This window comes from Candidatus Zixiibacteriota bacterium, assembly GCA_035574315.1.
In the GTDB taxonomy this organism is placed as follows: domain Bacteria; phylum Desulfobacterota; class Binatia; order UBA9968; family UBA9968; genus DATLYW01.
Genome location: DATLYW010000031.1, coordinates 1 through 112,935 on the forward strand (window position 1 = coordinate 1; position 112,935 = coordinate 112,935).

The 112,935-nt window shown below is 64.5% G+C and carries 111 protein-coding genes and 1 pseudogene (1 of these 112 only partly in view); 27 read left to right on the forward strand and 85 right to left on the reverse strand.

What is annotated here, in order from left to right; genetic code table 11:
- A pseudogene (locus VNN77_10210) lies at nt 1-340 on the forward strand (integrase core domain-containing protein).
- 421 nt (nt 341-761) lie between these two features.
- On the opposite strand, the gene VNN77_10215 reads toward VNN77_10210, so the two are convergent.
- From VNN77_10215 to VNN77_10230, 4 genes are all read right to left on the reverse strand, one after another.
- Nucleotides 762-1,640 carry a GIY-YIG nuclease family protein gene (locus tag VNN77_10215; protein ID HXG51766.1) on the reverse strand — a complete coding sequence of 293 codons (879 nt, stop codon included), beginning with the start codon at nt 1,638-1,640 and terminating at the stop codon, nt 762-764.
- A gap of 109 nt (nt 1,641-1,749) precedes the next feature.
- Nucleotides 1,750-2,508 carry a hypothetical protein gene (locus VNN77_10220; protein ID HXG51767.1) on the reverse strand — a complete coding sequence of 253 codons (759 nt, stop codon included), beginning with the start codon at nt 2,506-2,508 and terminating at the stop codon, nt 1,750-1,752.
- Between the two features lie 178 nt (nt 2,509-2,686).
- Nucleotides 2,687-3,388 (reverse strand): hypothetical protein, encoded by a 702-nt coding sequence (locus VNN77_10225; GenBank protein HXG51768.1) that lies wholly within the window; start codon nt 3,386-3,388, stop codon nt 2,687-2,689.
- 127 nt (nt 3,389-3,515) lie between these two features.
- Nucleotides 3,516-4,073, reverse strand: a complete 558-nt coding sequence (locus tag VNN77_10230) for a hypothetical protein (GenBank protein HXG51769.1) — start codon at nt 4,071-4,073, stop codon at nt 3,516-3,518.
- 272 nt (nt 4,074-4,345) lie between these two features.
- Here VNN77_10230 and VNN77_10235 point away from each other — a divergent pair, with 272 nt between their 5' ends.
- On the forward strand, nt 4,346-4,918 hold the full coding sequence (locus VNN77_10235; GenBank protein ID HXG51770.1) for a hypothetical protein: 573 nt from the start codon (nt 4,346-4,348) through the stop codon (nt 4,916-4,918).
- A 216-nt stretch (nt 4,919-5,134) separates the two neighbouring features.
- On the opposite strand, the gene VNN77_10240 is transcribed toward VNN77_10235, so the two are convergent.
- Nucleotides 5,135-6,046, reverse strand: a complete 912-nt coding sequence (locus VNN77_10240; GenBank protein HXG51771.1) for a LysR family transcriptional regulator — start codon at nt 6,044-6,046, stop codon at nt 5,135-5,137.
- A 464-nt stretch (nt 6,047-6,510) separates the two neighbouring features.
- Here VNN77_10240 and VNN77_10245 point away from each other — a divergent pair, with 464 nt between their 5' ends.
- Both VNN77_10245 and VNN77_10250 read left to right on the forward strand, forming a co-directional pair.
- Nucleotides 6,511-7,131 carry a hypothetical protein gene (locus VNN77_10245; protein HXG51772.1) on the forward strand — a complete coding sequence of 207 codons (621 nt, stop codon included), beginning with the start codon at nt 6,511-6,513 and terminating at the stop codon, nt 7,129-7,131.
- Between the two features lie 202 nt (nt 7,132-7,333).
- Entirely contained in the window at nt 7,334-8,287 is a 954-nt protein-coding gene (locus VNN77_10250) for a right-handed parallel beta-helix repeat-containing protein (GenBank protein ID HXG51773.1), read from the forward strand.
- A 1,182-nt stretch (nt 8,288-9,469) separates the two neighbouring features.
- Here VNN77_10250 and VNN77_10255 read toward each other — a convergent pair.
- The 4 genes from VNN77_10255 to VNN77_10270 form a co-directional block, all read right to left on the reverse strand.
- Complete coding sequence (locus VNN77_10255) at nt 9,470-9,646, reverse strand: hypothetical protein (GenBank protein HXG51774.1); 177 nt, start codon at nt 9,644-9,646, stop codon at nt 9,470-9,472.
- Nucleotides 9,647-10,095: 449 nt separating this feature from the next.
- Complete coding sequence (locus VNN77_10260) at nt 10,096-11,334, reverse strand: sulfite oxidase (GenBank protein ID HXG51775.1); 1,239 nt, start codon at nt 11,332-11,334, stop codon at nt 10,096-10,098.
- A gap of 1,453 nt (nt 11,335-12,787) precedes the next feature.
- A complete protein-coding gene (locus tag VNN77_10265; GenBank protein HXG51776.1) occupies nt 12,788-13,021 on the reverse strand; it encodes a hypothetical protein in 234 nt (77 codons plus the stop codon).
- Nucleotides 13,000-13,377: a hypothetical protein gene (locus VNN77_10270; GenBank protein ID HXG51777.1), complete on the reverse strand. Its 378-nt coding sequence runs from the start codon at nt 13,375-13,377 to the stop codon at nt 13,000-13,002. Before VNN77_10270 ends, VNN77_10265 begins: the two co-directional genes overlap by 22 nt.
- Nucleotides 13,378-13,888: 511 nt before the next feature.
- On the opposite strand from VNN77_10270, the gene VNN77_10275 reads away from it, so the two are divergent.
- Both VNN77_10275 and VNN77_10280 read left to right on the forward strand, forming a co-directional pair.
- A complete protein-coding gene (locus VNN77_10275; protein ID HXG51778.1) occupies nt 13,889-14,695 on the forward strand; it encodes a thermonuclease family protein in 807 nt (268 codons plus the stop codon).
- A 250-nt stretch (nt 14,696-14,945) separates the two neighbouring features.
- Nucleotides 14,946-15,728, forward strand: a complete 783-nt coding sequence (locus VNN77_10280; protein ID HXG51779.1) for a hypothetical protein — start codon at nt 14,946-14,948, stop codon at nt 15,726-15,728.
- A gap of 5 nt (nt 15,729-15,733) precedes the next feature.
- On the opposite strand, the gene VNN77_10285 is transcribed toward VNN77_10280, so the two are convergent.
- The 4 genes from VNN77_10285 to VNN77_10300 all read right to left on the reverse strand — a co-directional run bounded on the left by VNN77_10285 (nt 15,734) and on the right by VNN77_10300 (nt 19,130).
- A complete protein-coding gene (locus tag VNN77_10285) occupies nt 15,734-17,863 on the reverse strand; it encodes a GAF domain-containing protein (GenBank protein HXG51780.1) in 2,130 nt (709 codons plus the stop codon).
- Between the two features lie 126 nt (nt 17,864-17,989).
- Nucleotides 17,990-18,370 (reverse strand): response regulator, encoded by a 381-nt coding sequence (locus VNN77_10290; GenBank protein HXG51781.1) that lies wholly within the window; start codon nt 18,368-18,370, stop codon nt 17,990-17,992.
- 36 nt (nt 18,371-18,406) lie between these two features.
- Nucleotides 18,407-18,739, reverse strand: coding sequence for a DUF3870 domain-containing protein (locus tag VNN77_10295; protein ID HXG51782.1), 333 nt, complete (start codon nt 18,737-18,739; stop codon nt 18,407-18,409).
- 184 nt (nt 18,740-18,923) lie between these two features.
- The gene (locus VNN77_10300; protein HXG51783.1) at nt 18,924-19,130 is read right to left on the reverse strand and encodes a helix-turn-helix domain-containing protein; all 207 of its coding nucleotides are present in this window, start codon (nt 19,128-19,130) and stop codon (nt 18,924-18,926) included.
- Nucleotides 19,131-19,452: 322 nt separating this feature from the next.
- Here VNN77_10300 and VNN77_10305 point away from each other — a divergent pair, with 322 nt between their 5' ends.
- Together VNN77_10305 and VNN77_10310 are read left to right on the forward strand one after the other, a co-directional pair.
- On the forward strand, nt 19,453-19,698 hold the full coding sequence (locus VNN77_10305) for a hypothetical protein (GenBank protein HXG51784.1): 246 nt from the start codon (nt 19,453-19,455) through the stop codon (nt 19,696-19,698).
- 33 nt (nt 19,699-19,731) lie between these two features.
- Complete coding sequence (locus VNN77_10310) at nt 19,732-20,436, forward strand: methyltransferase domain-containing protein (GenBank protein ID HXG51785.1); 705 nt, start codon at nt 19,732-19,734, stop codon at nt 20,434-20,436.
- 24 nt (nt 20,437-20,460) lie between these two features.
- Here the strand turns inward: VNN77_10310 and VNN77_10315 are convergent, their stop codons facing one another.
- The 41 genes from VNN77_10315 to VNN77_10515 form a co-directional block, all read right to left on the reverse strand.
- Nucleotides 20,461-20,994 (reverse strand): hypothetical protein, encoded by a 534-nt coding sequence (locus tag VNN77_10315; GenBank protein HXG51786.1) that lies wholly within the window; start codon nt 20,992-20,994, stop codon nt 20,461-20,463.
- Nucleotides 20,995-21,192: 198 nt separating this feature from the next.
- Entirely contained in the window at nt 21,193-21,795 is a 603-nt protein-coding gene (locus VNN77_10320; GenBank protein HXG51787.1) for an OmpA family protein, read from the reverse strand.
- A gap of 107 nt (nt 21,796-21,902) precedes the next feature.
- On the reverse strand, nt 21,903-22,691 hold the full coding sequence (locus VNN77_10325) for a MotA/TolQ/ExbB proton channel family protein (protein ID HXG51788.1): 789 nt from the start codon (nt 22,689-22,691) through the stop codon (nt 21,903-21,905).
- A 238-nt stretch (nt 22,692-22,929) separates the two neighbouring features.
- The gene (locus VNN77_10330; GenBank protein HXG51789.1) at nt 22,930-23,262 is read right to left on the reverse strand and encodes a hypothetical protein; all 333 of its coding nucleotides are present in this window, start codon (nt 23,260-23,262) and stop codon (nt 22,930-22,932) included.
- Complete coding sequence (gene fliS, locus VNN77_10335) at nt 23,255-23,671, reverse strand: flagellar export chaperone FliS (protein HXG51790.1); 417 nt, start codon at nt 23,669-23,671, stop codon at nt 23,255-23,257. Before fliS ends, VNN77_10330 begins: the two co-directional genes overlap by 8 nt.
- 4 nt (nt 23,672-23,675) lie before the next feature.
- Entirely contained in the window at nt 23,676-25,037 is a 1,362-nt protein-coding gene (gene fliD, locus VNN77_10340) for a flagellar filament capping protein FliD (protein ID HXG51791.1), read from the reverse strand.
- Between the two features lie 4 nt (nt 25,038-25,041).
- Nucleotides 25,042-25,389 carry a flagellar protein FlaG gene (locus tag VNN77_10345; GenBank protein HXG51792.1) on the reverse strand — a complete coding sequence of 116 codons (348 nt, stop codon included), beginning with the start codon at nt 25,387-25,389 and terminating at the stop codon, nt 25,042-25,044.
- A gap of 75 nt (nt 25,390-25,464) precedes the next feature.
- A complete protein-coding gene (locus VNN77_10350) occupies nt 25,465-26,319 on the reverse strand; it encodes a flagellin (GenBank protein ID HXG51793.1) in 855 nt (284 codons plus the stop codon).
- A gap of 197 nt (nt 26,320-26,516) precedes the next feature.
- Nucleotides 26,517-28,577: a UDP-N-acetylglucosamine 2-epimerase gene (locus VNN77_10355; GenBank protein HXG51794.1), complete on the reverse strand. Its 2,061-nt coding sequence runs from the start codon at nt 28,575-28,577 to the stop codon at nt 26,517-26,519.
- Nucleotides 28,567-29,793 (reverse strand): hypothetical protein, encoded by a 1,227-nt coding sequence (locus VNN77_10360; protein HXG51795.1) that lies wholly within the window; start codon nt 29,791-29,793, stop codon nt 28,567-28,569. The genes VNN77_10355 and VNN77_10360 overlap by 11 nt, the downstream gene beginning before the upstream one ends.
- A 17-nt stretch (nt 29,794-29,810) precedes the next feature.
- Nucleotides 29,811-31,868 carry an aminotransferase class III-fold pyridoxal phosphate-dependent enzyme gene (locus VNN77_10365; protein ID HXG51796.1) on the reverse strand — a complete coding sequence of 686 codons (2,058 nt, stop codon included), beginning with the start codon at nt 31,866-31,868 and terminating at the stop codon, nt 29,811-29,813.
- Entirely contained in the window at nt 31,847-32,887 is a 1,041-nt protein-coding gene (locus VNN77_10370) for a Gfo/Idh/MocA family oxidoreductase (protein HXG51797.1), read from the reverse strand. Before VNN77_10370 ends, VNN77_10365 begins: the two co-directional genes overlap by 22 nt.
- Complete coding sequence (locus VNN77_10375; GenBank protein HXG51798.1) at nt 32,871-33,563, reverse strand: class I SAM-dependent methyltransferase; 693 nt, start codon at nt 33,561-33,563, stop codon at nt 32,871-32,873. Before VNN77_10375 ends, VNN77_10370 begins: the two co-directional genes overlap by 17 nt.
- Entirely contained in the window at nt 33,550-34,653 is a 1,104-nt protein-coding gene (gene pseI / locus VNN77_10380; GenBank protein ID HXG51799.1) for a pseudaminic acid synthase, read from the reverse strand. The genes VNN77_10375 and pseI overlap by 14 nt, the downstream gene beginning before the upstream one ends.
- Nucleotides 34,637-36,211, reverse strand: a complete 1,575-nt coding sequence (gene pseG / locus VNN77_10385; protein ID HXG51800.1) for a UDP-2,4-diacetamido-2,4,6-trideoxy-beta-L-altropyranose hydrolase — start codon at nt 36,209-36,211, stop codon at nt 34,637-34,639. Before pseG ends, pseI begins: the two co-directional genes overlap by 17 nt.
- Complete coding sequence (gene pseC, locus VNN77_10390; protein HXG51801.1) at nt 36,165-37,394, reverse strand: UDP-4-amino-4,6-dideoxy-N-acetyl-beta-L-altrosamine transaminase; 1,230 nt, start codon at nt 37,392-37,394, stop codon at nt 36,165-36,167. The genes pseG and pseC overlap by 47 nt, the downstream gene beginning before the upstream one ends.
- Nucleotides 37,384-38,382, reverse strand: a complete 999-nt coding sequence (gene pseB, locus VNN77_10395; GenBank protein HXG51802.1) for a UDP-N-acetylglucosamine 4,6-dehydratase (inverting) — start codon at nt 38,380-38,382, stop codon at nt 37,384-37,386. Before pseB ends, pseC begins: the two co-directional genes overlap by 11 nt.
- Before the next feature lie 266 nt (nt 38,383-38,648).
- The gene (locus tag VNN77_10400) at nt 38,649-39,137 is read right to left on the reverse strand and encodes a flagellar assembly protein FliW (protein HXG51803.1); all 489 of its coding nucleotides are present in this window, start codon (nt 39,135-39,137) and stop codon (nt 38,649-38,651) included.
- The gene (gene csrA / locus VNN77_10405) at nt 39,091-39,345 is read right to left on the reverse strand and encodes a carbon storage regulator CsrA (protein HXG51804.1); all 255 of its coding nucleotides are present in this window, start codon (nt 39,343-39,345) and stop codon (nt 39,091-39,093) included. Before csrA ends, VNN77_10400 begins: the two co-directional genes overlap by 47 nt.
- A 9-nt stretch (nt 39,346-39,354) precedes the next feature.
- Nucleotides 39,355-40,263 (reverse strand): flagellar hook-associated protein FlgL, encoded by a 909-nt coding sequence (flgL, locus tag VNN77_10410; GenBank protein HXG51805.1) that lies wholly within the window; start codon nt 40,261-40,263, stop codon nt 39,355-39,357.
- 7 nt (nt 40,264-40,270) lie between these two features.
- On the reverse strand, nt 40,271-41,662 hold the full coding sequence (flgK, locus tag VNN77_10415; protein HXG51806.1) for a flagellar hook-associated protein FlgK: 1,392 nt from the start codon (nt 41,660-41,662) through the stop codon (nt 40,271-40,273).
- A 6-nt stretch (nt 41,663-41,668) separates the two neighbouring features.
- Nucleotides 41,669-42,154: a flagellar export chaperone FlgN gene (gene flgN / locus VNN77_10420; protein ID HXG51807.1), complete on the reverse strand. Its 486-nt coding sequence runs from the start codon at nt 42,152-42,154 to the stop codon at nt 41,669-41,671.
- Nucleotides 42,154-42,477 carry a flagellar biosynthesis anti-sigma factor FlgM gene (gene flgM, locus VNN77_10425; protein ID HXG51808.1) on the reverse strand — a complete coding sequence of 108 codons (324 nt, stop codon included), beginning with the start codon at nt 42,475-42,477 and terminating at the stop codon, nt 42,154-42,156. The genes flgN and flgM overlap by 1 nt, the downstream gene beginning before the upstream one ends.
- Before the next feature lie 98 nt (nt 42,478-42,575).
- Nucleotides 42,576-43,310 (reverse strand): peptidoglycan DD-metalloendopeptidase family protein, encoded by a 735-nt coding sequence (locus VNN77_10430; GenBank protein ID HXG51809.1) that lies wholly within the window; start codon nt 43,308-43,310, stop codon nt 42,576-42,578.
- Between the two features lie 8 nt (nt 43,311-43,318).
- Nucleotides 43,319-44,485 (reverse strand): flagellar basal body P-ring protein FlgI, encoded by a 1,167-nt coding sequence (locus tag VNN77_10435; protein HXG51810.1) that lies wholly within the window; start codon nt 44,483-44,485, stop codon nt 43,319-43,321.
- A 40-nt stretch (nt 44,486-44,525) separates the two neighbouring features.
- Nucleotides 44,526-45,236 carry a flagellar basal body L-ring protein FlgH gene (locus tag VNN77_10440; GenBank protein HXG51811.1) on the reverse strand — a complete coding sequence of 237 codons (711 nt, stop codon included), beginning with the start codon at nt 45,234-45,236 and terminating at the stop codon, nt 44,526-44,528.
- Nucleotides 45,236-45,943: a flagellar basal body P-ring formation chaperone FlgA gene (flgA, locus tag VNN77_10445; GenBank protein HXG51812.1), complete on the reverse strand. Its 708-nt coding sequence runs from the start codon at nt 45,941-45,943 to the stop codon at nt 45,236-45,238. The genes VNN77_10440 and flgA overlap by 1 nt, the downstream gene beginning before the upstream one ends.
- A 3-nt stretch (nt 45,944-45,946) precedes the next feature.
- Nucleotides 45,947-46,735 carry a flagellar basal-body rod protein FlgG gene (gene flgG / locus VNN77_10450; GenBank protein HXG51813.1) on the reverse strand — a complete coding sequence of 263 codons (789 nt, stop codon included), beginning with the start codon at nt 46,733-46,735 and terminating at the stop codon, nt 45,947-45,949.
- Between the two features lie 14 nt (nt 46,736-46,749).
- Nucleotides 46,750-47,463: a flagellar basal-body rod protein FlgF gene (gene flgF / locus VNN77_10455; GenBank protein ID HXG51814.1), complete on the reverse strand. Its 714-nt coding sequence runs from the start codon at nt 47,461-47,463 to the stop codon at nt 46,750-46,752.
- A gap of 62 nt (nt 47,464-47,525) precedes the next feature.
- Complete coding sequence (locus VNN77_10460) at nt 47,526-48,119, reverse strand: hypothetical protein (protein HXG51815.1); 594 nt, start codon at nt 48,117-48,119, stop codon at nt 47,526-47,528.
- Nucleotides 48,120-48,193: 74 nt separating this feature from the next.
- On the reverse strand, nt 48,194-48,727 hold the full coding sequence (locus tag VNN77_10465) for a hypothetical protein (protein ID HXG51816.1): 534 nt from the start codon (nt 48,725-48,727) through the stop codon (nt 48,194-48,196).
- Nucleotides 48,728-48,984: 257 nt separating this feature from the next.
- Entirely contained in the window at nt 48,985-49,878 is an 894-nt protein-coding gene (locus tag VNN77_10470) for a FliA/WhiG family RNA polymerase sigma factor (protein ID HXG51817.1), read from the reverse strand.
- Nucleotides 49,875-50,792, reverse strand: a complete 918-nt coding sequence (locus VNN77_10475) for a MinD/ParA family protein (GenBank protein HXG51818.1) — start codon at nt 50,790-50,792, stop codon at nt 49,875-49,877. Before VNN77_10475 ends, VNN77_10470 begins: the two co-directional genes overlap by 4 nt.
- Nucleotides 50,779-51,807, reverse strand: a complete 1,029-nt coding sequence (locus tag VNN77_10480) for a hypothetical protein (protein ID HXG51819.1) — start codon at nt 51,805-51,807, stop codon at nt 50,779-50,781. The genes VNN77_10475 and VNN77_10480 overlap by 14 nt, the downstream gene beginning before the upstream one ends.
- Complete coding sequence (gene flhA, locus VNN77_10485; GenBank protein ID HXG51820.1) at nt 51,797-53,857, reverse strand: flagellar biosynthesis protein FlhA; 2,061 nt, start codon at nt 53,855-53,857, stop codon at nt 51,797-51,799. The genes VNN77_10480 and flhA overlap by 11 nt, the downstream gene beginning before the upstream one ends.
- Before the next feature lie 9 nt (nt 53,858-53,866).
- Entirely contained in the window at nt 53,867-54,982 is a 1,116-nt protein-coding gene (locus VNN77_10490) for an EscU/YscU/HrcU family type III secretion system export apparatus switch protein (GenBank protein ID HXG51821.1), read from the reverse strand.
- Nucleotides 54,983-55,001: 19 nt separating this feature from the next.
- On the reverse strand, nt 55,002-55,781 hold the full coding sequence (fliR, locus tag VNN77_10495) for a flagellar biosynthetic protein FliR (protein HXG51822.1): 780 nt from the start codon (nt 55,779-55,781) through the stop codon (nt 55,002-55,004).
- A gap of 25 nt (nt 55,782-55,806) precedes the next feature.
- Nucleotides 55,807-56,076, reverse strand: coding sequence for a flagellar biosynthesis protein FliQ (fliQ, locus tag VNN77_10500; GenBank protein ID HXG51823.1), 270 nt, complete (start codon nt 56,074-56,076; stop codon nt 55,807-55,809).
- Entirely contained in the window at nt 56,073-56,744 is a 672-nt protein-coding gene (gene fliP, locus VNN77_10505; GenBank protein HXG51824.1) for a flagellar type III secretion system pore protein FliP, read from the reverse strand. The genes fliQ and fliP overlap by 4 nt, the downstream gene beginning before the upstream one ends.
- Nucleotides 56,741-57,064 (reverse strand): flagellar biosynthetic protein FliO, encoded by a 324-nt coding sequence (locus tag VNN77_10510; GenBank protein ID HXG51825.1) that lies wholly within the window; start codon nt 57,062-57,064, stop codon nt 56,741-56,743. The genes fliP and VNN77_10510 overlap by 4 nt, the downstream gene beginning before the upstream one ends.
- On the reverse strand, nt 57,033-57,485 hold the full coding sequence (locus VNN77_10515; protein HXG51826.1) for a flagellar basal body-associated FliL family protein: 453 nt from the start codon (nt 57,483-57,485) through the stop codon (nt 57,033-57,035). The genes VNN77_10510 and VNN77_10515 overlap by 32 nt, the downstream gene beginning before the upstream one ends.
- A gap of 268 nt (nt 57,486-57,753) precedes the next feature.
- On the opposite strand from VNN77_10515, the gene VNN77_10520 reads away from it, so the two are divergent.
- Nucleotides 57,754-58,062, forward strand: coding sequence for a hypothetical protein (locus VNN77_10520; protein ID HXG51827.1), 309 nt, complete (start codon nt 57,754-57,756; stop codon nt 58,060-58,062).
- Nucleotides 58,063-58,151: 89 nt separating this feature from the next.
- Here VNN77_10520 and VNN77_10525 read toward each other — a convergent pair whose 3' ends face one another.
- Nucleotides 58,152-59,567 (reverse strand): HDOD domain-containing protein, encoded by a 1,416-nt coding sequence (locus tag VNN77_10525; protein HXG51828.1) that lies wholly within the window; start codon nt 59,565-59,567, stop codon nt 58,152-58,154.
- A 136-nt stretch (nt 59,568-59,703) separates the two neighbouring features.
- Here VNN77_10525 and motA point away from each other — a divergent pair, with 136 nt between their 5' ends.
- Nucleotides 59,704-60,561 carry a flagellar motor stator protein MotA gene (motA, locus tag VNN77_10530; protein HXG51829.1) on the forward strand — a complete coding sequence of 286 codons (858 nt, stop codon included), beginning with the start codon at nt 59,704-59,706 and terminating at the stop codon, nt 60,559-60,561.
- 2 nt (nt 60,562-60,563) lie between these two features.
- The gene (locus tag VNN77_10535; protein ID HXG51830.1) at nt 60,564-61,349 is read left to right on the forward strand and encodes a flagellar motor protein MotB; all 786 of its coding nucleotides are present in this window, start codon (nt 60,564-60,566) and stop codon (nt 61,347-61,349) included.
- A gap of 236 nt (nt 61,350-61,585) precedes the next feature.
- Here VNN77_10535 and fliN read toward each other — a convergent pair whose 3' ends face one another.
- From fliN to VNN77_10630, 19 genes are all read right to left on the reverse strand, one after another.
- Nucleotides 61,586-61,894: a flagellar motor switch protein FliN gene (gene fliN, locus VNN77_10540; GenBank protein HXG51831.1), complete on the reverse strand. Its 309-nt coding sequence runs from the start codon at nt 61,892-61,894 to the stop codon at nt 61,586-61,588.
- Between the two features lie 13 nt (nt 61,895-61,907).
- Complete coding sequence (gene fliM, locus VNN77_10545; GenBank protein ID HXG51832.1) at nt 61,908-62,930, reverse strand: flagellar motor switch protein FliM; 1,023 nt, start codon at nt 62,928-62,930, stop codon at nt 61,908-61,910.
- Nucleotides 62,931-63,110: 180 nt separating this feature from the next.
- Complete coding sequence (locus VNN77_10550; protein ID HXG51833.1) at nt 63,111-63,581, reverse strand: CBS domain-containing protein; 471 nt, start codon at nt 63,579-63,581, stop codon at nt 63,111-63,113.
- A gap of 404 nt (nt 63,582-63,985) precedes the next feature.
- Entirely contained in the window at nt 63,986-65,281 is a 1,296-nt protein-coding gene (locus VNN77_10555; GenBank protein ID HXG51834.1) for a flagellar hook protein FlgE, read from the reverse strand.
- A 42-nt stretch (nt 65,282-65,323) separates the two neighbouring features.
- Complete coding sequence (locus VNN77_10560) at nt 65,324-66,580, reverse strand: flagellar hook protein FlgE (protein HXG51835.1); 1,257 nt, start codon at nt 66,578-66,580, stop codon at nt 65,324-65,326.
- On the reverse strand, nt 66,577-67,278 hold the full coding sequence (locus tag VNN77_10565; GenBank protein HXG51836.1) for a flagellar hook capping FlgD N-terminal domain-containing protein: 702 nt from the start codon (nt 67,276-67,278) through the stop codon (nt 66,577-66,579). The genes VNN77_10560 and VNN77_10565 overlap by 4 nt, the downstream gene beginning before the upstream one ends.
- Before the next feature lie 60 nt (nt 67,279-67,338).
- Nucleotides 67,339-68,367: a flagellar hook-length control protein FliK gene (locus VNN77_10570; protein HXG51837.1), complete on the reverse strand. Its 1,029-nt coding sequence runs from the start codon at nt 68,365-68,367 to the stop codon at nt 67,339-67,341.
- 632 nt (nt 68,368-68,999) lie between these two features.
- A complete protein-coding gene (fliJ, locus tag VNN77_10575; GenBank protein ID HXG51838.1) occupies nt 69,000-69,455 on the reverse strand; it encodes a flagellar export protein FliJ in 456 nt (151 codons plus the stop codon).
- 7 nt (nt 69,456-69,462) lie between these two features.
- Nucleotides 69,463-70,809 carry a FliI/YscN family ATPase gene (locus VNN77_10580; protein HXG51839.1) on the reverse strand — a complete coding sequence of 449 codons (1,347 nt, stop codon included), beginning with the start codon at nt 70,807-70,809 and terminating at the stop codon, nt 69,463-69,465.
- Nucleotides 70,806-71,558, reverse strand: coding sequence for a FliH/SctL family protein (locus tag VNN77_10585; GenBank protein HXG51840.1), 753 nt, complete (start codon nt 71,556-71,558; stop codon nt 70,806-70,808). Before VNN77_10585 ends, VNN77_10580 begins: the two co-directional genes overlap by 4 nt.
- The gene (fliG, locus tag VNN77_10590; GenBank protein HXG51841.1) at nt 71,551-72,582 is read right to left on the reverse strand and encodes a flagellar motor switch protein FliG; all 1,032 of its coding nucleotides are present in this window, start codon (nt 72,580-72,582) and stop codon (nt 71,551-71,553) included. Before fliG ends, VNN77_10585 begins: the two co-directional genes overlap by 8 nt.
- Nucleotides 72,579-74,201: a flagellar basal-body MS-ring/collar protein FliF gene (gene fliF / locus VNN77_10595; GenBank protein ID HXG51842.1), complete on the reverse strand. Its 1,623-nt coding sequence runs from the start codon at nt 74,199-74,201 to the stop codon at nt 72,579-72,581. Before fliF ends, fliG begins: the two co-directional genes overlap by 4 nt.
- 40 nt (nt 74,202-74,241) lie before the next feature.
- Nucleotides 74,242-74,541: a flagellar hook-basal body complex protein FliE gene (gene fliE / locus VNN77_10600; protein HXG51843.1), complete on the reverse strand. Its 300-nt coding sequence runs from the start codon at nt 74,539-74,541 to the stop codon at nt 74,242-74,244.
- A 27-nt stretch (nt 74,542-74,568) separates the two neighbouring features.
- Nucleotides 74,569-75,021, reverse strand: coding sequence for a flagellar basal body rod protein FlgC (gene flgC, locus VNN77_10605; GenBank protein ID HXG51844.1), 453 nt, complete (start codon nt 75,019-75,021; stop codon nt 74,569-74,571).
- A gap of 5 nt (nt 75,022-75,026) precedes the next feature.
- Nucleotides 75,027-75,455 carry a flagellar basal body rod protein FlgB gene (flgB, locus tag VNN77_10610; protein HXG51845.1) on the reverse strand — a complete coding sequence of 143 codons (429 nt, stop codon included), beginning with the start codon at nt 75,453-75,455 and terminating at the stop codon, nt 75,027-75,029.
- Nucleotides 75,443-76,831 carry a sigma-54 dependent transcriptional regulator gene (locus VNN77_10615; protein ID HXG51846.1) on the reverse strand — a complete coding sequence of 463 codons (1,389 nt, stop codon included), beginning with the start codon at nt 76,829-76,831 and terminating at the stop codon, nt 75,443-75,445. Before VNN77_10615 ends, flgB begins: the two co-directional genes overlap by 13 nt.
- Nucleotides 76,806-78,065, reverse strand: a complete 1,260-nt coding sequence (locus tag VNN77_10620; protein ID HXG51847.1) for an ATP-binding protein — start codon at nt 78,063-78,065, stop codon at nt 76,806-76,808. Before VNN77_10620 ends, VNN77_10615 begins: the two co-directional genes overlap by 26 nt.
- Before the next feature lie 97 nt (nt 78,066-78,162).
- Nucleotides 78,163-79,278 (reverse strand): sigma 54-interacting transcriptional regulator, encoded by a 1,116-nt coding sequence (locus tag VNN77_10625; GenBank protein HXG51848.1) that lies wholly within the window; start codon nt 79,276-79,278, stop codon nt 78,163-78,165.
- A gap of 323 nt (nt 79,279-79,601) precedes the next feature.
- Entirely contained in the window at nt 79,602-80,309 is a 708-nt protein-coding gene (locus VNN77_10630) for a Crp/Fnr family transcriptional regulator (protein HXG51849.1), read from the reverse strand.
- A gap of 219 nt (nt 80,310-80,528) precedes the next feature.
- Between VNN77_10630 and VNN77_10635 the strand changes: the two genes are divergently transcribed.
- The 3 genes from VNN77_10635 (at nt 80,529) to VNN77_10645 (ending at nt 82,441) form a co-directional block, all read left to right on the forward strand.
- Complete coding sequence (locus tag VNN77_10635) at nt 80,529-81,533, forward strand: sigma 54-interacting transcriptional regulator (protein ID HXG51850.1); 1,005 nt, start codon at nt 80,529-80,531, stop codon at nt 81,531-81,533.
- Between the two features lie 25 nt (nt 81,534-81,558).
- Complete coding sequence (locus tag VNN77_10640; protein HXG51851.1) at nt 81,559-81,972, forward strand: response regulator; 414 nt, start codon at nt 81,559-81,561, stop codon at nt 81,970-81,972.
- A 265-nt stretch (nt 81,973-82,237) separates the two neighbouring features.
- The gene (locus tag VNN77_10645) at nt 82,238-82,441 is read left to right on the forward strand and encodes a hypothetical protein (GenBank protein HXG51852.1); all 204 of its coding nucleotides are present in this window, start codon (nt 82,238-82,240) and stop codon (nt 82,439-82,441) included.
- A gap of 92 nt (nt 82,442-82,533) precedes the next feature.
- Here VNN77_10645 and VNN77_10650 read toward each other — a convergent pair whose 3' ends face one another.
- A complete protein-coding gene (locus tag VNN77_10650) occupies nt 82,534-83,058 on the reverse strand; it encodes a hypothetical protein (protein ID HXG51853.1) in 525 nt (174 codons plus the stop codon).
- Nucleotides 83,059-83,254: 196 nt separating this feature from the next.
- On the opposite strand from VNN77_10650, the gene VNN77_10655 reads away from it, so the two are divergent.
- From VNN77_10655 to VNN77_10665, 3 genes are all read left to right on the forward strand, one after another.
- A complete protein-coding gene (locus tag VNN77_10655; GenBank protein ID HXG51854.1) occupies nt 83,255-83,977 on the forward strand; it encodes a sterol desaturase family protein in 723 nt (240 codons plus the stop codon).
- Between the two features lie 108 nt (nt 83,978-84,085).
- Entirely contained in the window at nt 84,086-85,048 is a 963-nt protein-coding gene (locus tag VNN77_10660) for a dihydrodipicolinate synthase family protein (protein ID HXG51855.1), read from the forward strand.
- Nucleotides 85,049-85,252: 204 nt separating this feature from the next.
- Nucleotides 85,253-85,645: a HEPN domain-containing protein gene (locus tag VNN77_10665; GenBank protein HXG51856.1), complete on the forward strand. Its 393-nt coding sequence runs from the start codon at nt 85,253-85,255 to the stop codon at nt 85,643-85,645.
- 175 nt (nt 85,646-85,820) lie between these two features.
- On the opposite strand, the gene VNN77_10670 is transcribed toward VNN77_10665, so the two are convergent.
- From VNN77_10670 to VNN77_10685, 4 genes are all read right to left on the reverse strand, one after another.
- Nucleotides 85,821-86,684: a GGDEF domain-containing protein gene (locus VNN77_10670; protein HXG51857.1), complete on the reverse strand. Its 864-nt coding sequence runs from the start codon at nt 86,682-86,684 to the stop codon at nt 85,821-85,823.
- 512 nt (nt 86,685-87,196) lie between these two features.
- Nucleotides 87,197-87,457 (reverse strand): hypothetical protein, encoded by a 261-nt coding sequence (locus VNN77_10675; GenBank protein HXG51858.1) that lies wholly within the window; start codon nt 87,455-87,457, stop codon nt 87,197-87,199.
- A gap of 288 nt (nt 87,458-87,745) precedes the next feature.
- Nucleotides 87,746-89,488 (reverse strand): hypothetical protein, encoded by a 1,743-nt coding sequence (locus VNN77_10680; protein ID HXG51859.1) that lies wholly within the window; start codon nt 89,486-89,488, stop codon nt 87,746-87,748.
- Nucleotides 89,489-89,603: 115 nt separating this feature from the next.
- Complete coding sequence (locus VNN77_10685) at nt 89,604-91,211, reverse strand: YfhO family protein (protein ID HXG51860.1); 1,608 nt, start codon at nt 91,209-91,211, stop codon at nt 89,604-89,606.
- Between the two features lie 66 nt (nt 91,212-91,277).
- Between VNN77_10685 and VNN77_10690 the strand changes: the two genes are divergently transcribed.
- Entirely contained in the window at nt 91,278-91,823 is a 546-nt protein-coding gene (locus VNN77_10690) for a hypothetical protein (GenBank protein HXG51861.1), read from the forward strand.
- Between the two features lie 274 nt (nt 91,824-92,097).
- Here VNN77_10690 and VNN77_10695 read toward each other — a convergent pair whose 3' ends face one another.
- From VNN77_10695 to recO, 6 genes are all read right to left on the reverse strand, one after another.
- Nucleotides 92,098-92,481, reverse strand: a complete 384-nt coding sequence (locus tag VNN77_10695; protein HXG51862.1) for a prepilin-type N-terminal cleavage/methylation domain-containing protein — start codon at nt 92,479-92,481, stop codon at nt 92,098-92,100.
- A 363-nt stretch (nt 92,482-92,844) separates the two neighbouring features.
- Complete coding sequence (locus tag VNN77_10700; GenBank protein HXG51863.1) at nt 92,845-94,872, reverse strand: sigma 54-interacting transcriptional regulator; 2,028 nt, start codon at nt 94,870-94,872, stop codon at nt 92,845-92,847.
- 52 nt (nt 94,873-94,924) lie between these two features.
- Entirely contained in the window at nt 94,925-96,142 is a 1,218-nt protein-coding gene (locus VNN77_10705) for a type II secretion system F family protein (GenBank protein HXG51864.1), read from the reverse strand.
- Between the two features lie 72 nt (nt 96,143-96,214).
- Nucleotides 96,215-97,942, reverse strand: a complete 1,728-nt coding sequence (gene pilB, locus VNN77_10710; GenBank protein ID HXG51865.1) for a type IV-A pilus assembly ATPase PilB — start codon at nt 97,940-97,942, stop codon at nt 96,215-96,217.
- Nucleotides 97,943-98,340: 398 nt separating this feature from the next.
- On the reverse strand, nt 98,341-101,061 hold the full coding sequence (gene ppdK, locus VNN77_10715; GenBank protein HXG51866.1) for a pyruvate, phosphate dikinase: 2,721 nt from the start codon (nt 101,059-101,061) through the stop codon (nt 98,341-98,343).
- Nucleotides 101,062-101,113: 52 nt separating this feature from the next.
- Complete coding sequence (gene recO, locus VNN77_10720; protein ID HXG51867.1) at nt 101,114-101,878, reverse strand: DNA repair protein RecO; 765 nt, start codon at nt 101,876-101,878, stop codon at nt 101,114-101,116.
- Nucleotides 101,879-102,026: 148 nt separating this feature from the next.
- On the opposite strand from recO, the gene grpE reads away from it, so the two are divergent.
- The 9 genes from grpE to VNN77_10765 all read left to right on the forward strand — a co-directional run.
- Entirely contained in the window at nt 102,027-102,668 is a 642-nt protein-coding gene (grpE, locus tag VNN77_10725; GenBank protein ID HXG51868.1) for a nucleotide exchange factor GrpE, read from the forward strand.
- A 45-nt stretch (nt 102,669-102,713) separates the two neighbouring features.
- Nucleotides 102,714-104,636, forward strand: coding sequence for a molecular chaperone DnaK (gene dnaK, locus VNN77_10730; protein HXG51869.1), 1,923 nt, complete (start codon nt 102,714-102,716; stop codon nt 104,634-104,636).
- Nucleotides 104,637-104,756: 120 nt separating this feature from the next.
- Nucleotides 104,757-105,869 (forward strand): molecular chaperone DnaJ, encoded by a 1,113-nt coding sequence (dnaJ, locus tag VNN77_10735; protein HXG51870.1) that lies wholly within the window; start codon nt 104,757-104,759, stop codon nt 105,867-105,869.
- A 127-nt stretch (nt 105,870-105,996) separates the two neighbouring features.
- Nucleotides 105,997-108,489 carry an endopeptidase La gene (lon, locus tag VNN77_10740; GenBank protein HXG51871.1) on the forward strand — a complete coding sequence of 831 codons (2,493 nt, stop codon included), beginning with the start codon at nt 105,997-105,999 and terminating at the stop codon, nt 108,487-108,489.
- A gap of 72 nt (nt 108,490-108,561) precedes the next feature.
- The gene (gene thiL, locus VNN77_10745) at nt 108,562-109,554 is read left to right on the forward strand and encodes a thiamine-phosphate kinase (protein ID HXG51872.1); all 993 of its coding nucleotides are present in this window, start codon (nt 108,562-108,564) and stop codon (nt 109,552-109,554) included.
- A gap of 63 nt (nt 109,555-109,617) precedes the next feature.
- The gene (gene larB, locus VNN77_10750) at nt 109,618-110,367 is read left to right on the forward strand and encodes a nickel pincer cofactor biosynthesis protein LarB (GenBank protein ID HXG51873.1); all 750 of its coding nucleotides are present in this window, start codon (nt 109,618-109,620) and stop codon (nt 110,365-110,367) included.
- 122 nt (nt 110,368-110,489) lie between these two features.
- Entirely contained in the window at nt 110,490-110,915 is a 426-nt protein-coding gene (locus VNN77_10755) for an archease (protein HXG51874.1), read from the forward strand.
- A gap of 6 nt (nt 110,916-110,921) precedes the next feature.
- Nucleotides 110,922-112,325, forward strand: coding sequence for an HD domain-containing protein (locus VNN77_10760; GenBank protein ID HXG51875.1), 1,404 nt, complete (start codon nt 110,922-110,924; stop codon nt 112,323-112,325).
- On the forward strand, nt 112,318-112,935 hold the 5' portion of the coding sequence (locus VNN77_10765; GenBank protein HXG51876.1) for a DegT/DnrJ/EryC1/StrS family aminotransferase. 576 nt of this gene lie beyond the right edge of the window; only the first 618 of its 1,194 coding nucleotides appear in the window; its start codon is at nt 112,318-112,320; its stop codon lies beyond the right edge, outside the window. The genes VNN77_10760 and VNN77_10765 overlap by 8 nt, the downstream gene beginning before the upstream one ends.

Sequence of the window (112,935 nt, forward strand, 5' to 3'; positions counted from 1 at the left end):
TGGGGTGGTGCTGCAGAGAGTATTGACCGACCGAGGGACGGAGTACTGCGGGAATCCAGAGCGGCATGAATATGAGCTCTACCTGGCGCTGGAGGATATCGATCATACGCGCACCAAGGCCCAGAGCCCGCAGACCAACGGCATCTGCGAGCGGTTCCACAAGACCGTGCTCAACGAGTTCTACCGAATCGCGTTTCGCAAAAAGATTTACCGCGGTTTGGAAGAACTCCAGGCGGACCTCGACCAGTGGGTTCGCCATTACAACGAGGAGCGCACGCATCAAGGTCGATGGTGCTACGGCAAGACCCCAATGCAAACCCGATCTGACAGTCGTCGGTTAAGTCCTCGTCGTCAGCCATTGTTTACTCCTACCACTCACGCCGCCAACATTTTTTCTTTCGCCAACGGGACACTATCGAGGAACGTGTTGACTTTTACACATATATCCTTCTCCGGTAAGTCAAAGCCCCGAGCCCCCAAACGGACGGCGTCAGTAGCGCTCGGTTACAAGCGTCCACTAGTTCAAAACCCAGAAACCTAGAAAACCTAGGGTGACACCTTTTGTTGACAGCTTCGTCGAATGACGTCCACCCTTTGCCGAAACTTCGCATCGGATTTGACCCCATAATCACAACGCCGCGTCAACCGTCCACAAAAAGATTGGACCCCTTACGCTTCTAGGTTTGGCATTATTGCCCCATAAGTTTTCGACCGCGAAAAGCGTCCTCGTGGCGTCGGCTGAAAACGATTGTTAGCCCCGCCTAGTTATCGTTGAGGCCGTACTCGCGTGTATGCAGCCGTCGCTTCCAGGAACTTTCGAGTTCGATCATCTCGGGGGTCTTCATATCCGGCGAAACTCGCTGTAGGATGGTAAACCGAAATTTCCGGGGGTTACGTTCCCGAAGTAGGCGATTGTCTCCGTGCCCATGGGCGGCGTAGGTTAACCATCTGCCGAGAAGGTTACTTTCGCCGTAAGCAGAGCCGACGTAGCCTTTCCCGTCCGAAGTGTCGAAGATATAGTAAACGCCCCGCCATTCAGAGAGCCTGGACTTCCACCGCGCAGGGAGTACGCGAAGTTGATCCCATGTGAGGTCTATTGCATCCCATTCCGGCATTGCCGCGTCGAGCACACTCTCCTCAAGGATGGCATGGACTGGCATTTCGTTTTTGGGTCTATGTGCCCAACGGTGCCAGTTTTTGTCAAGTGGGGGCCAGCAAATGATTAGCTTGCCTTTCCAGTGATCGTAGAAGTCGGTGGGTGCGAGATCAAACCAGAGGATCGAGGAACGGGATGATTTCTTCGTGAATCCCTTGTGTCCAAACGACTTCAACTCAACGTTGGCCGGAATCTGCCAGTATTCTTTGGGCGTAATTGGCTTCCATCCCTTGACTGAATACAAACCGACGAACAGAGCTTTGCCGGGCTCGTGTCCGATGAATGCGGCAACATATGCAGCGCGTTTCATTTCCTGCTCAACCTGCTTGGTTTGGGTCTGTTGGTAAGCGTTGAACACGTCCGGTCTTTCGGCAGCCAGCCACGGGAGCACTTTGTTGAGTTCAGCTTCAAGAGGTCGATGCCGGAGCACAAGAACGTGCTGTGGGTCGATGTTTTTATCCAGTAATAGGCCCTTCAAATTCATTTCCAACCTCCCATCGGGATCTGCTCTCTAGCGAGGCGACCGCTCACGTTGACCGGCAGCGGCGAGCGAATGCGAGCCAGCGGTCCGGTCGAACGTGCTGTTGGGCAGCTCATACACGATTTCTGGCAAGGAAGGAACGCACCGTTTCTGCCGTCTCATAGTAGCGGACGAAAACCTGCAGGTTTCCGAGGACATCGTCTCGGGTCAGCGATGGGGGGCTCTCGCGAGGATGTCCAAGTTCGTTCCGTTGCTGGCGGATGAGATCGTACATCGCACCGACCATGATGCCCGCGTTCTCGGGGAATCCGGCGGTCCGGGCAGCCTGGAGCGCTTCGATTTTCGCGCGAACCCAGTCCAGCTTCGGCTTCATGGGGAAGCGTTTCAGGAGGGCGCCGAAGTCCTTCTTTTCCTTCGCGCTGCTCAAGGCGGCGTGAAGAGAGTCACCGAGGAGGAGGAAAACGCGCTCGGCCGCGATCCCGAGCATGACCGCGCTTGCGACGAGGGTGCCTCGGCGCAGGCTATGTAGGCTCTCTGCTAGGTATGCGAGCACGGTGGCATCTGCGCCGGCCACTCGGCCACGAACAAAGTCCAGGTAACCCTCTGGGTCGAAGGCGTTCGGACCGGTGGAGTCGAGCACGGCACGTCCGAACTCGGTAACGTGGAAGAACGGCAGCTTCAGATTCGCGCTATCGGAACCTGGGGCGAGGACGCCCTCTGTCAGGAGCTGCCAGAGCACTTCGTGAAGGTGGAACACGAGAACGTGTTTCCGCTCAGGATTCAAGTGTTCTACGTACTGATCGAATTCCGCGCCACTTGTCGGCAGCTGGTGCCAGGTTGGCTCTCGGCGGAGGCGCTCGAACACCGCCAACCGTAAGAGCCTCATATCCGGCCGCTCAGAGTCGTAAGGGACCTTGCTCATCTACCAACTCGCCGCAGGACTGCCCAACGTTTTGGGTGAGCCGCCCTGGCGGCCTCAACCCAAGGGTTAGGCAATTGTTTCGTCAATTGGACTCATCTCCTTACTTTCAGCGCTCCGACATTCGTGCTTACGGCATCGGACGGGTAGCGGTGAACAATGGGCTTCTCAGAAATGGCTCGATTTCGACATCGACGGGCACGGGTTCTTCACCCTTTAGATGTACTTGGGTATAAGCGGCGTCGATCATGTATTGAGGCCAGTGCGGATGCAAGCAGAACCAGCCCCGCGTGGCCAGAATGAATATCGACTCCTGAAACCGCCCCCAGCCGCTTAGTTCTGTGACGCGCCGGTAGCGGGCGCATGTAGCTCCAAAAGAATCGTCCAGCGTGGCATCATGCTCAATCAAGCGCTGCCGACCGGTCACCATTCTTCCGATGCCTTTTTCCGCTCCTTTTTTCAACCAATCCACGAAAGCAGTCGCGTTCTCGAACGCAGCCGGCGCTTCTGTCCTAGGGTCGCGCAGGTCATAGACGGTAACTCTGGCGGAAACCAAACGGGCATCGACTGCCTGCGTGGGTGGTTTTTCACTAAGCCTCTTTACGAAGCCCACGAGGGGAACCGCGGGATTATCGGACTTCGGCGGCAGGGGAGCAATAAACCAGTTTTCTCCCTTAGGCGGTAGGACGGACAGACCCGGCAAATCCAAGCGCTGCGTCGGATCGCGAATAGGTTTCAGGGTGGGGGCTGTGGCCGCACTTGCTGCGGCAACCAGGCCTAGCCCAAAAAGGAGCGCCGAGATCTGCAGTGCCGCGCTGCGAAGTTTCCCCATGTGCGCCAACCTCTGCCTCTTCATTGATTGGTGATGCCTAACGCCCGCGCTAACCGGCGCCGAGTGAGCGAAGCGAACGAGGGAACCCCAGCCCGCAGGGCGAGGGGCGTACGAGTGCAGCGGGTTGTTAGTTGCCATGTCTGATTTCGACTACCGAGCAACGTAGTCCACCACGCACTTCCTTCCACACAATATTGTGGTGTCCTTTGATTGTCACCTCTTCGTTCTTGGCGCCTGTGGGCTTGGTGATTCGGCCGTGTAGCGGCGTGCCGCCGCGGAAGAATCTGTAGATGCCCTCCTTCGGACCCTCATAGAACAAGCGATCTTCCGAAAAAACGACAAAGCCCGCCAGCGGGAACCCTGCCTCCACCAATTCCTCGGCAAATGCGATGTCCTTGCAGAAGCTAAACATTTGCTCCGGATACTGACCGTTGCGCGGGTACTTCAGCTCCACGGCGAAGCTGAGGCGTCGCCCTGGGTCTGAGAACGCCGAGATGTCGATTTCACGCTTCGTGAACGAAGTGGACCCCGGAAAGAAGTACCCCACGTTCCGTTCAAATTGGATCTTCAGATCAGGAAGCGCTCTTCGTAGAAATATGCCGAGCTCGTGCTGAAGGCTGAACTCGTTGTAGATCTCAACTGAGCCGTCAGCTACCATCGACACAAACGGAACGATGAGGTCCAAAAGTGATTTCATGGCAGCTAACTAATTGTGTACGCTGGTCACCTATGAAAAAGGATGGGGGGCAAACCTAGGGGGTCACTTATTTGTTCTCTTTTATTCTCTTACACCGGGAAAAATCAATAGTTAAAACTCTATGACATTTGATCCGAAAAAAGTACTGGACGCTGCCTCTCCGGTATGCCTTATACTCGCAGCCAGCTTGGTGCCCGAGCTAACAGCCAAGGGAACGGTCTACAGGGCAGTAGTGTCCAGTCGCTAATGGAGGACCGAACATGAAAAGAATCACATTGGTAGCGATCGCGTGGATCGTAGTAATGGTATTTGGGCCTGTACAGGTGCATGCCGACGATCTCACTGTGGCCCCGTTCACGTTCTCGGCCGTTGGCTTGGGCTCCTTCACTCCCGGTGGCGGTCCGGCAGCCCGGGCGCGCTGGGAAAAGGTAGGTGGCGACTGGCAGCTCCACCTCGAGAAGAACGTCCCGACGACCGAATTCGCAGCGGCAGGTGCCCAGCTCAGCCCGGTTATAGGGCTCTCGACCACCGGGTTGACACTGGGTTTCACTGTCGAAAGCGGTTGGTGCGGTGCTGGCGCGCCGCGCTTCAACGTGCGGTTGACCAACGGCGACCTGATTTTTCTCGGCTGCTTTTACGGCAACGATGGCAGCGGGAATGTGAGCTTCACAGGTGGCGGTAACTACGGTGGCCAAGTCCTACCCCTAGGCGAGATTGTCGAAAGTATCTCTATCATCTTTGACGAGGGGAATGATGTGGGACCGGGCTTCGTATACCTGGATGATATTTTCGTGAGCACGGAGACGGCCGGGGCCCCCGGACGTCAGCCATGAACCGAGGCTTCCCTGGGGGATTGGAGCTGGGAACGAAGCTGGGTGAGGCCCGGTAGCGCAAAAGCTCCCGCACGTGACAGGCGGACCCTGTTTACGTCGTCGTTGACAAGGGGGGCAGGTCAGGATCAACCATGGCCGACAACCAAGACTGATCACGACTGTCAGATCAGGTCATGACTTATACACTTTAAAAAAGGGTGATTTTTCCGCAGCCTGCTAATGCACCGGCTGCTTGCTGGCTCGTTGACGCAGGAAATCGAGAAAGGCCTGCGCATCGGGAGATAACGGTCTATCTTTCCGATAGACGATGTAGCTTTTGATCAGTCCTTCCAACTCTCGAACTTTGATGACCTTGAGTTCTCCCCGCTTGATTTCTGGCCTCACCATATCTCGGTGTACGATGCCCAGGCCTGCCCCATTTTTGACAGCCCCTTTAACAGCCTCTGATGTGTCGCAATACATCGCAATGTTTACCTTGATCCCTCTCTTTTCAATATCTCTCAAAAGCTCTTCGGTTCTAGTCATCCTGCCTTTTATTCGCCTCCTGATGACAAAAGCTGCCCGGTTAAGGTCCGCGAGTGTGAACCTTCCCTTCTTCGCAACCGGGTGTCCAGCAGACGCAACGATCACATACTCCTCTCGCCGAAAAGGCATGTAGACGAGGGAGTCAACCCCAGATGGGGCTGTGATAAGTGCGATATCGAGATCTGAGTTTAAAACCATTTTCTCTATTTCATGACTGACATCAGTTCGAAGCGTGGGCAGAACAGTTGGGTGCTTCCTTCGGAACGCAGCCAGGATCGAGGGCAGACACCAGATAGACGGACCATGACTGCCGCCAACCTTCAGCGGTCGCAAGTCACTCTCGATCGACTTACTATGAAAGCTTCTCCTCAGCTCTGAGACTTGTCGGACGACCGATTCCGCAGCGCTCAGGCAGCGTTGCCCCTCTTCTGTGAGTTCAATCCCTCGACCGGCCTTCACATAAAGCTTCGCTTTCAGGTCTTCCTCCAAAAGCTTGAGCTGTTGAGAAACTGAAGGCTCGCTGATGTGTAGCTCTTCTGACGCCTTGCGGAGGTTTAGATGCCTGGCCACCGCAACGAAAATCTCGAGCTGATGCAGGGTCATGTTAATTGTCTAACGAAACCCACTTACACCGGGGAAAATCAATAGTTAAAACCCTATCGCGTTTGATTCGAAAAAAGTACTGGACACTGCCCCGGCACGTATGCCTTACACTCGGCGCCGGACAGGTGTCCCAGGGCTGCAGACGTGTTGACTGGCCGTAGTTGCATTCCTTGGGGAGAGAGGAATACAAGGCCGTACTCTCAGACGCTGGCTCTACGTTACTTGCGAGCACGACGTTAAAGGTGAGAGCCATTACTGCGACGCGTGCCTTTCACGGTATCAGCATCAGCCGCAGCCCAGCAAGCCGACGACACTGACAGCCGCCTGCCGGGCCCGCAGCTTATCGGCCAGCCGTTGGGTGACATTTGGCTTGATGGCTGCAAAGGAGGTGGTGTTCATTGCTTGTATCGAGATATTTCGAATCTGCACCGCAAGCCTATCACCGAAATGAAAGGAAATATGCCATGAAAAAACCGGCAGTTGTGGCGATGACGGCGGCCTTTCTGGGCCTTCTGGTCCTGGGCGGACAGGTGATGGCAGCGCCCAGCATCCATTTGAGCTGGGGAAGCCAAGTCAACCCGGGGCAATGTGACGGGGCTTCGGGGAAGCTAGTCATTAACGTTACCCATCAGGTTACCGGGGACATAGATTCTGGGGTTGGCGGCAACTACTGGGCGTACGACGACTACAATAAGCATATTCAGGTATGGCAGACGGATACGAACACGTTCTGCGCTGACGTCCGGTATCTGGGCTCCTTCGTCACTGTCGCCGGCCGAAGCCCTCAGAACACAGACACCATCGCCGCCGGAATCGAGGGTACCTTCGAAGGAGGATACAGAGCTATCATCATCGGGACCCTCGATCCCGACCCCTTATATCGCACTAGGGGAAGCATCGGCAAATTTGACTACGGCTGCGATGCTGTCACGGGCAACTGCGTGAATCTCTTCAGCTGGCCGGACACATACTTCGCCTCTTATAGCAGTTTCAACCTGGACTGGTGGGGGTGGGTCTACCAGGGTGGCAGCAATGGCACATGGGTCAACTCAATCGACGGCAACCAAGGCGATATCACTGACTGAGGGTGCGGCCAGCCAACTTCCCGACAGCAAGCGTGAGTCGAAGGTATGCAAGCGATAGATAGATTAGGCTTGTGCTGCAACGCTAGACGCGATCCGGACGATTCCAAAGTGGCTGGCACGGCGATTCAGTCAAAACGTTAGCCGAAACGTTTAAGTGTCAAAACCGGTAGCAAGCCGGGTTCAACAGAAAAAGGACGGTCGAATGGAACACTTCAAGATGCGATGGCAAACGTGGCTGGTTGGAGCGGTGGTGGGAGTCTTAGCCCTGACGGCTAGGCCGGCGATAGCAGCAACCCTGGTAGTGGATGACGATGGATTCGCAACGGCCACCGACTGCGATGCGGCGATCGGGACATACAGCACCATCGGGGCGGCAGTGACGGCAGCTGCTGTGGGAGACACGATTCTCGTCTGCCCCGGGACGTATACCGAGCAGGTGACCGTGACCAAAAACAACTTGACCCTGCAGTCCGTGACGCCGCTGGCGGCGATCATCCAGGCACCGGCATCTATGGCGGACCCAAAGGCCATCGTCCGGGTGAACGGAGCCACGGGCATCTCGATCCTGGACTTTACGATCTCCGGCCCTGGCGGTGGCGGGTGCGATAGCATCCGGTACGGGGTTCGAATCGATGGCGGCGGATCGGCTACGCTCGACGGGAACAGGATCAAGGACATCCGGGATAATCCCCTTAGCGGGTGTCAGAACGGGATCGGCATCCTGATAGGCCGCGCTTTCGAGAGCACGACCGGAAGCGCAACCGTCACGGATAACGAGATCGTCGGGTACCAGAAGGGCGGGAGCGTCGTGGACAATGCGGGTTCTAACGCAGTGATCTCCTGGAACCAAGTGGTCGGCGCTGGTCCGACAGAGATCATCGGGCAGAACGGGATTCAATTGAGCCGGGGGGCGACAGCCACGATTGCCGATAACGAAGTCAGGAACAACTTTTACCTGAACAGCCGCGCCGCTGACCCAGGGTGCCCCTTTGCGACACCCGTCGACCCGCCTCCGTCGCCGTTTCCCGTAGGAAGCTGCCTTGTCACTGCCACGGGAATCCTGTTCTTCCAGTCGGGCAGTCCCGGCGATCAGGGGCAACTGAATTCAGAGAACACCCTACGCCGGAACCAGGTCAACGCGCTCGTGATCCCGTAGCTGTCCGGGCAGCAAGATTAGAGCGGTTAGACGTGGCCATGAACCCGACGGCGGGCGGCGAGCGTTTCGCAGGCCCGGGTTTGCCCGCCGCGGGTTATGGCCAGCGTTCGCCTGACAGAGCTTCGCAGCCGTTTCGGCGCTTGCGCGCCGCACATCCGGCGATTTTTCCGCCGCTCCACCGTGGCCGTCGCGGACAGGGCGACGGCCCGGCTGGCAGCTTCCCTGAGCCAGGAAAGTACTCAGGATGCGTCCGAATGATAATCACTCATGCCGGCGGTTCAGCCGGTTCGGTCGGCGAAACCCGAGGTTCGGTTCGGCGAAGCCCGTGGTTCAGTGTGGGCAGGTTGTGGGCAGGTGAACGGTAAAAAGCGCCCCAACGGGGGCCAAACGGCCCATTGTTTTTCTTGGATTTTTTCGGCTGATGATGGATGAATTCTCGTTGCCCGAAAATTCGTAATCAGTAGGTCGCCGGTTCGAGTCCGGCGGGTGGCTCCAGATTTTTCCGCAAGGGTCGGCAGCTGCTTACGCCGAAACCGTTTTGCAAACAGCTCGCAAGGGCTGTGCACGACCCACAACCCTACCCAACCCGACTCGGTCCGCCGAAAAGCGCCGGACCGGTACATTATAATTATAAAGGTAGTAGCCAAACAGGACATTGGAGGTGGTTCCCAGGAAATTAAGAAAGCTTCTGGCGATCGACGACGCTCGAACGCAAAGGAACGCCCTTGATCGCCTGAAATTTCCGCAACGCCTTCTTTTCAAGGAACCGCCGGCCGGCTGCCCGAGGTCGTTTGCGCGCACTTGTAAGCAGTCTTCCGGGCTCATCGCTACGGCTCATTGCCCGACGAAAACCGATGAGTCCGCCCGCGCGACGCTTCCACGTTTCGAGAATTCTCGAAACGTGGACACGAATGGAAAACCGTTATTTCGGTACGGGAAGGGGAGCCGACGCCGTTATTTCTGGACTGACAGTCGCACCAGGAGAGATGCCGTATCGGATGAAAAACCCCCTGGCTGAATCGGAACAACAAGCCTTGGCCTCGTTCGGATAAGCTCTTCAGTCCTTCCTGGGCGGGAACCGGTTATCGTTACGTCTTTTCCGCAAACATTCGGCCATCATCTCCCGCTGTAATCGGCGTTTCGTTACGACGGGCAACGTAGGAAAGCAAACAGCCGTCTTTCTCAATGCTGCTCTTCGAGCTTCTTTCTGGCCTCTTCGATTCTTCGGCGACGTTCGATCTCGGCCTGGATCATCTCTTCGCCCGAGGCGATGCTGTTGAACTCGGTGCACCCGCAGAGCCCTCGCAGACCGGACAGCCCCGGCCATAAGTGCGGGTCTTGGTTTCCGTCGTCGACCATCCTTCCAGGCCCCGCGCTCAATGCGGCATGCCAGAGTCGAGCCAGCATTGCGTCGACATGCAAACGCCGCGAATCGGCTCGTGGCGACCCGTCACCGCGGTTGCCAAGGTCCCGAATTTCGGACAGCGCTAACGAGAAGGACGATCATGCCTTGACCCCCGCACTGCCTCCCATCCTTCCAAGGACAGGAAGCGAGATGAGAGACGGCTGCTGCCGTAGAGGTACAGCGATTAGCCACCCTGTCAGCCGGATATCCAAGTTGACCCCACACTACAGCCGATCAGCTTGTCGGAGACAGCCCAACTCCAGGACAATTCGGCCGAGCACGGGTTGGTCTAGTTGACGCAATGTCGCGCGGCGCTGTTCAGGCGGCGGACAGGAGACGTGCTGTCGCTGTCGGTAGGGTCGTCTCACGGTCCAATGCTCGGCACGGATCTCTCGGTGCCTCACTATTTCACGGTTATCGGGTGATCCACCACCGCGTTGTAGAGGTAGCCCTGTTGATTAAACGGAACTCCGTCGGGCTGTGTGTTTGCCTTTTCGTCCGTGGCGCGGATGCGGATGGTATACTTCCCGGGCTTGGGCTCCCAGTCAAAATCCCAGCGCACCCAGGCAGCAGCGATGTTCGGCTCCCTCAACCTCGCTGTTTGCCAGCTCTTACCCTGGTCCAGGGTGTACTCGACCTTTGCGATTTTTCCAAAAGGAGACCAGCTCCGGCCTCGAACCAGGCGTCGCATCGACGTGATTTCTCCGCCCCAGGGAAGCTCCAGCGCGCTTTTCAGGTTCTGGTTAGAAAGGACGGGACCTTTGGAAGGAGGCTCGGGCTTGTAGTCGGGCCCGATGAGCACATAGGTGTCAGTGTTCCACGAAGAAAAAAGCGGTTTCTCCGAGACTTCGATTCGTCCCACCCACTTGATATTGGCGACGCCGATCCACCCCGGAACGAGCGCCCGGACAGGGAAACCGTGATCCGGCGGCAGCGGCTGCCCGTTCATCGCATAGACAAGCAATGTATCTCCCTCCAGGGCCTTGGCGACTGACATCGGGCGCCGAACCTTGAGATCGTCTAACCCTTCCGGCATCACGTCTCTTGCGCTGTTCTTAAGTCCCGCGCGATTCAGAACCTCGGCCAGAGGCACACCGGTCCATTCCGCCACACCAACGGCTCCGAGCTTCCACTGGGTTCCATCCGCTTTCTTGCCATGAGTCGCTTCAAAAAAACTGCGCCCGTTCCCGGCGCATTCGACATAGCGGATCACCGATACCGAGGGCAGGGAAATGAGCTCATCGTATGTCAGCTCTATGGGCTTCTGAATCCCCGAGCCTTCAACCCGCAACCGCCATTTTTTAGGGTCCACCAGCGGCGTTCTCGTGTGATTGCGCACGAAGAACAGCTCATTGGGAACCACATAACCGCGCTCGTACATCCTCTCCCAACGCATCTCCTTGTTGCTGCCAAAATCATTAAACAGATCTTTAGGCGTAGGCTTGATTACAGGGGTCGGAGCTACTTGAGCCCAAGCCTTGGAGCTGAACCGGCCGCCTAAACTCGCCGCCGCACCCCCCGCCACCAGGATCTGAAAAAATCGGCGCCGCGACACGCCAAGCTCCTTGGAGCGCCGCCAAACGTACTCGTCAGCACGAGACTGTAAATAGTCTTCTTCTCGGGTCAGCTTTTCGTATTCCATGAACCAGCCCTCCTTAGCCGGTATTTCCGAGCCTATCTCTTACACAAACTCCGTATGAATTTGACAAGCTCTCGGATCTGCGGATCGCTCAGAGAATCCCCCCACGCCGGCATCACGGTCGAGCGTCCGGCGCTCTGGCCTCCTCCCTTGATAATCTTAAAAAGGATATCGTCGGAATCCTTAGCCATAGCCTGGCAGTTAGTGAAATCAGCCGGCTTGGGCTCAAGTCCCTGCGCGCTTGGACCATCCCCCTTTCCGCTCACACCATGGCACACCGAGCACAGTTCCTGAAAAAGGACAGCGGCTTTCTCTGCAGCCCAAAGCAATTGGGGAATGAGCCCATTCAGGCAAAAGAGGACAAGAAAAACGCCGGCGATAGCCTGACTCCTAGCCATCTTCCTCTCCAAGCCGCTTCGTGTCGTTTCGCCACACCCGTTTGTCAGTGCAACCCTCTGCAATCGTTTCATTTCGCGCAAGAGCGATTTTCTTCGTGCACTCTGACCCGGGCTCCCGTGGCCGCGCCGCCAGCGAATGCAGGCGATCAGATCCATCATCTCGTTGCCTTCAAAATTTGGCCGCCCACGCCAAAGTCGCGCATCTTTTCCTCCATTTTCAGCGGGGCTCCACATCAGTTCAAACCACAGATACGGGCGATCGTACTGCCTCCCCTGCCGCCAATGCCGTGACACGTCGCGCGGCCGAACAGCCTCTCACCACGTCTAGCATCACCGGGCGGGTCGAGCAACGAAATCCCCTTCTGCTTTCCATCTTCCTCATCCCCGAGCGCGCACGGGGTTATGCGACGAGGGGGCGGCGGCGCTGGAACTGGAGTATCCACATGGGGGTGGAATCCGGCAGGCCGAGATCGGACGGCTACCCGAACCATGACGGCACCCAATTTTTTCTCGGCGACGCCTTTACCCTGCACGTCAAGGACTGAAACTGCTGCGAGAATTGAGCCGTCTAACATGGCCCTATCTTAGCCTACCAATGCGTTCCTTTTTCTCCTTCGTACTGCCTGCGACGCACTTGTGAAAGACAGTCCTTGAAGGTTCCTCATCGTTCTTATCGGGAGGCTGTACGTTTACGAGCCTGCCACATCCGTGGCTGTTTGATTGCTCTTGCTCATCCGGGCCTCCGACCTCGTTCCGGCCTGTTCGTTGACCCGTCTTTGCGGCAGGTAATGGAACCGAGCGTATTTCCGCTGAGGGGGTAAACCGCTTCGGTGGCTTGTAGCGAGTGACTGCCGATTGAAAGCCAAGGATGATGGCCGGTATGAGAGCCGTGACTTTGCCAATGTCGGGCCACGTGAACACCTTTGAATCTCCGTGACGCGGCTCCGGGGACAAATCTCCTTTTTTCGGAGCCGGTTCCACGGATTCGACTTTGTAGTCCACTATAACGATCAGTTCGCGTGATTTGTCGGTCATAACTCTAAGAACCATTCATCCGCTCAAATATCGATCGGCGAGCGGGACGGCGCCGGCACGAGCATCCTCCGGCACACGGCGCATTTCGCGCCGTGCGGCCAGGCGTCCCGAACCGAGTAGACCGGGATATCGAACGCCTCGTGATGGTCGCGGCAGAGCGGCGCCCCCTCGGTCTCCCGCTTGCAGGCCAGCGGGGTTCGCACCGCCTTCAAATCGTGCCCGTTGACCTTCTGCTCTATCGGTTGTCCGCCGAGCATGTGCCGTCCCCCCTGGATGTGACCGGCGCCAGGCCCTTCGGTCGCCAGCGGGGCATGAATTCCTGCGGGATTCCGATGAAGGCGCTGTTCCAGCGGCATCCCAGGAACTTGCGACTGACCCCCCGGACCGAGACCCAGGCCGTCACGGGAATGCCCCACATCTCCACCGCGATCCGGTCGGAAGCCTGCTTTCCGACGCCCGCGTCGAGCATCGCCTGAAGCGCGCGCCGGCATGCTTCGCGGTCTGCGGTTCGGCCGCTGCCGTAGGGACGCACGGTCGCAGCCGCCGCCCACAGCGCGGCGCGCGCTTCCATCACCTTGTCCAGATCGAAAGATCGTCGTCTTTTCCTGCGCATCCTCGCCTCCAGTGTCGGTCGGCCGGGCACCCGCCAAGCCCTAAGTATCCCTCCGGCAGCAGGATCGCGGTGGCGCTCCTGTCCGCCTCGGTTCGTCTCCTTCACCGCCCCCAAATCTGCTCGTGCAGAACCATCGCTCTTCCCAAAACGAAAAAACCGCCTCGACGCATCTGGCATCGGGCGGTCCCTTGTTTCGGCGCTTGCGCGCCGCACATCCGGCGATTTTTCTGCCGCTCCACCGTGGCCGTCGCGGACAGGGCGACGGCTCGGTTGGCAACTTCCCTGAGCCAGGGAAGTACTCTCGATGCGTTCGAGGCTAATCATAATCGGCCCACCGGCGGTGTCGAACGGAACCGCGGCGGCAGAGCCTGGCGGGGTTAAATCATCGGCTTATGTCACGGATGTCGATGGATGGCACCGGTCATCGGCACTTTTAGGAGCGCTTCGGAAACCTGCGGTAGTTCTTCGTAGCTGGCATCGCCGTTGCTGCCGACTCACGGGCGAAGGAATTATGCTCGTGAAAAAAACTTGCTCCGGCACGTCTACGCTTGCCTGCCTTCTACTGCTTTGCGCTGCCTTCTTGCAGCTTAGCTCCGCGCCAGTCCTTGGCCAGGGATCCAGGGCTCAGCTCAGAAGGGTCAGCCATGTCGTCGACGGCGACACGATCGTTCTGGAGAACGGAGAGAAGGTACGGTTGATTGGCGTCGATACGCCGGAGACGCGTCATCCGCAACGGCCCGTGGAGCGCTTCGGGAAAGAGGCGAGCGCCTTTACTAAGAGTCTCCTGGAAGGCCAGAGGGTTCTGATAGAAACCGATCCCGCAAATTCGCACCTCGGTCACAAGGACAAATACGGCCGAACCTTGGCATACGTATGGACGGAGCAGGGAAAGCTCGTCAACGCCGAAATCATCCGACAAGGCTACGGTCACGCTTTGACGCGATATCCGTTCAAATATCTTCCTGAGTTCAGAGATTTGGAAAGGCATGCGCGGGAACAGGGGAATGGATTATGGTCGGTCTACGCCGAGAACTTGCCCGGTCCCCGCGATGCTGGATCAGGAGCAGTCCGGCGTTCTGTTAACCGAACTCGAGCCGCTCATTCACCGCAGCCTCAACCGGCTCCAAACAGGACTCCGGAAAGCGCAACGTCGGACGTAGAAGCTCGGGAAAACCGCTCTCCAGACGGGAGCCAGTACGATGCGCCGGTCATCGACCGCACTCCCGCCGGCCAACCGATCTACCAAGGACCGTGCGGCGGGCGGTATCACATAACGTCCGGCGGCCGCAAAAGCTACCATCCGAGACCGGGGAGCTGATCTTCATCCGGCAGCGGTCGCGGTCCCTAGCCGTTCGGGCAGTCACGTTTTCCCGGCGGTTGCGGGCGACCGCTCGTGTCCGATCAATACTCGAGCGCCTTGCGGCGCGACACTCACCCCGGTCCTGCAAAGTCGCGCTGCCGGATAAAAACTTCCATTCCGCCGCGCGATCGTTAGAATAGATCTGGTTGGATGGTTCTTCAGGCCGCGAACGCGGCTGGAAGGGCGCCTAAACGAAACCCGAAGGCGGATGTTTCGACGTATCGGCGTGTTGATCTTCGCGGCCGCGATGCTGTGGCCGGGCGGCAAAATGGGCCTTGCCGCCGAGATCGAGCACCGGTTCGGGACCGCCATCCTGTCCGTCGTCGTCCCGGACGAGCAGATCGCCGTTGCGGCCGACAGCAAGGCGATCGGGATCACGGCCGCGGGCGAGCAGAAAATCCTTTCCGAGTGCAAGGTACGCCGCATCGGCGAGAACGTCTTTTTCTCCGCGACCGGCCTCTGGAGCTCGCAAAACAGCAGCCTCACCACCATCATCGGGGGGAGCTTCCAGGAGGCGCGCAAAGCCCGAGAAGCGATCCTGCTGATAGAAAAGCGAGTTCAAAGCTATCTGGCGCAGGCGCTCGCCAACGTGCGGGCCCGGTCTCCGGAGAGCTTCAGGAAGTGGTTCGACTACCTGCGGCGCTCGTCGATCATCCTCTTCGGCCTGCAGAACGGATCGCTCTTTCTCTATACCAGCGAATTCGCGTTGACCGACGGCCCCGAGCGGATCCACGTCGAGGTGACGCGTTACGAGTGTCCCGGCAGCTCGTGCCCCTCCGGACACACCACGCTCGCTTTTTACGGCCACACCAAGGGTCTGGACGAATACTTCCGGAAGCGGAGAGGATCCGAGATCGACATGGCCTGGATACGCAACGCCATGGAATGGGCCATCCGGGCCGAGCCCCAGTTCGTCGGCCCGCCGGTCGACATCCTGAGGATCAACAAGACCGGCGCCCGGTGGGTCCAGGCGAAGGCGGAGTGCCGTTGATCGGCCTACCCGCCTGGGCTCGACGGAATCGCTACGGTAAAGGTTGCGCCCTTGCCGAGCTCGCTTCGAACCGCGACCCTGCCGCCGAGCAGCTCGGCTAGCCGCTTGACGATGTAAAGCCCCAGGCCCATTCCCCCGTAGGTTCTCGTTTCCGAGCTGTCCACCTGGTAGAACTTCTCGAAGATCGCCTCCGCCTTGGCCGGATCGATGCCGATACCCGTGTCCGCGACCGAGAATTCCGTGCGGTCGGCTTCAGGAAAATGGGCGGCGGAGACCGTCACGCATCCGCGCTCGGTGAACTTGATCGCGTTGTCGATCAGGTTCTGCAGAATCGAGCGCAGCTTATCGCCGTCGGCGCGGAGAGGCGGCATGCCGGCCTGGACCTTCCATTCGAGGCGGACGCCGGGACGCGGCAGCAGGTCGTAGGACGATTTCAGGTCGTTCATCAGATCGAGGACGTCCACTTCGCGCCGCTCCGCCGCGACGGCACCGGCCTCGATCTTGGTGGCGAGCAGGATGCTGTCGATCATCGACAGCAGCTTGTGCGTCTGCTTGACGATCTTCAGGATCGCGTTCTCCATCTCGGTGTTCACCTGCCCGAACATGCCCTTGCGGATGAGCTCGGTGTAGCCCATGACCACGTTCAACGGCGTCCGCAGCTCGTGCGACATCACGCTCAGGAACTCGTCCTTGGTCCGGTTGGCCTTTTCCAGATCGGCGGTCTTGCGCCTCAGTCGCGCAAAGATGCTCGCGTTCTCCACCGCGATCCCGAGGTGATAGGCGATGGCGTTGATCAACTGCAGCTCGTTCGGCGAGAACGCGTGAGGCTCGCTCTTGACGAGATTCATGACGCCGAGGGTTTCTCCCCTGACGCGCAGCGGGATGAAAAACGACGCCCTGAAGCCCGCCTGGAGCATGAGCCTCGCCTTCGCCATGCGCTGGTACGCGGGATCGTTGCGCATGTCTTCGAACGTCAGCGTCCGGCCGCTTTCGATCACCTCGCCCACCAGCCCCTCCCCCGGCCGGTAGCTGGCCGGGGCGACGAAGTCCGGGGGAAAGCCTTCCTGCGCCGCAAGCCGGATCTCGCGGGTTTCGTCGTCGACGATGTAGATGCGCGCCGCGGTAAAGCCGAAGATCTCCAGGACCTTGCGCATACTCTGGTGCAGCAGCGCGTGGACGTCGAGAACTCCCGCGGCGATCGCCGCGACGGAATAGAGGGCGGAGAGTTCCTTGGCCTTCTCGGCGGTCTGCTGGTAAAGGGTCGCATTCTCGACGGCGATCGCCACCCCGTTGCACAGCGTGATCAGCAGGTCGATATCCTCGATGCCGAGGCGCCTGCTTTCCTTTCCGACGCAAACCAGGGCCCCCCATGCTCTCAACTTGCTTCGGATCGGGATCGCCGCGAAAAACCTGACGCCTTCCTTTCTCGCCCGCCCGCTCCGGCTCAACCGGTCGTAGCGCGGATCGATCTGGAGATCCTCGAAAACCAGTGGATCGCCCGTCTTCGCTGCTTTCCCGATGCAGCCCGCCCCGCTGCGGATCGCCTTTGCCGCTGGCAGCAGGCCCGGAAAGGTGTCGAAAGCGGCCCTGAGATGGAGCGACTCCATGGCATCGTCGAAAAGATAGATCCGGGTGCCGTCGAAGCGAAACAGTTCGAGGATCGACCGAGCGGCCTCCTCGAGCGTCGCCGCCAGATCGAGCGATTGCGTCGTCGCCGTCGTGAGGACGTTGATTGCCGTGAGGCGCTTGAGATGCTGCTCCGCCTTCAGCTCGGCTCGCTTTTTCTCGGTGATGTCGATCGCGGCTCCGATCACTGCCGGCTTACCGCGGAACCGAATCAGGCCCCCGCTGTAATCCAGCCATCGCTCCTCGCCGTCCTTGCGGACGATCTTCACCTCATAGCGCGGCGGTACGCTCGAACCCTTCTGGCGCGCCAGCCCTCGTTCCCGCACGAGCTCGCGGAAATCGGGATGGAGGATGTGCCAGAAGTCCATCCCGAGCAGCTCTCTGCGCGTGTAGCCGGTCACCGCCTCGGCGGCCGGATTGACCAGACGGTTCTTGTCACGCTGAAAGATGAAGATCGCGGCCGGGACGTTGTCGATCAGCCGTTGGATGGAGCCCTCGGCGCTTAGCACCCGCTTGCTGCGAAGCCGGGATTCCGGCGTCGCCCCGCGTGGGACAAGGCAGCGGGGCCGGGGGGTCTTCTTCGAGCGCCTTGCCATCGGGCTTGCTTGCCGCATCGCGCGAGCGCGGCCCGCGCCTCAGTCAGCCTTCACGGATCGAAAGCATCGTTCGATCGTCGCCTGGAGAACCCTGGGAGAGACGGGCTTGGGCACGAGCGCCAGCATGCCGGCCTCGGCGACCCGGCTCCTGTACTCGTCTTCCGGAAACGCCGTATGGGCGACGATGGGTATATCGCGCGTTTGCGGATCGTTCTTGAGCCGGCTCGCGGTCTGAAACCCGCTCATCCCGGGAAGCGCGAGATCCAGGATGATGAGGTCGGGCCGCTCCGCCAGAGCCATGCCGATCGCCGCTTCCCCGGTTTCCGCCTCGAGCGGCTCATAGCCCAGCCACTTGAGGTGGAGCGCGATCATCTCCCGGCAATCGGGATTGTCCTCGACCACAAGGATTCTGTACGGCATCAGACCTCCTTGGAGTAAAGAATTCCCCTGGGCCCCTCACGGGTCGCTCTTGGCCTCCTTGAGTCGGGTCAACACGTCCTCGAGCGCGGCCAGCAGGGCCCCCCGCGTGCGGTCGATGTAATGGCGGCGGATCTGCCTCGTGATGGCCCCGTAATCTTTTTCCAGCTTCTTTCCGACGATGATCTTTCTCAGGACCTCGTTGCCGTGCGGAGGAACGGTGGTACAAGAAACCTCGAGAATCGTCCCGCTCTCCCGGTCGAGCTCCAGCCCGAGACCGAGGACGTTGTAGACGTGCTTCGCCGTGGTCCCCTCGGGAAGCCGTCCGTATCCCACGACGTAGAGGACGTCTCCGTTGCTTCTCTTAGCCATTTGCCAGCCTCCGAAACATAAAGATTCGGACGAACAGCGACAGCCCCACTGTAAACCGCACTGGGATTTATTCACTGGGCGCGGCCGAGCGCCGCGTGGGTGAATAAAGCAGCGACGAGGTTCCCCTTCCGGCACTGAGAAGGGGAAGCTTGATGACGGCGAACGCAGGGAGAAGCGGAGCCAGCTAGGCCCCTCGTCCCTTTGTCAGCCACGTCTCGATGGCGTGGCGGTGAAAACGCCAGGTCCCGCCGACCTTGCGCGACGGGATTTTCCCTTGCTTCGCCAAGCGATAGACGCTTTTCACATGGAGCCGCAGGTATTTCGCGGCTTCCTCGGCCGTGAGAAGCTGCAGCCGTTCTCTTGCCATGAGCGAGCCCTTTCTAGAGGCCATGGCCAAAATCCGGAGCGATGGCTCTAAGCTGTGGTCTCATGTGCGCCGGCCGCACCGAAGAGCAATCCAGGGGCCATCTGCGGGGGACGGTTCCGTTCTGCTCTTTTTTGCGCCGGATCGAGTGCTTTATTCGCACCGTTTCTCATTCTGTTGAATCGCCGCGGCGTTTTCCGGGGTGCGACAGACTAACGATCCGGTCCATTATTGAACCGGCGCCCCCTGAGCTCAGAACAAATTTGTCTCCCGGCCACGCCGAGGTTGACAGGAGATTTGGCCGTCAGATAGCCTGCGAAGAACGGCTCTTTCCTAGAAGCGGCACGGTTTGAACGGCTTGAACTGTTTGAACGGATATCGGAGGAGAGATCATCCCGCGGCCAAGCTCCATCATCTCGCCCTTCTGACACATCAGCCTGAGCCGCTCACGGACTTCTCCAAGCGGGTCTCCGACATGGAGGAGACGTCCCGGACCGGGAACGGGTCGATACACGCCGATATGAGCGGTAAGGACCCCGACGGTAACCTGTTCGACCTCTCCACGATCGGCTGGGGCAAGAAGAAGCGGACGTAGCGCTGCGGCCGGCCAGGGCCTCCCGAAGCTGCGGTGAAGCGAAGCCTCGAACAGGAAAAAATGGACCTCCCGGGAAATCCGAGGGACGTGCTGGAGGCGGACCTGCGCAACCTGCGCGCGATCAATCGCTATCTCGGCGGGCGCCGAAGCGTGCTGTTCGTGCTGAAGCGGCTATTGGCGAAGAGCGGGAGCCGGCGCTTCACGCTTCTCGACGTCGGCACCGGAAGCGGAGATATCCCCGTCGCGATCACCCGGTGGGCACGGCAAAGAGGCATCCGGGCCACGATTCTCGCCCTCGAGCCCGCTGCGGTTACAGCCGCTGTCGCGGCGACCGAGACCCGGGGTTTTCCGGAGATCTCCGTCGTCAGGGGCGACGGGTTTGCTCCCCCGATCGGCGAACGGTCGGTGGATTTCGTCCTCGTCTCGCAGCTCCTGCACCATTTCTCCGAGGAAAGCATAGCCGCTCTTCTTTCGGGCTGGAGCAGGCTGGCGTGCCGGGCGATCATCGTGAGCGATCTCGTCCGCCACCCCCTGGCTTACTGCGCGATCCTCTGCCTCACGCGCTGCTTTACGCGAAACCCGATGACGCTCAACGACGCGCCGCTCTCGGTCCGGCGGGCGTTTACGAGAGCCGAATGGCGCAATCTCTTTATCCGCAGCGGCTTTAAGGAGATCGAGATCTTTTCGCTGTTCCCGTTTCGCATTGCCGCGCTTCTTCCTCTCGATGCCGCGAGGTGAACCGCCCGAGGCGGCTCCCGCTCACTACCGGGGCTTCGAGTTTTTGTCGCGACACTCGTTTGCGCGAATGAGCATTTCCTGGGTCGCCGCGCGCCGGTAGCTCCGAAGCGCCCGGAAAGCCTCGACGCAATCGACGGAGCCCTCCTGCTCGCCGAAGCCGTCTTGGCGGGCGCGTGCGGGCAAAGGAACGGCCGCAAGCGCGGGTCCCGCCGAAGATCCGGGCTCCGGCGCGGCTGCGTGGCCTGCCCCGGCGTAAACGGGGCCGGAAGAAAGGCCCGTGAACCAGCTGAGGAGGTGATCGCCGACGTCTTTTCCCGTAAACCACTCGACGATCGAGTTGACGATCCCCATGACGAAACCGCCGATACGGCCCCACAGCGCGCCGCCGACTACCCGGGCCGCCGGCGCGATCCGATCGCCCGTCATCTTGCGGTAGATCGTGGCGACGACGGGGATGTGGTGCAGCGGGTTGAGGACGTCGAGAAAGTCGCCGAAGCCCGGCTCCGCCCCTTCCCAGAGCTTGAATGCGCTCTTCGAATCGACCGCTGCGCCGGCCAAAGGCGCAGCGCCCCGAGCAGTTCTTTCCGCCTCCACCTCAGCCGCGACCCGCGAGAAGGACAGAGCAGGCTCGACCCCTCCCGTGTCCGCTCGAGTTCGACCCCGCGGCGCTCCGATTCCACCGAACGCGCGGCTCGCGGAGCTCCTCGCAGCGGGCGGATATGCGGCAGCGAGCATCACGCGATTGTCCCGCTCCGGTTACCCGGCGGCCGCGCCCCGGCCGGCGCCGTCGCGGTACAGCCTGATCTCGACGCGCCGGTTTTCCCTCCTCGATGCGGCGCGGGGCCTCTGGTCGGCGTAGCCCAGCACGCGGATCCGGGAGGGATCGACCCCGTTTTCGATCAGGTGGCGCGCCACGCGGGCCGCCCGCGCCGCCGAAAGCTCCCAGTTCGAGGGAAAGTTGGGCGTGGCGATGGGGACATCGTCGGTGTGGCCGCTGACCTCGACCGAGAGGTCCGACCGGCTCAGGACGACCGCAGCGATCCTGGCAATGATCGCCTCCGTCGGCGGCTCCAGGCCTGCGCTGCCGGACTTGAACGGCACGGAATCTTTCAAAGTAAGCACGATCTCCGCGGCGTCCGACTCGATCGTGACATCGGCCGCCACGCCCGCCTCCGTAAAGAGGCCGCTCAGCTCGGCGCGAACTTCTTCCCAACCCGCCGGATCGGCCGAAGCCGCGACCGGCGGCTTTTCCGCGCTGACGGTCGCCGGGTCGGGTGTGCGCGCCTGTCTTGCACCCGCCACGTACCAGAGCACGCAAAATCCGAGAAGCAGCAGCGTCAGGTCGCTGAGCGTGATCATCCACCAGTTCGACTCGTCGTCAGACGAAAACAGGCCCGGCAGGCCGCGACCGGACGTGCTTTCTCGACCGGCAAGCTGGCTTTGAGAAACATAAAGCTGCATAACGCTCAGCGTCGTGCCGGGAGAGCGATGGGCAGCCAGGCTCGCTGCGGTCCGCTGCCGAGGCCCGACACTGCCCACACCGCCTTGCCCGTAGATGGTAGCCCTCCTTCGCCCCGCAGAATCCCGGTCGCCCAATCCAGTGTCAGGCGCATTCTCCCTTCCGTCTCGACCGCCACATGATGGAGCCGCGCCGCCAGCGGAGCGACAAGGACGTTCGCCAGCACCGCCCCGTAAAACGTAGTGAGAACCGCAAGCCCGAGCGCCGGCGGCAAGGAATCGGGGTCGGGCCCGGTGAGGTTTTTCAGCAGCGAGACCATGCCCGCCAGCGTTCCGATCAGGCCGAAGGAAGGAAGCAGCCTGCCGAGCGTCATCAGGACCTGTCGCGCGCTTTCGTACCGCCGGACCGCTTCCGCGAGCGCCTGCTGGAGGTTCGATCGAATCTGTTCCTCGCGATGGAGGTCGACGAGCATTCCCACGGTCTTTCGCAGGAACGCGTCGGCCAGATAGCGCTCCTGGTTTTCCAGGCCCCTGAGCCCCTCCAGCCGATAGAGGTGGGTCAGCCGGGCGAGCTCGCGCGCGTGCTCGTAAACGCTCGGCTGTCCCTTGTCCAGCAGCGAGGCAGCGGCCCATGCGAGATCGCCAAGCTGCCGCCGCGAATAGGAGAGAAAGGTAACACCGGCCGCGCCGCCCAACGTGATCGCCAGAGACGGAAAATCGATCAGCTCGGGCCACGCAGCCGCCACCATGGCGATTGCGCCCGAAACCGCTATGCCGACGATAATGGCCCGCAACACGGAAAGCCTCCTTCGGATCGCGCCCCGGTCGAGCCGGACAGGCGCAAGCAGTCGAAGGCCGGCTTCGCAGGAAGCATGCCAGGATCCGACAGGAAAACCATTCGGACGGATGGCTCTCGAGAGATTTTTTTCTCCGGCGAGCCTGCGGCGGGACGGAAAATTTTTCCCGCCCCGGCAAAGCCATGGCTCCGGAAGAAAATTGTTCCGGGTGTGGTCGGGCGCAGGGCCGTCGTTGCCGCTAGGCGGTCCTTCGATCGAAGGTGCGACGCGGTGTGCGGCCCGCGACGTAGGCGTTGAAAATGCGCCGGCGATCGGCGGCCGCTGCGAGATCCCTCCGGACGTTTGCGAGCTCCCGCTCGATTTTCGCCGCCACCTGGCGGTCGGTCTCAAGGACCTCCGCGCACAGGCGCGCTACGGCGGGGTCTTTCGCCGCGGCGGGAAGCGCTTCCTCGAGCGCGCGAAACATCTCGTCGCGGCGCGAGCGGTACTCTTCCCAGTCCGACGCGGAGGGCCCGGGCGACGCGAGCAGAGCGCGCGCGTGCGCCAGCGCGGCCCCGACGACCTCAACCACCGCCTGCCGCACGGGACGACTGCGCCTCTCTGCGGAGCTGGGCCACGGCTCCCTCCCAGCCTTCCTTCAGCGTCGCCAGCAGGGAGAGAACGTCCTCGATCGGCTTGATCTGGTTGCTCACGTGCGCGCGCATGAGCTGCTCGAGCATGAACCGGTAGAGCGCCTCGAGCGAGCGCGCCAGATCCCCGCCCGCCTCGAAGTCGAGACTGCCCAGCAGCTCGGAGATGATGGCGTGGGCCTTCGAGATCGCTGCGCCCTTCTCGGCGATGCGGCGGTTCTCCATGTGCTCCCGCGCGCGCTTCAGCCAATCGATCGCTCCCTGGTAGAACATCAGCAGGAGCGTGGCCTTGTCCGCGGTATAGAACTTGTTCTGCCTGTAGACGTCGATCTGTGCGTGACCAATCCGCATCGGGCTATTCCGAGGTGCCGAGCTGCGCGCCTAGGCTGGCGAGCTGTTGCACGAGATAGTTTCCCTGAGCGTTGATCTGGCTCACCAGCGTCTCCAGCACGGTGAACTTGCGGATCAGGTCCTGCTCGAACCGCTCCAGCTCGTCTTTCTTTTCAGCGATGCGATCGTCGATTTGCGCGATCGCCTCGCCGGCCCCGTCGATGCGCGCGGTGAGAATGCCGTCGCCGAGCCGCGTGGCGAGCTCCGCGAAGTCGAGGACGGACTGCGCCAGGCCGTCGGACGGGTCGAGGAAGATGTTCGCCACGCCGCTCAAGTCGGTTTTCAGAGCGTTCTCGAGCTTCGAGGCGTCCACCGAGAGCGTGCCGTCCTTCTCCGTGGCGACGCCGATATCCGCGAGGATCGAGGGCGTTCCGGCAACCGGCGTGGTGATCATCGACTGGAGGTTTCGCCGCAGGGTGCGAAGCGTGGAGTCCCCGATGAGCGGGCCGCCCTGCCTGGTGACGCTGTCGAACTTCGTCTGCTCGTGAACGAAGGTCATGATGTCGTTGTACGCGGCGATGAAATCGTTCACCTGCTGCTCGATCGCCTCGATGTCGTAGCTCACCGTGACCTGCACCTCGGTCCCGGGTGCCGCGCTTTTCAGATCCAGGGTCACCCCGGGGATCACGTCGGACACCACGTTGGCCGCTCGCGTCACGCTGATGCCGTCGACGGTCAGCGTCGCGTCCTGCGCCGGCTGCGTGACCGTGAAGCCCAGCGGCGTGCCGCCGCTCAAGCCGCTGGCATCTATCGTGACCGCATTGGCGAGCCCGGTCGACTTGCCGCTGACGACCAGTCGATAAGACGGCGTGGCATCGGCGTCGACGGTCACGATCGAGGCGGTCACGTCGGCGCCGGAGCCGTTGATCGCGTCGCGCAGCCCGGCGAGCGTGTTGTTATTCGAATCGATCGGGATGTCGGTGACGGTCGTTCCCACGGTGATCCTCAGCGTGCCGGTCCCGACGGTCGTCGTATCGGTGTCGTCGAAGGGTGCGGAGGCCAGCGTGGTCGCGCGTGCGAGCGTGTCCACGGTCACCGTGTGGTTGGCCGCCTCGGCGTTGGAGCCCGCGGTCGCGACGAGGATCGTCTCGTTCGAGCTCGCCGCTTGCTTGACGTAGAAATCCGCCTCGGTCGAAAGCCTGGTCGTGGCGGTTTCGAGGGCGGCGAATTTGCCGCTCAGCTGCTGATACAGATCGACCTTCGTCTGGATCGAGCTTTTCTGTCGCTCGAGCAGCGTGATCGAGCGGCGTTCCACCGCGACCAGCGCGTCGATGATGCCGTTGACGTCGAGACCGGTGGCGAGGCCGGTGAAGTTGATCGTTGCCATCTCCCTACGATTCCCTCGAAATGAAAAGGCCCCTGAATTCCCTGAGCATCTCGGTGATCTCGATCAGCTCCTCCGGCGGAACCTGCCGGATCAGCTCTCCGGATTCGGCGTCGATCACCTGAACCACCCGGATCCCCGTCTCCTCGTCCTGCGCGAATTTGAGCCGGACCCGGTGCGAATCGACGAGGACGTTGAGGGAGGTCGGCTCCGGCGGATGCGACCAGCGTTCTCGCTCCGCTTCGGCCGGCGGGTCCGTGGCATCCGCAACTGGCGGAGATCCCGCGCGCGCTCCAAGTCCTTCGCGCCTTTGCCCGGCGGCCCGGGCGACGAGGTGGGCGGGGTCGACTTTCATCACGCAACCGGCGCCACGAAAGGGCGAGGAGAGACCGCTAGGCGTCCCTCCTCACCCCAGGGTGGCCTCGTGGAGCTAGCTCCCCAGCAAGGAGAGCGCCAGCGACGGAACCTGGTTCGCCTGCGCCGCGATCGCCGCGCCGGCTTGCGCCAGGATCTGATACCGGGCGAGCTCCGCCGTCTCCGCGGCGACGTCGACGTCGCGGATGCGGGAGTTGGCCGCCGAGAGGTTCTCCACCGAGATCGCCAGGCTTCGCGAGGTCGCTTCCAGCCGGTTCTGCACCGCGCCGAGAGCCGCCCGGCTGCTGTTCACCGCGTCGATCGCGCTGTCCAGCGTCGTGATCGCGTCGGTGGCACCCGAAGCCGTGGTCAGCGAGAGAGCGGTGAGGTCCAGGCTGCTGCTGCCCAACGCACTTGCCTTGAGCGGGTTGATGCTGATCGAGATCGTGTCGTTGCTCGTGGTGCCGATGCCAACCTGCAGAGAGAAGGAGAGCGCCGCTCCCGAGCTGTCGCCGTTGAGCACCTGCACGCCGTTGAATTTCACGACGGCGGCGATTCGGGTGATTTCCGCGGTCAGCTGGTCGTATTCGGTGTCGATGGCGCCGCGGTCGTTCGCCGAGATCGTGCCGTTGGCGGACTGCACCGCGAGCTCGCGCAAGCGGATCAGGATGTTGCTCACCTCGTCGTAGCCGCCTTCCGCGACCTGCACCAGACTCACGCCGTCCAGGGTGTTGCGCGAAGCTTGGTTGGTCGAGCGGATCTGCGCTTTCAGGCGCTCCGAAATGGCCAGCCCGGCGGCGTCGTCTCCCGCGCGATTGATGCGAAACCCGGAGGACAGCCGCTCGAGCGATTTGGCGAGGCCGAACTGGGTGTTGCTCAGGTGCCTCTGCGCGTTCAAGGACGCGACGTTCGTGTTGATGACAATAGCCATGAATCTTCTTCCTCCATGATTTTGTTTTGGGGCTTCCCTGCCCCAAGGGAGACGGATCCGCGTAACTCGGCGCTGCTTCCCCCCTTTCCGTACGACTCGCCGCCTCGTACTATTCCATCGACGCCGGGCGGGCAAACTTTAGCACCGGGGGCCCGGACAGGACCGCCAGGGGAAGTGGGGAAAGCCCGCGACGGCCGTCAACCCCGGCAAGACCGTTCTTCGCCGCGCGCGACCTCCCGATAGAGCGAGGAGAGCCCTTCCGGATCCAGCCCCTCCTCGGCCCAGTACGATTCCTGGTCGGGCCACAGATGACCTGTCCACCGGCCGAAGAAAAGCAGCCGGTCGTCAGGGTCGTCGTCGTGCGAGCGGCCGAGGCAAACGAAAAGACTCTGGGGAGTGTAAGCGACCGTCCACCCTTTACCGCCCGCCCGAAAGCAGAAATCCAGCTCGGACCAGAACGTCCGGTAGCGCTCGTCGAATCCTCCGGCGGCCTCGAACGCTTCGCGGCGCACCAGCAGGCAGCCCGCCACCGCCCGCATCCGGCGCCTGCGGTGCGCGCCCGTGAAGTTCGCGGGCAGATACTGGTAGAGATGAACGGGGGTCAGGTTGGCGTCGAGCGCGATTCCCGCGTGCGCGAGAAGGCTGTCGGCGAAAAGAGCCAGACCGCCGGCGATGCCGGTATTCGGGTCACGCTCCAGCTCCTGAAGCAGGCCCTCCAGCCAGCCTTTCTGCGGCACCCAGCCGGGACGCAAGAAGCACAAATACCGGCCGCGCGCTTTTTCGGCCGCGCGGTTGCAAAGGGCGCCCGGTGTGTCCTGCTCCGAGCGGACGACCGAAACGTCGCCGCCCACGGAGTCCAGCCATTCGGGCTGCCGCTCCGAGCCCGCAGGCGCCGCGATCATACACTCATAAGACGGTCCGGTATGCTCGGCCACGCCGAGCAGCGTCTCCAACCCCCCCGAGGCGCCCGAGAGCGGCACGATGACCGAGCACTGGAAGTCGGCCGCGTTCCTGGTCACGGCTGCGGCGCGCCGGGGCGACTCGCGCGCCGCGAGGATGATTTTCACGGCCGCCACGCAGCGCTCCACGCTCTTGCCGTCCAGGCGATCGAGGTTGCGCCGGAGGTAGTCATCGACTTTCCGCCTCCGGTCGTCCGGGACGCCGCTTGCGACGGCCCGCTCGAGCGCCACGGGCAGCTCGGCGAGGCTTGAAACCGGGTCCGCGACGCCTTCGCGGGCGAAGGAGTAGTCCAGTCCGGGCAGCTCGACCTCGATCAGCGGCTTGCCGAACGCGAGCGCCTCCAGACCGCTCGTGGAGTTGCCGAAAACCACACAGAGGTCGCTCGCCGCCAGAAGCCGGTAGGTGTCGAAGTCCTGGAGCACGCGAACATTGTCGAGCGACGCCAGAGCGCGCGAGACCTGCTCGACGGTGAGCTTGTTGGTCACCGGGTGCCATTTGAAGAGGAGGGCCCAGTCGGGGTGTGCGCGCGCCCAATCGAGCAGAGTCTGCGGAAAGATGAAGCCTTTGTCGTAGCCCAGGCCCGCCATCAGCAACGTTACGATCTTGTCCTCGCGGCGGATCCGAAGCTCGTGCCGGGTTCTCTCGATCGCCTCGCGGCTGCGCTCGCGCTCGAGGACGGCGTGCAGATGCGTGTTGCCGACGACGAAGATCTTTTCCGCGCTCCCTCCCGAGCGGACCAGAACCTCGCGCGTGGCCTCGCCCCAAACCAGGCAAGCGCTGCTGTATTCGGTGTGGAACCGGTAGACCGCCGCCGGCGCGTAGTAGAGCCCTTCCTGCATGGTCACGAATGGGACGCCGAACTCGTGCGAAAGATAACCGAGCATCTTTCCCCAGCTGTTGAGCTCGTGCAGCGCGAGCACAAGATCCGGCTTTTCCGCCTCGAACATCCTCCGGAACAGGTAGAAGTTCTCGGTGTGCGCTCTGAGCGTTTTGTCCTGAACCGGCAGCGTGAAGTGATGCAGCACCTCGGCCGCGAGGAACTTCTCTCTCCAGGCAGCGCGCACCCGTCGGTAAGCCTCGTCGATGACGGCGGCGACCGCCGGATCGAGATAGGCCTGCGTGTGAACGTAGGGAAGACCCTCTTCTTGGAGCGTCAGCTCGAAGGGCATCTCGGCCGGCGCGGTGAGATATTTCACCTCCATCCCCTGCCGCTCCAGCTCGCGCGTGACGGGCAGGAGAAAGCGGCTGTGGTGCTTGAGCGCGAGAAAGCAAAAGGCCTTTTTGCCGCTAAGCTCCATGGCTCACCCCGTTTTCCCGCGACGCCGCGCCGGCGCCGAGGGTCTCGGTCAAAACCTCGCCCAGGCTCCGGCGCGTCAGAACTTTCTTTTCCACCCACGACCGCACCGCGCGCATCGCCAGGGACGGAATCGGCTCGACCAGCAGATGGTCGTTGACCCAGACGCGCTCGCCCCATCCCTGGCAGACCGCCGTGAACTTGCCGTAGCTCGCCGCCAGCTCCGTGAAGACCGAGTGGGCCGGTGCCAGGACGACGTCGGAGAGCAAAAGCGGCCAGAGCCATCCGCCCTGATCGTCGACGATCACGCGCGGCAACGATCCGACCTCGTCCCGGTACACCCGGGACGCGATTTCTCTTTCTCTGAGCCCCTGCCGCGCGATGTTGGGGTCGGCGCGCAGGATCACCGTGAAGGGGAACGGCAGAGACCTGAGCGCCGCCAGCAGGCGCCGGATCTCGTGGACGAATGCCACGTGATGGGGAATCAGAATCACCACGTTGCCGCGCGGCGCGTCAAACTTGCGGCGGATCGCCTCTTCCTGGCCGAAAAAGTCGTCCCAGTAGGGATCGGCGCGGCAGGTCAGCAGATAGCTTTCTTCCGGCGGCAGCACGAATGTGCGCTCCGGAGGCGCCAGCTCTTCCCGCAGGACGAAACTCTTCGCGAAATCGCTCTTGAGCGCGTAGCTGTCGGCGAGCGAGGCAGCGAGCGTCTGCTTGTTTCCGAGCAGAGAGACCTCGAGGCCGACGACCGGCCAGCGCTTCCTGCGGGCCTGCAACAGCAGCGCGCTGTAGAGCCGGGATGCGCGCATCGAGTTGTTGTCGACGCCCATGAGCGGGCAGACCAGAAGGTCGGCCCGCTCGGGCGGCGCCGGGTGGCTCACCACCTCCAGACAGCCGAGGTAATCGTCCATGGCCATCACCTTCCAGACGGGCAGGTTGCTTTCCGGGAAGACCACGTCGCGCGTGAGCCTGATCATCAGGTCGGTCATCGCCAGCGAGTGCTCGGGGATGAGCGGCAGCGGCTCTCCCGGCAGGCAGTGAGACTCGATCCCGTCGGCGGCGAATGCGCCGCAGATTTCCGGGTCATGGCTGATCACGCCGACCGCGAACCGTCCGCCGGCTGCGACCCGCCGGACCACCCGGTGGAACTTGCCCCGCGTGTACTTCCAATCCGCGTCGCCGATCGCGAACAGCACCTTGGGGCGGGCATCCTCTTTCATCGCTCCTCCAGATCCGGCTAAGGCTTGCGGAAGACCGGCTCGACCATCGCGCCTTCGAGCCGCTCGCGTACGTTCCCGCGCTCGACCGCGTCGGCCAGGATCTCCATCGCCGCGCGGTACACCCGCAGTGTGGCGTCGATGTCCGCGGGCGTATGGCTGAAACAGATATTTTGCACCCCGGAAAAGAGAACGCCGCGCTTCAAGCATTCCTGCATGAAGAGGCTCTTCATCGCCAGCGACTCGCTGCCGTCCGCGTCGCGAAACACCACGACCGTGTGCGGCGGCAAGCCGAGACAGTCCGTCGACGATTCCATGCCGTACTCCCGAGCCAGCACCCGATAGCCGTCCCTGAGCCTGCGGCCCTGCTCCCAGAGGTGGGCGATCACGTTTTTTTGCCGCAGCTCGCCGATCGTCGCCTTGGCCGCCGCCAGCGATGCGGCTTCGCCGCCGAAGGTGAAGGAGAAAAACACCTCGTCGAACAGCCGCATCACGTCGCCCCGCCCGACGATCGCGGAAAGGGGAAAGCCGTTGGCCATCGCCTTGCCGAAGCAGGCGAGATCGGGAATGACGCCGTAGCGCTGCTGGGCCCCGCCGAGCGCGACGCGGAAGCCTGTGACCACCTCGTCGAAGATCAAGAGCGCGCCGTGGCGCCGCGCCAGCGCCTGAACGTCGTGCAGGAAACCGCTCGCGGGCTCCTGCACGCCGACGGGCTCCATGATCACGGCGGCGATCTCGCCGGGGTACTCGGAGAAGCAGCGGGCGAGGCTCTCCGGGTTGTTGTATTCGAAGGTCAGGGTCAGCTCCTGCACCGCTTTCGGCACTCCGCGGCGACGCGTCGTGGTGCCGATGTACCAATCCTGCCAGCCGTGATAGCCGCAGCAGGCGACGCGATCGCGCCCGGTATAGGCGCGCGCCACCCGGACCGCCGCGGCCGTGACGTCGGAGCCGTTCTTGCCGAAGCGCACCATCTCGGCGCAGGGCACGAGCTCCGTGAGGATCTCGGCGACCTCCAGCTCGAGCGGATGCGGCAGCGAAAAGGCCGTGCCGCCGCGGAGCTGGCGGATGACCGCCTCGGTCACGACGGGATAGTCGTGGCCGAGAACGACCGGCCCGAGCCCCATCGGGTAATCGATGTACTCGTTACCGTCCACGTCCCAGACGCGGCTGCCTCGCCCCCGCGCGAGAAACACCGGCGCGACCCCTTGCACGAACTGCGACGGCCCCTTGCTGAAGGTCTGCGAGCACGACGGGATCAACGCTTCCGCTCTGCGCTTGAGCCGAAGCGACTTCTCGATCGCTCGCGCCTTCGCTGGCATCGCCGGCTCGCGCGCGAGCGATCGGTAATAGCCGACGTTGCGGACCCCGCCGTTCACCCGGGCGAGCGAGGGATCGGCGTCCATCGCCGCCAGGACGTCGCGCCAGCCGAAATCGGCGCCCGGACCGAGCCGAGCGTAGATCGCCCGCACGAACTCCAGATCGCCGGCCTCGTCGACCGTCCAGCGCTGCCGGGCGAGCTCTCGGCCGTGCTCGCATTCCACGTTGCGCAGGCGGAAACGTCCCGAGCAGCGCAGGTACGGCGTGACGTGCTCGCGCTCGGCGGGAAAGCGCGCTTCCCGCCACGCGGCCTCCAGGGCCGCGAAAGAAAAGACCTCGGTGTCCAGCCCGTCAGGGTAGGTCGGAAGGATCGTGTTCGAAGCATAGTCGCAATCGCCGGCGAGATAGGCGGCGATCACGCGGTCCATCACCTCCGGATCGATCAGGGGACAGTCGGCGGTGACGCGCACGATCGCGTCGGCGCCGCGTGCCCGCGCCGCGCGATAGAAGCGGTCCAGCACATCCGCTTCGCTGCCGCGAAAGAGATCGAGCCCCCGCCGCTCGCAGAAATCCGCGATGGCGTCGTCGGACGGCGCGCTCGAGGTCGCCACCACGATTCCGTCGACGTGTCGAGCGCGCCCGACCCGCGCCACCACTCGAGCGAGCATCGGCTCGCCTTCGATATCGGCGAGCGTCTTGCCGGGCAGCCGGCGCGATCCCATGCGGGCCTGCACGATCGCTAGAACGCCCCTGGGCTGCACGTTCCGCTCCTTTCCCGCACGCCTCGCCGCGCGGCGATCTTGGCTGCGAGCGCGATCTCGAGCACTCGCGCGGCTTCAAACGCGTCCAGAGCCGGTTTTTCCTTGCGCTCGAGGCAGCGAAGGAAATGCTCCATCTCGTCGAGGTACATGCGATTGGGCTCCCAGCCGGGCGGATTGGAGAACAGCCGCCAGCGGCCGCTGCGTGCCGAATACCAGCGCACCTCTCCGGCGGTATAATCCCAGCGGATCGTGCCCTCGTCGCCGATGATCTGGCACGTCCGGCTGTAAGCCCTCTGAATGTAGTCGAGGTGAATTTCACCCAGCGCTCCTCCGGCGAAACGGAGCAGCAGCGCCGCCACATCCTCGGTGTCGATCTCGAGGCGGCTGAGCTTCGCAGCCATGGCGGTCACCGCCGTCACCTCGCCCAGAAGCCAGCGCGCGTAGTCGATCTCGTGGATCGCATCCAGGATCACGCCACCGCCGAGCGCCCGCCGCGCGCTGTAGCCTCGGCGGTAATCCTCGCCGGGATGCCAGTCCGGCAGGTACTGTCCGGCCTCGATCCGGGCCGCCGCCACCCGCCCGACGGCCTCCTTCGCGAGCAGCCGCTTCACCTGGCTCAATCCCGGGTGGAAGCGGAGATTGCAGCCCACCAGGGTGACGATGTCCCTCCGGCGCACCTCCGCCAGCAACCGGTCGACGTTCCGCGCCGTGTGTGAAAGCGGCTTCTCGATGAACAAATGGATTCCCCGGCGCGCGGCCTCGAGGGCAAGCTCGACGTGAAACGCCGTCGGGACCGCGACCACGCACGCCGCGGGTCGCTCCTCCCAAGCCTCCTCCAGCTTCTTGACGGCCTTGACGCCGAAGGCGGCCGCCGCCTCCCCCCGGCGTGCGGGCGCGACATCGAACACGACGATCTCGCGCGCCCCGAGAGCCCGAAGGTTGCGGATGTGGCGCTTGCCGATCGAGCCGCAGCCGAGGACCAGAAACCGTTGCGGAATGGTTCTACCGTTCGCTCGCATGGGCTTCGCCGAGATCCGGACGGGCGTAGTGGCCCTGCTCGGCCTTGTGGAGCAGCCAGGCGCCGATCCGCTGGTCTTCGGCCACGCCGGCTTGGAGGCGCCTGGCGCCGTGGCCCCTCGTGAGCAGGCACACCGGATGGTACAGGCCGGAGGCGAGAAAGGAGGCAGCGTAATCCTGCTTGAAGGTGTAGACCTCGCTTGCCGGAAGGTGATGATACGGTATCTGAAAACGGTTGGACGGCTGAAAGTCTCCCAGGATCAGGCTTCCCCCGTCGGCCACGAGCCGGTCGACCTCCGCAATTGCCCGCAAAAGGTTCGCGCGCGAAATCCAGTGAAAGACGAAATTGACGATCACGAGATCGAAGGCGCCCCGGAGCGGCACCGCATGGGCGATGCCGCGGACGAACTCGATGTCGGGAAAGCGCGCCCTGCCTTCGGCTGCCGCCCGCGCCGACGGCTCCACCGCCACCCCCCGCGCGCCCGTGCGCGCGCGGATCTCGGCGAGCCGGAACCCGTCGGCGGCGCCGATCTCCAGAACGGAGCGCGGCCCGAGACCGTAGAGTTCCAGCAACCGCAGCGGCAGATCGGCTCCGGGGTCGAAATTCCGCAGGGCGGCGCGGTTGCGCGCAAACCAGCGGTCGCCTTCTCCGAGCGCAAACAAGCTATCCTGCTGCACGAGCCCTCCTCCGCGCCGGTTCGCCGGCCGCGTTCCGCTCCCCGCCCACCAGCTTCCAGCTAAGCGGTGTCCCGCGCCGGATGTCGCGCGTTGCGCTGCGGCCGAGAATCTCCGGCAGATGGCGCGGGTGCAGACCGTGGCCGGGTCGAATGGAGCGGACGTTCTCGGTGGTGAAACGCTCCCCCGCCGCGACGTCGCGCACGACGAAGAGCGAGCGGCGAAAGAGCCTGCTCTGGGTTTCCCCGGCGCTCAAGCCGTAATGGACCCAGCCGAGCGCCTTTTCGGCGACCCGGATCGCCTCGACCATCGCCTTGAATTCTTCCGGCTCGAGCGAAAAGGAGCTGTCCGGGCCGCCCGCCGCGCGCGACAGCGTGAAGTGCTTCTCCACCACGCAAGCACCCAGGGCTACCGCCGCCGCCGGAACGGCGATGCCCAGGGTGTGGTCCGAAAGGCCGACGGGCGCGCCGAACGCCTCGGCGAGGTGTGGAATCGTCCTTAGGTTCATCTCCTCGGGCGGCGCCGGATAGGCGCTCGTGCACTTGAGCAGCACGAGCTGCGCGCCGCCGGCGCCGCGCACGGCTCGCACCATCTCGTCGATCTCGGCGAGCGTCGCCATTCCGGTAGAGACGAAGAGCGGCTTTCCGGTCGCGGCGGCCTTGCAAAGCAACGCGGGATCGCAGTTCTCGAACGACGCGATCTTGTGCGCTGGCACGCCCATCGCTTCGAGAAAATCGACCGCGCTCGCGTCGAAAGGCGTCGAGAAGAGGTCCAGCCCGAGCCCGTCCGCGATCTTCTTGAGGCGGGGCTGCCAGTCCCACGGCATGTAGGCCTCGCCGTAGAGATCGTAAAGCGTGCGGCCGTCCCACGGCGTGCCACGGATGCGGAAAAGTTCGCCGTCGCAGTCGATGGTGAGTGTATCCGGCGTGAAGGTCTGCAGCTTCACGGCGTCCGCGCCGCAGGCTTTGGCGGCGCGCACCAGCTCCGCGGCCTGCTCGAAGCTCTGGCCGTGGTTGGCGGAAATTTCGGCGACAATGTAGACCGGCTCGCCGGGGCCGATGCGTCGGCGGCCGACTTCAACAGCTTCTGGCATGATCCTGCTCCATCGAACGGGCGCCGGCCGATCGCCGAAACACCACGCACAGGCGCCCCGCGACGGTTTTCTGTCCGGCCTGGAGAAAACCGGCCTTGAGAAGCGCCCGTCGCGACGCTTCGTTGTCCGCCAGCGCTACCGCTTCGATCCAGCGGGCCCCCAGCTCGCGCGCCGCCTGCTCGCAGGTCGACTCGAGCAGCCTCGTGCCGAAGCTTCGGCCGCGAAATCCGGGCGCCACGGAAAAGCTCAGCCGCGCCGCGCCGGCGCCCGTCCGCTCGTAGCGGACCTGGCCGACCGGCAGCTCGCCGGCCTGCAGGATCCAGATCCGGCAGTCGGGCGAGGCGAGCCGTGCCGAGTACCAGGCCTGGTGCTCGTTCCACGGGACCGGCTTGGTGCTGAGAGAGTTGCGCCGGGTCACGGGATCGTTCACCCACTGCCAAAGCAGGAGCGCGTCGGAGGCCGTTGCGCGCCGCAGCAAAAGCTCTCCCCTCGGTGCCCGCTCCCGCTCCTCCATTGCCGCGACCACGCGCGACGTCCCGAGGCCGTCGACCAGAACCCTTCCCCGCACGGCCATCCGGCGGCGGCGCCGCGGGTCGTGCAGGAGGTCGTCGAGGCACGCCGCGATGTCGCCGGCGGAAAGCTCCTCTGCCGGCCCGAGAAAATCCGCGGCCCCGAACTCGGCGAGCGCCGCGGCCGCCGCGGCCTGATTGGGTGCGAGCTCCAGCAACAGCGCGGGGGTTTGCAAAAAGGCGAGCTCCCAGACGGTCGAGCCCCCCGCGGCGACCGCGACGTCCGCCCAGGCCATCATCGGCGCCAGGTCGGCAACATCGGCGCGCACGCGCGCGCCGGGGATCGAGGCAGCGGCCTGGCGCAACGCTTCCAGGTTGGGATTGAGAGGTCCGGTGACGATCTCGGCCTCGAGCCCGCGGACGGAGAGAATCCCGAGGGCGGAGATCACCTTGGCCGAGACGTTGTCGGCGTCTGCCCCTCCCAGGGTGACCAGGACCTTCCTTGCGGCCCCGGCGGTAGTCCGGACAAATCGGCGCCACGCCGCAAACTCCGGCCGCAGCAACGCGTAGCGCGTCCCGAGCAAGCGCCAGCAGTCCGCGGCGGCGCAGTACTCGAGCCGCGGCGCGTGCAATCCGTAATTGAGCACGATGTCGGCGTGGTAGCGGGCCAGATGAGCGTTGTCGTCGATCGCTAGAAGACGGCACCCCGTGCTTCTGAGCTCTCTCTGGTACTCGGAGGAGAAATGGTAGCCGTCCAGCACTACCCACGGCCGGCACCCGCCGCCGACCCGCTCCACGAGCGCGCGCGTTGCGTCGAGATCGCCCCGGGCGGGACTGGGATGGTCGATCACCGTTACGCGCGCCCCGGCCCGCTCCATGCGCCGGAGCAGCGGCGGCGCCGGGCGGACGCTCACGAAGTGGACCGTTCCGCCGCGCTCGCGCCAGGCGTGCGCGAGCGCCAGGATGCGCATGACATGGCCGCTCCCTTGCCCGGGATCGGCGTCAGCGCGCAGCACCAAAATCGGCAACTCGCTGGCCGGTTTTTCCATAGGACGTGGCCACCTTCCACACGGCCTCCACGACGTCGGCGACGTCCTGGTCGCTCATCGCCGGGAAGATCGGCAGGGAAAGGATCGTCTCGTACGCTGCTTCCGCGCGCGGGCAGAGCCCGGGTCCGGTCCCGAAGCGGCGGCGGTAAAAAGGATGCAGGTAAACCGGGAGATAATGGACGTTCACGCCGATGCCTTCCGCGCGCAACGCGGCGAAGATCCGCTCCCGATCGGCGCCGAGCCATTCCGGCTCCAGCCGGATCACGTAGAGATGATAAGCGTGCTCCGCGCCCGGCCGGACCGCGAGCGGCCGCACCCCCGGCAGGGCGGCGAACGCGAAGTCGTAGCGCCGCGCGATGGCCCGCCGCCGCTCCACCCAATCGGCGAGACGGCCGAGCTGGCTGATGCCGAGCGCGCACTGCAGGTCGCTCAGGCGGTAGTTATAGCCGATCTCGACCATTTCGTAGCGGAAGGTACGCTGGCGGTCCCGCTGGAAATGGTCTCCCGCGATGCCGTGATTCCGAAAGCGCCGCATGCGCACCGCGGCTTCGGCGCTTGCGGTCGTGATCATGCCGCCTTCGCCGGTGGTCATCGCCTTGACCGGGTGCAAGCTGAAGCAGTTGAGGTCGGCAAGCGTCCCGACTGCGGCCCCGTCGCAGGCGCCGCCGAGCGAATGACAGGCGTCGGCCACGAGTGCTATGCCGCAGCGCTCCGCGAGCGCACGCAACCGCCGGTAGTCGCACGGCTGCCCGGCGTAGTCGACGGCAACGATGGCCCGCGTGCGCGACGTCATCCTGGCCGCGGCGTCCTCGGGATCGATCAGGAGCGTATCCGCCTCGACGTCGGCGAAGACCGGGGTTGCGCCCTGGTAGACCACGCAGTTGGCGCTCGCTGCGAACGTGAGCGCCGGCACGATCACCTCGTCGCCCGGCCCGACGCCGATGGCGTGCATCGCGGCGTGCAGGGCCGCCGTGCCGCTCGAAACCGCCACCGCCTCGGCGGCCCCGGTGAACGCGGCGAAGGCGCGCTCGAACTCGGCGACGCGCGGGCCGGTGGTCAGCCAGTCCGAGCCGAGCGCCTCGACGAGCGCGCGGGTGTCGCTTTCATCGACGCTCTGGCGGCTGTAGGGCAGCAGGCGTCGGCGCACCGGAGATCCGCCCTCGATAGCGAGCTCACGAGTCATGGCCGCCCACCAGCTGTCGCAGCTCCTCCACGGTCAGCCAGCGCGAGTTGGTGTCGCTGCTGTAGCGGAATCCTTCGGGGCAAGGCCGGCCGCCGTTCCGCCGGCCGTTGCCGTTGACCGATTGCGCGTAGATCACGAAGCAATCCTCGTACTCCACGGTATTGCGGGCGTCGTCCTCCGGTACCATCGTCTCGTGCAGCTTCTCCCCGGGGCGGATGCCGACGACCTCCAGACGGCACTCCGGCGCGAGCGCGCGCGCCAGATCGACGATCTTCATGCTGGGAATCTTCGGAACGAAGATCTCCCCTCCCCGCATCCGCTCAAGGCACGACAAAACGAACTGCACCGCCTGCTCCAGCGTGATCCAGAAACGGGTCATCTTGGGGTCGGTCACGGGCAGGACTCCCGTGCGCCGCCGCTCGCGAAAGAGCGGAATCACGCTTCCTCGACTGCCGAGAACGTTGCCGTAGCGCACCACGCTGAAACGCGTGCCGTGGCGGCCGGAGTAGCCGTTGGCCGCGACGAAGAGCTTGTCGGAGCAGAGCTTGGTCGCACCGTAGAGGTTGATCGGGTTGGCCGCCTTGTCGGTGGAGAGCGCGATCACCTTTTCCACGTTGCGGTCGATCGCCGCATCGATGATGTTCGCCCCGCCCAGGACGTTCGTCTTGATCACCTCGAGGGGGTTGTATTCCGCGGTCGGAACCTGCTTGAGGGCCGCGGCGTGAATGACGATGTCGACGCCGTCCATGGCGCGATAGAGCCGTTCCCGGTCGCGCACGTCGCCGATGAAGTAGCGCATGCACGGGTGACGCTCCTCGCTGAACTGCTGGCGCATGTCGAACTGCTTGAGCTCGTCGCGGCTGAAGACGATCAGCTTCTTCGGCGCGCCCTCGCGCAGCACGGTGGCGACGAACTGCTTGCCGAAGGAGCCCGTCCCGCCCGTCACCAGCACGACCTTGTCCTTGAGCACCGGCAACTTCCCTGTCATATCCTTCCTCGACCCCCGCGCCGCGGCTCGCCGCCCGTTCGACCCGCGCCGCTCGCGCGTCGGCCTGTTGGCGGCCCGTCCAACGTTTGACGTCTCCCGGCGCCGAATTCGCTCTCGCAAGAGCCGATCGGCGAAACGTGCAAAGTCCGAGCCACGAGCGGTGTCGCCCGCCGAGGCCGAGGTCCATGCGGCTTTGCGGTCGCGCCGCTCAGGTGCGGCCTTTTCGCGACGGGTCGGTTTTTCCCGGCGGCAAAATCGTCCGCGCGTCAGCGCACGCCGGCAATCAGGGGATGGCGGAGCGGATAGTCCTCCGCCACGAGCTGAAGGCCGCGCGCCGTCGCTGGATGCACCACGAGGGGTCCCTGGAGATTCACCGTGATCTCTTCGAGCCGGTCGCGCACGGTGACGATCAACAGCGCGACCAGGTCGCGCGCCGACCGGGCCCCGAGGGCGGCCAGCGCGTCGCGACCGACGGCGGGACGGTAGTCGAGGCCGACCGACTCGGGTGCGATCAATGGAAACGAGAGATCGTGATCGAGCGCGTTCAGCATGAAAAACGGCGAGTCGGCGCCGTCGCCGTCGCGAAAGCGAGCCAGCCGGTAGCGGCGACAGTCCGGGAACCCGAGCAGGCCTAGGGGAAAGAGCAGCTCCTTTCCGGCCAGCCCGGCCGCCGCCGCCGCGGTCGACTGGACCGGCTCTGCGCTCCCGTCATCGGGCACGCTCGCCCCCACTGTCTCGGTATCGTCTGAGAGCATCGTCGAGCCTCCTGCCAGGATCGGCCGCGTCCGCCGCGGCGCGAACCTCTTCCTTGATGGCCTTGTAAATTTCCTCCCGGAGCACCGGCACCGCCCGCGGCGCGCTGATTCCCAGACGCACCTGATTTCCGCTCGCCTCCAGCACGGTGACCACGATATCCTCGCCTATGGCGACGCTCTCGCCCGGCCGGCGGCTCAAGATCAACATCGCGCCGCCTCAGCGGAGAAACTCGAGCAGGCTCGGCTGCAGCGTCCGCGCCGCGGATTGGAGCGCCGCCTGGAACGCGGCCTGATAACGGGCGAAATCCGAGTAGGCCGCCACCGCGTCCGCGTCCTCGATCTCGGAGCGGCGCTCGCGCCACTGCAGCTTCATCAGGGCGGCCGCGTCCTTCGCCGCCTGCGCGCTGTTGAGGCGCGCGCCGATCTCCGCTCGAAACCGCAGGATCTGCTCGATCGCCGCGTCCAGGCGGCCGAGCTGCGCGCGGATTCCGTCGGCGCCGTCGGTGTCGTTGTTCTGGAGGGCGCTCTCCAGGTCGAGGTAGACGTCGAAAATATCGACGCCCGAAGCCGACCCCGCGCCCTGGAAGATCCGGTCGCCCGGAACGTTGAGCGCGAGCGACCGATCGGCGCTCACCGGGACCATGATCTCGCCGGCGTCGCCCGCGTAGGAGACCGCGACGCCGGATGACACGAACGGCGGAGCGCCGTTGGCGAAGCCGGCAAAAATGAAACGGCCTTCGATCTTGGTGTTGGCGAGGCTCAACAGCTGATTCAAGATCTCCCGGACCTCCATCGCTGCAGCCAGGCGCTGCTCGGACGAGTTGGTGACGTTGGCCATGGCCAGGGCGAGCTCCTTGGCGCGCACCAGGCGGTCGCCCACTGCCTCGAGGATGCTGTCGGCCTGCTCGAGCAGCGGCATCGCCGTGTCGAGGTTCTTCTCGTACTGCTCGAGCGAGCGCTCGACGGCACGCACGGAGAGCGCCCGGGCCGCGCCGAGCGGATCGTCGGACAAGCGGTTGATCCGCCGGCCGCTGGCGGCCGCCTCTTGGGCGGCGGCGAGCCGCCGGTACGCGCTCTGCAGGCTGTCGATGACCTGCGCCGAAAGCATTTGGTGCGTCACACGCATCGCCGCCTCACAGCTTGATCAGGACTTCGTACATTTCGTCCGCCGTGCGCAGCAGCACGGAAGCCGCTTCGAAAGCACGCTGGAACTGAATCAGCTTGGTCATCTCCTCGTCGATGTTCACGCCGGACACCGACTCACGCCGCTCCTGCGCCCGGGCCAGCAGCGTCTGCTGGAATTCGAGCCGCGCCTGGGCCGCCTCGGCCCGCGCCCCGACATCGCCGACGAGCGAGAAGAAATGATCTTCCAGGGTGAGCCCGCCCAGAGCGGGCAGCGTCGAATCCCGCAGCCCGAGCATCGCCAGGGCGTTACGGTTGTCGCCCGGCACGGCCGCGGGATCCTCAGCGGCGGCGATGAGCCGGGGGTCGGCGGCGACCCCGACGCTGACGCGCACGCTGGCGGCGGCACCCGGGAGCGTGCCGAGAGGCTCGAAGAAGTCTCCCCCCGAGGCCCCGGTCAGGTCGTAGCCGAGCGCGTGCTGCGTGTTGATCTGCTCCACCAGCGCCTGCGCGAAGCTATCGAGCCGGTCGATGACGTCCTGCACTCCCACGTCGCGCGCGTCGATCAGCGAGCCGATCGTGCCGCCGCTCAAAATGGCGGTTGCGTCGAAGCTCGTCCCCTCGGGGCTCCGATAGCTGACCGCGCGGAAGCCGTTCGAGGTGGCGGCGCTGGTGTCGAGCGAGGCGTAGCGCGCCCCGCCGACGAGCAGCAGCCCGCTCGCCTCCACCGTGATCTGGCCGTCGGCTTCTTCCCGCGCAGTCGCGCCGGTGAGCCCGATCAGCTCCTGGAGCAGGGTCTGGCGCTGGTCGCGAAGGTCGTTGGCGGTCTGCCCGCCGGCTTCGCTCGCCGTGACGCGCGCATTCAGCTCGGCGATCTGCGCGGCGAGAATATTGATCCGAGCCGCCGCTGCCGTGACCTCCTGATCGAGATCGAGCTGGCTCGAAATCAGGACCTCCCGCGTTTGTGCCAGGCTCTCGCCGAGAGCGCGCGCCTTCGCGACGACGGCCACGCGTTCGGCGGTGCCGGCAGGATGGTTGGCGAGATCCGACCACGCCGCGAAAAACTCGCCGAGCGCGCCGGCTACGCCGCCGGAAAGCGGGAAAGCTTCCTGGATGGCGGCGAGCGCCCGGTTTTGCGGCTCGCTGTAGCCGACGTTGCCGTGCAGCCCGAGCAGCTCCGCTTCAGCAAAACGGTCGACGATGCGCGTTATCGCGGCGACGTTGACTCCCTGGCCGACCAGCATCCCGCCCTCGAAGGCGGGAGTCTCGGAGACGAACTGGACCCGCTGTCGGGAAAAGCCCGGGGTGGCGCTGTTCGCTATATTGTGTCCCGTGGTTTGCAGCGCGACCTGCTGAGCCTTCAAGGCCTCCGCGGCCAGGGACAGTGTCGCCGTGATGCTCATGGCCGGCTACGCCTTGCTCCGAATGAGGGCCGGCGCGCCTGCGGCGCGCTCGGCGGAGCCGGTTTCGCGATAGAGGGCGAACGGCGGCTCGTGCACCGGACGCAGAGCCTCCTCGAGATGGCTGCACAGGATTTCCATGACGTCTCGCAGGTAATGCTCGTCGGATTTGAGGCGCGAAAAAACCGCCCGACAACGGTTACCGAGCTCGCGCAGGCGCAAGGTTTCCGGCGCGCCTGGCCGAAGCGTTGCGATCAGCGTGGCAAGCGTTGGGGACCCTGCAGATTGGAGAGTGGCCATCCGGGCGGCACGACTCTGCTCGAGGGCGCTCAGCTTGTTCAGCCAGGGCTCCCGTTCCGCGATCCGCTCCAGAAGCGCCGCAACGTCCCACTCGGCGAGCGCCCGCTGTTGCGCCTGTAGATTCCGGCGGAGCTCCTCGCCGACGGCGATTTCCTCTTCCAGGACGTCGGCCAGCTCCTCCAGTAACCGGTTCATCAGACTCCCCCGGGTTCCCCGAGCAGCCGCGCCACTTCGCTGCGCAAGATGCTTTCGGCGACCGCCCTGCTGTCCGCAGCGTAGCTTCCCTGCTCGATCCTCGCCCTGATCTCCTGGACCCGCGCCGCGCGTATCTCATCGCCGCGGCGAGCCAGCTCCGCCACCTGCTGCAACTGCCGCGCGGTCGGCGATATGCTCACCCTGGCCGGCTCCTGCCCGGAGACGACCGCCGTCCCGCCGGCGCGCGACGGAATGCGGGCGGGCTTTTCGTTCTTGAGCGCGCGAAGACCGGCGTCCGGCAATCCCTTATCGGAAACTTTCATGGACTTCTCCTTGTATAGGCAGCATCGGCGACCCGGGCTTTTTCTTTAGCCGAGCAGACCGCAGGCGGCCGTTTCCGTCCCTCTCCAAGTCTTTCGCGTCATATCAGGGAGTCGAGCCTGCTCCCCTTCACTCCCCCGTCCAGCAGATCCCGCGGATCGACCGGGGCTCCGTTCCTGCGCACCTCGAAGTGGAGGTGCGGGCCGGTTGCCCGGCCGCTGCTTCCGACCAGGGCGATGGCTTCTCCCGCCCTTACCCTGTCCCCCGCGACCACGAGGTTCTCGGCGTTGTGGCCGTAGCGGGTGACAAGACCCCCGCCGTGATCGACTTCCACCACGTTGCCGTAGCCCGCCAAACGGCCGCTGAAGGTCACCTTGCCGCCCGCAGCCGCCCGGACCGGCGTCCCGGCCGGAGCGGCGATATCGACGCCGTGATGGAGTCGCGTCTTGCCGTCGAGCGGATCGGCGCGCCAGCCGAACGGCGACGAGACTGTGCCGCTCAGCGGCGCCTGCGGCGGCTCGGTGCGAACCGCCCGGGCCGGTCCCAAGGCCCGTTCCACGGCACGCGAGAGCCCGGTGGCGTCCCGCCGCGCGGCCACGCGCGCGATCTCGGCGTCCATCATGGCCGTGTAGAAGTCGCGGGGCAGCGATTCGCTTTCGACGAATCCCTGCTGCTCCGAAGCCGCGCGCATGGCTTTCAACACCTCGTGATAGAGAAGAGCCACGAACTCCCGGACCGCCTTCTGCCGCGCCGCCGCGTTTGCCTCGCGAGCGCTCGGCGTCAGAGCGTTTTCGAATGCCAGTCGTCCCGGCTTGCCGGTTGCCGCGCCGTTCATGCGATCCCTCACATCACCACCAGCTCGGCCGGCAAGGCCCCCGCCTCGCGCAGCGCCTCGAAAACCGCGATCAAGTCGCGGGGAGTGACGCCGAGCGAGTTCAAGGCCTGCACCAGCTCGCTGAGCGAGACTCCGGGGCCGCCGGGTAGCTCCACCAGCTGGCGGCTTTCTTCCCTGACGGTGACGGTAGTGTCCGGAACCACCGCGGTCCGGCCGCGGCCGAAGGGGTTCGGCTGCGACACGCGCTGCTCGGTCTTGACCGTGATGTGCAGTCCCGCGTGGGCCACCGCCACCGGCGCGATGCGCACGTTACGGCTGATGATCACCGTTCCCGTCCGTTCGTTCACCACGATCCGGGCCGGGTAGTCGGCCACCACCTCGATCTCCTCCAGCGCCGCGAGGAACTCGATCGGGTTGTCGCGCCGGGCCTCGGGAATCCAGACCGCCACCACTCCGGGAGAGAGCGCCCGTGCGCTCGCCCGCAGGGCCGAGCGGTTGAGCGCCTCCGCGATGCGCATTGCGGTGGTGAAATCCGGTTTTTCGAGATGAATGTTGACCCTTCCATCCGCGCCGACGATCCGGGAGGCGATCGGCCGCTCGAGCAGCGCGCCGGCGGTGATGCGCCCGCTGGTCTGATGGTTCTTGGTGATCTTGGCGCCGACGCCTTGCGCGGTATAGCCGCCGCCGAGGCTCACCGGCCCCTGCGCCACGGCATACACCTTGCCGTCCGGCCCCTTGAGCGGGGTGAGCAGCAGCACGCCGCCGGAAAGGCTGGCAGCGTCACCGACCGAGGAGATCAACGCGTCCAGCCGAGTTCCGGGCTGAGTGAAAGGCGGCACCTCGGCGGTCACCATCACGGCGGCGACGTTTTTCACCCGCACATCGTCCGGATTGACGCGGATGTTGTACTCCTGCAAAAGGTTCGCGAGCGTCTGGACGGTGAACTCGGTGTTTTGCCGGTCGCCCGTACCGTTGAGCCCGACCACCAGGCCGTAACCGAACAGCTGGTTCGCGCGGAAGCCCTCCACGCGCGCGAGATCCTTCAGGCGCGCGGCGCCAGCCGGAAAGCACAGCAAATGAACAATCAAGAACGAAACACACGACAGAACGGCGGCGGGCGCGGCACGCAACCCTCGCGGTTCGCTCGATCGTAAATCCGCAATTTGACTCTTCATGCCTATCCCCGGCTCCCCGCTCACTGATTACGGCCCGCCGTCAAAACGGCCAGATGAAATCGAAAATCCAAGTGCCCCAGCCCGAGCGCTGCTTGTCCGCCACCACGCCGAGGCCACCGATACTGATATTGGCGTCGGCCACCTGCGTGGAGAGCACGGTGTTGTCCCGGCTGATGTCCTGCGGGCGCACGATTCCCGTCAGAGTGATGAACTGCTGCTCGTGGTTCACCAGGACCTCGCGCGTTCCCTCGACCACCAGGTTGCCGTTGGGCAGCACATCGCGTACGACCGCGGTCATAGTGGCGACGAGCTGCCCGCTGCGCGTGGTGGAGCCCGATCCCTGATGGCTGTTCTCCGAGCTCGCGGTGAGCAGATCCTCGCCCAGCTTGAAGAGGTTCAGGAATTTTTTGCGCCCGAAAAACGCGCTCAAGCTGGCGTTCGCCGAGGAGCTGCGCGAGAGATCTGTGTCGGCGGTGTTGCTCGCCTCCGCGCTCTCGACGATCCGGATCGTGACGATGTCGCCGACGCGGAGCGCCTTCTTGTCGGCGTAGAAGAAAACGCGATCGTCCTCCGGCCAGAGCGAGCCCGGGGAAACCGACTGCTGCGCCTGCGCGGCGACCTCGGTCTGGCTCAGCCGGTCGACCTCCCGCGCCATTTCCGGCGCCGTCGGCCTGGGGAAGAAGCGCTTCTGCAGTGCCGGGGCGCAGCCCAGCAAAGAGAAGACGAGGACAAGAAAAGCTGCCGAGCGCATCAATTGACCCTCACGGTGCGGCCGTCGACGACCACGGCGCGAAGCGTTTTTCCCGAAGTCGGATTGCGCACCTGGATCAGCTCGCCGGCTTTGCCGGCTTCTTCCGCGACCCCGGCCGTCTCGACTCTCAGGCTCCCGGTCTCGAACACCATGACGACGGCCGCGCCGCGGCGCACGAGCGTCGGCCGGTCGAGCGCGTTCGCCGTTACGATCTCGTGGATCTCGATGGGACGGCCGACTTGCTTTCCGATCACGTCCTCGAGGCGCGTGAACGGAAGGGACGAGAGCGAGGAGAGCTCGCGGCGAGCGAGGTGGACGTCGCCGGCCTTGAGCACCTCGCGGCGCGCCAGCGGCCGGGATGCGACCACCACGGTCTCGAAGATACGGATGTCGGCCTTGACCCAGAGGCGCGCCGCCTCGCGGCCGCCGACCTCCGCTGCCACCAGAAAATTCCGCGTGCCCGGTCCGACTCCCTTGCTGGGGCGAAGAATGCGATAGCTCGCAACACCGGCCGGCAACGGCACCGGCGGGAACGGCACCACGCGCACTTCCACGTTCTCGGCGTCCCAGCCGCCCAAGGCCAGGACGTGCCGGCGCACGGCCGGCTCGACGGCGGCGCGGCTGAAAAGCTGCCGGCTGTCGGCCGCAGCGGCCGGCAGCCCCGCGGCGAGAAAGCAGAAGAGCGCAATCGACTTTACGGCTCCCATCCGCTAGCCCCGAATCAGGTTATTGGCGGTCTGCATCATCTCGTCCGCCGTGCGGATCGCGCGCGAGTTGATCTCGTAGGCCCGCTGGCTGGTGATGAGTCCGACCATCTCCTCGACCACGTTGACGTTCGAGCTTTCGATGAAACCCTGGAGCAACGTGCCCAGCCCGTCCTGTCCCGGAGTGCCGGGAACGGCGTCGCCCGAAGCCTGCGTCGGCAGGAAAAGGTTGCGCCCCTGGCTCGAAAGGCCCGCCGGGTTGACGAATCGGACCAGCTCGATGGTCCCGACCTGCTGCGGTTGCGTCTGCCCGGCCTGAGTGACCGAAACGGTGCCGTCCACTCCCACGGTCACGCTGATGGCGTCGGCGGGGATGGTAATGGGCGGTTGCAGCGTGAAGCCCTCGGCGGTCACGAGCCGACCTTCGCTGTTCTTCTTGAATGCTCCGGCGCGGGTGTAAGCCGTCTCCCCGCCCGGCAGCTGCACCTGGAAAAAACCCTCGCCTTCGATGGCGAGATCGAGGCTGTTGCCCGTCTGCTGCAGGTCGCCCTTGATGAACAGGCGCTGCGTGGCCACCGCGCGCGAGCCGTGTCCCACCTGGAACCCCGATGGGATTTCCTGTCCCTGCGCGGCCGCGGCTCCCGGGGCCTGCAGGGTTTCGTAAACCAGATCCTGAAAATCGACCCGGCTTCGCTTGAAACCCGCAGTCTGGACGTTCGCCAGATTATTGGCGATCACGTCCAGCGTGAGTTGCTGGGCGTGCATGCCCGTGGCAGCGGTCCAAAGCGCTCGCATAAATCGCTCCTTTCTTAACGCGTTCCCTCGCTGATCATTTTTTCCGTCGCGCCGTCCATCAGCTTCATCGCCCGCTGATAGCTCTCGAAATTGCGGTTGATCGCGATCAGCGAGACCATTCCATCGACGGGATTCACGTTTGAAAGCTCCAGGCTCCCCTGCACGACCCGTGGCTCGGCGAGCTGGACGACGTTGGCCGCGGCAGAGCGGAACAGGCTGTTTCCTTCCTTGATCGCCTGACGGGGGTCGACGAAGCGAACGATCCTGAGCCTGCCGACCTCGCCTTCGCTCGAGCGCACGGTGCCGTCCGCCAGCACCTCCAGCACCGCTCCGGTGACGCGGATCGGACCGGCTTCACCGAGAAGCGCATCGCCCTGCGCTGTCGCGAGCGTCCCGTCGGATTTGACCGTAAAGCTCCCGTTGCGCGTGTAGCGCTCTCCGCGGGCCGTGGCGACGACGAAAAACCCGTCGCCCTCCAGCGCCAGGTGGAACGGATCGGCGGTGCGCTGCATCTCCCCCTGACCGAGGTTCGTTCGTTCCCCGGCCACCGCGACGAATCCTCCCGCCCGGTTGTCCGGCGGCACGCGCTCCGCCAGAACCTCGCTGAAGGCGAGTCGCTGGCCCTTGTACCCCGGGGTACCGACGTTGGCCAGATCCTGGGCGACGATCTCCAGCCGGCGCATTTGCGTCACCGACGCCGAAAGCGCCTTATAAGTTGCCGCGTCCATGTTTCCTCCTTGGGTGCAATAAGCGTACCCGGGCGACCGGCTCCCGGCTCGCGCTCGCCGATCTAGACGCTCAAACCGTCGAGGCGCGGCACGGCGGCGCCGGCCAGCGGCGAGCGCCGCGCCGCGTTCCTGATCGCTTCGACGACGGCGATCGGCTGCGGGGAACTTTTTTCCCAGCCGGCAAATTTGGACCGCTCCTCGATCTCGGCGGGCGGCTCCTTGGCCGTCCTTGGCGGCGCCGCTTTGACCTTTCCCCTGCCCGCGATCCTCTGCAGGTCGCGCACAACCTCGACTTGCGGCAGAGGGAGATTCAGCATCGAGGCGACGCGCTCGGGCGGCTGTCCCTCGGCGAGCAGCAGCGCCGCCGCCGTGTATCGCTCTTTTTTTTCTGTCCCCGGCTGCAGCATCAGATTGCGAAGCCTCTGCTCGGCGCTCTCTGCACGGGCCAGAAGCGATTCGAGGTTTTTTTGCACCAGCTCGAGGGAGCGAAAAAAGGCCTCGTTCGTCGCTTCGGCGCTGCGCACGACCTCGGCGAGACGAGCAAGACCCTCGTCTCGCTTCTCGCGCATGTGCCCGAGCCGCCCGCGCGCGGCCAGCCAGAGCGGAAACGAGACCAGTAACAGAACGACCGCTATCGCAATTGCGCTACCGAACATGACGGCCTCCTTGTCCGTTGAACATCTGCTATCTGTCTGTCCTTGGCGCTCGCCGCACCGCCTCCGGCCCCCGACTAGGCAGCGGCACCGTTCAACCCGGGGTCGCACTCTTTTGCGGCCGCGGCGGAGGCGACGACCTCGGTGAGCAGAATCGGCTTAGCGGGACGGCGCGTCCGGCGCGACGGCGCTTTGGCTCCGCGTCGCCTTCCTCCTCCGACCCTGCGGCCCGCGTCGGCTTTTCTCTCCTGCGCGCCGATCCGGCGCAGCTCGCGGACGCACTCCACTTCCTCCACCGGCAGACCGAGGAGCGAGGCTACTCGGGCTGCGGACTGGCCGGCTGCAAGCAGCAATGCCGCGGCCTCGTAATCATTGCCGCGAGCGGCGTAGGGCTCCGCCGACATCCCGCTCTTCGGCTCCGGGTTCCGGCCGTTCTGCGCCGCAAGAGCTCGGGCGAACCCCTCGTGGATCCGCTCCATCCTGCCGATCGCTTCCTCCAGCCGCGCGCAACACCCCCCGGCGTGCAGCTGGAGGCTTCGGCTCCTTCGGGCCAGCACCAACACCCTGAGCAACAGGGCGACACTCGCCAGCAAAATCCACTCGGTTTCCATCGTCGGCTCCTTTCCGCCCGTTCGTTCGCCGTCAGGCGCGAATATCGACGAGCTTTCCCTTTTCCGGCTCCGGCAAATCGCCGTTCGCCGGCTCTTCTTTCTTCTCCGCGGCGGGGCGGGACTCTTTCTCCCGCGTTTCGTCCCGGGGCCCGCGACGCCTTCGCTCTTCCCGGCTCCCCGGCGTCGCGGAGCGGTCCCGCGAGACCGCCGGTGGAACGATGCGCTGGATCGAGTCCGCCACGGCACGCCCCCGAGCGTCATCTCGCTCTCGGCCGACCTCGCTGGCGGCCCTCCGCCGCACGGCTCTTTGGCTCGCGCCCGCGAGCCTCGTTTTCTTCGGCGCTCGGCGCGCCCCGGGCTCCGTTTCGCCCGCTCCGCCGCCCGTTCCCTCCCGGCGTCACGCCCAGCGCGTTTCGCAGCCGGCCGACCGCCTGGGCGAAAATCTGGCAGATCCGCCCCTCGCTCAGGCTCAGGATCTCCCCGATCTCCCGCAGGGTCAGCTCTTCGTGGTAGTAAAGCGTCACCACGAGCCGCTCGCGGTCGGGCAGAGCCTCGACCGCGAGCGACAACTTCTCGACGAGATCCTTGCCCTCGATGAAACGCAGCGGATCGCAAGCGTCGGCCGACGCATAGGCTTCCTCGAGCCGCTCCCAGTCGGTTTCTCCCGCGACCGAGAGGGCTTCGATGCTGAGGAGGCTCGCGTCGGCCACCTGCTGGTCGACCCGGAAGTAAGTCTCCAGAGGAATCGCCAGCTCCTGCGCCATTTCTTCGCTGGTCGGCTCGCGCCCCAGCCGGGCGGCCAGGGCCGCGCGGGCCCCTTCGATCCTTCGCCCCCAGGCGCGCACCGAACGGCTCACCCAGTCGAGAGAGCGCAGGCATTGCATCACTTCGCCCCGGATGCGGTAGCGGGCGTAAGTCTCGAACTCGACGCCCCGGCCGGGGTCGAAACGATTCAAGGCCTCCAGCAGTCCGACCACGCCGGAGTGCACCAGCGACTCCAGGTCGACGCCGGGCGGCAGCCGCCGGTGGATCTTTTCCGCCACGAAGCGCACCAGCGGCAGGTAGCGCATGACGCGCTCGTCGCCCGCGCGGCCGGCGAGCTCCTCGATCGGCGCGATCTGCCGTGCCCTCCCTCCTGGTGCCGCCTTCATCGCTCCTCCCTCTCGCGCTCGAGCAGGCGGCGAAAGAAAAATTGCACTCCACCCTTGACGGTGACCGTTCCAGCGGCGATCTCGACCACGCGGCCTGCGAGCGCGGCGAAGGCGATCGCCGAAGGCGACCCGGGAGCCTCGTCGACGACCGGGCGCGAGCGGGCCACGGCACGCGCCAGCGCCGGGTCGCGCGGAATCCAGCCGAGGAAATCGAGCGACGCGTTGAGAAAGCGCAGTGCCGTGCGGGACAGGGCTTCGTAAACTTCGCGGGCCTCGGCGGCGCTCGCGGCGTTGTTCGCGAGCACCCAGAATCGCTTCTGCCGGTGCGCCGAGGAAAGCACCTTGATCAGGGCGTACGCGTCCGTCATCGACGAAGGCTCCGGGGTCGCGACCACGACGATCTCCTGGGCTGCCGTGGTGAAGTACGTCACCGCGTCGGAGATGCCGCTGCCGGTATCGATCAGCACCAAGTCGAGCGCCCGGGTCATTGCGTCCAGCTCCGTCAACAACGCCGCTTTTTGTTCCGGTCGAAGCGCCGTCGCCTCCTGGACGCCGCTGGCCCCCGGCAGGAGCAGGATTCCGTCTCCGGTGGCCGCCAGGATCTCCTCGAGCGCGGCGGCGCCGGCGAAGAAATCGGCGAGCGTGTAAGCCGGCTTCACCCCGAGCAGCAGATCGAGATTGGCAAGACCGGGGTCCGCGTCGATCGCCAGGATCCGCTTTCCACGCCGAGCCAGCGAAGCGGCTAGATTGGCGACGACGTTGGTTTTGCCGACCCCACCCTTGCCGCTCGTGACCGCCAGGACCGGAGCATGCGGCGTCCGGCGCGTGCGCCGGCGGTCCTTGCGGCCGGATGCGCGGTCGTAAACGAAGCCGGGACCGCCGGGCCTTGTTGCATTCGTATCAAGCACGCGCATCGACCTCCCCGAGAAGCTGTCCCGCGAGCGCTGCGGCGCTGGCGATCTCCAGATTGCCGGCGAGGCTCTGGCCCGAGACGATGTACGCGAGCGGAACCCCCGCGCTCACCGCGGTGTTGACGAGCGGCCCGAGATGGCCGGACTCGTCGGTCTTGGTGAAGATCAACGAGTCGACTCCCGCTGGGCGGAACGCGGCGACCCACTCTGCCAGATCACTGCCGTTGGTGGCCGCGCTGAGGAGCAGCGTCCGGCGCAATCCGGCAAGGCCGTGGAACAGCGCCGCGAGGCGCTCGATCTCCCGCCGGGCGCGCGGATTGACCGCGGGGGTGTCGATCAGCACCAGCTCGCAGCCCGCCAGCTTCGCGAGAGCCTGCTTCAGCTCCTTCCGCCCGGGCGCCAGCTCGTAACGCACGCCGAGAACCGCGGCGTAAACGGCGAGAGGATCGCCGGCCGCCAGCTGCCGCGCGTCCGTGCTCACCCAGCCAATTTGGCCAGCGCGCCGCTCCGTTTCGAAAACCGTGAGCTTGATCATGCCGCTGGTCTTGCCCACGCCCGAGGGGCCGAGCAAAACCAGGCGGTCGCCGGGGCGGACCACCCCGCCGATCGGGATCAAGCGAGAGAGCGCGCGGCGCAGACCCTCGCTGTTGGCCTCGCCCCCGGCGCTCCTCATGACCTCGGCGATCCTGGCGACGATATCCGGCGCCACGCCGTGCCGCACGAGAGAGCGAATCACGTCGTTCCTGTAGTCGAGCTCCGGGGCGAGCCAGCCGAGCATCGATTTGAGCACGGCCAGCTCTTCGCGGATCTCGTCCCGGGGCGGCTCTGTCGGGAAGGCGTGCGGTCCGGGGGCGCCATGCGCGATCGGCGCGCTCGCCAGGGCCGTGACCTCCACCCCGCCACCGAGTTCGTCGGCGACGCTTCGCGTTTCGGTGATCAATGCGTCGGGGCCGAGCGAGTCCTTGATCGCGCGCAGCGCCTCGCCCATGTCTCGACCCCGGAACTTCCTAGGATTCATCGCTCCACCGCACCACGCCGAGCGACTGGACTTTCACGCCGTCGGCGATTTCGTTGTGGGACAACACCGCGATTTGCGGCAGATAGTGGCCGATCAGCTGGCGCAGCTGGCGCCGCACCGCCGCGCCCGCGAGAAAGACCGGCAGCAGCCCGCGCGCGGTGAACGTCTCGGCCGCGCGCTGGACTGCGGTCATGATGCGCTGGGCCGCCTGCGGCTCCAGCGGAACCCCTTCCTGCGCCCGCTCCCGCACCATGCGCTCGATCTGGGGATCGACCGTCATCACCGGGAGGACTCCCTCCGGGCTCCGGTAGGCGAGCGTGATGGCGCGCGCCAGCGCCTGCCGCACGTGCTCGGTCAGCTCGTCGGTGTCCTTGGAATCGGGAGCCCGGTCGGCGAGCGTCTCGACGATGGTCAGGAGGTCGCGGATCGGGACATCCTCGCGCAAGAGGTTCTGCAGCACCTTCTGCACTCCGCCGAGCGTCATGTGGTGGGGAATCAGCTCCTCGACGACCTTGGGGTGCTCCCGCGCCAGGGCATCGAGCAGGCGCTGGACATCCTGTCGCGTGATCAGCTCGGGGCTGTAGCGCTTGATCAGCTCGGAGAGGTGCGTGATGAGCACCGTCTCCGGGTCCACCACCGTGCAGCCCATCATCTCGGCGCGCTCGCGATCCGCCGGCGAGATCCAACGGGCGGGAAGACCGAAGGCGGGTTCCTTCGTCGGCTCGCCGGGCAGATCGGCATCGACGGCACCGGCCGCGTTCATCGCCAGGAGCCGTCCCGGCCTGAGCTCGCCTTTCCCGGCCTCGACTCCCTTGACGAGAATCGCGTACTGCTTGCTCCCGAGGCGCAGGTTGTCGCGGATGTGGATCTGCGGCACGAGAAAGCCGCGGTCGCTCAGAAACTGTCTCCTCAGAGCCCGGATGCGCTCGACCACCCCGCCGTGCTCGCCGTCGACCATCGGGATCAGCTCGTAGCCGACCTGCAGCTCGAGCAGGTCGATCGGCTGCGGCTGCACCCCTTCTTCGCGCCGCTCGGGCTGCTTTGCTTCCGCCGGAGTCTCGCTCCGCTCGCACGCCTCGGTCCTCGCAGCCGCACGAGCGAGGAACCCGACGCTTCCCGCCGCCGCCAGGAACGGGAGCGCCGGAAACCCCGGAATGAAGGCGAACAGGCCGAGCAGAACCGCCACCACGCTCAGCGCCTTGGGGCTCCACAGGAGCTGCCTTGCGATCTCGGGACCCAGGTCTCCGGTGGAGGCGGTTCGTGTCACCACCATCCCGGTCGCGGTCGAGATGATCAGCGCCGGAACCTGGCTGGCCAGGCCGTCACCGATGCTGAGCAGGCTGTAAAGCCGGGCGGCCTCCGCGAACCCCATCCCTTTCTGCATCACGCCGACGAAGAAGCCGCCGACGAGGTTGATCGCGAGGATCACCAGCCCGGCGATCGCGTCCCCGCGTACGAACTTCGAGGCGCCGTCCATCGCGCCGTAGAAGTCGCCTTCCTTCTGGATGCGCTGGCGGCGTTGCCGCGCTTCGGCTTCGTTGATCAGCCCGGCGTTGAGGTCGGCGTCGATCGCCATCTGCTTTCCGGGCATGGCGTCGAGGGTGAAGCGCGCCGCCACCTCGGCGATCCGGGTCGCGCCCTTGGTGATGACGATGAAGTTGATCACCACGAGGATGACGAAGACGATGAACCCGACGACGTAATTGCCGGACACCACGAAACGGCCGAAAGCCTCGATGACGCGGCCGGCCGCGGCCGCGCCCTCCTCGCCGCGAACGAGCACCAGGCGGGTCGAGGCGACGTTGAGCGCGAGACGAAACAACGTGGCGAACAGGAGCACGCTCGGGAAGGAAGAGAAGTCGAGAGCGTCCCGAACATAGAGCGCGACGATCAGGACCGTCAGCGAGAGAGCGATGCTGCCGACCAGTGCGAGATCGAGGAGAAACGGCGGCACCGGCAGCACCATCATCAGGACGGCGCCGGTGAGGCCCGCAGCGGGGAGCAGCTCGACGACCCGCCCGTTGCTCAGGATTTGCGTTTGCGCAGCCATCACTCTCCGCTATCGGCGCGCCGCGGGCCCGCTCCCGGCTCGGGCCGCCGCTTTGCGCGCGCGCAATCCGTAGACGTAAGCCAGGACCTCCGCTACCGCCCGATAGAGCGTCTCGGGAATTTCGCGCCCGACCTCCACCCGCTGGTAGAGCAGGCGCGCGAGCGGTTTGTTCTCGACGATCGGGATTCCGTTGGCGCGGGCGATCTCGCGAATCTTTGCCGCCAGGAAGCCCGCGCCTTTTCCCACCACCCGCGGCGCCGCCATATCGCTGCTGCGGTAGCGGAGCGCGACCGCCAGCTCGGTCGGGTTGGTGACCACGACGTCGGCCTTCGCCACTTCCGCGCTCATCCTGCGGCGCGCCATCTTTTGCCTGAGCCCTTTGAGCCGGCCCTTGAGCTGGGGATCTCCTTCCTGCTCGCGCAGCTCTTCCTTGATTTCCTCTCGGCTCATGCGCAGCCGCGCCTCGGTGCGCCGTCGCTGGTAGAGGTAATCGAGCCCCGCCAGCGCCGCCATGGCGCCCGCGACCCAGGCGGTCAGCCGGGCGCCCTCGGTGCTTGCGTACGAGAAGACCTCCGCCGCGCGAAACCCCGCCAGCGCGGCGAGTGACGGAATCCCGTAGTAGAGGTAGGCGCCGCCGAGCGTGCCCAGCGCGCCGATCAGGATGATCGCCTTGACGAGCTCGACAGCGGCTTCGAGGCTCAAAAGACGCCGGAAACCCGCCGCCGCGTTGATCCGGGTCCAGTCCAATTTCAGCGGCTCCGCGGCGAGAACGAACCCGCTCTGGAGAAATCCCGATCCGAGGCCGGCCAGCAAACCCGCGCCAAGGACGGGCAGCAAGGCGGGAGCCAGGAGCAGCCCGGTCTCGACTGCCAGGGCCGAAAGCTCCTCGCCGGTCGCCGGCTTCCAGGTTCCGGCGAGCTCGAAAAAGGCGACGGCGCACCGCCCGATGCGAGCGGTCAGCTCTTCGCCTCCGAAGCGCAGCGCAACCGCAGTCGCGGCCAGCGTGGCCGCCGGCACCAGGTTTTTCGACCGCGCGAACTGCCCCTTTCGCCGGGCCTCTTCGCGCCGCCTGGGTGTCGGCTCCTCGCTCTTCTCCAGATCGTTTTGGAACGCTTCCTCGGCCATGATACTCTCCGGCGCGCTCCTAACCGGCCGCCGCTGGAAAGCCGGCCCCGGCCGCGAGCTGGCGCGCGATCAGCCACGCCAGAGCCGGGAGCGACAGCATCAGCAACAACAGCGCGACGCCGAACTGCAGCGGCTGCGCCACCATGAAGACGTTCATCTGCGGAATCGCCCGGCTCAGCACTCCGAGGACGATGTCGCTCAGGAGCAAACCCACCAGCACGGGAGCGCTCACGCGCAAAGCGATGGCGAAAATCTCGGTCCCCGACGCGACCACGCCTTCGAGCAGACGGCCGGCGAAGCTGCCGGTCCCGGCCGGCGGGAAAACCGCGTAGCTCGACAGCAGGGCCTGGACGAGCTGCAGGTGCCCGTCGAGGGCTAGGAAGATCAGGCCCGCCGCCAGCTCCAGGAACACGGCGAAGATGCCGCTATGACCCCCTTCGTGAGGATCGACGAGGGAGACCAGGCCGAGCCCCGATTTGACCTCGATCTGCTGGCCCGCAAGCCGCATCCCGGCGAAGAGCACCTGAGCGGTCCAGCCGAGCGTCAATCCCAGCAGAATCTCGCCTCCGAGAAACAACACCAGGGCGAGAACGGTCAGGTCCGCCACGGACGCCGCCGGGACCGACGGGAAGACCGCTACGGCCAGAAGCAACGCCACCCAGATCCGGACCACGACCGGCAGCGCTCGGCCGCCCCAGAACGGCGCGCCGACCATCAGGCCGAGCGCCCGCCCGAAGACCAGCATGAAGCTCACGGTTTCTGCCCCGTAGCGGCCGATGAAAGCTGCCAGCGCGGTCATTTCAGCTTCGTACCTCCACGGCGGCTCAACTGACGAAGTTCGGCAGATTGCCGATGATCTCCCGCGTAAATCCTGTGTAGACTTGCAGCATCCACGCTCCGAAGAGCACGAGCGCCAAGATCACGGCCAGCGCCTTGGGGACGAAGACCAGCGTGAAATCGTTGATCTGCGTCGTCGCTTGAAAAATGCTGACCGCTACCCCCGCGACCAGACCGAAGAGGATCGCTGGCCCTGCCACCGCCGCGCCGACTTCGAGGGCGCCCCGCAAGAGATCGACCAGGGATTCGGGCGTCATGCGAAGCTCCTGAGCAGCGAGCCGACGAGCAGGTTCCAGCCGTCCACGAGCACGAACAGCACGAGCTTGAAAGGCAGCGAGATCAGGACCGGCGGCAGGAACATCATTCCCAGCGACATCAGGATCGACGCGACCACGAGGTCGAGGATCAGAAACGGAATGTAGATCATGAACGCCATCTGGAAGGCGGTCTTCAGCTCCGAGATCATGAAGGCCGGGATCAGGCTGCTGGCGGCGACGTCCGCCGGCCCGATCTCGCGCCCGGCGGGAATGCGCGCGAACAGCGCCAGATCCGCCTTGCGCGTCTGCTTGAACAGGAACTGGCGCAAGGGCTCCCACGCGCGGGTGAGCGCAGCCTGGGGATCGATCTGCCGGTTGAAATAGGGCGTGACGGATTCGGCCTCGATCTCCTGCCACACGGGGGCCATGACGTGGAACGAGAGGAACAGCGAGACCGCGATGATGATCTGGTTCGAAGGCGACTGCTGGGTCCCGAGCGCCTGGCGCAAGAACGAGAGCACCACGACGATGCGGGTGAACGAGGTCATGGTGATCAGCACGAGCGGCCCGAGCGAGAGCAGCGTGAGCAGGATGAAGATTTCCAGCACCGTTGCCAGCTCGGTTCCCTTGACCGGCCCGGTGAGGAGGGAGAGCGCGGAGCTGTTCACGACGCCGCCTCTTTGCCGCCGACGGCCGGCGCTTCTCGATCGTGCCGCCGACTGAGCACGGCGATCCTGTGGGGAGTCGCCCCGAGCAGCAGCGTCTCTCCGCCCAGGCGCACGAGCACCAGCGCGCTCTGCGCCGTGAGCGCGAGGGTGGCCACGTGCTCGAGCTCGGCGGCGGCCGGCGGGCGGCCCCCCAGCGCCCGGCCGATGCGCCGGACCATCATCCTCCAGGCGCCGGCTGCGGCGCGCCATGCGGCCGGCGCCGCGTCGATCCCCGCGGCGAGCGGCACCCTACTGAATGAGAAATTCCTTGAAGTAAACATTGAGCACCAGCTTCTCGCCGATCGCGTGATTGATCTCCTTGTTGAGCTCCGCCCGGATCCTGTTTTTGCCCTCGGGATCGAGCAGCTCTTCCGTCCGGCGCTTGCTCAGATACATGATGACCGCGTGCCGAATCGGACCGGTGAGCTCCTTTATCTTTTCCTTGTCGTGCTGGTCCCTGACCCCCAGACTCAGCGTCGTCCTCAGGTAGCGGGACGTCTCCGGCGCGGCGAGATTGACCACGAAAACGTCGAGGTCCGCACCCACCTCGGGCTCCTTGCGGTGCGCCGTCACCTTCGAATCGGCGGAATCCGCGGGGCGGATGAAAGCCGGAAGGTATTGGGGAGCGAAGAACCAGACTGCGGCTCCTCCTCCGCCGAGCAACGTCAAAACCACAGCGAGCGCAATGACGACGATTTTCATGATGGCCTCGTGCGCGAACCGCCGAGCAACGGATATGCCAGCACGTGCACCGCAAAAAATCCGAGGAATTCCGGGTTGCCGGGGGGACGGCGCCGCTCGGCGCCGTCAACAAACCCGCTGCGGTGCCAATTTATTGACAGCGCCCCCGCCTCGGCCCGCTCGCAATTGCGCCGCGTGCCCTGCGTTACCTCGGCGGTTCTTTCTCGGCGCGCCGGGCCGGAAGCGAGATGAGGTGGCACGCCGCTTGCGTTTCCGACGAGGAACCGCGATGAGTTACGGAGGAGCGATCATGAGACAGGCTTACGCACGCTGGCGCGCTCTCACGCCGCAGCCGCGCGTCGGCTCCGGGCGATCCCTTCCGCGGTCGGCGGGCCGCACGGCCCTGGCCTGCATGGCACGCGACGCGCTTCAGGTCATCCTGAGCGGCGGCGAAATCCTGCTCGACCGCCGCAGGGACGGGCTCCCTTTCGAGCCGGAGCAAATCCTTTCCAAGATTCTGGAGAACGCGCGCTACATCAACAACCTCATCGGCGCCCTGGAGGGCGCCGCGGGCGCCAAGGATTTCGCCGGCAACTAGAGACGGCCACGGCTGCGATCCTGCCGTCGGCGTCCTGACGTCGTTTTCCTCGGGCCATCGAGCCGCCGCGAAGCGGCGTTGAGCTTTTGCTAGGACGGGCGCTCGGTCTGCGGCGAGCCGAGAAGGTGCTTTTCCACCGCCTGGACGCGCTCGAGGAGCCGCGTCAGATGAAACGGCTTGGGCATGTACTCGTTGGCGCCGAGCTCGAGAACCTTGCTGCGGTCTTTCTCCGACGCCCCCGCGGAAACCACGATCACGTATGGAGCAGCTCCGGTGGGCCGCTTTTCGCGCATCCACTTGAGCACCGCGAAGCCGTCGACCCGCGGAAGCATCAAATCGAGCAGGACGAGCCCGATTTCCTCCTTGGCGAGAATGTCGATGGCCTCCTCGCCGTTGCTCGCCGTGCGCACGTGATAGCTGTGGCGCATGAAGAACAGGCCAAGCATGTCGCACAGAGAGCCGTGGTCTTCGACCACGAGGATGGTGAGCTTTTTCGCTGGCGCACTTTCGGGCGCGACGACCGCGGGACCGGCTTTCTGCGGGAACGGGATCACCTGCGCGCGCCCGCCGGCCCGGAACGCGGGCCCACGCAGGAAAGGCGGAGGCTCGGCTTCGAAGCGCACGACGAAACCGAGCTTGTCGCGCGCAGCTTCGATCCGCCGCTTCAAGGCACCCGCCACCTCGGCCCAATCGGATGCCGCGAGCTCGGCGTTTCCCCGCAGCGCAGCGTGCGGGGCCAGCGGCTCGCCGCTCTTGCCGATCGCATAGGTCTCGCAGAGCGCATCGGCGAGCTGCACGATCGTCGCGAGCGCCCGCACGCCGGCTTCCGCCGGGCACTCCATGGTCTGCGGCGGCTCGTGATGATAGCGGAGGCACTGAACGACCGCCGCCGGCAGATTCGCTTTTTCGGCCCATTGCGCGCCGAGCTCGGCATGATCGATTCCCAGAACTCGCGACTCCGCCTCCAGGAGAGCGACGCCTTGCTCGGTCGCGAGCCGGGCCGCATCGGCGAGCCTCTGGCTGGAGTGGCGGAGCAGAAGGACACGCCCGAGGTCGTGCAGCAAGCCCGCAACGAAGGCCAGGTGCGGCGCCGCATTGCCGGCGCCATTCGCCAGCCGCGCGGCCACAGCCGCGCAGCCCAGCGAATGCTCCCATAGCTCACGGAGCGCCGGCAGCCCGCCGTGCTCCGCGCCCTGCTCGTTCGTTTCTCTCCAGGCTTCCCCGAAAGCGGTCAGTCCAAGAGCCAGCGCGACGACCGGGTCCACTCCGAAAGCGGTGATCGCGGCGGCCAGCGTCGAGATGCCCGACGCCCGGCCGCCGGCGAAGCGCGCCACCTCGATCAGGCGGCTGGATAGCGCTCCGTCGCCCGCGATCACGCGCGCGACGCTTTGCACCGACGCCCTCTCGTTGCGCGACACCTCGGCCAGCTCGCGGACTCGGGCCGACCAGAAGCGCCCGATGATCCGTTGCTGCAGCTCCCCGCCCGGAACGATTTGTTCATCCATGGCACAATTTAATTCGGCCGGAGCCGGGCAACCCTTTAGCTTGTGCTAAAGAAATCCCTCGCCGTGACGATTTCAGCTGTGACGGACAGTCGAAGCCCGGCGGCCGGTTGCGCCCGACAAAAGGTAATCCACGTCAGTGTTTACGATCCTGGGGTTTGGAATCGTCCTCAGCGCCGTGATCGGCGGCTTCGTCCTGGAAGGCGGGCCGATCGCGGTGCTCAACCAGACGATCGAGTTCCTGATCATCGGTGGGGCGGCGGTCGGCAGCGTCGTGGCCGGCACGCCGACCAAGACGTTGCGAGCGCTCGCTGGCAACGTCAAAGCCGCCGTTACAGGCAGCGGCCATTCCCGGGCCGATTACGTGGAGCTTTTCGCGATGCTCTACGAGGTCTTCTCGGTGATGCGCAAGAGCGGCGGAATAGCGCTCGAAAAGGACGTGGATGCTCCCGACGCCAGCGAGATCTTCAAGAAATACCCGCGGTTCATGAAAAATCACGCTGCCCGCAACATGCTTTTCGACACGTTGAGGCTGGTCATCAGCGGCTCGACCAACCCCGAAGAGCTTTCGCACCTGATGGACGAAGAGATCTACACGCACGAGGAGGAGGGACGCATGCCCGCGAGCGTGCTCACCAAAACGGGAGATTCGCTCCCCGGGCTAGGGATCGTCGCGGCGGTCCTCGGCGTGATCATCGCGATGGGATCGATGGACCAGGGGCCGGAGGTGATCGGCCACAAGATCGCCGCGGCGCTGGTCGGAACCTTTCTCGGCATCCTGCTCTGCTACGGGATCGTCCAGCCGCTGGTGCAAAAGATGGAGCTCCTGCTCGTGGATAGGACCCGGTACCTGGAGTGTATCAAGACCGGTGTTTTGGCCTACCTCAACGGCGCTGCGCCGATCATCGCAGTCGAGCACGCGCGCCGCGCGGTCTTCAGCAGCGAACGCCCCTCCGCCCTCGAGCTCGAAGAGATCTGCCGGGGCAGGAAGGAGTAGCGATGACCTCGCGAAGCGGCAAGAAGCAGCCGGAGCACGGCGCGCCCGAGCGGACGAAGGTCATCGTCAAGAAAACCGGCGGGCGGCATCGCGGCCATCACGGCGGGGCTTGGAAGGTCGCCTACGCAGATTTCGTGACGGCGATGATGGCTCTGTTCATCGTCCTGTGGGTGCTCGGAGCGAGCGACAAGCGGTTCAAGGCCGGCATCGCCCACTATTTCCGGGAACCCGGAGTCTTCAGCGGATCGAGCGGCCTCGTTCCCGACGGCGGCCAGGACCGGATCGGCGCCGGCATCATCCAATCGCCCTCCCTGGAGGTGCTGCGCGCGCAGCTCCGCGAGGAGATCCGCAAGCTCAAGGAGCTGGCCGGGTTCGAGGATCAGATCTCGATCGCGATCACGGAGGAAGGTCTTCTGATCGACATCATCGACAAGGAAAAACGGTCTTTCTTTCAGATCAGCAGCGCCACGGTGGGGCCCACGATGCGCAAGGTCCTCGAGGTCATCGCGCGCCAGATCCGTGAGATTCCCAACAAGATCGTCATCAGCGGCCACACCGATGCCCGCCCGTACCACGACGATTCGTACTACTCCAACTGGGAGCTGTCGTCCGCGCGGGCGCTGAACACGCGCCGGGCTCTGGAGGAGCTGGGCGTCCAGAGCGATCGCATCCAGCGGGTCGTCGGCCACGCCGACCGCCTCCTGCGCGTGCCGGACGACCCGCTCAGCTCGGAAAACCGCCGGATCAGCATTCTCGTCCTCAAGATGGCGAAGAACGGAACGCGTTGATCAGCGCAGATCCGCAGTTGTCGCCGCAAAGTGAGGGGCAAGCTCCGGAGCAGCGAAGACGCGGAAACGCGAAATTTCAAAGTCTTGGCGCTTCGAGACGCTCGGCGTCATTGTCAGCACTGGCCTGCATCCAAGAAGCCTGGTTCATATCGGCTCCGAGGTACCGACCTCATCGTCTTCGTTGCGCAGGGGTTGACCCACGTGTTCCGCGTCAATCGCAATCGCGGAGTCGGGGATCAGCGGAGGTTTTCGATCCGCCGCTCGGGGCTGACAACGTCGAGGATGCGGACGGCGAACTTGTCCTTTACGACCACCGCCTCTCCGTGGGCCATGAGCTTGTTGTTGACCAGGATGTCGAGCGGCTCGCCCACCACCTGGTTCAGCTCCACTACTGAACCCTGGTTCAGCTTGAGAAGGTTCTCGATCGTCAACCGCGCCCGCCCGAGCTCGACCGTGACTTGCAAGGGCACGTCCATGAGGAGCGACAGGTCCACCTGCTCCGCGCTTCCCCGGCCCGCGCCGTTTTCGCTGGTTTCCTCCGCCATGGTTCCTCCGTTCCTACCGATCCTTGCGGGCGGGGCCGGCTTTTCGGGTCGGCCCCGTGACCACGACGACCTTGTTGCCGTTTCTTTGCGCGCCCCTGCCCAGAAACTTCCGCTTGCCCTCGATCCAAAGCTCGACCTGGTCGAGACCCCGGGCACCGAGTTGCAGCACGTCGCCGGGCCTCAGCCCCATGATCTCCCCGACGCTCATCTCGATCACGTCGACCACCGCCTTCACCTCGACGTCGACGTCCATCAGCGGCTGCAGCAACCGCTGGAACAGTCCCATGCTGTCCGGATCGTCGGCGATCGGCACCACCGACTTCAGCTGGCCCCGCAGCTCTTCGATCGCTGCCAGGGGCAGGGAAAAAAGGACCGCTCCGCTGACCGGCGACATGTTGATATTGTAGGTGGCCAGGATCATCGCGTCGCCCATGCTGGCGGCGTTCAACAGGTAGGGATTGACCTCGGATCTCAGATACCGCCCCTTGAGCGGCGCCACCGACTGCCACGATTCTTCCATTCCCCGCAACATCCGCTCGACGAACTTACCCAGAAACCGGTTCTCGATCAGCGTGAAATCACGCCCTTCGACTTTGGTGGTTTTTTGCCCGCTGCCGCCGAAAAAGAGCTCGACCATGGCGAAGGCGAGCCTCGCCTCGATGACCCAGAGGCCGACGCCGCGCAGCGGATCGAGCCGCACCGCGTGCATGCTCGCGGGAAGCGGAAAGCTCTGAATCAGGTGCTCGTACGAGACGACCTCCATACCGTCGAAGGCGACGTCGACCGATTTGCCAAGCTCGGTGACCACGATGCTTCGCAGCCGGCGGGCGAAATCGCTGAAAATCACCTCCAGCCCGGGGAGCCGCCCCCGCGCCGATGCCTCGCTGCGCGTGAAGTCATAGGGTTTGTAGTCGGGCGAGTCGGGCGAGGCCGGGGCTCTTTTCAACCCGGATTCCGACGCCACCGTTGCCGGCTGTTGCTTGGCGACGCCGCTCAGCAGGGCGTCGATCTCTTCCTGAGAAAGGACCTGGGCCATTTCAGCCGTTCTTCAACTCGCCCCCGCGCCGTGGCTGGCGCCGATTTGTTGACGGGCTTCCGTCAAATCCTTATCGGCAACCGGCCGAAACAACTTGAACCGGCCGGCTCCGCTGGGGACGAGCAAGGACGGTGCCACCGTGCGGCGCCGACGGGCCGATCGAAGAAACGGCGAAGTGGCTTACGGGAGGACCCGGCGCTTTTCGATCCGGAGCTGGATCTTCTCGAACGCTTTGAGGAGATCGGTGGTGGTCACGATGCCGAGGATCTTTCCGCCCTCGTCGACCACCGGGAGGCAGTTGACGCGCCGGGAAAGGATCGTTTTGAGCGCTCGGGAAATCGGCGCGTCAGGGGGAACCGTAACCGGATCGCGGGTCATGACCATGCTCACGCTCTTCCGCTCCCAGTCCGGCATGCGCCGCAGCGAGCGCAGAATGTCGCGATCGGAGATCACGCCGCATAGGCAGCCCTTGGCATCGGCTACCAGCACGTGATGGAACGAATGCTGCGCCATCACCGACACGACGTCGGTAAACCTCTGCTCGGAGCGCACCGTCAGGACCGAGCCCGTCATGATCTCCGACACCAGGACCGGTGCTTCGACCCACGTTTCCGTTTCGCTGCAGTTCAGGGCCTGTGGTTGGGCGAGCAATGCTGTTTCCTCCCGGCAGAGCCGTTTCGTTGCGCCCCCCGGCCCGCCGGGGCCGCGGCCGCGCACAGGAAACTTATCGGAAAGAAGGCGGGCTTTCTTTAATCCTTAGACCCGGTTGCGCCGACCAGCGAGAGCAACCTCGAAACAGCTGAAAGGCGGAAACCCGAAATTTCAAGGTCTTGACATCTCCAGGCTCCGACCTTCGTTACCCAGCACCGACTTTCATCCAAGCAGCCTGATTGAACCCTCGCTCAGAGTCACGACCCGTTGCCATCGCTGCAGCGGCTTGCCGTCGCGCCTCCTTCCCTCCCGCGCCAATACGCGACCGCGGAATCCGGGTCCAGCCCGAGCGCCGCGCAAAGTGCGACGTCTGCGGGCTCGAGACGCGTCGGAGGCGGGACGCCCTATCGTTTCAGGTTGGACACCTCCTCGAGCAAGGTATCGGTCACGGTGATCGTTCGCGACGAAGCCTGGAACCCTCGCTGAGTCGTGACCATCTTGACGAACTCGGTGGCCAGATCGACCGTGGAGAGCTCCAGCGATCCGGACAGCACCGTGCCGAAGCTGCCGTTGCCCGGATTGCCCAGCAGGACCGGCCCGGATTCCGGCGACTCGAGGAAAAGCGAGTTGCCGAGATGGGTCAGCCCTTCGGGGCTGGCGAAATCGGCCAGCGCGATCCTGAAGAGCGGTTGCGTTCCGCCGTTGGTAAACAACCCCGTGATCACTCCGTCCGAGTCGATGTTGATGCCGCGCAGGATGCCCGACCTTGAGCCGTCTTGGTTGAGCACGCTCACCGCCGAAGGAAGCGCGAACTGCGTCGTGCCGGTGAAATTCATGGCTGCGGCCGCGATCGTCTGGCTGGAGGCGCCGTTTGCCCACGCGATCGGCCCCACGGCCGTGATGTTGCTCGTCGCCGCGTCCAGCGTGCCGTCGGGGTTGAAGGCGAGCAGGCCGCCGGCGGCGTTCACCTGCTGGAGCTCTCCCGCGGTCCCGCCGGTGATCTCGCCGGCATTGGCCAGTACCCGGTACTCCCATTGGTTGGCCGTGGCGGTCTTGCGGAAAATGAGCGTGAGGTCATGCCCCTGTCCGAGGGAGTCGAAGATCGTCACGACCGTGGAGAAATTCGCCGCCGCGAACCAGTTCCCCGCCGTGTCCTCGGTTCCCGCAGCGTCCGCCGGTATGGCCGGGCCGGGCGTCGTCGAGGTCGCGTCGAGGTTGGCCGTGAGGTTGATCTCGGTCGTCTCGGTCGGGGAAACGATCGCCTGGCTGATGACGATGTTGCGCAGTCCGCTCACTGGGTTGCCGTCGGAATCCAGCTGCACGCCCTGCACCGCCAGACCTGCCGGATTGACCAGATTTCCCTGATCGTCGAGCGTGAACTGGCCGGCCCGGCTGTAAAAGGTCGACCCCTGCGCATCTCTCAAAACGAACATCCCCCGGCCCTGAATCGCCATGTCGGTCGGGCTGTTGGTGGTCTCCACGCCCCCCTGGACGAACGGGCGGTGCGCCGCGGCGAGACGGGAACCGAGGCCGATCTTGGTGCCGCCGATCTCGGCGCTCAGGAGATCGAAGAAGACCGCGCGGCTCGACTTGTAGCCGATCGTGTTGACGTTGGCGATGTTGTCGCCGATGATGTTCATCGCGTTGCCGTTCGCGTTGATTCCGCTCACCCCCGCGAAAAGCGCTCCTGTAAGTGCCATGACAGCCCTCCTTTCGTTGGTCTGTTTCGTTCGAAAGCCGATCTACTCCTTGAGCCTGGCCGCCTCGGCGTACATCTGATCCGCGGTCGTCAGGATTCGCGAATTGACCTGGAACGCGCGCTGGGAGCCGATCAGGGAAACGAACTCCATCGCCAGATCCACCCCCGACTGCTCGAGCGCGCCGGAGACGATGTCGCCGAAGCCACCCTGCCCGGGAGCGCCGGTCCTCGCCGCGCCCGAGCGCGCCGTCGGCGCAAACAGCGTTTCCCCGATCGGCTCGAGATCGTCCACGTTGGCGAAATCGGCGAGCACAAGGGCGCCGAGCACCTGCCGGGCGCCATTGGAATAGCGCCCGCTCACGAGCCCCTGAGCATCGATCTGGACCCCGATCAGCGCACCGGGAGCCGATCCGTCCTGTACGGCGGCGAGGAGCGCCGAGGGTCCGGCGAGCTGCGTCGTTCCGGAGAAGTCGAGGGCTCCCGCCGAAAGCGTTTGCGCGCCGCCGCCGACCCAATTGAGGCCCGTGATGTCGGTGATCGTGCTCGCGGCGGCGTCGAGCTGCCCGGACGAGTCGAAGCGCAGGAGCCCGGGAGCGCCTGCCTGGCGCAGCTCCGTGCTGCTTGGCGCTGCGGTGTCTAGGTCGCGGCGGGGAGCGAGCACGCGATACTCCCAGCTGCTTGGAGTCTCGCGGCGAAAGACGATGGTAAGCTCGTGAGCTTTCCCCAGGCCGTCGTAAATCGTCGTCACCGCGGAAAAGTTGCTGGCGGCAAGCCACGAAGCGGGGCTAGCGTCCGGACCGCTGGGAAAGGGCGTGCCGGGCATCGTCGCGGCCGGATCCAGGTTGAACTGCAGCGCGAGGCGGGAGGTCGCCTGTCCCGGCAGCGTCGTCGCCCCGGACAGGACGATGTCCCCGCCGACTCCCTGCAGCACCATGCCGTCGGCGTTCACCAGTCGGCCGTCGGCGTCGGGCCGGAACTGGCCGGCCCGCGTGTAATAGGAAGCTCCGCTCAGAGGATCGCGCACGGTGAAGAAACCGTTTCCGGCGATCGCCAGGTCGGTGGTTGTTCCGGTGGTTTCGAGCGCGCCCTGGCGAAAGGGCTTGCTCACGTGGCCCAGGCGCACCCCGTGGCCGGTTTCGACGCTGCCGCTCACGCTCGGCAGGAGGTCCTCGAACTGCGCTCTCGAGGCGCGAAACCCCGCCGTATTCAGGTTGGCGATGTTGTTGCCCGCGACCGCGAGCCAGTCGCCGAAGGCGCTGAGAGCGGTGATCGCCGTGAACATCGATCCGGGAATCGTCATGGCATCCTCCGCGAAAAGGCCGCGGCGGCGGCTGCGGCCTGCGGCCCGATGGCGACGACGGAACTGAGCGGCACCTGCACCGCGCCGATCTCGAGGACCGGCTCGGCGCCGTCGAGGCGAACGCCGGTCACCGCTCCGCGAATCCGGCCGGAAACCGGAACGCTCTTCCCGGAGGCGTCGAACGCGCTGACCTCGAAGAAATAAGGACCCGGCGGCTGCACGGCGCCCGCCGCGTTCTTGCCGTCCCAGACGAGGGCACGGTCTCCGGCGGCCTGAGCGCCGGCTTCGATTTGGCGCAGCAGCTTTCCCGCCGTATCGTAGACATCGACCACGACCCGCGCGGCGTTCGCCTCGAGCCGATAGCCCACTTCCGCCGGCCTTCCTTCGACCAGGCCGACCTGGCTGCCGGCGGCGGAGATCTCTTTGCCGACCAGTGCGGCGGCGTTGAACCGGTTGGAAAAGCCGAGCGCGTCCTGCAGGGCGCCGAGCTTCCCGTTGATCTCGATCAACTGTCCGAGGCTGTTGAACGTGGCAAGCTGAGCGGCGAACTCCTGATTGTCCATCGGCTGCAGCGGATCCTGATTTTGCAGTTGCGCGATGAGCAGCTTCAGGAAATCCTCCTGCGTGACCGTCTTGCTGGGCAGGGCGGAACCCGGGCCGCCCGAAACATGGCTGTTACCGACGGCTTGTACGGACATCGTTTCCTCTCTGATTTTTTCGCCGCGCATCGCGCCGGCGCTTCCCGGCGTCGTTCGTCGTCACACCCACAGACTCATCCCCGATCCCGGGCTGTGCCCACGTCCCGTTGCCGGCCGCCGTGAAATCCTTCGGCCGGACGGCGCTCCCGTTTCCCGGGTCCAGTCGTCGCCGTTGTTCCTTTGGCGCTGAAAGCCCTGGGCCCAACCCGCGCCGCTTTCCCGCCAGGCACCCTGCTCGATGCGGATCTCGATCAGGTCGATCGCCTTGGCCTGCAGCGCGTCGCGCAGCTCTCCCAAGTGATTTTCCACGAGCGCTTTCGCTTCCGGGCCTTCCGCGACGATGCGCGCCCGAAGCTTATCCCCGTCGACACGGAGATCGACCCGCATCCTGCCGAGCTCGGGAGGCTCGAGCTGAATGACCGCGTCTTGCTTTCCGACCCTTATGCTGTCGGCTATCGCTCCAGCCAGAGCGCCGATGGCCGCCTTCCGTGTCCCGCGCAGGGGAACGTCCGACAGCCGCTCTTCGGGAGCGCTTGGGGGCAGAGCTCCGCTGATCCCAACCACTATGGCGCCGGCTTCTTTTAGACCTGCCTGCGGGCTTTCCTGAGCGACTGCAGACTGGCGGCGGTTCTCGCCGAGCCACGCGCCCTGCTCCCTCAACCCGCCGCCGGAGCTCTCTGCCGCCGCGAGGCGAAGCACGCCGTGAACGGCCGCTTTTTCCGCAGGATCGCGCTCGACGCTGCAGGGCTCGCCCTTTCCGGGAATCGCGCCCGACTCCCGCCTAGGGGAAAGATCATGGAAAGGCAATGGATCCGTGCCGCCCCGGAGCGAAAACGACGCGTCCGGCGGTGGCGCGACCCAAGCTTGCGCCGGCCCGCGCCCTTCCTCGCCGCCTGTTTCCCGTCCCGGCGGTGAAAAATACTCCCGCGGGTGCCCCGGATCGGCCGGCCGCAACTCGCCCTGCCCCGCGCCGCCGTCGGCGTAAAGCCTCGCCGGTGCGGCGGGCTCGACGGGTGGGTTTCCGCCGGTTGCAATCGGAGCCGGCAGAGCCGCTTTGCCGGAGACTTCGGTGTCCAGGGATTGCTCCATGCTTGCCGTGCACCCGGCAGCTGCGGCGGAAGCGGGGCCGACGAGAATAGGTTTCGAAAGCTTCGGTGTAAAACCGGGGTGCGGACCGACAGCGCCCGCCGAAACTCCGGCATCGAATCCTTGCACACCGAACGGAGCGGCCGCCGTTCCGCGCGGCTGCCTGGCGGAATCAAGGGGAGAAGTTGCGCCGAGGCCCGGTTCCCCCGCCGCGAGCTCCGTTGCCCCGCAGAAGGGCGGCGCAACCGCACCGAGCCCAGCTTCCCGACGGCCGCTTTCGCCGGGAGGTTTTCCGCTGCCCTCATTGGGGTTTGCCCCCGGCTGAGGGACCAGCGGAATCAACAGGAGCAAGCCCGCGAAGACGGCGCTTTGCTGCGCGCTTTCACCGGTCGGGAAAACGGCTCCGCTTTTATCTGCGCCGCTCGGAACCCCCGTTACGTGATCGATGAGGACCATGCCGGCACGCCGGGAGAGCAAGAGGGGTGCCAGGCACTGACCCGCCGCCCCGTTTCATCGGCGGAACGCGGCGATTCTTTAGTTTTTCTTTGCGACAACCGCGAGGTGGCAGTCGAAGTCGCATGCCACGAAGACTCCCATGCGACGGAGAAAATTCCCGGAGGGGGAAAGGGTTGCATCTAGCGAGGCAACTTTTTCCCCCTTCCCGTGCCGGAAAACTCGCGCCGGCCGATCTCATCGGCGATCTTGCGCTCCTCCAGCTCGCGCTCGTAGCGAGACTTCTCTTCGAGCCTCGCCCGAAGCTGCTCGAGGCTCTTTACGCCGCGCAGCGCCTCGACGACCGCGGCGCGTTTTTCCGCGAGCGTGCCGTCGAGCCTCGCGAGCGCTTCCCGCCGCGTCGCGATGCGCGCCGCCAGGCTGTTCCGGTAGTCGGCGTGAAGCCTCAGCTCGAATCCGGTCGCAATCCCGCCCGCCAGCGCCTCGTCGGCGCCGGCCAGCTCCCGCTCGAGCTCGGCGATCTCCGCTTCCAGCAGGTTGCGCCGCTCGTTGAGCGCGCGCAGCTCCCATTGCCTCTCCTCGCGGATGCGCTGACGCAGGCGGAGCACCGCGGCGAGGCGAAACTTGAACCCGGCCACGGCGCTCTCAGCCCGCCAGCAGCTCGGCGAGCCCGCGGATGCTCGCTTCGAGCGGAACGTCCTCGTCGCGCCGCTGACACAGGTAATCGCGCAGCCGCGGTGCGAGCTCCAGGGCGCGATCGACGTCGGGGTTCTTGCCGCCAACGTAGGCGCCGATCTGGATCAGGTCCTCCGCGTCGCGCCGCGCGGCCATGATCCGAATGATCTCGCTCACGCATCGTTGGTGCTCGGGCGACGTGACGCGAGAGCGCACCCGGCTGACCGACGACAGCACGTCGACCGCGGGATAGTGGGCCTGCTCCGCGAGGCGCCGGGAGAGCTGGAGGTGGCCGTCGGTCAGCGAGCGGACCGCGTCGGCGATCGGCTCGTGCGGATCGTCGCCTTCCATGAGGACCGTGTACAGACCGGTGATGCTGCCCTTGCCCTTCCAGCTTCCCGCCCGCTCCAGGAGCCTCGGCAGCAGCGCGAACACCGACGGCGTGTAGCCCTTGGTGGAGGGGGGCTCGCCCGCCGCCAGCCCCGCCTCGCGCTGCGCCATGGCGAACCGGGTCAGCGAATCCATGAGCAGCAGAACGTCCTGGCCGCGGTCGCGGAAGTACTCCGCGATCGTGGTTGCGATGAACGCGCCGCGCACGCGCACCAGAGCCGGGGCTTCGGAGGTAGCCGCGACGACCACCATGCGGTCGCGCTCTTCGGCGGGGAGCGTCCGCGCTACGAACTCCTCGACCTCCCTGCCGCGCTCGCCGATCAAGGCGATGACCTTCACGTCGGCGCGCGTGTTGCGTGCGATCATGGCGAGAAGCGTGCTTTTGCCGACGCCCGCGCCGGCCATGATCGCCACCCGCTGTCCTTTCCCCAGTGTGACGAGCCCGTTGATCGAGCGAATCCCGATGTCGAGCGGCTCGCGGATTTCCTCCCGGTCGAGCGGGTTTGAGCTGCCGGCGTAGATCGGGTAGGAATGAGCCGCGATCACTCCCTTTCCGTCGATCGGCCGCCCCAGGCCGTCGACGACGCGGCCGAGCAGCTCCTCGCCCACGGGATAGTGGGCTTCCCGGGCCAAAGCCACCACCCGGCTCCCGGGGCCGACGCCGCGCAGCTCCCCGAGCGCGATCAAGAGGGTCTGCTCGCCGCGAAAGCCCACCACTTCCGCCAGCGTCGGCCGCCCGCCTCCCAGCGGATAGATGTGGCACACGCCGCCCACCGGAAGCCACGGGCCGCGGCTCGCAATCAGAAGGCCGGTGACTTCGGTCACGGTTCCGGAGAAGCGAAACGGCGCAACCGTCTGCAGCCGCCGGCGGTAAGGAAATAAAAGATCCTGGTCAGGCCCGGTCGCCGCTCGATCAAGTCGGCTCATGGGTGGGAGGCGGCGTCCGGCAGCGTGTCGTCCAGCAGCTGGCGCCGGACCTCGGCGATCTGTGTGGGAAGGGTCGCATCCACGATCCCCAGCTCCGTTTCCAGGCGGCATCCGCCACGGGAGATGTCTTCCGAGGCGACGACCTCGATCGTTCTCGACGTTCCGTCTCCGAACCGGACGAGGTCGGGCCGGGTTTCGCTGAGCACCTCGTAATCCGCCGGGTTGAGCCAGATCCGGATCTGCTTCGCCTCGGCGACCTCGCGCTTGGCCCGCTCCAGCACCGAGGCGACCAGCCCCGGATCCTCGGTGGCGGTCTTGCCGATGATTTTTTCTGCGATTTCCAGCGCCAGGTGGACCATCTGCGGCGCGTAGCGGGCGATCAGCCTTTCTTCGAAGACGATCAGCGCCTGCGCCGCGTCTCCGAAAGCGATCAGCGAAGGCAGGAGCTCGCGGCGGCCCTCCTCGCGCCCTTTGGCGGCCGCCTCCTCCCACGCCTGCGTCCGAAGCCTTTCGGCGTCGGACTCCGCGCGGGCGACGATCTCCCGCGCCCGGTCCTCGGCCGCAAGCAGAAGAAGATAAGGAGCGATCTCGGCCGAATCGAGAAACTCGAACTGCACCGCAGGGCCGCCGTCCGGCTCCGGCCACGCAGCCGCCTCGCCGTCGGAGGGGGACCCGGAACTGACGTCGGCGTGCTCGTAGGGTCGGAGCTCGTTTTCCGCAACCCGGTCCGCGGCGATCAGCCTAGACAAGGACGTCCTCCTTGGCCTTGCCCGCCGAGAGGTAGATCTTTCCTTCCGATTCGAGCCGTCGCGCCAGATCGATGATGTCGCGCTGCGCCGCCTCGACGTCCCGCAGCCGCACGGGCCCCATCGACTCGATCTCTTCCTTCAGCAGGGCGCTGGCCCGCTCGGACATGCTGCCGAAGATTTTCTTCTTGAGGTTCGGGCTGGCGGTACGCATCGCCATCACCCACTTGTCCTTTTCGACCTCGCGCACGAGCACCTGCATGCTCTGATCGTCGATCTTCGCCAGATCTTCGAAGGTGAACATCAATTGCCGGATGCTCTCGGGCAGTTCAGCTTCGAACCCCCCGAGCCCCGCCATTACCCGTTCTTCGGTGGCGTTGTCGACGAAGTTGAGGATCTCGGCGACCGCCCGCAGCCCGCCGACCTGCTTGCCCTGAAAATGACGTATCTCGTTGCGCAGCACCTTGGTGACCTCTTCGATCGCTCCGGGCGAGATGCTGGTCAGCCGGGCGATGCGGAAGGCCACCTCGGCTTGCTTGTCCTCCGACAGCAGCGCGAAGATCTCGCCGGCATGGGCCGGGTAGAGATGGGCGAGGATGAAGGCGACGGTTTGCGGCTGCTCGTTCTGCAGGAACTGGGCGAGCGTCTTGGCGTCCATCTCGTGCAACGCGTCGATCCCCGCGGAGTCGTCTGCGTCCTCCTGGAAGATGCGGCTCAAGATGGCAGCCGCCTTCTCCGGCCCCACGGCCTTGTTGAGCACCCGCTGGAGGTACTCGCTGGTTCCCTCGGCGAAGATGTTCGCCTTCTTGAGATAGCGGCAGGTGTCTTCCAGAACCTCCTCGATGTCCTCCGGAGCGATCTGTGCCATGCGACCGACGCCCTGGCGCAGCATGACGAGCTCCTTTTCCTGGAGCTCTCCGGCCAGCGAGGTCGCCAGCTCCTCGCCCACCACGGCGAGAAAGATCGCCGCCTTTTCCGGACCGCTGAGCGCGTTCCTGCCTCGCTGCTTTGCGTCGCTTCCCTTCACTGGGGCGCCTCCGGCATGCCGCCGTTGCCGGTCGGCCGCCCGCGGTGGCCCTCTTCCTGCAGCCAGCCGCGGATGATCCTGACGGTTGCGTCGTGATAGTCGCGCGCGATCTGGATCAGCTGTTCCTTGCGTGGATCCTCCGCCATCACGATCTTCTGCGCCGCCGCGGGAATCTCTTCCTGAGCCGCCGGCGCCGCCGCCGGCGCAACCCGCGCCGGCTGCTCCTCCGGCGCCTTCGCCGGCGGCTTTCGGCCGCGCCGCCGCAGCAAGAAGAAACCGAGAAGGCCCAAAGTGGCGAGGACGCCCGCGGCGACGCCGATTCCGGCCGGCGTTTGCACCATCTCTTTCCAGCCTGAGGTGCCCGCGGGCTGGAGCGGGGCCGGCGGCTGAACCTTGAAAGGAACGTTGGCCAGCTCGATTTCGTCTCCGCGGTCGGCGTCGAAGCCCACCGCCCGCTTCACGATCCCCTTGATCACTTCGAGCTCCTCCGCGGTGCGGGGAATGTACTTCTCGTTCTCGTAGCGCCCGTCGACCAGGACCGCCACGGAGAGCTTCTGGATCTGCCCGCGCGGCTCGACGATGCGGCTGGTGGTGCGCCCGACCTCGTAGGTCACTATCTCGCTGCCGCGCTTCGAGCCGCTCTCCGCGCTGCCCGCGCCTTCGCTGCCCGGAACGTTCGACTGCACGCCGGGTACGCCGCCCTTGACCGCCGTTTCATCCGACACCGAGCGCTGGCTGCGCACCACTTTGTTTTCCGGGTCGAACTCCTCCCTGGTCGTGAGCGTCTCCTGCAGGCTCATCTGCACGTTGGCGCGCACGACCACCTTGCCCGGGCCGAGGATCGGATCGAGCATGGTCTCGATGCGCTGCTGCAGCTCCTGCTCATATTTTTTCTTGAGCAGGCTCAGCTTCTCCGCCTCGGTCGCCGGCACCGCCGCGGCGATCTCCTTGAGCGGGCGGCCCGAGCTGTCGATCACGGTGACGCGGTCGGCGCTGAGCTTCGGCACCGAGCTGGCGACGAGATGGACGATCCCCTGCACCTGGTCCGGGCTCAGATGGAACCCCGGCCGGAGATCCACCACCACCGAGGCCGAAGGCTTCTCTTCCGGGCCGAGAAAATTGGAGCGCGACGGCAGCGCGACGTGGACGCGGCTCGACTGCACGGCCGCGATCGAGTTGATCGTGCGCGCCAGCTCCCCCTGGATCGCCCGCAGGTAGTTCACCTGCTGGGTGAACTCGCTTACGCCGAAGGGGGTCTTTTCGAAGATCTCGAAGCCGACCCCGCCGCCCAGCGGCACACCCCTGGCCGCAAGTTTCATCCGGGTCCGGTAGATCGCGTCGCGCGGCACCTCGATGACGGAGCCGCCGCCGGTGATGCTGTAAGGGATTTTTTCGGCCTCCAGCTCCTTGACGACCGCCGCGCCGTCCTGCGGCGAGAGATTGGTGTAGAGCGGTCCGTAATTCATTCGCTCCACGACCCGCAGAGCGCCGTAGGCCAGCGACACAAAGAGCGGCAGCCCGATGAACAGCAGCCGCTTCTGCTGCGGCGGCAGGAACGAGAGCAGCCGGGCGAGGATCGCTCTCAAGTCACCGGCGAATTTTTCCAGTTGCTCGATCACGGACGTTCAGGGCCCTGCGGCGGCGGCCGCCGCGAGCCGTTTACACCTGCATCCGCATGATCTCCTGATAGGCTTCCAGGACCTTGTTGCGCACCTGCATCATCAGGCGAAACGACAGGTCGGCCTTTTCCAGAGCGATTATCGTCTCCTGCAGGTCTCCCGCGCCTTCGCCGACCAGCTGTCGAATCGCGTGGTCGGCCTTTTGTTGCAGGTCGTTCACCTCGCCCAAGGCGTTCTTCAACACCGTGCCGAAGTCGGTCTTGGGCTTGTCCTCGACACCTTTCGCTTCCGGAGCGGTCGTCGCCCTGCGGATCAGCTCGACGGTCTTGATTGTGTTCATGGTGTCCCTCGCTGGACGTCGCGCTGCCTAGAACGCGCGCCCGATCTCCAGCAGCTTTCGAATCAAACCCTTGGTGGTGTTGAAGGCGGCCAGGTTGGCCTCGTAGGAGCGCACGGCCGCCAGCATATCGACCATCTCCTCGACGACGTTGATGTTCGGCACCGAGACGTACCCCTCTGCGTCCGCGTCGGGATGATGGGGATCGAAGATCTTTCTCGGCGGCCGGCTGCTCTGCCTGACGCCGGCGACCTCGACGGTCAGCGGCTCGAGGCCCGGTTCCGCCGCCCGGTCGCTCAGCAGCTCGGCGAAGCCGTCTTCCGCTGGCGCCGTCCTGAAGATCACGTCGCGCCGCCGGTACGGCCCCCCTTCGGGCGTGCGCGTGGTATCGGCGTTCGCGAGATTGCCTGCCACCACCGTCATCCGGCTGCGCTGCGCGTTCATCGCGGCGCCGCTGATGGAGAACAGCTTGAACAGGTTCACCGCTCCTACCTCCTTCCCTCGCTGATCGCGAAGCGCAGCGCGGCCAGCGTGCGCGAGAGCAGCGTCAGGTTCGCCTCGTAGGCAAGCGCGTTCTCCGCCAGCAGGGCCATCTGCCGGTCGATGCCGACCGAGTTCCGGTCCAGGCGGGCCTCGCCGTGACGGTTATCGGGATACTCCGGCTCGTAAATCGCCGCCCGCCAGTCGACCCGCGGTGCCGAAGGCCCTTCGGCGGCCCGGCCCGTCTCGCCGCCCGCCGAAGGATCGCCCTCGGCTGCGGCCCGCAGGATCGATCCAAAATCGAGGTCGCGCGGGCGATAGCCGGGCGTGTCGGCGTTGGCGACGTTTGCGCTCAGGATCTCGTGGCGCGCGGCGCGAAGGCGCGCCGAGAGCTCGAGGAGCTGCTGGCTGAAACTGAAAAGCCTCAGGCCGGCCATGGCACCGCCTCCCGTGCGCCTCGCGCGCGGTACTGCTTGAGCTTGTTGCGGAGCGTGCGCACACTGATGCCGAGCGCCCTCGCCGCCCGCGTCCGGTTGCCGTTGGCCTGCTTGAGCGCCTGAAAAATGAGCCGCTCTTCCATTTCCTTCATCGAGAGCCCCGCGCCGTCGCCGCCGGACAATTCCGGAACCCCCGGCGCGCTCGAGCCCGCGAGGCCGATCCGGCAGGTCTCGACCGCTGGCGGGGGCAAGAGATCCGCCTCGTCCTCGAGCATCAGATGGCGAGGCTCGATCGTTCCTCCCTGCGCCACGATCGCGGCGCGCTCGAGCACGTTGAACAGCTCCCGGACGTTGCCGCGCCACGAGTGGCGCCGCAGCCGCTCGCAAGCCTCCGACGCGAGACGCGCGCCCGGGTAGCCTCGAGTGGCGAAAAAAGCCCGCGCTAGGGGCTCGATGTCGTCGAGCCGCTCGCGCAGCGGGAAAATCCGGATCGGAACGACGTTGAGCCGGTAGAAGAGGTCCTGGCGAAAGGTGCCGGCGCGGATCATGGCGTGGAGGTCGCGGTTGGTGGTCGCGATGACGCGGATGTCGACCGGCAGCGGCTTTTTCCCTCCCACTCGGTCCACCTCGCGCTCCTGCAGCACGCGCAGCAGCTTCGCCTGCAGGGAAAGCGGCATCTCGCTCACCTCGTCGAGCAGCAGCGTACCCCCGTGGGCGAGCTCGAATTTGCCGGGCTTGCTGGCGACCGCTCCCGTGAACGCGCCGCGCTCGTGGCCGAAAAGCTCGGATTCCAGCAGCCCCTCGGGCAGGGCCGCGCAGTTGACCGCGACGAACGGTCCCGCGCTGCGCCGGCTGTGCGCGTGGACGTAGCGCGCCAAAAGCTCCTTCCCTGTGCCGCTCTCGCCGTGGATCAGGATGGAGGCGTGCGACCTGGCGACCTGGCGGGCGAAGTCGAGAAGGGCGAGCATGCGCGCGTTGGTGGCGACGAATCCGCCGTCGGCTGCCGCTTCGGGCTCCGCCCCGCCGTCGCGGGCGAGGGCGGCCTCCACGAGCGAGACCAGCTCCCGGTAGGAAAACGGCTTGACCACGAAGTCGAACGCGCCGATCTTCATTGCCGCCACCGCTTCGGGCACGGTCGCAAAGCCGCTGATCATGATGAACGGCACTTCCGGAAAGCCCTTCAACAGGTCGAGACCGCTCATACCGGGCATGCGCACGTCGCTGACGACCAGATCGGCGCCGCTCTGCCGGAGATGGCGCTCCGCCTCCTCGCCGCTGGCGAAAAGCGCGGTGCGGTAGCCGGCGCCCCCCAGGGCGTCGCCCAGAGCCGCGCGCATGGTGGGGTCGTCGTCAGCAATCAGGATTTGCTTCTGCATCGCTTCGCGTCTCCTCGGCCGCAGGCAGGCAGACGTTGAACTGGCTGCCGCGTCCGGGCGTCGACAGAACTTCGATCGAGCCGTGGTGCGCGTGGACGATCTTGTGCGTCAGCGCCAGGCCAAGCCCGGTCCCGTTCTTTTTCGTGGTGAAGAACGGGTCGAAGATCCGCTCCCGGTTCTCCGGTGGAATGCCGCCGCCTTCGTCGATGACCTTGATCTCGACGGCCCGGTGGATCCGCCCGTTCATCGTGGCGAAAGGCGCCATTTCCGCTTTGAGTTGCACCCGCCCGCCCGCGGGCATCGCTTCCTTGGCGTTGACCACGAGGTTGAGCAGCGCCTGAACCAGCAAACCGCGGTCGCCCCAGATCGGCGGCAGGCCGGGCTGAATGGCGAACGCGAGCGACCACGGCGGATCATTGAACAGCGGTACGCATTCCACGAGCAGGTCTTTCATCAGCAAAGGCACCGGCAGGAGATCGGGGGAGATCGACGGCTCCGCGGCGAAGCACAGCAGGCGCGAGAGCGTGGCGTGCAGCCGGCGCGCGGCCGCGAGGATCTCCTCGGCCGCCCGCCGCGGGTCCTCGACCGCATTTTCCTTGAGCAGCGATGCGTAGAGCTCGATCCCGCCGAGGGGATTTCGCACCTGGTGCGCGAGCTCCGACGCCATCAGGCCTAGCGAAGCCAGCCGGCGCGTCCGCGCGGCCTCCGCTTCGAGGCGCTTCAGCGTGGTGGTGTCCTGGAAAATCACGACGTAGTCGCTGCGGGAGCCTCCCGCCGCCACCTCCGAGACCACGAAGTGGAGCGGCCTCACGATCCCGTCGGGTCCCTGAATCATCTTCTCGCATTCCAGAGGGAGAAAGCTCCTGTCGCCGCGCCGGAGCCTGGCGGCCAGTGTTTTTCCCAGCAGCTGCCCGGCGCGCTCCGCGTCGATTTCCCCCGCCAGCTCGTTCAAGCGCCGATTGGCGAACGTCGGCTGCAGATCGCGACCGAGGATGAGGACCCCGGCGTTGAGGCTTTCGAGCACCGAGAGGAGATACGCCCGGGCTTCTTCCCGTTCCCGCAGGCTCTTTTCGAGCTCGCGGTGCTGGCTTTCGAGCTCGCGCGTCAGGTGCTGAGCGCGCTCCTCGAGCCTGCGGTATTCCCGAATCAACTCCAGGCTGTTCTGATTGAACCAGCCGATGAGATGCTGGAGCGACTCGACCTCGATCTCCGGTTCGCTGACCGCAATAGTCATTCCTTGCCTCCGTTCCCGCGCGGCGGACGCGTCGGCTTCTGCCCCGAGCAAGCTCCGTGCCACGGTTTTCACCGAGGGCACGAGAGTTACTCGGCTCTCAGGCGCATCCTCGCGTCTGCCCGTGAGCCGCGGCCACGGGCGGTGTCAAAGAAAAGTACCGCTCCGTCAGGATCCCGACGCCGCCGCCCGCGGGCGCCAGGCGCGGCTGCAGCATGCCCTTCTTGCGCAGGCGCTCGATCAACGTGGTGCGATTCAAACGGAGCAGCTCGGCGGCGGCGGTCTTGTTGCCGCGGCTGCGCTCGAGCGCCTGACGAATGAAGCCGTTTTCGATACTTTCGAGGACGCCGTCGAGGTCCACGCCCTCGTCGGGAAGCGATACCTCGGCGGCCGCCGCGCTCCGCCGCGCCGCCGGCTGGAGCACGTAGTCGGGCAGCTCGCCCACCCGGATCACCCCGTCCTCGTTCAGGACCACGAGCCGCTCGATGAGATTCTCCAGCTCGCGCACGTTTCCCGCCCATTCGTAGCTTTCGAGGGCCTGCATCGCCGCGGGATCGATCTCGAGAGGCCCTTTGCCCTTGCGCCGCCCGTGAAGCGAAAGGAAATGGCGGACGAGAAGCGGGATGTCGCCCCTGCGCTCGCGCAGCGGCGGAAGCTCCAGCGGAAGCACGTTCAGACGATAGAAGAGATCCTCGCGAAACTTCCCTTCACGAACCGCCGCCCGCAGGTCCCGGTTGGTTGCCGCGACGACCCGGACGTCAACCTGCACCGGATGGTCGCTTCCGAGCGGCTCGAACCGTCGCTCCTGCAGCACGCGCAGCAACTTCACCTGCAGCTTCGGGCTCATCTCGCCGATCTCGTCGAGGAACAAAGTCCCCCTGTGGGCGAGCTGGAAGCGGCCTTGCCGGGCGTGAATCGCGCCGGTGAACGCGCCGCGCACGTGGCCGAACAGCTCGCTTTCGAGCAGCTCCTCGGGAATGGCCCCGCAGTTGACCGGAACGAACGAGCTGTCGCGTCGATGGCTGAACTGGTGGATTGCACGGGCGGCAAGCTCCTTGCCGGTCCCGCTTTCACCGGTGATCAGGACCGTGGCGTCGCTTTGCGCCATCTTTCTGACGAGCTCCTGGATCCGACGCATGGCAAAGCTCTCCCCGACCATCGCCGCAAACGCTTCGCTGCCCCTTTCCTGCGCCGCTCCGAGAACCCGATTGTCCATTCGACCTCCCGTCAAAGCCTTGTCGCGTCAGAAAAACGTTGGCCTTGCCGCCGAGCAAAACAGAGGCCAGCAGGAACGAAGCCGCCGCCGCCGCGCCTAAGTTGCCGACATTTTCGCTGAAAGCTTCGCCCCGCGGCGTGCCGCAACGCCGATCGTGCGGTGGCAAAAATTCGACGCTTACCCGGGCGGCGTCGAGAAATTGTCGCCGGAGCGCGGCACGCAACAAAGCCTACGGAATAGGCCGCGGCCGCTGCGCCGGCGCGAAAAAAGCGCGGGCCGGGCGGCTGCTTCGCGGCAGGATCAGGGGCGGGCGGCGGGAGGGATCACTCCTCGCCGTTGACCTTTTCGAGATATTGTCTCATCGCCTTGCGGCGAACGCGAATCGTTCTTTTTTCCACCTTGAGAATCCCTTTTGCGCGAAGGTCGCGCAGGCTGCGGGAAAGCGTTTCCGGGGCGGTCGAAACGGCCTGGGCGAGCTCCTTGTTGGAAAGCGGGATCTCCACGACCTCTTCCTCCGAGCCGGCGCGGTCCAACAAGTTCACGAGATGCTCGAGCAACAGCGCCACCCGTTGCTCGACCGGCAGCCTTGCCATCCCGACGCGCCGGTAGAGGCGAAACAGATTCTCCGAGAAATGGCGCGCGAGCTGGAGAGCGAGCGCGGGATGGCGCTCGCCGAGCAGCCGGAGCTGACGCCAGCCCATCCGTCCGATCTCGACCTGTCCCCCGGTGGTGACCGCGGCACAGGGATGGCTCGCCGCGGCGCCGTCACTGACGCCGCTGATGATGCTGCAGGGGACCGCTAGGTCCACGATCGCTTCCTCCCCTCCAGGCACAACCGTCGTCAATTTCACGACGCCGCGGCAAATGAGATAGACTCCGGTGACCGGCTCGCCCTGATGGAAGATGAACTTTCCCCTGCCGGCCACCGAGTAGCGGGCGAGCCCATCCGAAAATTCCTTGCAGGCTTTTTCCCCCACTCCCTTCAGGAACCCCTCCTCCCGGTGCGGGCAGTCGAGGCAGGTTTTCTGCATGCCGGACATTGTCGCGCCAATAAATTAAATAGCCTACTTTATAGTGAAAAGTCTTGACGTAAATCAATGGTAATTTTGACTCGGATCAATGCAGGAGTTTGGAGACAGTTGTATGGTGGAAGAAAAACAACTCCCTCGATTTCGCCAACGAGGGCTCAGCAAGTCAGGAATTCGGCCTCGACGAAGCTTGGCTGACGCATAACCGGCTTCACCGCTCAAATGGCACCGACTCACCCCGTTTCGATCATCGGCGAGCATCCGCTCATGGTAAAGATCAAGGCTCTGGTCGACCGAGTTGCGGCTACGGACGCAACAGTGCTCGTAACCGGAGAAAGCGGGACCGGGAAAGAGATCGTCGCCCGCGCGCTCCATGCCTCCAGCGCCCGCAATCACGGGCCGTTCGTTCCCGTAAACTGTGCCGCGATCCCGCACGACCTGCTCGAAAGCGAGCTGTTCGGCCACGTGCGCGGCGCGTTCACCGGCGCGCTCGGCGCCCGCGCCGGCATGTTCCAGCTGGCCGACGGCGGCACGCTTTTCCTCGACGAGGTCGGGGAAATGCCGCTCGCGCTTCAGGCCAAGCTCCTCCGGGTTCTCCAGGAGCGTGAGGTCCGCCCGATCGGCGCCGACCAGAGCGTCCCGGTCGACGTCCGCGTGATCGCGGCGACGAACAAGGACCTGGTGCGCGAAGTCGAAAAAGGGACCTTCCGCGAGGATCTCTTTTACCGCCTCCAGGTGATTCCGATTCACCTGCCGCCGCTGCGGGCCCGCCGCTCGGACATTCCGCTGATGATCGATTTCTTCCTCGAGCGGGCGAACCGCCGGCACAACAGCTCGGTTCGCATTGCGCCCGAGGTGGGCATTCATCTATGGGAGTACGACTGGCCGGGAAACGTGCGCGAGCTGGAAAACGTGATCGAGCGGATGGTGCTCCTGTGCGAGGGGGGGCGGATCGAGATGCAGGACCTTCCTCCCAACATTTACAACTTCGTCTCCGACAAGAAGATTCCGCAGCCGACCCTCAACGGCAAAGAGCTGGACCTGCGGACCGCGCTCAAGCAGTTCGAGTACCGGCTCATCGACGAAGCCCTGCGCCTCACCGACGGGAACAAAGCCATGGCCGCGCGCATGCTCAAGGTCAAGCGAACCACGCTGCTCGCCAAACTGCGAAACCGAGACTTGAGGAGGGACGAGGTTGAGAACAAGCGACTTCCCCTTGCCAGCTAGCCGGTCCTCCGGGTCGAGGATCCTGGTGGTCGACGACAACAAGGACCTGGTGGAGTTTCTCCGTCGCCTGCTCTCACACCACGGATTCGACGTGCGCTGCGCGTTCAGCGGCGCCGAATGCCTGGAAGCCGTACGGCGCGAGCCCGTCGACCTGATCGTTCTCGACGTGATGATGCCGAAGACCGACGGCCTCCAGGTGTGTGCCGAGCTCAAGCGCACCGCGCCTTCGATTCCCGTGATGCTCCTTACCGCGAGGGACGACCTTGCCACCCGAGCCGCCGCCATGTCGCTCGGAGCGAGCGAGTTCGTCGCCAAGCCGATCAACGTTGCGGATTTCCTCGCGCGCGTGGGAACCCAACTGGAGATGCGCGGCTGGCAGAAGACCATCGACGCCGCTTTTGCCAGAACGAAAGGAGACGACACGCCCGCGGGGAAATGAAGCCACGCCCGAGCCGGAAGGCCGCCTCGTCCCCGCAAGCGCTCGGCGGAGCCCCAAAAGACCCTTTTCCTCGTCTGCCTGTGCCGTCCCCGGATGGCAAAAAACGGCGCGAGGGTTTGCCCGCGGGCGGGCGAGCTTCGCGTTAAAATTCCCTGCTTATCACCGGTTTTCTTTGGCACCATCTTTGCTGCCTTCATAGGCTTAGCACTAATGAGATGCGTGCCGCGGGAATTGTCCGAGTACCGTTTGGCAGGCAGAGAAAAAAATGAACCCGCAGAAAATCAGGCTCCTCGAAGAGCAATACCGGCGGGCTGCCAGGGAGCTTTACGAGCACGAGGGAATGCTCGAGATCGACGACCAGGCCGCGGTCACGCTGCCCGACGGCGAGGGCAGCTACGGCGCTTACGTGCAGGCCTGGGTATGGGTCGGCAGCGAGGAGGCAAAGCGGCACCGCCCGACGGGTTCGTAGCCTTCTCCCTCAAATTACTGGCCGGTTCGTCGTTTTCCCGCTTTTCCCTCCCTGCTTTACGGTTTGAAACGTTAGTCGACCGCGGTCGAAACTCAGATTTCGGCCCGGCGGCTGTGCATGGCGAGCGCCATGTCGTGGACCACCGAGACGTCGAATGAGTCCGTGGTGGTGGCTGAATTGGTACGGTAGCGAACGGAGATCGTGGGCCCCAGCCACGAGATCGTGAAGCTTCGAGCCTGCTTTTCCTCCAGATAACTCCCGAGCGCGCGAAGCATTTGCGAGACGGCGCCCTGGGCGGCGTGCGGAGTGCCGCGTCGCGAACGCCCCTCGGAATCGAGCCGTTCGATATCCGTGGGGGTGTAGCGCAGCTCTTGCATGGACCGGGGCAACCCGTGCTCGAGAACCGGCGCAGGCGTTTCGCCCCAAATTTCCTCGACGAGCCTCGCGAGGAATTCTTTCGACGGCGACCTCTCCGATCCCGGATCGCGAGGCTGATAACGCACGACGTACTCGTTGCCGCGCTGCTTGAGCTCGAAGCTCTCGGTGCCGCTCAACGCCTCCAGGGCCTGACCCAGGGCTCTGAGCGCTCTGGAATGTTTAAGATTCGACGCAGCCATCCCGATTCCGGCCGGACGTCGCTCTGCCGTCCGCAGACGGGGTCGATTCTCCCACCATGGCGGGCGAGATACAAGGCTTCGACGGAAGAATTCAGAGACCGGGGGGAAGAGTAGGTGAAGGCTAAGGGCGAGCGGTACCGGTCCCGGCAGGGTCTTGCTTTCTTCCCCGTTTTGGGATTGAAAGGGTCGGTTTCTTATGTATCGGGCCTTTTATCCGTATGTGGTTTTCTGGGGACTGGGGCTTGCGGCGACCGCCGTGGAGTGGCGCTTCCGAGCCCGCTCCGTCCCCTACCGTCGAGTGATCCTCCCGGACCTCGCGGCGCTTGTGCTCTACGACGTCTTCTTCATGCTCGCCGTCCTGCTGACCGACCGGATCCCGGTCCCTCACGCGCCCGCAACCGTGAGCGCGGTGCCACTGCCGTACAGGCTGGCTGTCTTCCTGATCGTCGAGGATTTCGGCCTCTATTGGGTGCACCGGCTGATGCACACGAAATACTTCTGGCGCACCCACATGTGGCACCACTCTCCGAACTACATGTACTGGCTTGCCGGCATCCGCGCGACTATTCCGCACGTAATCCTCTTCAATCTGGCGTTCGTCGCCTCGCGGCCGATCCTTCACGGGGCCCCCTTCTGGGTCTTTCAGCTCATCATGGCCGAGCACGTCTTTCGCAACGACTGGATGCACATGAACGTGAGCTGGAGCTCGAGATGGCTCGAGTGGGTGGTCGTGACGCCCCGTTATCATCACATCCACCACAGCGACGACCCGCAGCACTACCGTTCCAACCTGGGCTCGCTGCTGACGGTCTGGGACCGTTTGTTCGGGACGTACTACGACCCCGAGCGCGCCACCAAGGAGCTGACGTTCGGAATCGGGACGCGGGTTAACCCGCTCAGGTTGGTGCTGGGGGTGTGAGGGGAAGGGCTTCCGCCGCAAATTTGACAAACCGTCCGGCGAATTGATAACTGGAGGACGAGATTTGACCGGGCCTTTGGACGCTAACCAATCACTACGGAGGCGCTCATGATCACCGCAAGCGAGCTGAACGGGGTATTGGCGATGATGCCGGCTTTCGCCACACCGGATGCTGTGGACATTCGGGCTACGCAAACCATCGCCGTCGACAACCTGAAGGAAGCGGTCGATAAGATCATCAAGGACGGGGTCCACAACATCGCCACCACGGGGACCTACGGCGAGTGCTACAACCTGCTGTTCGACGAGTTCAGGGTGCTGGCCGCGGCGACGACGGAAGCAGTCAACAAGCGAGTCCCGCTGTTCATCGGCTGCACCAGCCCCAATCCGAGGGAAGTCGTCCAGAAGATGAACTTCGTCAAGGATCTCGGAGCGGACGGCGTGCTCCTCGGCGTACCTTACTACGAGACGCTGCCGGTGGCGGATGCGATCCGCTTCTACCACGACATCGCGGACCTCTTCCCCACTCTTGCAATCGTGATCTACCACAACCCCGAGAATCACAAGTTCACCATTCCGGTCGCAGCCTTCAAAGAACTGGTCAAAAAACCGAACATCGTGGGGATGAAGGACAGCCACCGGACGACGCAGGCTTTCATGAGCCTGCAAAAGATCATCAAGGGGAAGATCAGCGTCTTCGTGAACCAGACGCAGCTCTATCCTTACTATCAGTTGGGAGCTGCGGGCTGCTGGTCCACCGAGGTGTGGATGGGCCCGTGGCCGGTGCTCTACCTGCTCGACGTCGTGCGGCGGGGAGACGTTCAGAAGGCGATCGAGGTCATCGACGATCTGATCGGCGACGGGAGCGGCGGCCGGCCGGTCCCGGGAGCCGGAAACAAGCGCCCGGCCGAGTTCGCCGATTACTGCAAGGTCGGCCCGACGCGCGTTCCGTTTCTCAATTTTCCGGAAGCGGAGCTGGCCAAGGCGAAACGGCGGGCCGAGCACTGGATGAGGCTCAATGCCAAGTACCGGCCGCTCGTGGAGGCGGCGCGCGCCCGAACCGCCGCCTGAAGCTCGGCTGCGTTTGGAGGAGGCGGGCACGGCCCGCTGCCCGGCCGCCGTCAAGAAACGCGGCGGGAAGCTCAACGCCCTTTTTGGAGGTTACGGGAAATCTTCTCCCGCGCTCTGGGTCGCGCGCGTGTTTTCGCCGTTCTCCAGAGAAACGGCGCTTGCCAAAAAAGAGCGTGCGCTCTATTATCACCGACGGAGCGCACCATGGGATTCTATGCTGACGTCTGGCTGCGCCAGGCCCGTGACGGCGTGGCGGCGGAGCAATCCGACTTCGAGAAAATCGCCGAGGCGGTCGAAAAAGCGATCAAGGCGGCGCTGTTGGAAAACCACGGAAGCATCCCGAAGAAACACGACCACGACAAGCTGGTGACGCTCTGCCAGTCGACCGGCGTGTGGGACGTCTTACCGCCGGCGCTCAAGAACCTTGTCCAGGAGGTCGAATCGTACAAGCTCTCGGCGCAGCAAGGATCGACCGCACCCGTTTCCGCCCCGCAGGACCTCGCCAGGTATTTCTCGATCGCCCGCCGGCTGATCGACTACATGGAATACCACGTCATCGGCAACGACTCGGTTCTGAAAAGGCTTACGGTCGGCTGAAGCCGATGACCTATCGCATCTCGTTGCTCGAATCGGGTCGTCGGGCCGAGAAAGCGACAGGGCGGCCCGATGGAAACTCTTTCAGAGGTGCCAACCCATCGTCTTCGCTGCCGACGGCTGCCCCTAGCCTGGTCGGCTCACCTCGAAACCCGGCTTGAACGGTTTGAACCGTCAGTCAGTTGACCGGCAGAAGCGACTCGACCGTGGCGATCTCGAGGGCGTCGTGGTTGCCGCTTTTCATCCGGGTCATGCGACTTTCCGCCTCGTTCATCAGCTCTGCCACGCTCCGCGGAGCCTTGGCACAGGCGATGGCGCTGATGAAAAAAGTGACGGGCTGAGCGTATCGGCGCCGCTCTTCCCGCAGAGCGCCCTGCATCTTTTCGAGAACGAAGCGAGCCCCTTCCGGTTCGGTGTTCGGCAGCAGCACCGCGAACGCCGTGCCCCCGATTCGCCCCACCAGGTCGGCCCGCGGAGCGTTCTTTCGTATCGTGTGGGCGATCGCGCAGAGCATCTGATCGCCGGTGACGTAGCCGAAACGGTGATTGATCCATTTGAAGCCTTCCACGTCGATGTAGGCGAGCGCGATGGGCTCGAGCCCGAACGCCCGGTCCATTTCGCGCGCCGCAAGCTCGTAAAAGGCGCGGCCGTTCGGCAACCCCGTGAGAAAATCGCGACTGGCGAGCTCGGAGATCTGGTCAAGCTTGGACCTGAGCTGCGACAGAGCGACCGCGACGGTCAGCAGAATCCCGGCGCGCATCAGAAAATTCCAAATCTCGATCAAGGAGGAAGAGTAGGAACGCTCCCCGACCTTGCCGACCACGGTCCAGACGACGGCGCAGGCCAGCGCCATGCCGATTGCCGCCCGGCTCTCCACGAACCAGCTCACCAGCGCGATCGGGAGGAGATAAAAAAAATGGATGTGCGGCTCCCGGCCGGTCATGAAATCGAGCGCCCCCACCGTGGCCATCAGAAGGATTCCAAGCGCGAGGTTCGTGGCCTTGGTTCGACGCTCCAGAAATCTGAGAACTGTTTCCATCATCGCCTTGCCGCACCGCGCCGAGCTTTGCGCGTTTCATCCCGGGACCCGGGGGAGCGATGCCTGGCCGACCTGCCCCGATCCGGCCGCACAAGCCGGGATGCCGAAGCTTACGGCTGCTTTCCTCGCGTTTTCGGCTGAAGCTAAACTTTTGTCGGGGAAGTTTCAACCGCGCCAGGCCGGCGGAGCACCCGAGCCAGGGGCGAAAAAAAACGAGTGAGGACACCTGCGAGCACGGCGACGGCACACACGAAGCTCACCCCGCCGATCCACGGCACGAGCCGCGGAGCCCGACAGGCTCGAGGCGGGACATCGGGTTTGAGAATCTTTCGGTAAGAAGAACGTTGCTTCACAGTTGGGACGGTTGCAGTTCTCGTGCCAGCCACAGCAGAAAACGAAATGGGCTGAATTGACGCAATCTCGACGGTGCTGCCGGACCGCGCTCAAGCTACGGCCGCGACATCCGTGTCAAATCGACGCGCCCGGTGACAAACGAAAGCGAGCAGCGGTCTCGCTCACGGCTTCTTCTGCCCTTCCTCGCGCACGTCCCCAGACTTGATCCAGCCTACCGTGCCCCGAGCGGTCCGCACCATGTACCAGTCGGCCCTGTTGCCGACGCTCTGAACAAGCGGCGTCAATGTTTCGCCCCGTGCCAGATGCTCCAAGGTCTGGCCTTCGTCGTCCTGCCGCGCGTAAAGCGAAGCGTGCTCGGAGGAGACTACCAGCTTCGCCGCCACCGCACGGCTGTCGGGCCCGCCAACGAACCCTTGCTTCATTCCTTTTCCCCCGGAGCCGGAACGGGATGCCTTCGGCGCTGACGGGCTCTGCCTTTGAGTCACCCCCCCGACGGCTCTTCCGTACTCGCCGAAAGCCTGGCCTCGGGCCGGCCTGGGAGCAAAAACCGCCAGAGCGCTAGCGGTTGCGAACAGGAGCGTCAGTGTCAGCTTCATGCGACCGCCTCCATCGATGTCATTGTAGTGCCCTGGGGCAAATCCAACAACAAGAATTCCGGGCAACGAAGCTGCGGGCCCGGGCGCCTCCGGGGAGGCGTTGTCCGCCGGGCTTCATTTCTTCCGGAAGATCAGGATCGAATGGCCGATGGAAGCGACCGGCGCCTCGGCCCTGTAACCGGCGTAAAAGTCCTTCGGCAGATAAAGGCCCGCCAGGAAAGTGGCGCTGATCGCCACGTAATCGGCCGGTTCGGAGGCGGCGTTACCGGACCACGGCGAGAAAACCAGGCTCCCGGGCAGCGGCGTCGCATCGATCCCGTAGGCGGCCGGATTGACCGTGCCGAAATAAGCGAGCTCGATTTTTCGGGCTTTGTGCTCGTCCATCCAGCGCTTGAGGCCCGGCAGGTCCTGCCCCCAGTCCAGGTTCGAGTCGACGAGATACCTCGATCCGTTCCGCGGGCCGCCCGCCAGCTCGTTGAAGAACGCCAGGTAGTCCGGGTAAGTTTTGACCCAACCGGCCAATAGCCAAGCCGCCAGGAAAAGGAGCGCCCACCGTGCCCATCGGGACCCGCAACTCCAGAGCACCGCAACGCGTCCCCCGAGAAAAACAAAAAGAAACGGATAAACCGGCAGGATGTGGCGCAGTCCGATATTCAGCTTCGAGCCGGCCGCCGCGCTGAAAAAGACAAGCGCCGGAATCAACAAAAAAAGATCGTCCCGCGACGGCCGGAGGCGGCGAAACGGCGAAAGGACGACCGAAATCGCGATCGCGGCCAAGACCGGCACCGGGGTCTTCACGAGGAACGCCACGGGAAAGTAGAGCCACGACCCGTGTTCCGAAACCGCTCCCAAAAGATACGACGGCCGGTCGAATCGCCTTGTCGCGTCGAGCAGGCCGTAGAGCCAGGCTTCGGGTATTAGAAGGTATCTGGCGTTGAGCAGCGCCACCGTGCCGAGCCAGCTTTCTTCCGTCGCCAGGAGCCCGATCCGGAGCCGGCCCGTCTGACCGCCGACCGCATCGAAACGGAGGCCGTGAACCGCCCAGATCGCGCCGTACGCCGCGAAGACCGCCAGCGCCACCGCCGCGAGCACAAGAGCGATCTTGTGCCACGCGCTCGTAAGCACGCGCGGGGATGTGATCTCGGAGTACTGCGGTTGTGGGGAAAGCGCCAGCACGACGCCCAATAAGGCCCAGACGGGCAGGATCACCAGAAACGAGAACTTGGTGACGGCGGCGAGAGCGAAGCACAGCGCGGTTCCGAGCAAATTCGGCCAGGTCAGGCGGCACGAGGCCCTCCAGAAAGCGTACGTCCCCGCGAAGAAGAAGAGCGCGAACGGCACGTCGGTATGAATGATCGAGGAATGGGCCGTGATATTGGGATCGAGGCAGTAAAGCGAGAGCGCCGCCAGAGCAGCGAGCTCCCCGTAGAGGTCTCGTGCGCAGAGAAATACCAGAATGCCGAGACCGGCGGCCAGGCAGATCATGACCAACTTCGGGTAGGCGATAAACCCGGGTGTGCGGGCGTTGGCGAGGAAAAATCGATCTGCCAAGTTCCAGCCGTATCGCTTCTTGACTTGCACGCGATCCCGCTCCCGCGCCGTAATGGAACTCGCGTCGACCCCGGTGGCGAGCAACGGCAGCGCCGCGAGGATCTTGGCGAGCGGCGGGTGCTCGGGATTCACCCGGAAATCGCCCCAACGGAGATGGGAATAGCCCGCGTAGAGATGGAGCGGTTCGTCGAACGTCGGCGACTTTTGCAGGGCGGCCGAATAGGAAAGACCCATGAAGGCGAGCAACAGCAGTACGGCAGTCACCGTCCCGGAGAACGAAAAGATATCGCGGTCGCCGTTCCCCATCAAAGTATCAGTGGTTTGCTATGAACCGGCGGGCGCCGCTTGACCGGCTTGAACAGTTGCGCTTCACCTGCGGAACGAACTCCTCACTAAGTCGACGCTCGACTTTTGCCGGTCGTCACCCCGTGCCGTGCGCGGCCGCGTCGAGCGCCCGCCTTCTGTTTCGCCGCCACACGCCAAGGGAAATCGCGGCGAGGACGAGGAGCGTCGTCATGGAGACGATCAGCCCGAGCCTGAACGATCGGGGCTCGTATTTGAACTCCACCACGTGCTCGCCCGCGCCCAGCGGGACGGCGCGAAAGAAGAGGTTGGCGCGATAGATTTCGGCTTCCTTTCCGTCGACGTACGCTTTCCACCCGGGGTAGTAGGAATCCGCAAGCACCAGGATTCCCGCGCCGTCGAGCGAGGCCTGGACGGTGACGGAGCGGCTCCCGTAGCTCACGATCCTGGCGCTCGCGGCGGCCGCCCGCCGTTCGCCGAGCGGAGCCTCGGCGTTCAGGATCACCTCGGCCCGGGGATCGAAGCCGGGGGAGGCGAGCCGCTCCAGGACGCGCCTGGCGCGCGACTCGGCGACGCTATGGCCGACCACGTAGGCGCGCGGGACCGGCTCCTGGATCTCGTAGAGCCAGGCGTGGTCCCCCGGGAAGCGCGCTAAAAGGACAAGCCCACCGGCGGTGAGGGGCTGGAAGGCGACAACGTACCTGACATTGAAGCTGCGCAGCAGTCTTGTTTGAGTCGAAGCGTCCAGCGGATTGGCGAAAGCGAGAAACTCCGAGTAGGGCCAGCGTGCCAATGCGTCGATCTCCTGAAAATAATCGAAACCGTGAAGGATGCCCTCATTCGGCAAGAGATAGCGTGAGAACAACGCCGTGGTCTCCTCGAAGGAACGGCGTCCATGCACCACAAACCGGCTGGGGTGGAGGTTATGAGGAGCCGGATAATAGAAAAGGCGGTTTAAGCTCGGGTCGGGTCGCGGCAGAATACGGAAGCCGTTGCTGAGAAAGCCGGGATCCAGCGGAAAGAGAAGGCCGCGGTGAGTCCACGCGAGATCGACGAAAGCGACTGCCGCGAGAAGAGCGCCGAACAGCAACCGTCGGATCACGTTCTTGCTCGCCAACCAAAACAAGAGTAATACGCCGACGATCAGCACCGTCTGTCGCTCTATACCGGCGAGTACAGCGGCGGTGATTTCCGATTGTATTCCGCTTCCCGGTGCAACGCCCGCTCTGGCCGAAACGCCTCGTGCGACGATTTCCGAATGGAAGCGAAAATAGACGTACGTCGCCATACACGCAACGCTCAACGCCGCCACCGCGAGTCCTTTCCTCCTCGAACCCGGCTCGTCGCGATCGAGAAACAAAACAAAGCCTTTCAGTGCGGCGTACAGCAGGAGCAGTTGCGTGATATAGAAAAACTTCTCCGGAAAGCGCAGCGCCCCGAGGAACCAGAGATGCGTATAGAGGAATGGGTAAAGCGGGGTATGACTTCCCAGCGCAAGCACTAAGGTAACGCCGATCAGGACCGCAAGAGGCAGCTTAGGGCGCCACGAATCGAGGAGCAGCCAGAACCAGACGCCGCAGATCGCCGCTGCGCCCATGTAGTAACTCACGAAGAACGGGGTTCCCCGCGCAAAAAAAAGCTTCAACCCGCTCGGCGCACTCGGGTCGGGCTCCTTGTCGGAAATCAGAAGGTTTACTAGACTCAGCGGCTCCAGGGACCAGGTCATCGCTTCTCCGACTGGAATCGCCCGGCGGCGCCGCGATTCCAGAAACAGCTCGGCGGTCGGCGCAAGTTGGACCATCGAGAGCGTCACGACCACAAGATTCGCGGTGACCAGGGTCACTGCCATACGGCTCCAGGAAACAGCCGGCAGGGATCGTTTGAGCCTCAGGCCATCGAGCGCTACCAAAGCCGTGTTCAAAGCGTAGATCTCAGGGGATCCAGCCAAAAAACCGATCGTGGAGAGAAGGCCGAACGACAGAAAAGCTGTCCAGGAACCTGCGCATACCGCTCGCTCCCAGAAAACCAGCAGCCATGGCAGCCAAACCGCCGCCTGAAAGTGATTGAGCAGGTTTGTCAAAGAAACGGTCGTACCGCCAAACGCAAAAAGCAACGCCGCAACGACCGCGAGACCATGGGAATAACCCCACCTGCGTGCGAGGTGATAGGCGCCGACGGCAGCAACCAGAAAATGGAAAACGAACAGAATCCGTATCCCGTCGAAGAACGAGACCGCAAGAAAGATAAAATGCGGTGGATAGAAGACCCCGGACTGAAAACTGGCCAGAACCGGAAATCCCGTCGCCATATGGCTATCCCAGAGGGGAAGGTTTCCTGAGCGATAGCTTTCGAATAGCGTAAACCGAAGCGGGTAGAAGTAAGTGCTGAGATCGCGGAAAAACGGCACTGACTCGCGGAAGATCAAATCCTGGCAGAACCAGGAGACAAGTAAGGTCAGTGCGATGATACCAAGGCGGTCGCCATCGAAGGCGGCCGCGAGTTGCTCGCGCTTCATGGAGTTGGGAGATTCAGGAATCGAGGGACGCGAAAACAAAAAGGGGTGAGTCGCCAGGACCCACCCCTCAGAAAAACCTACGCGCGAAGTGGGTCCTTTACGGGCAAGGTCCTCCTGTAATCTGTCCCGTGTTGCTCTCGAAAGTCCACGTAGTGGTACCGCAATTGTTGTGGGAAGCGGACAGCAAGAAGGTATTCGTACCGACGGTGGCGCCGATATTGACGTCAGTGCTCTTGTTAAAGCCTGATGGGTTACTACTGCTAAGGGTGCCGCTTCGGTACGTGAAGTTCTGGGTGAAATACGCTTCCTCGGCCGTCGCGGCGTTCCTCAGGTCCGCCTTGACCTGCGCTTCGTAGCCGCGCTTGCGATACTCCGAGAACTGCGGAATCGCGATCGCCGCGAGAATTCCGATAATTGCAACGACCACCAGGAGTTCGATCAACGTGAACCCCGACTGACTCTGTAATGGTGTTTTCTTCATATAGTTGAGCTCCCTTTCCTGTGCGTGGTAGATTCTTTGGTGCCCGACCCCAAGCAACTCGTCGATCTTCGATCCCCCACCAAACCCAACGTCGATGACTTCATGCTCTTCTCACCTCCTTCTCAACCCGTGGGCTATGATGGGTTCGAAGTTGCCAGGAGGCTGCAGCAAAACGGAGGCCATGGCTTCTCCGTCCATCGCTCCACGGCGACGCGGGGGAACCGAAGCCTCCTTGTATTCCTTTCACTTCCAGTGGGTTACGACTCGGAAAATGGGTCTTTCTCGGCACCGGTGCATGCGGGAGCCCTAGCGAGGTATGGACATAATTCCGTTTTATTGAACCCGACAAGGTGACAAAAATTGTTACTGCGGCTCTTCGGTTTCGCCGTGACCGTGCCCCTTGGTATTGAGCATGCCGTATTTCTCCAGGCGGTGGCGGAGGGATCGATAATTGATGCCCAGAATCTCGGCAGCGCGCTTCTGCACCCCGTTGGCCCGTTTGAGGGCGCCCAAAAGGATGCATTTTTCGTGGGTTTCGAGCTCAGCGTCGAGAGAAAGCCCCTTGCTGAAGAAAAGATCGGCGCCGCCGGGCGCGGTTTTCTCGAAAAGCTCCGCTTCTTCGGCAATCGGGGTTCCCTTGACGTGCGCGGGAAGGTCGTCCTCCGTGAGCGCCGCAGAGGTCGCGACCGCGACCGCATGCTCCATGATGTTCTCCAGCTCGCGCACGTTTCCCGGGTAGGAATAATTCACCAGATGCATCAGCGCGCCGCTCGAGATCTCCTCGATCTTCTTCTGCTGCAGCTCGGTGAACTTGCGGAAGAAATAGTGCACGAGCGCCGGGATGTCCTCCTTGCGGTTTCGAAGCGGAGGCATCGTGATCTGCACGACGTTCAGCCGATAGAAAAGATCCTCGCGAAAACGCCCCTCCTCCATCTCCCTTCTCAGGTCCTTGTTGGTCGCCGAGATCACGCGGACGTCGACCTTGACCGGCTTGTTACCCCCCACCGGCGTGAAGGTCCTGTCCTGGAGCACACGCAGTAGCTTGACCTGGAGATGAAGCGGCAGCTCGCCCACCTCGTCGAGAAAAATCGTTCCCTGATCTGCCTGCTTGAACAGACCGGGATGATCGGCAACCGCCCCGGTGAACGCCCCTCGGACATGGCCGAAGAGCTCGCTCTCGATCAGATTCTCGGGAATCGCGCCGCAGTTGACGGCGACGAACGGCTTGTTCTTCCGCGGCCCGTTGAGGTGGATGGCGCGCGCGACGAGCTCCTTGCCGGTGCCGCTTTCCCCGATGATCAGGACGTTAGTGCTGCTCGAAGCGACCTTTTGCACCAGCTGGTTGATCTTTTCGATTCCGGGGCTCCTGCCGATCACTCCTTCGAAGTGGAACTCGCCCGGTCCCCGGGCCTCCTGCTCCTTCGCCTTGCGCAGCTCCTCTTCGAGCCGGAGCTTCTCCTCCATTTCTTTCTGTTTGGTGATGTCGTCGAAGATCGAAAGATAGCCGATCAACTGCTGCCCGGCGTCGCTGAGGGGAGCGAGCGTCAGGCGCAGCTGCTTCTGCGCCCCCTGCGCCGTCGCGAACGAGATCTCGTCGGCGACCACGCGTGGCCCGCTCTTCGATCCGTCGAAGCGATACGAGAGTCCGGGGAAAATCTCGTCGAGTCGCTTTCCACGGACCGTTTCCTCGGCCAGTCCGGTCAGGTTCTGCGCTTGCACGTTGAAATAGTTGACGCGACCGCCAACGTCCGTGATGGCGATTCCGCTGCCGACTCCCTGGAGCAGCGCCTGCTTCAACGCGTCGAGCTCCTGATAATCGAGCTGCTTCGCCTTGAGCGCCTTTTCCGTCTCGGCGAGCTTCTTCGCCAAAAACCCGCCGAGGCCCGCGATCGCGAAGAAACTTCCCGCGTTGAAGACGTGAGGCATCACCGCGGCCCACGAGGCGGGCACGCCTGCGCCGCGGTGCAACGTGTAGGCCCAGCTGAGCAGCGCCACGTAACAGAGGCTCGAGAAGATCGCCGTGAAAAACGCCCCGCGGTAAAAGAGCAGGATGGCGCCGTTCATGACCGCCAGGTTGTAGAGGAACGGAAACGGGCTCGCGAAATCCCCCGTGATCCAGATGATGCCGGTGATGAGCAGGACGTCGAAATCGACCTGCAGGTGGGCGAAGAAGCGCAGATCCTTGATCCGCGGCAGGGCGAGGGCCGAGATCACGGAAATCGCGTACGCGAGGATCAGCGGAACCGAGAGCGTGTAGAGAAACCGGAGATCGCTTTGCTGGTTGAAGAAATGGAACAGCGCCGTGGCGCCGAGAAAAAAAGAGACGATGACCACTCGGAGAAAGAGCAGCCATCGCATCTTTTCGGTCAAATCCTTGCGCTCGTCAATCACTTTGCGACCGCCCACGGGCGAAGGTGTCGGCGTGTCAAGACCCGGCGGGCGTCTAAACCAGCGACCCCAACTGGAAGATGGGCAAGTACATCGAAATCACCAGACCTCCCAGAATCACCCCTAAAACCACCATGATCAGCGGTTCCATCAACGCGGTGAGGTTGTTCACCGCGTCGTCCACTTCCTCCTCGTAGAGATCCGCGACCTTCTTGAGCATGGCGTCGAGGCCGCCGGTGCTCTCGCCTACCGCCACCATCTGGCAAACCATCGGCGGGAAGATCCTGCTCTCGCGCAGCGGCTCGGCCACGGTTTTTCCCTGGCTGATGCTTACCCGGCTGTCGAGGATCGCCTTCTCGACGACCTTGTTCCCCGCGGTCTTGGCAGTGATCGCCAGACCGTCCAGGATCGGAACTCCGGAGCTCAAGAGCAGCGACATGTTCTGCGAGAACCGGGCGACGGCGACCTTGCGCAGCAGATCGCCGAAGATCGGCAGGCGCAGCAACAGGCGATCGATCGTCATCCGGCCGTGCTCGGTCCGGTAGTACATCCGGACCGCCGCGATCACGGCGACGACGGCACCGAGCACGTAGTACCACGACTTCACGAACCAGTTGCTGAGGTTGATCGTGACCTGGGTCGGAACCGGCAGCGCTTTTCCCATGCTGCCATAGAGCTCGGAAAAAACCGGAATGACGAAGATCAGCAGGATCGCCACGACGATCGCCGCGACCACCACGATCGTGCACGGGTAGATCATCGCCCCCTTGACCTTTTTCCTGAGCTTGGTCGCCTTCTCGATGAACATCGCCACGCGGTTGAGGATCGTGTTGAGCACACCGCCCGCTTCGCCCGCCTCGACCATGCTGGTGTAGAGGTCATCGAAGATCTTCGGATGCTTTTTCAGCGCCTCGCCGAGCGTCGATCCGCTTTCGACGTCCTGCCGGATCGTCCGCACGGTGTTGCGCAGCACCTTGTTCTCCGACTGCTCCGCGAGGATGTCGAGACACTGAACGATCGGCAGCCCGGCGTCGATCATCGTCGCGAACTGCCGGGTGAACAGCGAGACATCCCGGGGTTTGACCTTCTCCCCGAGCCCGGGGATCCGAATTTCTCTGCTGAGGCCGGTCCCTTTCTCGCGGATGCGGTTCGGAAGCGGCCGTATGCGCCGGTCGCGCAGCAGTTGAAAGACCGCATCCACGCTCGGCGCTTCAAGCTCCCCCCTCATGGTTTTCCCTTGAGCGGTTTTCCCTTCCCACACGTAGATCGGCATAAGAGTCGTCGCCCAAACACCGGCGGCCGCGCCGCCGGACGGCTATTTCGCCAAAAGCTCCGCGCCTCCGTCTCAGAAACCCAGGGAGAAAACCGAACCGAATCCCTTGTCGCTGTCGGTCACGCGGATCGTTTCCTCGACCGTGGTCAAGCCCTCGCGGACCTTCTTGAGCGCGCTCATGCGCAACGTGCTCATGCCCAGCTTGACCGCCTCGCGCTTGAGCTCGATCGCGGAGGCACCGCGCAGCACCAGCTCCTTCAACGGCTCCTCCATCACCATCACCTCGTAGATCGCCAGCCGGCCCCGGTACCCGGTGCCGTTGCAGTTGGCGCAGCCCCTCCCGCGATGCGCCTCGAAATCGCCGTGAGCCTCCGCAGGGTCCACGCCGAGGCCCACCAGGACCTCCGGGCTCACCTCCACGCGCTCCTTGCAATTCTCGCAAATCCGGCGCACGAGGCGCTGGGCGGCCACCAGGTTCACCGACGAGGTCAGCAGGAACGGCTCCACCCCCATGTTCACGAGCCGGTCGAGGGTAGACGGGGCGTCGTTGGTGTGCAGCGTGCTCAGGACCAGATGGCCGGTCAGAGCAGCCTTGACGGCGATCTGTGCGGTTTCGAGATCGCGGATTTCGCCGACCATGATGATGTCGGGATCCTGGCGGAGGAAGGAGCGCAAGCAGGCCGCGAACGTGAGCCCGATCTGCTCGCGCACCTGGACCTGATTGATCCCCACGAGGTTGTACTCGACCGGATCCTCGGCGGTCGAGATGTTGACCTCGGGCTTGTTCAGCTCGGAAAGCGCGGAATAGAGCGTCGTCGACTTGCCGCTTCCCGTCGGGCCGGTGATGAGGATCATCCCGTAGGGCTTGTGAATCGCCTCCTTGAACGCTTCCAGCGTCGGCGGATCGAAGCCGAGCTTGGTCATGTCGAGCTGAAGATTCGACTTGTCGAGCAGCCGCATGACGACCTTTTCGCCGAACAGCGTGGGCAGCACCGAGACGCGGATGTCCAGCTCGCCGCTGTTGCCCATCTTCAGCTTGATCCGGCCGTCCTGCGTCAGGCGCCGCTCTGCGATGTCCAGCCCGGCCATCACCTTGAGGCGGGAAACCAGCGGGTTCTTGAGCCGCAGCGGCGGGCTCATGATCTCCTGCAGCACGCCGTCCACCCGAAAACGGACCCGGAACACCTTCTCGTACGGTTCGATGTGAATGTCGCTGGCGCGTCGCTTGGCCGCATCCGCCAGGATCGCGTTGACCAGGGTCACCACGGGCGCTTCCATGGTGGCCTGTTGCAGCTCCTGGAGGTTCACGTCGTCCTGTTCGTGGATGACCTCCATGTCGCTGTCGCCGAATTTTTTCAGCACCTCGTCGTAGCTCACCCCGCCGAACTTGTGGTCGAGCGCTTTCTTGATCGCCGAAGGCGACGCCAGCGCGACGCGCACGCCGTAGCCGGTTATGAACTTGACCTCGTTGATGGCGACCAGGTCCGTCGGGTCGGACATGGCGATGGTGAGGGTGGAGCCGATGAGCTTGAGCGGAATCAGCTGGTGCTTCTGGACAAGCTGTGGAGGGACGAGGTTGAAGACGGAATCGTCGATCTCCGAGGGAACCGGATCGACCTTTTCGATACCGAACTGCCTGGCGAGGAAATCGGTGAGCGCCTCCTCGGTGACGAAGCCCAGCCGCACCAGCTCGCGCATCACGCTGGAGCCGTTTTCCCGTTCCTTTTCCTGGGCTTTTTGGAGCTGCTCGCGGGAGACGACCCCCCCGCGCACCAACAGCTCTGCGACGCGTGCTTCCATAGCTCTGCCGGGAATTCTAAATTATCCGAAAAGACAGGAAAACTGTCAACAAAACTTTCACAAGGACGTTTTACTAGGAACTTTGTTGGTAGGTAGACACCCGTCAAAAGTGGGCCGAGACCTGAAAGTGCGGGCGCCGCGGCATAAAAGCTCCCGCTTCGGCCCGGGCGGTCGGATAACCCGCTCTCGGGGAGGACGCGGTCGGGGCCCACGCGGCACCGGCCCATTGACCGCGCCGGAAGGTCTCGGCCGGGAGGCACCAGGATACGATGCACACATCGTTACGAGCTCACCCGTAATTGGCCGCGCGCTCTGGAAACGAGGCTTCCGGGCAGGGCGCTGGAGGAAAACAAGCCCGGCCTCCGACGTCGTCGCCTTCGGGCTGCCGCCGTAAGGGGCTAGGAGCGCTTGCGCAGGGCCGCCTGCGCCGCGGCGAGCTTCGCGATCGGCACGCGGTACGGGGAGCAGCTCACGTAGTCGAGGCCGATCTCGTGACAGAAGACGACCGATTTGGGATCGCCGCCGTGCTCGCCACAGATGCCGATCTCCAGGGACTTGCGGGCCTTTCGTCCCTTCTCGACCGCGATGCGCATCAGCTCGCCGACCCCCTCCTGATCGATGCTCACGAAAGGGTCCTCGGGCAGAATACCATCGAGCACGTAGGTCGGCAGGAACTTCCCGGCATCGTCGCGCGATAGCCCCAGGCAGGTCTGCGTCAGATCGTTGGTCCCGAAGGAGAAGAACTCGGCCTCGCGGGCGATTTCATCGGCGAGCAGACAGGCGCGCGGCAGCTCGATCATCGTACCGATCAGGTAGCGAACCTTGACGCCGTAGGCCTTCATCGTCTCGGCGGCAACCCGCTCGACGATGCTCTTCTGCGCCGCCAGCTCCTGGCGCGAAGCGACCAGCGGAATCATCACCTCGGGAAAGGGGTTTCTCCCCTGCTTGCGGAGCTCGCAAGCCGCCTCGAAGATCGCGCGCGCCTGCATTTCGGTGATTTCCGGGTACGAGATCCCGAGCCGGCAGCCGCGGTGGCCGAGCATCGGGTTGAATTCCTGGAGCACCTTGACCTTGTGGCTGAGGGTCTCCACCGCAACGCCCATCACGCGCGCCAAGTCTACGATCTCCTCGGGCTTGTTGGGGAGGAACTCGTGCAGCGGCGGGTCCAGGGTGCGAATCGTGACCGGCAGCCTGCCCATGATTTCCAGAATCGCCTTGAAGTCCTCCCGCTGCATCGGCAGCAACTTGGCGAGCGCCCTGCGGCGGCCGCTTTCATCCTCGGCGAGGATCATTTCGCGCACGGCCTGAATCCGATCGCCCTGGAAAAACATATGCTCCGTGCGGCACAGTCCGATCCCCTCTGCCCCGAACGCCTTGGCGATCCGGGCCTGATCGGGCTGGTCGGTATTGGTCCTGACTCCCAGCTTTCGGACCGCGTCCGCCCAGCGCATCAGCCGGGCGTACTGCTGGTAGACCCGCGATTTCCTGGCTTCCTTCGATCCCCCGGTGAGAACCTGCAACACCTCCGAGGGCAGCGTGCGAACCTCTCCCCGGATCACCTCCCCCGTGCTGCCGTCGATCGAGATCCAGTCGCCCTCCTTGAGAACGGCGCCGTCCACGGACATCGTCCGCCCCGCATAGTCGATCTGCAGCGCCTCGCATCCGGCGACGCACACCTTCCCCATCTGGCGCGCCACCAGAGCTGCGTGAGAAGTCATACCGCCGCGTGCCGTCAGGATCCCTTGCGCCGCGTCCATGCCGCGAATGTCGTCGGGGCTCGTCTCGATCCGGCAGAGAATGACTCGCTCGCCTCTGCGTTTCCATTCCACCGCATCTTCGGCATGGAAGACGATCCGGCCGGTCGCGGCTCCCGGCCCTGCGGGCAAACCCTTGGCGAGCACGCGCTTTTCCGCCGCGGCGCGCTCCTTATCCCGATTATCGAAAACCGGCCGCAACAGCTGATTGAGGTGGTCGGGCTCGATGCGCAGCAGCGCCTCGTTCCGGTCGATGATGCCCTCCTCGACCATGTCCACCGCGATCCGCACGGCCGCAAAGCCCGTGCGCTTCCCCGCCCGCGTCTGCAGCATCCAGAGCTTGTTGTTCTCGATGGTGAACTCGACGTCCTGCATCTCCTTGTAGTGCCGCTCGAGAATTTTGCAGACCCTCTCGAGCTCGGCGTACGCCTTCGGCATCACGATCTTCAGATCCGCGATCGGCCGCGGGGTGCGAATCCCAGCGACGACGTCCTCTCCCTGGGCGTTGACCAGAAATTCTCCGTAGATTCCTCGGTCTCCGGTGGAGGGGTTGCGGGTGAAAGCGACTCCCGTAGCGCAGGAGTCGCCCAAATTGCCGAAAACCATGGCCTGGACGTTGACGGCGGTGCCCCAGGTGTGCGGGATGTGGTACAACTCGCGGTAAGCGACGGCGCGGTCGTTGTTCCACGACCCGAAGACCGCACCGATTGCGCCCCACAGTTGCTCGTACGGATCCTCGGGAAACGGATGCCCCGTGCGCTCTTTGACCGTCTCCTTGTACCGGGCGACGACCTCCCGGAGATCTTCGGCGCTGAGCTCCGTATCCAGCTGCACCCCTCGCGCTCGTTTTTGCTGCGCCAGAGTTTCCTCGAAGGGATCCCGTTCCAGCTTGTCCCGCGGGCGCAGGCCCAAAACCACGTCCGCGTACATCTGCACGAAGCGCCGGTAGGAGTCGTAGGCGAAGCGCGGGTTGCGCGTGCGCGCGATCAGACCCTCGACGGTGCGGTCGTTGAGCCCCAGATTGAGCACCGTGTCCATCATGCCCGGCATCGATTCCCGCGCGCCGGAGCGAACGGAAACGAGCAACGGGTTCGCGCTGTCGCCGAAACGGCGGCCCATGATCTCCTCGACCCTGCGGAGGGCCGCCATGGTCGCCGATTCGAGACCTTTCGGGTACCGCTTCCCGTGCGCGTAGTAATACGCGCACACCTCGGTGGTGATCGTGAACCCCGGAGGGACCGGAACCCCGATGCGCGTCATTTCGTGCAGGCCCGCCCCCTTCCCGCCGAGCAGGGCCCGCATCGCCTCTTTTCCCTCGGCCCGACCGTTCCCGAAGAAGTACACGTATTTGGCTCGCTTGGACATGGCTATCTCCGTTGCTTGGGCCGTTCCACGGTGACCATGGACCTGGCCGCTTCTACACCGCAGAGAGCTTGTGGAGAAAGGGTGCGGACTTGATCTCCCGATCGAGCTGGAAACGGATGAATTTCCCGATCACGTTCTCGATCTCCCGGACAATCCCGGGCGAAAGATTTTTCCCCCATCCGAAAGCAACGTCCCGCTCCAGATCGGCGATCGCGTCCAGCGCCGCTCCCGCTAAGGGTACCACCTCTTTTCTGCTTCGCGAACAGCCCTGGCACAAAAGCCCGCCGTCGCGGAAGCTGAAGCACCACGCCCCGTGACCGCCTCGAAGCCACGCCGCCGAGCAAGCCCGGCACCGATCCAGGACGGGCCGGTAGCCCGCCAGCCGCAGCAGCTTTAGCTCGAAGGACGCGAGAAACGAAAACGAGGCTCCTTCGCCTTCGAGATGGCTTAAAGCGGACCGCAAATGCTCGAACAGGGGTCGGTTCTCCTCCCCCTCGCCGACCATCCCCTCCGTAACCTCGACACAGTACGAGGCGAAGGCGATCCGGTCGAGGCCGCTCGCCAGTTTGTGGAAGCTTCGCATAAGCTCGCAGCCCAGGATGAAGACCAGACCGCCGGCAGAGCGCTCCTGGAATCGGAGCCGAACCAGGGAAAAGGGCTCGAGGCAGTTCCCGAAACGCTTGACTGAGCGCTTTGCGCCTTTTGCGATCCCCCTGAGCTTGCCGTGATCTTCGGTCAGAAACGAGACAATTTTATCCGATTCACCGAACGGCCAAGTACGCAGAACGATGGCCGAGGTGACATAGCTGAGACGCATAGGGCAGGTTCGAGCTAAGGAAAACACTTACCACGTTTGGGGGTGGGACACAAGTAGCGAGAAAATAAACGGTTTTTTCTTCACTTAAGCTTGACAACCGGGAAAGCGGTGATTACATTGCCGAGACAATCATTGCGGAGCCCGTACGATGACCGAAGATCCAAAAAAGCCAAACGAAACGGCCGAGATCGATAACCAAGAACGAAGCAGCGGCGAGAGCGCGGCCGAGCCCCAAAATGCTTCTCCGCCATCGCCCGAAGTCGAAACGGAGAACCTGCGTCAACAACTGGCGGCAGCCGAAAACCAGGCCCGGGAAAACTATGACCGGTTCCTCCGGGCTGTCGCCGAGCTCGAGAATTTCAAGAAGCGGGCCGCGCGGGACAAGGAGGAAGCGGTCCGCTTCGCCAACGAAGATCTCATCCGCGATTTGCTCCCGATCGTAGACAACCTGGAGCGTGCGGTCGCCCATGCCAAGGGCGGCGGGAACGGGAAACCGATCGTGGAGGGGGTTGAGATGATTCTTCGGGCGCTCATGGACGTGCTGGCGAAGCACGAAGCGGTGCCGATCGCGGCCGTCGGAGAGCCCTTCGACCCGGAGAAGCACGAGGCCATGGCACAGGTCGAGAGCGAAACCGTCGCGCCCAACACCGTGACCGAAGAGCATCACAAGGGCTATTTGTTTCGCGGGCGACTGCTGCGGCCCGCGCTCGTGACCGTCGCCAAGGCACCCGAGAGAAAGGCTCAAAAAGACGGCGATTCCGAGGTTGAAAAGACGCCCACCGATGATTAAATAAGCTGCGAGTCAAGGCCCTCAAAGGAGTAAAGAGGTAACGAAATGGCCAAAGTCATTGGAATCGACCTGGGGACAACGAATTCCTGCGTGGCGATCATGGAGGGCGGCGAGCCGAAGGTGCTTGTCAACTCCGAGGGAAGCCGGACGACCCCTTCGGTGGTCGCCTTTACGGACAGCGGCGAGCGGCTGGTCGGACAGATCGCGCGGCGCCAGGCGATCACGAATCCCGCCAACACGATCTTCGCGGTAAAGCGCTTGATCGGCCGGCGCTTCGACGACCCCATGGTCAAGAAGGCGATGAGCGTGCTGCCCTACAAGATCGTGCGCAGCGACAACGGCGATGCCTGGGTGGAGATTCGCGGCAAGCAGTACAGCCCGGCGGAGATCTCGGCCATCGTTCTGCAAAAGATGAAGCAGACCGCCGAGGACTATCTCGGCGAGAAGGTGACCGAGGCGGTAATCACCGTTCCGGCGTACTTCAACGACAGCCAGCGCCAAGCGACGAAGGACGCCGGTCGCATCGCCGGCCTGAACGTGCTGCGAATCATCAACGAGCCCACTGCCGCGTCGCTGGCCTACGGGCTGGACAAGAAGAAAGACGAAAAGATCGCGGTCTTCGACCTCGGCGGGGGGACCTTCGACATCTCCATCCTGGAGCTGGGTGACGGAGTGTTCGAGGTTAAGGCGACCAACGGCGACACCTTCCTCGGCGGGGAGGACTTCGACCAGCGCATCATCGATTATCTCGCCGACGAATTCAAGAAGGACCAGGGTATCGACCTGCGCAAGGACCGTATGGCGCTCCAGCGGCTCAAGGAAGCGGCCGAGAAGGCCAAATGCGAGCTGTCGTCCTCGATGGAAACCGATATCAACCTGCCGTTCATCACGGCCGACCAGCAGGGGCCGAAGCACCTCAACATGAAGCTCACGCGCTCGAAGCTCGAAGCGTTGTGCGCGGACCTGCTCGATCGCCTGGAGCCGCCGTGCCGCCAGGCCCTCAAGGACGCGGGGCTGAGCCCGAGCGAGATCGACGAGGTGATCCTGGTCGGCGGGATGACGCGCATGCCGGCCGTGCAGGAACGGGTCAAGAAGATTTTCGGCAAAGACCCGAACAAGAGCGTCAACCCCGATGAGGTCGTGGCGATCGGCGCTGCCATCCAGGCCGCGGTGCTCAAGGGCGAGGTCAAAGACGTCCTGTTGCTCGACGTCACGCCGCTCTCGCTCGGCATCGAGACCCTGGGCGGGGTTTTCACCAAGCTGATCGAGCGTAACACCACCATTCCGACCAGAAAGAGCCAGATCTTCTCCACGGCCCAGGATAACCAGACGGCGGTCTCGATCCGTGTCTTCCAGGGGGAGCGCGAGATGGCGGCCGACAACAAGCTGCTCGGCCAGTTCGACCTGGTCGGTATTCCGATGGCGCCACGCGGCGTGCCGCAGATCGAGGTCACGTTCGACATCGACGCGAACGGTATCGTGCATGTCTCCGCCAAGGACCTCGGCACCGGCAAGGAGCAGTCGATCAAAATCACCGCTTCCAGTGGCTTGACCGAAGAGGAAATCAAGCGCATGGTGAAGGACGCCGAGGCGCACGCGGCCGAGGACCGCAAGCGCAGGGAAACGGCCGAGGCTCGCAATCACCTCGATTCTCTGATTTACTCGACCGAAAAATCGCTCAAGGAGCACGGCGCGGATCTCGACGCTTCGATCAAGAGCAGGATCGAGGACGCGTTGAGCAAAGCGAAGAAGGCCCTTGAAGGCCAGGACGCCGCCGCCATGCGGGCAGCGGCCGAAGAGCTGAGCCAGGCCTCGCACAAGCTCGCGGAGGCGATGTACGCGAAGGCTTCGCAACAGCAGCAAGGGGCACACGCGGGCGCTTCTGCCGGAGGCGACGGCGAGGCGCAGAGCGGCAAGAAAAAGAAAGACGACGTCGTCGACGCCGACTTCGAGGAGGTCAAGGATTGACCGGACCGTGACGAGGCGTTTTGTCCCCGTCCACGGAGCAAAAGCCCCGCCTCCTGCCCCGACTCCAGGAGGGGGGCTTTCTTGCTTGTAATAATGACGTAAGGCGGCAGAGGTCAGAGTTTGAACGGCAAAAAAGACTACTACGAGCTGCTGGGCCTCAGGCGCAACGCGAGCGAAGAGGAGATCAAGAAAGCTTACCGGAAGCTGGCTCTGCAATACCACCCGGACCGAAATCCGGGCGACAAGCAGGCCGAGGAGAAGTTCAAAGAGATTTCGGAAGCCTACCAGGTCCTCTCCGACCCGCAAAAACGCGCTCAATACGACCAGTTCGGCCACGCCGCTTTCGGCGAAGGCGGACCCTTCGCCGGAGGCTTCGATTTCACGGCCGGCTTCGAGGACATCTTCGGTGATATTTTCGGGGAGTTCTTCGGAACCGGCGGCGGCCGGCGGCGGGGCCGGGTTAAAGGCGACGACCTGCGCTACAACCTGACGCTCAGCTTCGAAGAGGCGGTCACCGGCACGGAAAAGAAGATCAGGATTCCCCGGCACGGCACCTGCGAGACCTGCCGCGGCAGCGGAGCCCGTCCGGGAACCGCGCCGCAAACCTGCCCAATGTGCCGCGGGCGCGGCCAGGTGAGCTTTCAACAGGGCTTCTTCAGCGTCTCGCGCACCTGCAGCCAGTGCCACGGCCAGGGCACGGTTCTCACCGATCCCTGCCCCGAGTGTCGTGGTGCCGGGCGGGTGCGCCGCATGCACACGCTGAGCGTCAAGATTCCGCCCGGCGTGGACACCGGGTCGCGGCTCAAGCTACGGGGCGAGGGTGAGGCGGCTCCCGGAGGCGGAGTGCCCGGCGACCTCTACGTGGTCATCCAGGTGGAGCCCCACCCGATCTTCGTCCGCGACCAGCTCGACATCATCTGCGAGGTCCCGATCAGCTTCGTGCAGGCGGCGCTCGGGGCCGAGATCGACGTGCCGACGCTGGACGGCAAGGTCAAGATGAAAATTCCTCCCGGAACACAAAGCGGCAAGGTCTTTCGCCTGAAGGGCAAAGGCGTACGGGACGTCCAGGGGTATCAGCAAGGAGACCAGCTCGTACGCGTCATCGTCGAAACCCCGACCCGGCTCACGCCGCGACAAAAGGAGCTGCTCAGAGAGTTCGCCGCTGCCGGCGGGGAGGAAAGCAACCCGATGTCCAAGGGCTTTATCGACAAGGTAAAGCAGCTTTTCGGGTAGAAGCGCGCCACGACACCACCCGCCCCACGTCCAGGCCGCGGGATCCCGCTTCCAATGGTTCGGCCGCCTCGTCTTTTTCGGTTGACCTGGGCGACGGGTGTGATTAAGTAGTGCTCAAGGATCCTCGATGAGCGAAGCTGAATGGAAAACTGAGGGACCAGAGTCCAAAACGACACAGGTCGAAATCCCCGACGTCCTTCCGCTCCTGCCGATTCGGGACATCGTCATCTATCCTTATATGATGCTACCGCTGTTCGTCGGGCGAGACGTCTCGATTCGCGCCGTCGAGGAGGCCCTGTCCCGCGACCGGCTGATTTTCCTCGTCGCCCAGAAGAACTCGGCCGAGGAGAACCCCGGGGCGGCGGACATCCACCGGGTGGGGACCGTTGCCTCCATCATGCGCATGCTCAAGCTCGCCGACGGCCGGGTCAAGATTCTGGTCCAGGGGCTCGCCAAAGGGAGCATCGAGTCTTACGTCCGTGAACGCCCCTACTTCGAGGTCAAGATCCACAAGGTGCTGGAAACAGCGCTGCCGGAAGTTCCCATCGAAGTCGAAGCGCTGATGCGCAACGTCAAGGAGAAGATCGAGCAGATCCTGAACCTCAAGAACCTCCCGCCCGAGATCGTCATGGTCACCGACAACATCAGCGATCCCGGGGTGCTCGCCGACCTCGTGGCTTCCAACCTCCGGCTGAAGATCGAGGAGAGCCAGGCGGTTCTCGAAATCTTCGACCCAATCGAGCGGTTGAAGAAGGTCAACGAGCTGCTCAGCCGCGAGCTCGAGCTCTCGACGATGCAGGCCCGCATCCAGAACCAGGCCAAGGAGGAGATGAGCAAGACGCAACGCGACTATTTCCTGCGCGAGCAGCTGAAGCAGATCCAGCAGGAGCTCGGGGAAGGGGATGAGCGTGCGGAAGAGATCGGCGAGCTGCGCCGCCTGATCGAAAAGGCCAAAATGCCCACGGACGTCCGGCGCGAGGCGGAAAAGCAGCTCAAACGGCTCGAGCAGATGCATCCCGAATCCTCCGAGGCATCGCTGGTCCGCACTTACCTCGACTGGCTCGTCGACCTGCCGTGGAGCAAGCGGACCAGGGACAACCTCAACATACGCAAGGCCAAGCAGGTCCTCGACGAGGACCATTACGACCTCGAGAAGATCAAGGAACGGATCCTGGAGTACCTGGCGGTCAACAAGCTGCGGCGGAAAATCAAAGGGCCGATCCTCTGCTTCGTCGGTCCTCCCGGCGTCGGCAAGACCTCGTTGGGGCGATCCATCGCCCGGGCGCTCGGGCGGAATTTCGTGCGGATCTCGCTCGGCGGCGTACGCGACGAAGCCGAGATTCGCGGCCACCGGCGGACGTACGTGGGCGCGCTGCCGGGACGCATCATCCAGGGCATCAAGCAGGCAGGGACTAACAACCCGGTTTTCATGCTCGACGAGATCGACAAGGTGGGTGCCGACTTCCGCGGCGATCCCTCAGCCGCGTTGCTCGAGGTGCTCGATCCCGAGCAAAACCATGCCTTCAGCGACCACTACCTCAATCTTCCGTTCGATCTTTCCAACGTGCTGTTCATCTGCACGGCGAACGTCCTCGACCCGATTCCGCCCGCGCTCGCCGACCGGATGGAGGTCATTCAGCTCTCGGGCTACACGAACGAGGAAAAGCTGGAGATCGCCCGCAAGTACCTGATTCCGCGGCAACTGGAGGACAACGGCATCTCCACCAAGCATCTGGAGATCTCCGACGACGCCCTGCTGCGCGTGATCTCCGAGTACACTAAAGAAGCCGGCCTGAGAAACCTCGAGCGGGAAATCGCCTCGATTTGCCGCAAGGTCGCGCGCAAGGTCGCCGAGGGGAAGAAGGAACTCACCCGGGTTACGCGCGCCAACGTACACCTGTTCCTTGGCGCCCCGAAGTTCCTGCCCGAGGCCGAACAGGAGCACCACGAGGTCGGGGTCGCGACCGGCCTCGCATGGACGATGACGGGGGGCGAAGTGCTTTATGTCGAAGCGTCGCTCTCCAAGGGACGGGGCAACCTGACGCTCACCGGCCAGCTCGGCGACGTCATGAAGGAGTCCGCTCATGCCGCGGTCAGCTACGCGCGCGCACACGCCCGAAGCCTGGGTATCGAGGACGATTTCTACCAGAAGCTCGACATCCATATTCACGTCCCCGCCGGGGCGATCCCGAAGGACGGTCCCTCCGCCGGCATCACCATGGCCACGGCCCTCATCTCGGCTCTCACCAAACGGCCCGTGAGCCGCGACGTGGCGATGACTGGGGAGATCACCCTGCGCGGGCGGGTCCTGCCAGTGGGGGGCTTGAAGGAGAAGTCACTGGCCGCTTTCCGCGCGGGCATCCGGACCATCATCATTCCCGACCGCAACGAAAAAGACCTGGAGGAAATCCCCAAGGCGCTCAAGCGCAAGCTCCGCTGGGTCCCGGTAAAGAACATGTCCGAGGTGCTGAAGATCGCCTTGCTCGAGAAACACGCGCGTTCGACCGAGAAAAGCGCCGCGGCCCGGCGGGCCGCGCTCCGCGCTGCCAAACACCGGCCCGTCAAGCCGCGGTCGGGGTCGATCAGGAGACTCCCGGGGGAAATTCCGGTCTTGCCGTAACGCAAAGGTGAGGGAGCCTGCGCTCCGCGAGAACTTCCCCCGCCGGTTTTCGGCTCAATCCTTCCGGCCGCTATGAAACTGTCCCGCCTCGGAGAGTTCGGTCTCATAGAGCGGGTCCGCCGCATCCTGCCGGGCGCACGCGGCGTCCGTATCGGCATCGGTGACGACGCGGCGTGGGTTCGGACGTCCTCGGGCTCCTGCCTGATCACCACCGACCTGATGGTCGAAGGCGTCCATTTCGATCTCCGGTGGACGACCCCGGAGGATCTCGGTTACAAGGCGCTCGCGGTCAACCTGAGCGATATCGCAGCGATGGGAGGCGTGCCTGCTTACGCGGTGCTCTCCGTCGGCGTTCCCGCCCGTTTCGACAGCCGGGACATCGAGGCCCTCTATCGCGGCGTCGGCCGCCTGGCGGCGCTAAGCCGCGTCGCCGTCGTCGGGGGTGATACCAGCACCGCGCCCAAGATGCTGATCTCGGTTTGTGTGATCGGCCATCCACCGCCGCGGCCGCTTACCCGCGGGGGCGCGCGGGAAGGGGACGAGATCTACGTCTCCGGCACCCTCGGGGACGCCGCGCTCGCGCTGATGCTGTTGAAGCACCGGTCGCGAAAGCTCCGCCATCCCGAAGCCTCCGTCCTCCTCGCGCGCCATCACCGGCCGTCCGCGCGAGTCGAGCTTGGAGCCCGGCTGGCGCGTTCGGGCATGGCCACGGCGATGATCGACGTGAGCGACGGGTTGTTGCAGGACCTCGGCCATATCTGCCGGGCAAGCAACGTCGGCGCGGTCGTTTGGCAGGAGCGGCTGCCGCTGTCGCCCGCCTACCGGTTGCTCTGCGGCGATCAGGGCTCGCGCTTCGCGCTGACCGGGGGAGAGGATTACGAGCTCTTGTTCTGCGCCCGGCGCCGCGAGCGACCGCGCATCGAGGCGCTTGCCCGTCGGCTCTCCCTCCCCCTTACGCGGATCGGCGAGTGCGTGGCGGCGGAGCGCGGGACTGTCGTCCTGGACGGCGCTGGCCGCCCGGTGGGCGTCGGCGCGGGGGGATACGACCACTTCAAATCGCCATAGCCCCAATCCGGGGAAAAAATTATAATACGCGGCTGCACCTTTTTGTTGGACGCGAACAGCGCGATGGACTTTGAACGTTTGACCGCCCTCCTCGAAGCCGTGCGAAGCCGCCGGCTGACGGTCCCGCAAGCCGCGAAGCGTCTTCGGGACCTGCCCTTCGAAGACCTGGGCTTCGCCAAGGTCGATCACCACCGCGCCCTGCGCCAGGGCTTTTCCGAAGTGATCCTCGGCGAGCACAAGACGCCGAAAGAAATCGCCGCGATCGTCCGCGCGATGCGCCGGCGGCGCACGAATGTGCTCGTCACCCGGCTTTGGCCGGAGAAGTGGCGGCGGCTGCGCCGCCTGGTCCCCGGACTGCGCTATCATGCCGCCCCGCGCGCCGCCACGTGGATCGGCAAGCCGATCCGGATCGCCGGGCGAGGGACGATTCTGGTGATCTGCGCCGGCACCTCGGACATCCCGGTCGCCGAAGAAGCGGCGCTGACCGCGCGCATGATGGGAAACCGGGTCGAGACGCTCTACGACGTCGGCGTGGCAGGGATCCACCGGCTGCTCGAGCACCGCGCGCAGCTGGAACGCGCTTCCGTGCTGATCGTCGTCGCGGGCATGGAGGGAGCGCTCCCGGGCGTGGTCGCCGGCCTGGTCGGCAAGCCGGTCATCGCCGTCCCCACGAGTGTCGGCTACGGGGCGAGCTTCGGCGGATTGTCGGCCCTGCTCGGCATGCTCAACGCCTGCGCTGCGGGGGTGACGGTCGTCAATATCGACAACGGCTTCGGTGCCGGATTTGCAGCCGGCCTGATAAACCGGGTATAAAATGGGCCACCGAAGCGTGCTCCGCCCAGGCTTCATGCTGCGTGACACCACCGCTGCCAAACGCGCCGTTTCCCGGCCGGGTAGCCCCCGAGCGATTTCTTCCCACCGCAGGGGTTTGTGATATGGACGGTCGACAGCGTTACCGCATCATTCCGCGGCAGTCCGAGCTGGCCGTTCGCATTGTCGGAGAGTCTCAGTCCGAGCTGTTCGCCAATGCTGGCTTCGCCCTCTTCGACCTCATGACCGAACTCGACAAGGTCGAAGTCAAGGAGCGGGTTCAGCTCGAAGTGGATGGGGCAGACCTCGACGATCTGATGGTCAACTGGACCCGTGAGCTGCTTTACCTCTATCAAGGGAGCGGCTATCTTTTAAGGGAGTTTCTCGTGCGCGAGGCGTCCGAGACCCGGGTGCGCGCGGAAGTCTGCGGGGAAAAGATCGATCCCGACCGACACGAGATCAAAAGGGAGATCGTCGGTGTGGCCCTGCACCAGAGCCGCCTGCAAAAGACCGGAAACCAGTGGACGGCCCAGCTCGTCTTCGAGATCTGAGCGCTCATGAGTCATCCGGCCGACACGGAATACGAAGGTACGGCGCTGATCGCGGATCCGATCCACCGCTATATCCAGTTCACCGTCCCGCGGCGCAAGGGGGAGGTGACGGAGAAGGCGATCGTCGACTCGCCGTGGGTGCAGCGTCTGCGCTACATCTACCAGCTGCAGAGCGCGCGCTGGGTCTATCCCTCTGCGGAGCACAGCCGCTTCCAGCACTCCCTGGGCGCCATGCACCTGGCCGGAGAGTTCGCCAAGCACCTCTACCCGTCCCTGCGCGCGGTCCTGGGAGACGAATGCCCCTCCGCCCCGCTGGTCGAGGAATATATGCGCATCACCGGCCTGCTCCACGACGTCGGGCACGGACCGTTCGGCCATTTCTTCGACGACAACTTCCTGCACGACTACGGCTTGACGCACGAGGATCTCGGGCAGGCGATCATTCAAAAGCACCTCGGCGACCTGATCTGCCAGCTGCGGCGCAGCCCGAACGGTCCGTTCGCCCCGGGTGAGGAGCTCAAGCCCGAGTACGTGGCGTTTCCGATCAAGAAGGACGGCGAGGACGACCCGCAGATGCCTCGCTGGGTGCGCTTTCTGCAGCCGCTGACCAGCGGCATCTTCACCTTCGACAATCTGGACTACGTCTCGCGCGACTCCTACATGTGCGGCGTGGCCGCCGGGCCGGTGGATTGCGCCCGCCTGCTTTACTACACGTTTTTCTCCCCCAAAGGCCTGACGCTGCACAAGGCGGGCAACAGCGCGCTGACGATGTTCCTGAACACCCGGCTCTATCTGTACACGAACGTGTACTACCACCGCACCACCCGGGCCATCGACCTCCATCTCAGGGACATTTTTCCCGAGACGATGCGGATCGTCTTTCCGGGCAACCCGCTCCAGCACATGGAGGATTACCTCTATCTCACCGACTGGTCGCTGCTCGAAGAGGTCTCGCGGTGGCGCCGGCAAAAGGGGGAGCGCGAGGCGCTCGGCAGGGAATGGGACACGGTGCTGCGCCGCGAGGTCAAGTGGAAAATGGCCTACGACCGCACGCTGTCGCTGAACGAGCTGCAGTACGGCGTCACGCTGCTCCAGGACGCCGACTGGGAGAAGCGGATCCGCGCTGCGCTGCCCCAGGAAAGCCGCGGTCTCGTCTTTCGCGTCGACATGGCGACCCAGGATCCCCGCCCGGAAAACCCCTTCGCCATGGGCAAGAAGCAGATTCACATCTTCGACCCTTCCACGGGCGAGATCACCAAGGAGTCGCTCGCCGAGCTCTTCGAGTTCATCCCGTCTAAGGTTGTCCAGTTCCGCGTCTTCGCCCTGGACCACGACCACGACCAGCTCCTCTCGGAGGTGGCGGAGCGAGCGCTCAAGAACCGGGCACCCGCGGTCAAGACCAGTGTCTGACGCCTACCGCATTCCGATCGTCGACCTGCGCGCGCAGTACCGGGTGATCGAAACGGAGGTCCGCGCCGCTCTCGACGAGGTTCTGCAGAGCCAGCGGTTCGTTCTCGGACCGGCGGTGGCGCGCTTCGAGGAGCGCTTTGCGGCCTACCTGCGCGGCGGCCGCGCCGTAGGAGTCGCCTCCGGGAGCGACGCCCTGCTCCTGGCCTTGATGGCCCTCGGCATCGGGCCCGGCGACGGCGTGCTGGTGCCGACCTTCACCTTTTTCTCCACCGCCTCCGCCGTGGTCCGCCTCGGGGCGCGGCCGCTTTTTCTCGATATCGACCCGAAAAGCTACACGCTTTCGGCGGCCGACGTCGCCGAGTTCCTCGACCGGAGCTGCCGCGAGGAGGAAGGCCGACTCAAACATCCGCAAAGCGGGACGACCGTGAGGGCGATCCTGCCGGTTCACCTTTTCGGCCGCTGCGCGCCGATGCCCGACCTGTGCGAGACCGCGCGCCGGCGGGGACTGTGGGTCGTCGAGGACGTGGCGCAGGCCTGCGGCGCCCGGCTGGTCTCGGACGGAGGGGAGAAACTCGCCGGCACCTTCGGCGACTTCGGCTGTTTTTCCTTC

Bases quoted from the DNA above. Each gene is read 5' to 3' on its own strand.
- VNN77_10215 (HXG51766.1), bottom strand. From the start codon at position 1,640: ATGAATTTGAAGGGCCTATTACTGGATAAAAACATCGACCCACAGCAC.
- VNN77_10225 (HXG51768.1), bottom strand. From the start codon at position 3,388: ATGGGGAAACTTCGCAGCGCGGCACTGCAGATCTCGGCGCTCCTTTTT.
- VNN77_10235 (HXG51770.1), top strand. From the start codon at position 4,346: ATGAAAAGAATCACATTGGTAGCGATCGCGTGGATCGTAGTAATGGTA.
- VNN77_10240 (HXG51771.1), bottom strand. From the start codon at position 6,046: ATGACCCTGCATCAGCTCGAGATTTTCGTTGCGGTGGCCAGGCATCTA.
- VNN77_10245 (HXG51772.1), top strand. From the start codon at position 6,511: ATGAAAAAACCGGCAGTTGTGGCGATGACGGCGGCCTTTCTGGGCCTT.
- VNN77_10250 (HXG51773.1), top strand. From the start codon at position 7,334: ATGGAACACTTCAAGATGCGATGGCAAACGTGGCTGGTTGGAGCGGTG.
- VNN77_10255 (HXG51774.1), bottom strand. From the start codon at position 9,646: ATGGTCGACGACGGAAACCAAGACCCGCACTTATGGCCGGGGCTGTCC.
- VNN77_10260 (HXG51775.1), bottom strand. From the start codon at position 11,334: ATGGAATACGAAAAGCTGACCCGAGAAGAAGACTATTTACAGTCTCGT.
- VNN77_10265 (HXG51776.1), bottom strand. From the start codon at position 13,021: ATGCTCGGCGGACAACCGATAGAGCAGAAGGTCAACGGGCACGATTTG.
- VNN77_10270 (HXG51777.1), bottom strand. From the start codon at position 13,377: ATGCGCAGGAAAAGACGACGATCTTTCGATCTGGACAAGGTGATGGAA.
- VNN77_10275 (HXG51778.1), top strand. From the start codon at position 13,889: ATGCTCGTGAAAAAAACTTGCTCCGGCACGTCTACGCTTGCCTGCCTT.
- VNN77_10280 (HXG51779.1), top strand. From the start codon at position 14,946: ATGTTTCGACGTATCGGCGTGTTGATCTTCGCGGCCGCGATGCTGTGG.
- VNN77_10290 (HXG51781.1), bottom strand. From the start codon at position 18,370: ATGCCGTACAGAATCCTTGTGGTCGAGGACAATCCCGATTGCCGGGAG.
- VNN77_10295 (HXG51782.1), bottom strand. From the start codon at position 18,739: ATGGCTAAGAGAAGCAACGGAGACGTCCTCTACGTCGTGGGATACGGA.
- VNN77_10300 (HXG51783.1), bottom strand. From the start codon at position 19,130: ATGGCCTCTAGAAAGGGCTCGCTCATGGCAAGAGAACGGCTGCAGCTT.
- VNN77_10320 (HXG51787.1), bottom strand. From the start codon at position 21,795: ATGATCACGCTCAGCGACCTGACGCTGCTGCTTCTCGGATTTTGCGTG.
- fliS (HXG51790.1), bottom strand. From the start codon at position 23,671: ATGCGGATTGGTCACGCACAGATCGACGTCTACAGGCAGAACAAGTTC.
- fliD (HXG51791.1), bottom strand. From the start codon at position 25,037: ATGGCAACGATCAACTTCACCGGCCTCGCCACCGGTCTCGACGTCAAC.
- VNN77_10345 (HXG51792.1), bottom strand. From the start codon at position 25,389: ATGAAAGTCGACCCCGCCCACCTCGTCGCCCGGGCCGCCGGGCAAAGG.
- VNN77_10350 (HXG51793.1), bottom strand. From the start codon at position 26,319: ATGGCTATTGTCATCAACACGAACGTCGCGTCCTTGAACGCGCAGAGG.
- VNN77_10355 (HXG51794.1), bottom strand. From the start codon at position 28,577: ATGGAGCTTAGCGGCAAAAAGGCCTTTTGCTTTCTCGCGCTCAAGCAC.
- VNN77_10360 (HXG51795.1), bottom strand. From the start codon at position 29,793: ATGAAAGAGGATGCCCGCCCCAAGGTGCTGTTCGCGATCGGCGACGCG.
- VNN77_10370 (HXG51797.1), bottom strand. From the start codon at position 32,887: ATGCGAGCGAACGGTAGAACCATTCCGCAACGGTTTCTGGTCCTCGGC.
- pseI (HXG51799.1), bottom strand. From the start codon at position 34,653: ATGCCAGAAGCTGTTGAAGTCGGCCGCCGACGCATCGGCCCCGGCGAG.
- pseG (HXG51800.1), bottom strand. From the start codon at position 36,211: ATGGAAAAACCGGCCAGCGAGTTGCCGATTTTGGTGCTGCGCGCTGAC.
- pseC (HXG51801.1), bottom strand. From the start codon at position 37,394: ATGACTCGTGAGCTCGCTATCGAGGGCGGATCTCCGGTGCGCCGACGC.
- pseB (HXG51802.1), bottom strand. From the start codon at position 38,382: ATGACAGGGAAGTTGCCGGTGCTCAAGGACAAGGTCGTGCTGGTGACG.
- VNN77_10400 (HXG51803.1), bottom strand. From the start codon at position 39,137: ATGCTCTCAGACGATACCGAGACAGTGGGGGCGAGCGTGCCCGATGAC.
- csrA (HXG51804.1), bottom strand. From the start codon at position 39,345: ATGTTGATCTTGAGCCGCCGGCCGGGCGAGAGCGTCGCCATAGGCGAG.
- flgL (HXG51805.1), bottom strand. From the start codon at position 40,263: ATGCGTGTGACGCACCAAATGCTTTCGGCGCAGGTCATCGACAGCCTG.
- flgK (HXG51806.1), bottom strand. From the start codon at position 41,662: ATGAGCATCACGGCGACACTGTCCCTGGCCGCGGAGGCCTTGAAGGCT.
- flgN (HXG51807.1), bottom strand. From the start codon at position 42,154: ATGAACCGGTTACTGGAGGAGCTGGCCGACGTCCTGGAAGAGGAAATC.
- flgM (HXG51808.1), bottom strand. From the start codon at position 42,477: ATGAAAGTTTCCGATAAGGGATTGCCGGACGCCGGTCTTCGCGCGCTC.
- VNN77_10430 (HXG51809.1), bottom strand. From the start codon at position 43,310: ATGAACGGCGCGGCAACCGGCAAGCCGGGACGACTGGCATTCGAAAAC.
- VNN77_10435 (HXG51810.1), bottom strand. From the start codon at position 44,485: ATGAAGAGTCAAATTGCGGATTTACGATCGAGCGAACCGCGAGGGTTG.
- VNN77_10440 (HXG51811.1), bottom strand. From the start codon at position 45,236: ATGCGCTCGGCAGCTTTTCTTGTCCTCGTCTTCTCTTTGCTGGGCTGC.
- flgA (HXG51812.1), bottom strand. From the start codon at position 45,943: ATGGGAGCCGTAAAGTCGATTGCGCTCTTCTGCTTTCTCGCCGCGGGG.
- flgG (HXG51813.1), bottom strand. From the start codon at position 46,735: ATGCGAGCGCTTTGGACCGCTGCCACGGGCATGCACGCCCAGCAACTC.
- flgF (HXG51814.1), bottom strand. From the start codon at position 47,463: ATGGACGCGGCAACTTATAAGGCGCTTTCGGCGTCGGTGACGCAAATG.
- VNN77_10460 (HXG51815.1), bottom strand. From the start codon at position 48,119: ATGTTCGGTAGCGCAATTGCGATAGCGGTCGTTCTGTTACTGGTCTCG.
- VNN77_10465 (HXG51816.1), bottom strand. From the start codon at position 48,727: ATGGAAACCGAGTGGATTTTGCTGGCGAGTGTCGCCCTGTTGCTCAGG.
- VNN77_10470 (HXG51817.1), bottom strand. From the start codon at position 49,878: ATGAAGGCGGCACCAGGAGGGAGGGCACGGCAGATCGCGCCGATCGAG.
- VNN77_10475 (HXG51818.1), bottom strand. From the start codon at position 50,792: ATGCGCGTGCTTGATACGAATGCAACAAGGCCCGGCGGTCCCGGCTTC.
- VNN77_10480 (HXG51819.1), bottom strand. From the start codon at position 51,807: ATGAATCCTAGGAAGTTCCGGGGTCGAGACATGGGCGAGGCGCTGCGC.
- flhA (HXG51820.1), bottom strand. From the start codon at position 53,857: ATGGCTGCGCAAACGCAAATCCTGAGCAACGGGCGGGTCGTCGAGCTG.
- VNN77_10490 (HXG51821.1), bottom strand. From the start codon at position 54,982: ATGGCCGAGGAAGCGTTCCAAAACGATCTGGAGAAGAGCGAGGAGCCG.
- fliR (HXG51822.1), bottom strand. From the start codon at position 55,781: ATGACCGCGCTGGCAGCTTTCATCGGCCGCTACGGGGCAGAAACCGTG.
- fliQ (HXG51823.1), bottom strand. From the start codon at position 56,076: ATGACGCCCGAATCCCTGGTCGATCTCTTGCGGGGCGCCCTCGAAGTC.
- VNN77_10510 (HXG51825.1), bottom strand. From the start codon at position 57,064: ATGTTTACTTCAAGGAATTTCTCATTCAGTAGGGTGCCGCTCGCCGCG.
- VNN77_10515 (HXG51826.1), bottom strand. From the start codon at position 57,485: ATGAAAATCGTCGTCATTGCGCTCGCTGTGGTTTTGACGTTGCTCGGC.
- VNN77_10520 (HXG51827.1), top strand. From the start codon at position 57,754: ATGAGTTACGGAGGAGCGATCATGAGACAGGCTTACGCACGCTGGCGC.
- VNN77_10525 (HXG51828.1), bottom strand. From the start codon at position 59,567: ATGGATGAACAAATCGTTCCGGGCGGGGAGCTGCAGCAACGGATCATC.
- VNN77_10535 (HXG51830.1), top strand. From the start codon at position 60,564: ATGACCTCGCGAAGCGGCAAGAAGCAGCCGGAGCACGGCGCGCCCGAG.
- fliN (HXG51831.1), bottom strand. From the start codon at position 61,894: ATGGCGGAGGAAACCAGCGAAAACGGCGCGGGCCGGGGAAGCGCGGAG.
- fliM (HXG51832.1), bottom strand. From the start codon at position 62,930: ATGGCCCAGGTCCTTTCTCAGGAAGAGATCGACGCCCTGCTGAGCGGC.
- VNN77_10555 (HXG51834.1), bottom strand. From the start codon at position 65,281: ATGGCACTTACAGGAGCGCTTTTCGCGGGGGTGAGCGGAATCAACGCG.
- VNN77_10560 (HXG51835.1), bottom strand. From the start codon at position 66,580: ATGACGATTCCCGGATCGATGTTCACGGCGATCACCGCTCTCAGCGCC.
- VNN77_10565 (HXG51836.1), bottom strand. From the start codon at position 67,278: ATGTCCGTACAAGCCGTCGGTAACAGCCATGTTTCGGGCGGCCCGGGT.
- VNN77_10570 (HXG51837.1), bottom strand. From the start codon at position 68,367: ATGGAGCAATCCCTGGACACCGAAGTCTCCGGCAAAGCGGCTCTGCCG.
- VNN77_10580 (HXG51839.1), bottom strand. From the start codon at position 70,809: ATGAGCCGACTTGATCGAGCGGCGACCGGGCCTGACCAGGATCTTTTA.
- fliE (HXG51843.1), bottom strand. From the start codon at position 74,541: ATGAACACAATCAAGACCGTCGAGCTGATCCGCAGGGCGACGACCGCT.
- flgB (HXG51845.1), bottom strand. From the start codon at position 75,455: ATGGCCGGCCTGAGGCTTTTCAGTTTCAGCCAGCAGCTCCTCGAGCTC.
- VNN77_10615 (HXG51846.1), bottom strand. From the start codon at position 76,831: ATGCAGAAGCAAATCCTGATTGCTGACGACGACCCCACCATGCGCGCG.
- VNN77_10620 (HXG51847.1), bottom strand. From the start codon at position 78,065: ATGACTATTGCGGTCAGCGAACCGGAGATCGAGGTCGAGTCGCTCCAG.
- VNN77_10625 (HXG51848.1), bottom strand. From the start codon at position 79,278: ATGGACAATCGGGTTCTCGGAGCGGCGCAGGAAAGGGGCAGCGAAGCG.
- VNN77_10630 (HXG51849.1), bottom strand. From the start codon at position 80,309: ATGCAGAAAACCTGCCTCGACTGCCCGCACCGGGAGGAGGGGTTCCTG.
- VNN77_10635 (HXG51850.1), top strand. From the start codon at position 80,529: ATGGCACCGACTCACCCCGTTTCGATCATCGGCGAGCATCCGCTCATG.
- VNN77_10645 (HXG51852.1), top strand. From the start codon at position 82,238: ATGAACCCGCAGAAAATCAGGCTCCTCGAAGAGCAATACCGGCGGGCT.
- VNN77_10650 (HXG51853.1), bottom strand. From the start codon at position 83,058: ATGGCTGCGTCGAATCTTAAACATTCCAGAGCGCTCAGAGCCCTGGGT.
- VNN77_10655 (HXG51854.1), top strand. From the start codon at position 83,255: ATGTATCGGGCCTTTTATCCGTATGTGGTTTTCTGGGGACTGGGGCTT.
- VNN77_10660 (HXG51855.1), top strand. From the start codon at position 84,086: ATGATCACCGCAAGCGAGCTGAACGGGGTATTGGCGATGATGCCGGCT.
- VNN77_10665 (HXG51856.1), top strand. From the start codon at position 85,253: ATGGGATTCTATGCTGACGTCTGGCTGCGCCAGGCCCGTGACGGCGTG.
- VNN77_10670 (HXG51857.1), bottom strand. From the start codon at position 86,684: ATGATGGAAACAGTTCTCAGATTTCTGGAGCGTCGAACCAAGGCCACG.
- VNN77_10675 (HXG51858.1), bottom strand. From the start codon at position 87,457: ATGAAGCAAGGGTTCGTTGGCGGGCCCGACAGCCGTGCGGTGGCGGCG.
- VNN77_10680 (HXG51859.1), bottom strand. From the start codon at position 89,488: ATGGGGAACGGCGACCGCGATATCTTTTCGTTCTCCGGGACGGTGACT.
- VNN77_10685 (HXG51860.1), bottom strand. From the start codon at position 91,211: ATGACCTGGTCCCTGGAGCCGCTGAGTCTAGTAAACCTTCTGATTTCC.
- VNN77_10695 (HXG51862.1), bottom strand. From the start codon at position 92,481: ATGAAGAAAACACCATTACAGAGTCAGTCGGGGTTCACGTTGATCGAA.
- VNN77_10705 (HXG51864.1), bottom strand. From the start codon at position 96,142: ATGCCGATCTACGTGTGGGAAGGGAAAACCGCTCAAGGGAAAACCATG.
- pilB (HXG51865.1), bottom strand. From the start codon at position 97,942: ATGGAAGCACGCGTCGCAGAGCTGTTGGTGCGCGGGGGGGTCGTCTCC.
- ppdK (HXG51866.1), bottom strand. From the start codon at position 101,061: ATGTCCAAGCGAGCCAAATACGTGTACTTCTTCGGGAACGGTCGGGCC.
- recO (HXG51867.1), bottom strand. From the start codon at position 101,878: ATGCGTCTCAGCTATGTCACCTCGGCCATCGTTCTGCGTACTTGGCCG.
- grpE (HXG51868.1), top strand. From the start codon at position 102,027: ATGACCGAAGATCCAAAAAAGCCAAACGAAACGGCCGAGATCGATAAC.
- dnaK (HXG51869.1), top strand. From the start codon at position 102,714: ATGGCCAAAGTCATTGGAATCGACCTGGGGACAACGAATTCCTGCGTG.
- lon (HXG51871.1), top strand. From the start codon at position 105,997: ATGAGCGAAGCTGAATGGAAAACTGAGGGACCAGAGTCCAAAACGACA.
- thiL (HXG51872.1), top strand. From the start codon at position 108,562: ATGAAACTGTCCCGCCTCGGAGAGTTCGGTCTCATAGAGCGGGTCCGC.
- larB (HXG51873.1), top strand. From the start codon at position 109,618: ATGGACTTTGAACGTTTGACCGCCCTCCTCGAAGCCGTGCGAAGCCGC.
- VNN77_10755 (HXG51874.1), top strand. From the start codon at position 110,490: ATGGACGGTCGACAGCGTTACCGCATCATTCCGCGGCAGTCCGAGCTG.
- VNN77_10760 (HXG51875.1), top strand. From the start codon at position 110,922: ATGAGTCATCCGGCCGACACGGAATACGAAGGTACGGCGCTGATCGCG.